89 protein-coding genes and 1 pseudogene are annotated in these 85,815 nt (G+C 59.8%); 47 read left to right on the top strand and 43 right to left on the bottom strand.

Translation table 11 applies throughout. The features are described 5' to 3' along the window. Nucleotides 1-3,387, top strand: a 3,387-nt coding sequence (locus tag NW804_RS00450; protein ID WP_414422588.1) for a response regulator, incomplete at its 5' end; no start/stop codon positions are given. A 71-nt stretch (nt 3,388-3,458) separates the two neighbouring features. Here the strand turns inward: NW804_RS00450 and NW804_RS00445 are convergent. The 8 genes from NW804_RS00445 to recJ form a co-directional block, all read right to left on the bottom strand. After that, nucleotides 3,459-3,602, bottom strand: coding sequence for a high light inducible protein (locus NW804_RS00445; protein WP_414346668.1), 144 nt, complete (start codon nt 3,600-3,602; stop codon nt 3,459-3,461). A 100-nt stretch (nt 3,603-3,702) separates the two neighbouring features. Further along, nucleotides 3,703-4,773, bottom strand: coding sequence for a spermidine/putrescine ABC transporter substrate-binding protein (locus NW804_RS00440; protein WP_414422587.1), 1,071 nt, complete (start codon nt 4,771-4,773; stop codon nt 3,703-3,705). Nucleotides 4,774-4,864: 91 nt separating this feature from the next. Next, complete coding sequence (locus tag NW804_RS00435) at nt 4,865-5,851, bottom strand: CHAD domain-containing protein (RefSeq protein WP_414420433.1); 987 nt, start codon at nt 5,849-5,851, stop codon at nt 4,865-4,867. A 123-nt stretch (nt 5,852-5,974) separates the two neighbouring features. Continuing rightward, the gene (tmk, locus tag NW804_RS00430) at nt 5,975-6,589 is read right to left on the bottom strand and encodes a dTMP kinase (protein ID WP_414422671.1); all 615 of its coding nucleotides are present in this window, start codon (nt 6,587-6,589) and stop codon (nt 5,975-5,977) included. A 22-nt stretch (nt 6,590-6,611) separates the two neighbouring features. Then, nucleotides 6,612-7,724 carry a hypothetical protein gene (locus NW804_RS00425; RefSeq protein ID WP_414422586.1) on the bottom strand — a complete coding sequence of 371 codons (1,113 nt, stop codon included), beginning with the start codon at nt 7,722-7,724 and terminating at the stop codon, nt 6,612-6,614. Nucleotides 7,725-7,798: 74 nt separating this feature from the next. Beyond that, nucleotides 7,799-8,392, bottom strand: a complete 594-nt coding sequence (gene rdgB / locus NW804_RS00420) for an RdgB/HAM1 family non-canonical purine NTP pyrophosphatase (protein WP_414394358.1) — start codon at nt 8,390-8,392, stop codon at nt 7,799-7,801. 99 nt (nt 8,393-8,491) lie between these two features. After that, nucleotides 8,492-9,157: a metallophosphoesterase family protein gene (locus NW804_RS00415; RefSeq protein WP_414411076.1), complete on the bottom strand. Its 666-nt coding sequence runs from the start codon at nt 9,155-9,157 to the stop codon at nt 8,492-8,494. Beyond that, a complete protein-coding gene (gene recJ, locus NW804_RS00410; protein ID WP_414411077.1) occupies nt 9,147-11,585 on the bottom strand; it encodes a single-stranded-DNA-specific exonuclease RecJ in 2,439 nt (812 codons plus the stop codon). Before recJ ends, NW804_RS00415 begins: the two co-directional genes overlap by 11 nt. A 94-nt stretch (nt 11,586-11,679) precedes the next feature. Between recJ and NW804_RS00405 the strand changes: the two genes are divergently transcribed. Then, on the top strand, nt 11,680-12,087 hold the full coding sequence (locus NW804_RS00405; protein ID WP_414420429.1) for a hypothetical protein: 408 nt from the start codon (nt 11,680-11,682) through the stop codon (nt 12,085-12,087). 202 nt (nt 12,088-12,289) lie between these two features. Continuing rightward, the gene (locus NW804_RS00400; protein ID WP_414420428.1) at nt 12,290-13,297 is read left to right on the top strand and encodes an SPOR domain-containing protein; all 1,008 of its coding nucleotides are present in this window, start codon (nt 12,290-12,292) and stop codon (nt 13,295-13,297) included. A gap of 52 nt (nt 13,298-13,349) precedes the next feature. On the opposite strand, the gene NW804_RS00395 is transcribed toward NW804_RS00400, so the two are convergent. From NW804_RS00395 to NW804_RS00385, 3 genes are all read right to left on the bottom strand, one after another. After that, nucleotides 13,350-14,144 (bottom strand): DsbA family protein, encoded by a 795-nt coding sequence (locus tag NW804_RS00395; RefSeq protein WP_414422585.1) that lies wholly within the window; start codon nt 14,142-14,144, stop codon nt 13,350-13,352. A gap of 76 nt (nt 14,145-14,220) precedes the next feature. After that, entirely contained in the window at nt 14,221-14,703 is a 483-nt protein-coding gene (locus NW804_RS00390) for an RNA recognition motif domain-containing protein (RefSeq protein ID WP_414422584.1), read from the bottom strand. Nucleotides 14,704-14,850: 147 nt separating this feature from the next. Continuing rightward, nucleotides 14,851-16,203: a glutamate-5-semialdehyde dehydrogenase gene (locus NW804_RS00385; protein ID WP_414422583.1), complete on the bottom strand. Its 1,353-nt coding sequence runs from the start codon at nt 16,201-16,203 to the stop codon at nt 14,851-14,853. A gap of 223 nt (nt 16,204-16,426) precedes the next feature. Here NW804_RS00385 and ctpC point away from each other — a divergent pair, with 223 nt between their 5' ends. Further along, nucleotides 16,427-17,722 (top strand): carboxyl-terminal processing protease CtpC, encoded by a 1,296-nt coding sequence (gene ctpC, locus NW804_RS00380; protein ID WP_414422582.1) that lies wholly within the window; start codon nt 16,427-16,429, stop codon nt 17,720-17,722. 74 nt (nt 17,723-17,796) lie between these two features. Further along, nucleotides 17,797-18,714 carry an ornithine carbamoyltransferase gene (gene argF / locus NW804_RS00375; RefSeq protein WP_414395162.1) on the top strand — a complete coding sequence of 306 codons (918 nt, stop codon included), beginning with the start codon at nt 17,797-17,799 and terminating at the stop codon, nt 18,712-18,714. A gap of 29 nt (nt 18,715-18,743) precedes the next feature. Here argF and NW804_RS00370 read toward each other — a convergent pair whose 3' ends face one another. Further along, nucleotides 18,744-19,166 (bottom strand): ExbD/TolR family protein, encoded by a 423-nt coding sequence (locus tag NW804_RS00370; RefSeq protein ID WP_414420423.1) that lies wholly within the window; start codon nt 19,164-19,166, stop codon nt 18,744-18,746. Nucleotides 19,167-19,169: 3 nt separating this feature from the next. Then, on the bottom strand, nt 19,170-19,856 hold the full coding sequence (locus tag NW804_RS00365; protein WP_414395161.1) for a MotA/TolQ/ExbB proton channel family protein: 687 nt from the start codon (nt 19,854-19,856) through the stop codon (nt 19,170-19,172). A gap of 214 nt (nt 19,857-20,070) precedes the next feature. On the opposite strand from NW804_RS00365, the gene purH reads away from it, so the two are divergent. After that, nucleotides 20,071-21,684 carry a bifunctional phosphoribosylaminoimidazolecarboxamide formyltransferase/IMP cyclohydrolase gene (gene purH, locus NW804_RS00360; RefSeq protein ID WP_414420422.1) on the top strand — a complete coding sequence of 538 codons (1,614 nt, stop codon included), beginning with the start codon at nt 20,071-20,073 and terminating at the stop codon, nt 21,682-21,684. Nucleotides 21,685-21,694: 10 nt separating this feature from the next. Here the strand turns inward: purH and NW804_RS00355 are convergent, their stop codons facing one another. The 4 genes from NW804_RS00355 to NW804_RS00340 form a co-directional block, all read right to left on the bottom strand. After that, complete coding sequence (locus NW804_RS00355; RefSeq protein WP_414422581.1) at nt 21,695-22,495, bottom strand: transporter substrate-binding domain-containing protein; 801 nt, start codon at nt 22,493-22,495, stop codon at nt 21,695-21,697. A gap of 5 nt (nt 22,496-22,500) precedes the next feature. Beyond that, nucleotides 22,501-22,857: a 50S ribosomal protein L20 gene (rplT, locus tag NW804_RS00350; RefSeq protein WP_414404758.1), complete on the bottom strand. Its 357-nt coding sequence runs from the start codon at nt 22,855-22,857 to the stop codon at nt 22,501-22,503. An 80-nt stretch (nt 22,858-22,937) separates the two neighbouring features. Continuing rightward, nucleotides 22,938-23,138 carry a 50S ribosomal protein L35 gene (rpmI, locus tag NW804_RS00345; RefSeq protein ID WP_414395125.1) on the bottom strand — a complete coding sequence of 67 codons (201 nt, stop codon included), beginning with the start codon at nt 23,136-23,138 and terminating at the stop codon, nt 22,938-22,940. A 92-nt stretch (nt 23,139-23,230) separates the two neighbouring features. Then, nucleotides 23,231-24,463, bottom strand: coding sequence for a class I SAM-dependent methyltransferase (locus tag NW804_RS00340; protein WP_414395124.1), 1,233 nt, complete (start codon nt 24,461-24,463; stop codon nt 23,231-23,233). A gap of 61 nt (nt 24,464-24,524) precedes the next feature. Between NW804_RS00340 and glcD the strand changes: the two genes are divergently transcribed. Next, nucleotides 24,525-26,015, top strand: a complete 1,491-nt coding sequence (glcD, locus tag NW804_RS00335) for a glycolate oxidase subunit GlcD (protein WP_414422580.1) — start codon at nt 24,525-24,527, stop codon at nt 26,013-26,015. Here the strand turns inward: glcD and NW804_RS00330 are convergent. The 3 genes from NW804_RS00330 to NW804_RS00320 form a co-directional block, all read right to left on the bottom strand. Next, nucleotides 26,012-27,877, bottom strand: a complete 1,866-nt coding sequence (locus NW804_RS00330) for an AAA family ATPase (RefSeq protein WP_414422579.1) — start codon at nt 27,875-27,877, stop codon at nt 26,012-26,014. The genes glcD and NW804_RS00330 overlap by 4 nt on opposite strands. A gap of 83 nt (nt 27,878-27,960) precedes the next feature. Continuing rightward, nucleotides 27,961-28,509 carry a phycobiliprotein lyase gene (locus NW804_RS00325; protein WP_414395120.1) on the bottom strand — a complete coding sequence of 183 codons (549 nt, stop codon included), beginning with the start codon at nt 28,507-28,509 and terminating at the stop codon, nt 27,961-27,963. Between the two features lie 47 nt (nt 28,510-28,556). Then, a complete protein-coding gene (locus NW804_RS00320) occupies nt 28,557-29,099 on the bottom strand; it encodes an HNH endonuclease (protein ID WP_414410920.1) in 543 nt (180 codons plus the stop codon). Between the two features lie 119 nt (nt 29,100-29,218). Between NW804_RS00320 and NW804_RS00315 the strand changes: the two genes are divergently transcribed. Continuing rightward, nucleotides 29,219-31,420: a glycoside hydrolase gene (locus NW804_RS00315; protein ID WP_414420418.1), complete on the top strand. Its 2,202-nt coding sequence runs from the start codon at nt 29,219-29,221 to the stop codon at nt 31,418-31,420. A 14-nt stretch (nt 31,421-31,434) separates the two neighbouring features. Further along, entirely contained in the window at nt 31,435-32,385 is a 951-nt protein-coding gene (gene pip, locus NW804_RS00310; RefSeq protein ID WP_414422578.1) for a prolyl aminopeptidase, read from the top strand. Nucleotides 32,386-32,430: 45 nt separating this feature from the next. Here the strand turns inward: pip and NW804_RS00305 are convergent, their stop codons facing one another. The 6 genes from NW804_RS00305 to pstS all read right to left on the bottom strand — a co-directional run bounded on the left by NW804_RS00305 (nt 32,431) and on the right by pstS (nt 37,782). Continuing rightward, complete coding sequence (locus tag NW804_RS00305; RefSeq protein ID WP_414420417.1) at nt 32,431-32,607, bottom strand: hypothetical protein; 177 nt, start codon at nt 32,605-32,607, stop codon at nt 32,431-32,433. Between the two features lie 444 nt (nt 32,608-33,051). Then, the gene (locus NW804_RS00300) at nt 33,052-33,879 is read right to left on the bottom strand and encodes a TlyA family RNA methyltransferase (protein WP_414410924.1); all 828 of its coding nucleotides are present in this window, start codon (nt 33,877-33,879) and stop codon (nt 33,052-33,054) included. A 65-nt stretch (nt 33,880-33,944) separates the two neighbouring features. Beyond that, a complete protein-coding gene (gene pstB, locus NW804_RS00295; RefSeq protein WP_414422577.1) occupies nt 33,945-34,772 on the bottom strand; it encodes a phosphate ABC transporter ATP-binding protein PstB in 828 nt (275 codons plus the stop codon). 34 nt (nt 34,773-34,806) lie between these two features. Beyond that, complete coding sequence (gene pstA / locus NW804_RS00290) at nt 34,807-35,706, bottom strand: phosphate ABC transporter permease PstA (protein ID WP_414422576.1); 900 nt, start codon at nt 35,704-35,706, stop codon at nt 34,807-34,809. Nucleotides 35,707-35,712: 6 nt separating this feature from the next. Next, nucleotides 35,713-36,681, bottom strand: coding sequence for a phosphate ABC transporter permease subunit PstC (gene pstC / locus NW804_RS00285; RefSeq protein ID WP_414422575.1), 969 nt, complete (start codon nt 36,679-36,681; stop codon nt 35,713-35,715). 24 nt (nt 36,682-36,705) lie between these two features. After that, complete coding sequence (gene pstS / locus NW804_RS00280; RefSeq protein WP_414422574.1) at nt 36,706-37,782, bottom strand: phosphate ABC transporter substrate-binding protein PstS; 1,077 nt, start codon at nt 37,780-37,782, stop codon at nt 36,706-36,708. A gap of 344 nt (nt 37,783-38,126) precedes the next feature. Between pstS and rplI the strand changes: the two genes are divergently transcribed. From rplI to glmS, 8 genes are all read left to right on the top strand, one after another. Then, on the top strand, nt 38,127-38,588 hold the full coding sequence (gene rplI / locus NW804_RS00275) for a 50S ribosomal protein L9 (protein ID WP_414346619.1): 462 nt from the start codon (nt 38,127-38,129) through the stop codon (nt 38,586-38,588). 128 nt (nt 38,589-38,716) lie between these two features. After that, nucleotides 38,717-40,474, top strand: coding sequence for a replicative DNA helicase (gene dnaB, locus NW804_RS00270; RefSeq protein WP_414402224.1), 1,758 nt, complete (start codon nt 38,717-38,719; stop codon nt 40,472-40,474). 128 nt (nt 40,475-40,602) lie between these two features. Continuing rightward, nucleotides 40,603-41,499, top strand: coding sequence for a universal stress protein (locus NW804_RS00265; RefSeq protein ID WP_414422573.1), 897 nt, complete (start codon nt 40,603-40,605; stop codon nt 41,497-41,499). A gap of 20 nt (nt 41,500-41,519) precedes the next feature. Further along, on the top strand, nt 41,520-42,326 hold the full coding sequence (larB, locus tag NW804_RS00260) for a nickel pincer cofactor biosynthesis protein LarB (RefSeq protein WP_414422572.1): 807 nt from the start codon (nt 41,520-41,522) through the stop codon (nt 42,324-42,326). A gap of 242 nt (nt 42,327-42,568) precedes the next feature. After that, nucleotides 42,569-43,381 carry a TerC family protein gene (locus NW804_RS00255; RefSeq protein ID WP_414422571.1) on the top strand — a complete coding sequence of 271 codons (813 nt, stop codon included), beginning with the start codon at nt 42,569-42,571 and terminating at the stop codon, nt 43,379-43,381. A 256-nt stretch (nt 43,382-43,637) separates the two neighbouring features. Beyond that, nucleotides 43,638-44,375, top strand: a complete 738-nt coding sequence (locus NW804_RS00250; protein WP_414395097.1) for an ABC transporter ATP-binding protein — start codon at nt 43,638-43,640, stop codon at nt 44,373-44,375. Then, complete coding sequence (locus tag NW804_RS00245) at nt 44,375-45,601, top strand: MlaD family protein (RefSeq protein ID WP_414422670.1); 1,227 nt, start codon at nt 44,375-44,377, stop codon at nt 45,599-45,601. Before NW804_RS00250 ends, NW804_RS00245 begins: the two co-directional genes overlap by 1 nt. Before the next feature lie 73 nt (nt 45,602-45,674). Next, on the top strand, nt 45,675-47,522 hold the full coding sequence (glmS, locus tag NW804_RS00240; RefSeq protein ID WP_414422570.1) for a glutamine--fructose-6-phosphate transaminase (isomerizing): 1,848 nt from the start codon (nt 45,675-45,677) through the stop codon (nt 47,520-47,522). A gap of 23 nt (nt 47,523-47,545) precedes the next feature. On the opposite strand, the gene kaiC is transcribed toward glmS, so the two are convergent. The 3 genes from kaiC to NW804_RS00225 are packed head-to-tail and all read right to left on the bottom strand — an operon-like array spanning nt 47,546 to nt 50,342. Continuing rightward, nucleotides 47,546-49,135 carry a circadian clock protein KaiC gene (gene kaiC, locus NW804_RS00235; protein WP_414395094.1) on the bottom strand — a complete coding sequence of 530 codons (1,590 nt, stop codon included), beginning with the start codon at nt 49,133-49,135 and terminating at the stop codon, nt 47,546-47,548. A gap of 14 nt (nt 49,136-49,149) precedes the next feature. Further along, nucleotides 49,150-49,452 (bottom strand): circadian clock protein KaiB, encoded by a 303-nt coding sequence (gene kaiB / locus NW804_RS00230; protein WP_414395092.1) that lies wholly within the window; start codon nt 49,450-49,452, stop codon nt 49,150-49,152. A gap of 2 nt (nt 49,453-49,454) precedes the next feature. Then, the gene (locus tag NW804_RS00225) at nt 49,455-50,342 is read right to left on the bottom strand and encodes a circadian clock protein KaiA (RefSeq protein WP_414422569.1); all 888 of its coding nucleotides are present in this window, start codon (nt 50,340-50,342) and stop codon (nt 49,455-49,457) included. A gap of 179 nt (nt 50,343-50,521) precedes the next feature. On the opposite strand from NW804_RS00225, the gene NW804_RS00220 reads away from it, so the two are divergent. The 5 genes from NW804_RS00220 to NW804_RS00200 are packed head-to-tail and all read left to right on the top strand — an operon-like array spanning nt 50,522 to nt 54,438. After that, complete coding sequence (locus tag NW804_RS00220; protein ID WP_414412210.1) at nt 50,522-51,454, top strand: nucleoside hydrolase; 933 nt, start codon at nt 50,522-50,524, stop codon at nt 51,452-51,454. A gap of 15 nt (nt 51,455-51,469) precedes the next feature. Continuing rightward, complete coding sequence (gene pgsA / locus NW804_RS00215) at nt 51,470-52,039, top strand: CDP-diacylglycerol--glycerol-3-phosphate 3-phosphatidyltransferase (RefSeq protein WP_414422568.1); 570 nt, start codon at nt 51,470-51,472, stop codon at nt 52,037-52,039. After that, a complete protein-coding gene (gene ruvC / locus NW804_RS00210) occupies nt 51,996-52,523 on the top strand; it encodes a crossover junction endodeoxyribonuclease RuvC (protein ID WP_414410932.1) in 528 nt (175 codons plus the stop codon). Before pgsA ends, ruvC begins: the two co-directional genes overlap by 44 nt. A 53-nt stretch (nt 52,524-52,576) precedes the next feature. Continuing rightward, nucleotides 52,577-53,224: an LON peptidase substrate-binding domain-containing protein gene (locus tag NW804_RS00205; protein ID WP_414395084.1), complete on the top strand. Its 648-nt coding sequence runs from the start codon at nt 52,577-52,579 to the stop codon at nt 53,222-53,224. Nucleotides 53,225-53,250: 26 nt separating this feature from the next. After that, complete coding sequence (locus tag NW804_RS00200) at nt 53,251-54,438, top strand: GNAT family N-acetyltransferase (RefSeq protein ID WP_414420390.1); 1,188 nt, start codon at nt 53,251-53,253, stop codon at nt 54,436-54,438. A gap of 4 nt (nt 54,439-54,442) precedes the next feature. Here the strand turns inward: NW804_RS00200 and NW804_RS00195 are convergent, their stop codons facing one another. Further along, the gene (locus NW804_RS00195) at nt 54,443-55,117 is read right to left on the bottom strand and encodes a response regulator transcription factor (protein WP_414404734.1); all 675 of its coding nucleotides are present in this window, start codon (nt 55,115-55,117) and stop codon (nt 54,443-54,445) included. Between the two features lie 158 nt (nt 55,118-55,275). Here NW804_RS00195 and NW804_RS00190 point away from each other — a divergent pair, with 158 nt between their 5' ends. Beyond that, nucleotides 55,276-56,016, top strand: a complete 741-nt coding sequence (locus NW804_RS00190) for a rhomboid family intramembrane serine protease (RefSeq protein WP_414404733.1) — start codon at nt 55,276-55,278, stop codon at nt 56,014-56,016. Between the two features lie 43 nt (nt 56,017-56,059). Then, nucleotides 56,060-56,623: a Uma2 family endonuclease gene (locus NW804_RS00185; protein ID WP_414420391.1), complete on the top strand. Its 564-nt coding sequence runs from the start codon at nt 56,060-56,062 to the stop codon at nt 56,621-56,623. Nucleotides 56,624-56,647: 24 nt separating this feature from the next. Here NW804_RS00185 and NW804_RS00180 read toward each other — a convergent pair whose 3' ends face one another. Beyond that, nucleotides 56,648-58,240: an NAD(P)H-quinone oxidoreductase subunit 4 gene (locus tag NW804_RS00180; RefSeq protein ID WP_414395156.1), complete on the bottom strand. Its 1,593-nt coding sequence runs from the start codon at nt 58,238-58,240 to the stop codon at nt 56,648-56,650. A 332-nt stretch (nt 58,241-58,572) separates the two neighbouring features. Between NW804_RS00180 and NW804_RS00175 the strand changes: the two genes are divergently transcribed. Both NW804_RS00175 and yidD read left to right on the top strand, forming a co-directional pair. Continuing rightward, a complete protein-coding gene (locus NW804_RS00175) occupies nt 58,573-59,607 on the top strand; it encodes an adenosine deaminase (RefSeq protein WP_414410936.1) in 1,035 nt (344 codons plus the stop codon). 56 nt (nt 59,608-59,663) lie between these two features. Further along, nucleotides 59,664-59,942 carry a membrane protein insertion efficiency factor YidD gene (gene yidD / locus NW804_RS00170; RefSeq protein ID WP_414404731.1) on the top strand — a complete coding sequence of 93 codons (279 nt, stop codon included), beginning with the start codon at nt 59,664-59,666 and terminating at the stop codon, nt 59,940-59,942. 15 nt (nt 59,943-59,957) lie between these two features. Here yidD and NW804_RS00165 read toward each other — a convergent pair whose 3' ends face one another. Further along, the gene (locus tag NW804_RS00165; RefSeq protein WP_414410937.1) at nt 59,958-60,332 is read right to left on the bottom strand and encodes a RidA family protein; all 375 of its coding nucleotides are present in this window, start codon (nt 60,330-60,332) and stop codon (nt 59,958-59,960) included. 143 nt (nt 60,333-60,475) lie between these two features. On the opposite strand from NW804_RS00165, the gene NW804_RS00160 reads away from it, so the two are divergent. Continuing rightward, nucleotides 60,476-60,826: a phenylpyruvate tautomerase MIF-related protein gene (locus NW804_RS00160; RefSeq protein WP_414422567.1), complete on the top strand. Its 351-nt coding sequence runs from the start codon at nt 60,476-60,478 to the stop codon at nt 60,824-60,826. A 50-nt stretch (nt 60,827-60,876) separates the two neighbouring features. On the opposite strand, the gene gshA is transcribed toward NW804_RS00160, so the two are convergent. Continuing rightward, nucleotides 60,877-62,013, bottom strand: a complete 1,137-nt coding sequence (gene gshA / locus NW804_RS00155) for a glutamate--cysteine ligase (RefSeq protein ID WP_414422566.1) — start codon at nt 62,011-62,013, stop codon at nt 60,877-60,879. 95 nt (nt 62,014-62,108) lie between these two features. On the opposite strand from gshA, the gene NW804_RS00150 reads away from it, so the two are divergent. From NW804_RS00150 to NW804_RS00125, 6 genes are all read left to right on the top strand, one after another. Next, on the top strand, nt 62,109-63,878 hold the full coding sequence (locus tag NW804_RS00150) for an NAD(P)-binding protein (RefSeq protein ID WP_414422565.1): 1,770 nt from the start codon (nt 62,109-62,111) through the stop codon (nt 63,876-63,878). A gap of 58 nt (nt 63,879-63,936) precedes the next feature. Further along, a complete protein-coding gene (locus NW804_RS00145) occupies nt 63,937-64,389 on the top strand; it encodes a hypothetical protein (RefSeq protein WP_414411084.1) in 453 nt (150 codons plus the stop codon). Between the two features lie 310 nt (nt 64,390-64,699). Further along, nucleotides 64,700-64,921 carry a hypothetical protein gene (locus tag NW804_RS00140; protein ID WP_414422564.1) on the top strand — a complete coding sequence of 74 codons (222 nt, stop codon included), beginning with the start codon at nt 64,700-64,702 and terminating at the stop codon, nt 64,919-64,921. Next, nucleotides 64,909-65,058 (top strand): hypothetical protein, encoded by a 150-nt coding sequence (locus NW804_RS00135; protein WP_414422563.1) that lies wholly within the window; start codon nt 64,909-64,911, stop codon nt 65,056-65,058. Before NW804_RS00140 ends, NW804_RS00135 begins: the two co-directional genes overlap by 13 nt. A gap of 110 nt (nt 65,059-65,168) precedes the next feature. Then, on the top strand, nt 65,169-65,810 hold the full coding sequence (locus NW804_RS00130) for a hypothetical protein (protein WP_414395057.1): 642 nt from the start codon (nt 65,169-65,171) through the stop codon (nt 65,808-65,810). Between the two features lies 1 nt (nt 65,811). Continuing rightward, nucleotides 65,812-66,171: a DUF3493 domain-containing protein gene (locus NW804_RS00125; RefSeq protein ID WP_414411086.1), complete on the top strand. Its 360-nt coding sequence runs from the start codon at nt 65,812-65,814 to the stop codon at nt 66,169-66,171. 19 nt (nt 66,172-66,190) lie between these two features. Here the strand turns inward: NW804_RS00125 and NW804_RS00120 are convergent, their stop codons facing one another. After that, nucleotides 66,191-66,547 (bottom strand): hypothetical protein, encoded by a 357-nt coding sequence (locus NW804_RS00120; protein ID WP_414422562.1) that lies wholly within the window; start codon nt 66,545-66,547, stop codon nt 66,191-66,193. Nucleotides 66,548-66,747: 200 nt separating this feature from the next. Between NW804_RS00120 and psaC the strand changes: the two genes are divergently transcribed. Beyond that, complete coding sequence (gene psaC, locus NW804_RS00115) at nt 66,748-66,996, top strand: photosystem I iron-sulfur center protein PsaC (protein WP_011429399.1); 249 nt, start codon at nt 66,748-66,750, stop codon at nt 66,994-66,996. Between the two features lie 174 nt (nt 66,997-67,170). Here the strand turns inward: psaC and nadD are convergent, their stop codons facing one another. Together nadD and ruvA are read right to left on the bottom strand one after the other, a co-directional pair. Beyond that, nucleotides 67,171-67,794, bottom strand: a complete 624-nt coding sequence (nadD, locus tag NW804_RS00110; protein WP_414411088.1) for a nicotinate-nucleotide adenylyltransferase — start codon at nt 67,792-67,794, stop codon at nt 67,171-67,173. Then, nucleotides 67,791-68,405 carry a Holliday junction branch migration protein RuvA gene (gene ruvA / locus NW804_RS00105; protein ID WP_414404721.1) on the bottom strand — a complete coding sequence of 205 codons (615 nt, stop codon included), beginning with the start codon at nt 68,403-68,405 and terminating at the stop codon, nt 67,791-67,793. The genes nadD and ruvA overlap by 4 nt, the downstream gene beginning before the upstream one ends. 96 nt (nt 68,406-68,501) lie before the next feature. Between ruvA and NW804_RS00100 the strand changes: the two genes are divergently transcribed. After that, nucleotides 68,502-69,407, top strand: a complete 906-nt coding sequence (locus NW804_RS00100; protein WP_414395047.1) for an alpha/beta fold hydrolase — start codon at nt 68,502-68,504, stop codon at nt 69,405-69,407. An 82-nt stretch (nt 69,408-69,489) separates the two neighbouring features. Here NW804_RS00100 and NW804_RS00095 read toward each other — a convergent pair. The 4 genes and pseudogenes from NW804_RS00095 to NW804_RS00080 all read right to left on the bottom strand — a co-directional run. After that, nucleotides 69,490-69,766, bottom strand: a pseudogene (locus tag NW804_RS00095) (HNH endonuclease); the annotation flags it as partial. A 44-nt stretch (nt 69,767-69,810) separates the two neighbouring features. Then, on the bottom strand, nt 69,811-70,023 hold the full coding sequence (locus tag NW804_RS00090) for a hypothetical protein (protein WP_414422561.1): 213 nt from the start codon (nt 70,021-70,023) through the stop codon (nt 69,811-69,813). A gap of 18 nt (nt 70,024-70,041) precedes the next feature. After that, nucleotides 70,042-70,683 carry a DUF4335 domain-containing protein gene (locus NW804_RS00085; protein WP_414422560.1) on the bottom strand — a complete coding sequence of 214 codons (642 nt, stop codon included), beginning with the start codon at nt 70,681-70,683 and terminating at the stop codon, nt 70,042-70,044. A gap of 17 nt (nt 70,684-70,700) precedes the next feature. After that, complete coding sequence (locus tag NW804_RS00080) at nt 70,701-71,312, bottom strand: DUF3038 domain-containing protein (RefSeq protein WP_414422669.1); 612 nt, start codon at nt 71,310-71,312, stop codon at nt 70,701-70,703. A 262-nt stretch (nt 71,313-71,574) separates the two neighbouring features. Between NW804_RS00080 and NW804_RS00075 the strand changes: the two genes are divergently transcribed. The 6 genes from NW804_RS00075 to NW804_RS00050 all read left to right on the top strand — a co-directional run bounded on the left by NW804_RS00075 (nt 71,575) and on the right by NW804_RS00050 (nt 75,097). Next, the gene (locus tag NW804_RS00075) at nt 71,575-72,048 is read left to right on the top strand and encodes an FHA domain-containing protein (protein WP_414420401.1); all 474 of its coding nucleotides are present in this window, start codon (nt 71,575-71,577) and stop codon (nt 72,046-72,048) included. 45 nt (nt 72,049-72,093) lie between these two features. After that, complete coding sequence (locus tag NW804_RS00070) at nt 72,094-72,834, top strand: class I SAM-dependent methyltransferase (RefSeq protein WP_414422559.1); 741 nt, start codon at nt 72,094-72,096, stop codon at nt 72,832-72,834. Between the two features lie 17 nt (nt 72,835-72,851). Further along, nucleotides 72,852-73,634 (top strand): ABC transporter permease, encoded by a 783-nt coding sequence (locus NW804_RS00065; protein ID WP_414395039.1) that lies wholly within the window; start codon nt 72,852-72,854, stop codon nt 73,632-73,634. 106 nt (nt 73,635-73,740) lie between these two features. Then, on the top strand, nt 73,741-73,962 hold the full coding sequence (locus NW804_RS00060; RefSeq protein ID WP_414395038.1) for a DUF2839 domain-containing protein: 222 nt from the start codon (nt 73,741-73,743) through the stop codon (nt 73,960-73,962). A 36-nt stretch (nt 73,963-73,998) separates the two neighbouring features. Beyond that, complete coding sequence (locus NW804_RS00055; protein WP_414404713.1) at nt 73,999-74,811, top strand: carbon-nitrogen hydrolase family protein; 813 nt, start codon at nt 73,999-74,001, stop codon at nt 74,809-74,811. 10 nt (nt 74,812-74,821) lie between these two features. Continuing rightward, a complete protein-coding gene (locus NW804_RS00050) occupies nt 74,822-75,097 on the top strand; it encodes a glutaredoxin family protein (RefSeq protein WP_414422558.1) in 276 nt (91 codons plus the stop codon). On the opposite strand, the gene NW804_RS00045 is transcribed toward NW804_RS00050, so the two are convergent. Continuing rightward, nucleotides 75,086-78,571 (bottom strand): DNA polymerase III subunit alpha, encoded by a 3,486-nt coding sequence (locus tag NW804_RS00045; protein WP_414422668.1) that lies wholly within the window; start codon nt 78,569-78,571, stop codon nt 75,086-75,088. The genes NW804_RS00050 and NW804_RS00045 overlap by 12 nt on opposite strands. A gap of 114 nt (nt 78,572-78,685) precedes the next feature. Between NW804_RS00045 and selD the strand changes: the two genes are divergently transcribed. Next, complete coding sequence (selD, locus tag NW804_RS00040) at nt 78,686-79,741, top strand: selenide, water dikinase SelD (RefSeq protein WP_414422557.1); 1,056 nt, start codon at nt 78,686-78,688, stop codon at nt 79,739-79,741. A 68-nt stretch (nt 79,742-79,809) separates the two neighbouring features. Continuing rightward, nucleotides 79,810-80,322, top strand: a complete 513-nt coding sequence (locus NW804_RS00035) for a hypothetical protein (protein WP_414422556.1) — start codon at nt 79,810-79,812, stop codon at nt 80,320-80,322. Between the two features lie 51 nt (nt 80,323-80,373). On the opposite strand, the gene NW804_RS00030 is transcribed toward NW804_RS00035, so the two are convergent. Next, nucleotides 80,374-81,297, bottom strand: coding sequence for a hypothetical protein (locus NW804_RS00030; RefSeq protein ID WP_414422555.1), 924 nt, complete (start codon nt 81,295-81,297; stop codon nt 80,374-80,376). 216 nt (nt 81,298-81,513) lie between these two features. Here NW804_RS00030 and NW804_RS00025 point away from each other — a divergent pair, with 216 nt between their 5' ends. After that, the gene (locus NW804_RS00025) at nt 81,514-82,101 is read left to right on the top strand and encodes a hypothetical protein (protein ID WP_414411096.1); all 588 of its coding nucleotides are present in this window, start codon (nt 81,514-81,516) and stop codon (nt 82,099-82,101) included. A 23-nt stretch (nt 82,102-82,124) separates the two neighbouring features. Here NW804_RS00025 and NW804_RS00020 read toward each other — a convergent pair whose 3' ends face one another. After that, complete coding sequence (locus NW804_RS00020) at nt 82,125-82,952, bottom strand: hypothetical protein (protein WP_414422554.1); 828 nt, start codon at nt 82,950-82,952, stop codon at nt 82,125-82,127. A 169-nt stretch (nt 82,953-83,121) separates the two neighbouring features. Between NW804_RS00020 and NW804_RS00015 the strand changes: the two genes are divergently transcribed. From NW804_RS00015 to NW804_RS00005, 3 genes are all read left to right on the top strand, one after another. After that, nucleotides 83,122-83,832, top strand: a complete 711-nt coding sequence (locus NW804_RS00015; protein ID WP_414420832.1) for a HEAT repeat domain-containing protein — start codon at nt 83,122-83,124, stop codon at nt 83,830-83,832. A gap of 88 nt (nt 83,833-83,920) precedes the next feature. Further along, complete coding sequence (gene mnmA / locus NW804_RS00010; protein ID WP_414420831.1) at nt 83,921-85,024, top strand: tRNA 2-thiouridine(34) synthase MnmA; 1,104 nt, start codon at nt 83,921-83,923, stop codon at nt 85,022-85,024. Between the two features lie 93 nt (nt 85,025-85,117). Then, a partial coding sequence (locus tag NW804_RS00005) for a GTPase (protein WP_414422553.1) occupies nt 85,118-85,815 on the top strand: 698 nt, incomplete at its 3' end.

The raw sequence follows: 85,815 nt of genomic DNA, 5'->3' as shown, positions 1-85,815 counted from the left end.
CGATCCCTCAAGCAAGAGCGAGATTTTACCAACGCAGTTATCGATACAGCAGGGGCGTTGGTAGTGGTCCTGGATCCGGAAGGGCGCATCCTGCGCTTTAACCGGGCCGCCGAGCAACTCTCTGGCTACTCGCTGGCGGAAGTCAGGGGCCGGCTACTGTGGGAGGTGGGTTTGATCCCAGCGGAGGATGTGCCTGGTGTAAAGCAGGCTTTTGAACAGCTCAAGGGCAATCATTCCCTCTTTTTGAACCGCCATGAAAACTTCTGGCGCACCAAGCAAGGGGCACTGCGGCTGATTGACTGGACCAATACCGCCTTAATCGGTGCCAACGGTGAGGCAGAGTTTCTCATGAGCACTGGCATCGACATCACCGACCGCAAGCTGGCAGAGCTGGCCCTCAAAGAAAGCGAAGAGCGTTACCGGGATCTCTTTGAAAATGCTAGCGATCTAATCCAGTCCGTCGACCGCGAAGGGCGCTTTTTGTATGTCAACCGCGCCTGGAAAGAAACCCTGGGCTACGACGAAACTCAAATCCAGCAAATGAGGGTTTTCGACATCATCCACCCCGACTATCGGCAACACTGCCAGATGCTTCTTCAAAGGCTCCTGGCAGGAGAGCCATTGGAAAACGTCGAGGCGGCCTTTGTAGCTGCTAACGGGGAAACGGTCTGGGTGGAGGGCAATGTCAACTGCCGCTTTGAAGATGGAGTGGTGGTGGCTACGCGGGGCATCTTCCGCAACATCACCGAGCGCAAAAAAGCTGCCGAAGAGCTGGAGCGCCAGAGCCGGCGGGCTCAACTCCTGGCCGATCTTAGCTTAAAGATCCGCCAATCTTTGGATATTGCCGAGATCCTGGAAACGGCGGTAACAGAAATCCAAGCCCTGCTCAAAGCCGACCGAGTCTTGGTCTACCGCTTCCAGCCGGATGGATCCGGGATCATCTCCAACGAGAAAACTCAGCCGGGGATCCCCTCCTTGATGGGAGAGGTGATCGAGGATCGGTGTTTTCAGGAGAAATACGTCGAGCTCTGCAGCCAGGGCCGGGTTTGCGCCGTCAGCAACGTGGAGACCGAAGGGCTGGAGCCCTGTTACCTGGAGCTGCTGCGAAAAATGCAGGTCAAGGCCAAGCTGATGGTGCCCCTATTGATGGAGCAGCGGCTGTGGGGGCTGTTGCTGGCTCACCAGTGCTCGGCACCCCGCCAGTGGCAGCCGTTTGAGATTGAGCTGCTATCGCAACTGGCCAACCAAATCGGCATTGCCCTCACCCAAGCAGCCCTTTTGGAGCGGGAGAGAAAGCGCAGCCTCGAGCTAGAACAAGCCCGCAAAGCGGCAGAGCAAGCTGCCCAGGCCAAGAGCAGCTTCTTGGCCACCATGAGCCACGAGATCCGCACTCCCATGAACGCGGTGTTGGGGATGACGGGGCTGTTGCTGGAGACGCCCCTTACCCCAGAGCAGCGGGATTTTGTGGAGACTATCCGCGTCAGTGGCGACGCGCTGCTGACTCTCATCAACGACATCCTGGACTTCTCCAAATTGGAGGCCGGGGAAATGGAGCTGGAGATCCTGGATTTTGATCTCCGCTCGTGTCTAGAAGAGGTGGCGGATCTGTTTGCTGCCACTGCCCACGCCAAGGGCCTGGAGCTGGCAGTGCTCATGCCGCCGGAAGTGCCGCGCTATCTGCGGGGGGATGCGTCGCGCCTGCGGCAAATCCTCAACAATTTGGTAAGCAATGCCATTAAGTTTACCCATCAAGGGGAGGTGGTCATCCAGGCCGAGCTGATGCAGGAAACAACCACCCACGTCCAGCTCCGGCTTTCGGTAAGGGATACAGGGATCGGGATCCCCAAGGAGGCCCAAGCCAAGCTGTTTCAGCCCTTTACCCAAGTGGATGCCTCCACCACCCGCAAGTACGGGGGCACAGGACTTGGCCTGGCCATTTGCAAGCAACTGACAGAGCTGATGGGGGGCAAGATCTTCCTAGAGAGCGAGGAGGGCCGCGGCAGCACCTTCAGCCTCGAGCTGACTCTGGAGCGACAGCCTTATGTGCATCAGCTTTCCCAGCCTGCTGTTCGCATCCCGGTGGATTTGCGGGGCAAGCGGCTGTTGGTGGTGGACGACAACGCCACCAATCGCAAGATCCTGCGGTCCCAAGCTACGGCTTGGGGGATGAGGGTGGAAGAAGCGGAGAACGCCTATCGGGCTATGGACAAGCTGCGCCAAGCCGTTCGGGAAGGCAGACCCTTCCCCCTAGCCGTCTTGGACATGCAGATGCCGGAGGTGGATGGGGAGACCCTGGGCCGCTGGATCAAAGCCGATCCGGAACTGTCCCAGACGCAACTGGTGATGATGACCTCCGTGGGACTGGGGGAGCACTCCCGCCGCGCCGCCGAGATGGGCTTTGCCGCCTACTTGGTTAAGCCGGTGAAGCAAAGCCGCCTGCAGGAAGCGTTGGTCATGGCGCTGGGCAAATCCTCTGGCCTGGCCACTTCGCTGCTATCCATGAGCACTGCCGCTTCCCAAAGTGCGCCCTCACCCAGCCGTCCCCAGCAATCCCTGCGCATCCTGCTGGCAGAAGACAACCCCGTCAACCAGAAGGTGGCCCTGCGCCAGCTCCAGAGCTTGGGCTACTTGGCGGATGTGGTGGCCAACGGCCAAGAAGTGTTGGATCTGCTGGAGCAAGTCAAGTACGACCTCGTTTTCATGGATTGCCAAATGCCAGTAATGGATGGCTACGAGGCCACGCGCCGTCTGCGCCAGCGGGAGCGGGGATCTGGCCACCACACCGTGGTGATTGCCCTAACGGCCAACGCTATGCACGAGGATCGGGAGCGCTGCCTGCAAGCAGGGATGGACGACTATCTCAGTAAGCCGGTGCTAAAGGAGGATTTGGAGAGAGTGATCAACTACTGGAGCCGCAAGATCGCCTCCTCCGCACTAGGAGCAGCCAATGGGCCTACCTCCGAGGTGGCTTCGCCCGCTCCGCCTTCTCCTAAGGATGCCAGCGGCAACTCTGATCCCACGCTGCCCTATCCCATCGACTCGGCTTACTTGGAGCGGGTTACGGGCGGCGACAGCCAGTTTCAGCGGGAGCTGCTGCAGGTGTTCGTCCAGGATTGCCAGAACCTGTTGCCGCGGCTGCGCCAAGCCGTTGCAGCAGGTAACGCCGAAGACTTGAGGAAAATTGCCCACCGCCTCAAGGGAGCCAGCGCCAACGTGGGGGCCCATGCCTTTTCTCAAGCAGCCCGCGAGCTCGAGCACCTGGGGGTGCAACTGGCCCAGCAGGGATCCCTGGACAGTGCTGCACCAGAATGGGCCAGGGCTTCCCAGGGCCTAGAGGAGCTGGAGCGCATCCTAGCCGACATTTGCCAGTACTTGCAGAATTTGTAGGGGGTAGAGCCTTAGCAAAGCAAAAGCTCGGCTGCCAGCCGAGCAGAAAGGGTCTGTGCCAGGGCTTGGGATTACATCAAGCCGATTTGAGAGAGGATCCCTTGGCCCGTGAGCAGCTCGGTCAAAACGCCAATTACAAAGCCCAGCATCGCCAGCCGGCCATTCCATTTTTCGGCAAAGGGCGTAAAGCCAAACTTAGCTTCTTGGTTTTCCATGGCTGCAACTCCATCAGTAGGTGACATTCCCAATGTGGCTCAGATATTAAAAAGTGTCAAGTTTTGTGTCGAGAGCTAACAAGCCGCAGGCAGGGGATCCCTAGCTGCTTTTGACGGCAGTCCAGACAGCGTCAACCAGACGTAGCTGCTCCTGCGACAGCACTTTGAGGTACTTTAGCCTGGCAAAGGTCGTCTCATCGGGATAGATAGCTGAGTTTTGGCGATCCCGGGGGTTGATCCTGGGTAGGGCAGCAGCGTTGGGGGTGGCAAAGCGGTTGTAGTTGCTCAGTTGGGCGCCAATTTCCGGCTCCAGAATGAAGTTGATGAAGCGGTTGGCCAGCTCCGGGTTAGGAGCTTTGGCAGGGATAGCCATCACGTCAAGCCAAATGTGGGCGCCCTCGCGGGGGACAAAGTAGCCAATGTTGGGATTTTCTTCGGCAGCTTGCAGGACATCACCGCTGTAGACAACCGCCACATTGGCTGTCCCGGAGACCAGTTGATTTTTGCCGCCCACCCCGCCAATGAGACCGGCGCTGCGGCGTTTGGCTTGAATCAACAGCTCCTGAATCTGCTGCAGCTCTGCGGGAACGGTAGTACTGGGGTCAAAGCCCAGGTAGAAGGCGGCAGCCGCAAGCATAGAGCGCATCTCGTCGATCATCACAAAGGGGCCGTACTGCTGCTTAGGATCAAAGATCAGCCCCCAGGAACGCTCAAAGTTTTCCGGCAGGCGGTCTTTGCGGTAGCCAATGCCGGTGGTGCCCCACTGGTAGGGAACGGTGTAGGTGTTTTCTGGGTCAAAGGGCAAGCCGACAAACTTCTCGTCCAGGTTGCGGAGATTGGGAATGAGGTTTTTGTTGAGAGGCTGCAGCAGGCCCAGCTCCACCATGTTGGGCACAACGTAGTCGGTGGGCACGACAATGTCATACTGGCTGACGCCGCCCCCCCGCAGCTTGGCAATCATGTCCTCGTTGGACTCGTACACACTCACCACTACGCGGCTGTTAGTGGCTTTCTCAAAGGCCGTGAGAATGGCTGGGTCAATGTATTCCGACCAGATGTAGAGTTGGAGGGTTGGTTTTCGGGCAGCAGTTCCTAAGCGCCAAAAGAAAAGTAGGGCCAGTAGACAGCAGAGCAAAGCAACGGCCGTGGCAATTCTCTTTTTCATGGGCATTTTCAAACCTAGTGGAGCTGGACGTCGCCCTTACACCTAGCCATGGATCTGGAGCGATCCTGTCCAGCCAATCGCGGTTCAAACCCCTGCTCTAGCCTACCACCTGGACTTCCCCGTTGCTGTTCTCCCCAACCAAGAAGAGCAACTGATATAGCCGCTGCTGCTCGGCAGGGTTGCAGTAACGCTGTTGCTGCGCGGGCCAATCTTGGAGAGCCAGCTTCTGTTGTTCCTGCAGCCAGTTCTGCAAGCTTGAGTCGGCAGGTAGCTGGGCCTGGAGAACTTGCAAGTCGTTAAAGCGGCCCAACTGTTCCTGCAGACGCTTGAGGGCCTTCACCCAGCTTTGGAGGGTCTCTCCGTAGAAGGGGGCAAAAAACTCTAGCTGGTAGCGCAGGCGTTTGGTGGCTTTGCGCAGGTCATGCAGTTGTTCAGCCTGAGCTTCGGTTTCGGGGAAGGCCGGGATCCGCCAACCCGGCTGCAGGAACCACGCCGCCACTAGCGGCGCCAAAAGATGGGGCAAGCTCTCCTGCACAGGAAGCTGGGCCGCAGGCTGGTAGCGAGGAGAAACCAGCCACTCTTCGCAAGCAGCCTGGAACTTCAGGAAGTCCTCCTCTGCCAGAATGCGGCGGGAGTGTTTCTCGGCTTGAGCTTGGCGCCGCTGCAGCTTTTCCTTCAGCTCCTCTAGCTCCGCCTGCTGGTCTGCCGGGATCCCTTGCCAACAGGGTTCGTGGAGGATTTCTAGCAACACGTCCAGATCCCGCTGCTGGCCCAGCGTCTTGATCAACTTTCGCAAACGTTTGGGCCTGAGCGGCTTGGGCAGGCGCAGGGATCCCTGAAACACTTCCGCCCAGGTGCCGATGCGGCGCAAGCTCACCCGGATCTGATGAAGGGATTCTGCCGCCTCCGGGTGGTGCTTGAGCACTCTCCCCACATGCTTCTGCAGCCGCTGCCATTGCTGGCTCAGCAGTTGGTGGGCCAAAGCAGCTAGCGGGGGCAAGCTTGAAGACGAGAGCAAGAGTGACTCCGAGGACTCCGTCTTGCCGAGGCTCTCAGTTTTCGATTCAGCAGCAATGATGTCCACCGCAAGTCTCCCCTACCCACGACAACAACTCCAAAGAGCGGCAAGCCCCCCTGCCCTAGCCTACCCAGGCTAGCTTGAGCCGCCCCCTGCTCCCCCCTTTTTAACCAAATCTTAACCTTGCGTCTAGGGCCTTGGGACTGCTGTCAGCAGGCGAGGCTGGACCACCGACCAGATGCGGGCAGCCACCTCCAAGGGGGATCCCTCGGCGTCAATGCGGACAATCCGCTGCGGCTCGGCGGCAGCCAGCGTCTGGAAGCCCTGGTGGACGCGGCGGTGAAACTCCAGGCGCTCCTGTTCGAGCCTGTCGGCAAGCCCAGACCTAGCTAGCCCCACCTCAGGCGGGAGATCCAGCCATAGGGTAAGATGCGGCTGCAGACCGCCAGTGGCCAAGTGGTTAAGCTGGCGAACCTGCTGCAAATCCAGCCCCCGTCCGTAGCCCTGGTAGGCCAGGGTGGAATCGGTGAAGCGGTCGCAAACCACCACCTGGCCGGCTGCCAAAGCGGGAAGGATACACTTTTGCACATGCTCAGCCCGGTCTGCCGCGTACAGAAACAACTCAGCCAGCGGCGTCAGGGGATCCCCATGCAACAAGATCTCCCGCAGCGCCCGGCCCAGCGCCGTCCCTCCCGGCTCGCGGGTACACAGACAGGGATAGCCCGCCTGGCGAAGCTGCAGCGCAAGCAGGGCCTGCTGGGTAGTTTTACCTACCCCCTCCCCACCTTCTAGGGTGATGAACACTTCCCCATCCCTGGCCGAAGGACTAGCGCAGCTCAAGCTGCGGCTGCAAGTCAAAGGAGTGGCCTGGCACCATCACGTACACATCGGGGATGTTGGTGGGCTGCAGGTTTTGCAGGGCCAGCCCTTCGAGGTTGGAACGCAAGGCGTTGTTGATAGTGGTTTCCAGTTGGGACAAAACCTGCGCCTCGTCGCCTTGGGCAGCCAAGCCGGGAAACTGGCTGTAGAGGGCGCGGGCCAAGCTGCTGGCCAAGGGAAGCTGGATGAGGGTGAGGTTGGATCCCCCCAGTTGGGGGCCTAGGGTGTTGGCCCGTCCGCGGATGCCCAAGGCCTGCAGGGCATTGGCCGTTTGGCTGACAGGAATGGTGCAGGTATCCACTTTGTAGATGGGCACCGAGGCCACGGTGAGGGCAGAGACACTGGTGAGTTGGACCACGGTAAAGGAGGCGGTGCCGTTGTAGGCAAAGCAAAAATCCCGAAAAGCCTCCGGCACATTGGCAGCGCGAATGGGGCGCTCATCGTCAAAGCCGCCCGACTCGGCAAAGATGTTGCGGATGGCAAACCCTCCGAAAAAAGCCAGCAGGGCCACCACCAGCAAAGCCGTCAGATCCGAGGAGGAGATCCCCCCTGAAGATCTGCCGCTGCGGCCTCCCCCTCCATATCCTCCTCTTCCTCCGTAGCTGGAGGTGGAGCCATAGTCACCCCCGTAGGAGCTGGCATAGGCGGAAGAGCGGGCGGATCCCTCAAAGCCCCGGTTGCTAGAGACAAGGCGCCGGGGAACCAAGGCTTGTCCAGCAGGGCCGGCCCGAGAGGACGCCGTCCCCCTAATGCGATCAGCAGCCCGCGAAGATCCAGCAGCAGCTTCTCGGCCTGAGGTGGCCCTCTCTTTAGCCTCCTCCGCTGGCAGCGCGCGCCCGGCAAGGGGAGCGGCGGACGCCTTCCCGTCGTTCTGGGCCTCTTCATCCTCCAGCCAGTCTTCCGCACTTTCCTCAGAGGGGCCAGGACCTTCCTCCGGCAGGGGAGGTGGGGAACGCCGGCCTTGGGACTCCGAGCTGCTGGAAGCGGAGGCATTCCCTTGGCCGCTAGCAGCCGTTGCGTCTGGAAAACGGTTTGGATCGCGCTCCTCAGAGAAGGTCATTTTTCAGGCTCCCAACGCAAGACTGGCACTCCTATCTTCCTAGACCGAGTTGGACTTGCAGCCCTTTCTCCAAGCTAGCCTAGACGGCGCTCCAGGATAAGCAACTGCTCCTTGAGAGCCCTCAGGGCCTGGCCGCGGTGGCTGACGGCTTCTTTTTGCGTTGGGCTCATCTCAGCAAAAGTCAGCCCCACCTCTGGCACCCAGAAGAGCGGGTCGTAGCCAAACCCCCCCTCTCCCCGGGGCTGGGTCAAGATTTCCCCGTGGCAGAGACCCTCTACCAATGCCTGCACCTGGCCCTGGGGATCCACTACAGCGATGGCGCAGTGGAAGGTAGCTTGGCGGTTGGAGATCCCTTCCATCTCCCGCAGCAGTCGCTGAATGCGGGCGGCATCGTCAGGGGCATAGCGGGCCGAATGAACCCCAGGGGCACCCCCCAGGGCTGCCACCGCCAGGCCAGAGTCATCGGCAATGGCCCACTCCCCCAGAGCCGTTGCTACGGCCTTGGCTTTGAGAAGGGCATTTTCGACAAACGTGCTGCCGCTTTCCTCTACTTCTATCGCTGCCGGCAGGGGACGCAACTCCCACCGGGGAGCATGGGCCTGGAAAAAGGCGTGGAACTCCCGCCATTTACCGGGGTTGCTGCTGGCCAGAACTAGGGAACGGGGCATGGGGAGTGAAACTCATCTGGCTCCGCTATCTTAGCCGAGCGCTTGGCTGCAATCTGCAGGGCTACCCTCTCTGGCCGTTAAGCCCGCGCTCTCTGCTTCTCAGTGGATCTCCAAAAGCATGTTGTGCAAGGCTGTGTTGATGACGAGGGTAGATCCCCACCGTTCTACCTTTCCCCCATCCCAGTGCATGTGGCCGCAGATGTAGTAGCGCGGCTGGAGCAGATCCAAAAGGGGACGCAGAGTAGGCATGCGGCGGTGGTACCACTTGCCCCCTTCGTCCAACAAGCCCCGCGGCGGCGCGTGGCTAAGCAGCAGGTCAATGCGATGCGGCAGTTGGCTGTAAAGGGCAAGTAGCTCTTGCAGGTGACTGCGGGTAAGCGTCCAGCTCCAGCCGCAGGGAGGCGTCCAGGGCACTGCCAGCACCTGCAGCCCTAGCCACTCAAAGCAACAGGACTGGGTAATGGCCCGTCCCCAATTGCCGGCAAAGGCATCCAACACCGCGGCGGCTGGGTCATGGTTGCCGGGCAAAAAGAGCCAGGGCTTGCCTAGCCCGTCCACTGCCGCCAGGAAAGACTGCAGCTGGGCTACCTCGGCTGGGGCTGCCGGATGAAAGCCTTGGGTGGCGTTGCGGGAGGGCTTGCCGGCCTTGGAGCAGAAGTCGCCGCAGTTGATGTAGCCATCCACCTGCGGCAGATAGGCCAGGGCCTGCCGGATCAGCCGGTCGTTGCCGTGGTAGTCAGAGCCAAGCAGCAGTTTAAGCCCCATAGCGCAGCAGCGGCGTTGGGGATCCCTGAAGCAGAGCGGCCACTTGCTCCCAGGAGCTGCGGTACCAGGCCCGTTGGGCCTCCAGCTCTTCTTCCAGGGATCCCGTTGGACCAAACTCAGGGCAAGCATGCCCCAACGAACGCAGGCCCGCCACCAGGAGCGCTGGCGACAGCCACCACTGCTGGCCTAGGCGCAACAGATCCACCTGGGGATAGGTTTGCAGGTAGTGGCGCAGTTGCCGTTGTAGGGTGGCCGCGGAGGGTAGGGGCACGGTCTGCTGATGCACGGCAATGAGCGGCGCTTCGCCAGAAAGGCAGTGGAGCAGCCACTTGAGGTGCTCCAAAGAGGGGGGCCAGCTCCACAGCCACAATTGGTCGTAGCGGCGGCCCGCCTGGGGGCGGTCGTAGTCAAGAGTCAGCGGAGAGCGCCGCTCAGGTGCCAGAACCAAGGTGGGACGGCGAAAGCCGTAGAAGAGGATGGTTCCCTGCGCCTGGGGCAGGAGGTCAGAAAAGCGATCCACAACCTGCCACCGCAGCGGTCGGATGAGAGGCGGAGCAGGGCGGTAGAGAAGAAGGGGGGAGAGATCCCTTCTCTGTTGGGAGGGGGAGGATTTTCCGGGACTAGCCGCTTGGGCAGGCCGGATCCCGAGAATTTCCAGCTCTAGTTGGGTCTCGTCTTCCCACCGCTTGGCTTTGAGGGTGTAGGCAACATCAATCCGCTCGGGCAGGGGATAGGCTGCGGCCCCTCGCCAGACAGTGGCCCAGAGGGGACGGCGGCGGGCCCTGGCTCCCAGGGGAGAGCGGCAGGACTCAGGGGGATCCTGCAGCAGCAGCTTCAAGTGACTGGGGGCATTCTCGGCTGAGGAAACACCGCCCACAGCCCCAGGTCGGGGGCCAAATCGCTGCTGTTGCAACACCTGCAGGTTGCGGCTACAGAAGACCGGCTCCGGGTTGCCGATACCGCAGGGCTGGAGGCGCTGCAACTCTTGATAGAGGTCAAGAGTGAGGTCAGCTAGCGCCACCTCCAGGTCAATCTGCACCAGGGGCCGGATTTGTTCTGGCTGCAGGCGCTGTTGGGCCAATTGCCGCAGCCGCTTTTCCAAAAGGGGCCAGTTCTCTGCTTTTAGGCTAAAGCCGCCGGCGGCTGGGTGGCCGCCATGCTTGGTAAACAGATCTTTGCAGAACTCCAGGGCCTGGAACACGTCGAACTCCGGGATCCCCTGCCGCGCCGAGCCAGTAATCTCCCCCTGGCGCGACTGGCTGCCGATAAATACTGGACAGCCAAAGCGCTCCGCCAGCCGCGCGGCCACCAGGCCAATGACCCCTTTGTGCCAGCGCTGCTGGGGGGTTCCCAAAAGGATTAACACCCGCTCCTGCGGCAGATCCCACCCTCGCTGGGCAATCTGCTCCAAAGCCTCGGCCTCGATGCGGCTGCACATCTCCTGCCGCACCTGGTTGAGGCGTTCACAGCGGCGGGCAAGTTTCTCCGCCTGCTGGGGATCGTCGGTGGTCAGCAGTTGAATCCCCATTGCCGGTTGGCCAATTCGCCCAATGGCGTTGATGCGGGGCCCCAAGCCAAACCCTACCCACTCTGGCCGCAGCTCCTCTGTGGATCCCGTCATTCCCATCACCGCCAAGAGGGCGCGGATCCCGGCCACCTGGGAAGTGGGCAAAAGGGCTAGCCCCTGCTGCACCCAGAGGCGGTTTACCCCTGTCAGAGGGGCCAAATCGGCAATGGTGCCCACTGTACACAGCTCCAGCGCCACTCGCCCTAGCCGTTCATCGCCGCGGCGCTCCGCCAAGGCCTGGGCCAGTAGGTAGGCCACCCCCACCCCGGCCATTCCCCGGTAGGGAGACGACTCTGGGAGCTGCTTGGGGTTGAGGATGGCGTCGGCAGGGGGCAATTGGGAGGGCAGATCGTGGTGATCGGTCACGATCACCGCCAGCCCCAGCTCTTTGGCTAGACGGATGGGCTCGTGGGCAGCAATGCCGTTGTCTACGGTGAGGATAAGGCGCACCCCTTCGCGGTGCAGCTCCTGCACCATGCGGCTGTTGAGACCATAGCCCTCCGTAAGGCGGCTGGGAATGCGGTAAACCACCGGCGTGCCCCGCAGCGCCCGCAGCAGCAGGGCTGTGCTGGTCATGCCGTCGGCATCGTAGTCGCCGCAGATGGCGATGGGCTCCTGCCGGCGCAGGGCTTTCTCCAACAGCTCCACCGCCAGGGGCAGGTCGGCGAAGTCCCGGCTGGGCGGCGGCAAGCAGGAGGGATCCGGCTGCAGGTAGTGGCGAACCTCGGCAGGGCTGCGGAGGCCGCGGTTGAGCAGGATCTGAGCCAGCAGAGGCGAAATCCCCACCGCCTCCGCCAACTGGCGCGCCCTTGGCTGGTCCTCAGGCTGGAATAGCCAGCGCTGCTCGAGGATTGCCGCCATCGCCGGAGTTAGATAGCCAAATGGCAGTGCTACAGTGAGCCTAGAGATCCTTCTTGAGCTTACTCCAAAACGCTACTCCGCTGGCTGGCTGCCGATGTACTCTCTCCTACTTACCTACAGCCTTAACCCCCTGAGGGGACTGAAGCTGCTGGTTCGATCCTCTGAGCAGGCGTCCCTGGGGAATTTGGCGCGTCAGCTCTGGAGATCCCGGCAAGGGGGGCCGCGTCTTCAGATTGCGCTAGGCCGCCTGGTGCCCGAGCAAACCCAGCCCCTTTCCCCCTGGGAGGTGCTGCTGCGCTCGCAGTTTTTCATCGCCCTCGAAGCTGCTTGGCCAGATCCCTCTCTGCCAGCTCTTCCTTCTAGCCAGGGATCCGCCATTCAGCTTGCCCGCTACACGGAAGGCTCCCAACCCTACAAGACTGAGATCATTCGCTTTTCCCTGGGAGGATCCCCTGCCCCTGCTGTCCCGCGTCGCTACAGCTACCGTCGCCGTCGCTTCTAGGGAGTGCAGGCAGCAAGCGTTGCCAAATCCTCCTCACTATACTGGAGGTAGACCTCATTGCGCTTCTCCTGTGAACGCTGGGCTGCGCCACTGCCGCCAAAGGAGAGACCGACAGTGGGCTAGGTGGGGGGGAGAGACTAGTCTCTTGCCTAGCAGGGCTTGGCCAAGGCTGACAATGGCGGCTTGGTGGGGCAGCTCCCTGGTGGCTAGTCTCCTTGCCCTGCCGCCTGCCTTTGCCCTAATCCGTTACCAAGTCCATGTCCTGGCTGAGCGACCAGAAGCCTTAGCTCAGGTGCGCAGGCAGGTGCCGGATGCCTATTTTGTGCAGGGGGATGGCCAGGTCTTCATTCTGGCGGGAACGTTTGTCAACCGCAGCCACGCCCAACGCCGCCAGGCCGAGTTGGAACAGCTAGGGCTGCCCGTGCGGGTGGTGAGCCGCCAAGACAGGGATCCACCCCTGCCGCCGGCCTTTCTTGCCCCGCCAACGGCTCCCCCTTTCGACCCGCAGCGGCCTTTTGCCACCCAAGTGCCCAACCCCAGCAGAGATCCACGGCTGGAGGAGCGGGTACGCCGCTTCTTTCCCCAGGCTATAGAGGTGCGCTACCGCGGCCAGCCTGCCCTACAGACGGGGACTTTCTCTCGCCTATCACTGGCGCAGGAACAGGCCCGTTGGCTGACTGCTCAGGGCTTGCCGGCAGTGGTCGTGTCGCTGGCAGAAGAGAATGCCGCTTCACCACCTGAGGAGCCTGCCCAAGGGGAACGCTATTGGGTGTTGGTGGCCGATCCCAGCGGCGAGAAATTGGCTGCTTTGGAGCACCTGCTGCCGGGATCCCTGCCCCTAATCTACGACAGCCGGCGGGTTGTGCGCACCGGCGGCTTTGCCGATCTGGCAACGGCCAGCGAGCAAGTGCGTTACCTAGCTAGCCACGGCTACGAGGCAGGGATCTTTCCCGCTGACCTGCGCCGCTCCCAGCCTATCCTGGTTCGGGATTCTCCTCCATCCCTGCCTGCGGCTAGCTCGGCCGGGTTTTGGGTGGTGGTTCAGGCTGGCGAAGAGGCGCTGCCCAAGGTGCGGCAGTTTGCGCCCGATGCCTTTGTGCGCGGCTCAGTGATTCAGGTGGGCACCTACCGGCAGCGGGCCAATGCCGAACGGGCGCGGCGCAGCCTAGCCGAGGCGGGGTTTGATGCCCGCATTTTGCCGGTGAAGTAAATGCTCCCCCTTCAGGCCTGCCGTGCCGTGAGAGGGAGACAGGGGTGGAGTCCTAGCGAGCCTGCTTGGCCTGTTGCAGCGTTTTCTCAAACACTTCCAAAGGCTGAGCCCCCGAGAAGGCAATGCCGTTCAAGATGAAATGGGGGGTACCGCTGATGCCCAGTTGAGAGGCCAGATCCATGTCTCGCTGTACAGCCCGCTCTGCCGCCCGGCTGCGCCGATCCCGATTGAACTTCTCCACGTTCAAGCCCAGCTTTTGGGCTGTAGCTACGTAAAACTCCTCCCCTAGCTGGGACTGGTTGGCAAACAGCTCGTCGTGGAACTCCCAAAACTTGCCCTGGCGGTGAGCAGCCCAAGCGGCGCGCGCTGCCGCCATCGCCTCAGGGTGAATGCTGGTCAAGGGCAGGTGCTTGTACACCAAGGTTACCTCGTCCCCATGTCTAGCCATGAACTCCTTCAGAGTCTGATGGGCACGGGCACAGAAGGGACACTGAAAGTCGGAAAACTCCACCAAAACTAGCCGCAAGGACTCGGAGCCGGTTCTGGGGGAATCGCCAATGACAGCGCGGGGGTTCTGCCGCAACTGCTGGCCAAACTCTTCTGCTAGCTTCTGCTGTTGCCGCTGCTGCTCTTCATACTGCCGCTGCTGGTACTCCTGCACGGCCTCCAGGATCACCTGCGGATTCTTGCGGATGATCTCCAGCACCTGCTTCTCCAGGTCTGCCGGAGCTGCAAAGACAACAGGTGCCGTGCCGCTCATTCCCAGCCAAACTAGGAGCATGCCGAGCAGGCCGAGCTTGGCCAGCCCTTGTCCCCACCTGCCAAAAGCCCTCGCCAGACTTCCCATCCCAACTCCCCCTCAAGTACAAGCTTTTATTAGGCTAAGCCCAGGCAGCAGCCCTGTCTACCACCCCTTTGGGGGGTTAGGAGTGGGTGGCTTGCAAAAGCTGCTCCTTGATCCGCTGCAACTGGCTGGCCCAGCGGGGATCCGGCTCAACAGCCTCTTTTGCCTCAGCGTCCGCCTTGACACGCTGGCGCTGCTTCTTGCCTGAAGTCGACTTCTCCCCTGCCGTTTTGGAACCTTTGGCCGGTTCCCGGGCGGAGTCCTTGGCGGGGGAAGGGGAGACTGCTGCTTTGGCTTCGGCACCTTCCCGTTTCTCGCGCGGCTGGGCAAGTTCAATGCGCAAGTTGACGTCGCCAAAGCTGTGGCCGTTGAATTTCTCGATATACTGCTGCGCCTGTTCCTCAGTGCTTACCGTAACAAAACCAAAGCCGCGGCACTTGCCGGTCTTCCGATCCCGAATGACCTTGGTGGAAATGACCTCACCTGCAGATCTGAAGAGCTTCTCCAGGGCCTCGCGATCTACCTCTGCCGGCAGATTTCCAACGTACAGACGAACGGGCATAAAACCGTGAAGCTCCTTAGCGAGAGGACAGAAGTCCAGCCTGCACAGGGCCAATCCAGAAGCACCGCATAAGGCCACCTTTTAAAAATTTACCTCAACTTTTAGCCAAAAAAGTTAAGACAACCCAGCTGGTCAAGGGGATCCCTTCTAGGCTAAGCCGGTAACGTTTAAGCGATCCCGATGCAGGAAGGGACGGGCCTGAGGGCCGGTATAGTCAGCTACAAGATGGCCTCGCCCCCGCAGTTGGTAGCGGTAGGTTACTAGGCCTTCCAAGCCTACCGGGCCCCGGGGTGGCAGCTTTTGGGTGCTAATGCCCACTTCTGCCCCAAAGCCGTAGCGAAAGCCATCGGCAAAGCGGGTGGAGGCGTTGTGAAAGACCCCTGCTGCGTCCACTTCGTCGAGAAAGCGCTGGGCAGCGACGGCATCTTCGGTCACGATGGCCTCGGTGTGCCGGGATCCGTACTGTTGGATGTGGGCAATGGCCTCGTCGAGGGAATCCACCATTTTAATGGCTAGAATCAAGTCGGCGTACTCAGTGCTCCAGTCAGCTTCAGTGGCCGGGATCAGATCGGGCACCAGCTCGCGGCAGCGGGGATCCCCGCGCAACTCTACCCCTTTCTCGCGCAGCGCTTGCACGGCCAGAGGCAAAAACCGGGGAGCAATCTCTGCATGGACTAGCAGGGTCTCGATAGCGTTGCAGGCGGCAGGGTACTGGGTTTTGCTATCTAGGGTTAGCCTCACCGCCATGTCCACATCAGCAGCCCGATCCACGTACAGGTGGCACAGCCCATCCGCATGGCCCAGAACCGGGATGCGGGTATTCTCCATAATGTAGCGGACAAAGCTGCTGGAGCCGCGGGGAATGATTAGGTCCACCAGACCTTCCAGTTGCAGCAGCTCTTTAATCTCCTCGCGACGGGTGAGCAACTGCAAAGATTCCCTAGGAAAGTCGGGAACTTGCCGCAGCCCCGCCTGCAGCGCGGCCATCAACGCTTGGCAGGAGCAGAGCGCCTCCGATCCGCCTTTGAGCAGGACGCTGTTGCCCGTCTTTACTGCTAGGGCGGCAATTTGCACCAGGGCGTCGGGCCGCGACTCAAAGATGACGCCTAGCACTCCCAGGGGATAGGTGCGCCGCTCCAGCACCAGCCCCTCGTCCAGCTCGCGGATGAGGAGGGATCGCCCTACCGGGTCGGGCAGCCGCCTCACCTGCTGGACTCCAGCTACCATCTCGGCCAACTTGTGGGCATCCAACTTTAAGCGGGCATAGGCTGCAGCCGACAACTCCCCCCTTTTAACCTGCTCCGCTGCCCGCTCCAGATCTTCCCGATTGGCCGCTAGGATGGCCTCTTGCTGTTCCAGTAAAGCTGTGGCCATGGCCTCGAGAGCCGCATCCCGAATCTCGGTGGGCAAGGTGGCTGTGCGCTGGGCGGCAGCTCGAGCCGTCTGCACCTGAACTAGCAGGGAGGAGTTGGCAGTTCTTGCAGGAGCTCCAGGAGACATGGGCAGAGAGGCAACAAAACCCAACCCAAAAGGCTACAAAAAGTTCCAATCTAATGGGATCCTGGGAGCAGCCTTGCCAGAATCCCTATGCTAGCTTGGGCAAAACTGGGCAGTCCTCTCAGCAGCCTATCAGAATTTGGACGCTGCTAGCTGCCCCTAGAGGAGCCTAGTCTGGCAAAACCCAGCCCATCTTCAACCAGTACCGTGTTTTCCAGGAGAGCCGATGAGAAAACGTGGGTTTGTGGTGAGTGCAACGGCTGCCGTGGTTACAGCCGTGTCGTTGGTTGGCGTGCAGCTATCCATGCCAGGTTGGGCGGGGTTTCGCCGGGATCCCAAAGAAGTGGTGGACGAAGTTTGGCAGATTGTCAATCAGGAGTACGTCGATCCTTCCTTTAACTCCGTCGACTGGGAAGCGGTGCGCCGCGAGCTGCTCAGTAGAGAATATGCCACCCGCGAGGAGGCCTACAAGGCCATTCGCGAGGCCCTCAAGAAGCTCAACGATCCCTACACCCGCTTCTTGGATCCGGAGCAGTTTGCCAGCATGCAGATCGAGACCTCGGGGGAGCTGACCGGCGTGGGGATCACGCTGGGTGTGGATCAGGAGACCAATGAGCTGGTTGTGATCTCGCCAATTGAGGGATCCCCTGCCGATCGCGCTGGGATCAAGTCCAAGGACGTTATCGTGCGTATTGACGACAGATCCACCGAGGGCATGGACACCAATACTGCCGTCAGCCTCATTCGCGGTGAGCCAGGCACCCGGGTACGGCTAACCATTCGCCGCGAGGGAGAAGGGCTGAAGGTGTTTGACTTGGTGCGGGAGAGAATTGAGCTAGCTACAGTACGCCACGAGGCTCGCAAAGAAAACGGCCTGCTCATTGGCTATATCCGCATCACCCAATTTTCCGGCAACGCCGCCGAAAAGGTGCGCCAGGCCATTCGCGACCTGGAAAAACAAGGGGTGGCTGCCTACGTGCTGGATCTGCGGGCCAATCCTGGGGGGCTGCTCCACGCCAGTGCCGAAATTGCGCGCATGTGGATCAATCGAGGGAGCATTGTCTCGACGGTGAATCGGCAAGGGGAGCAGGATCGCCTTGTGGCCAACAACAGCGCCCTCACCGATAAGCCTTTGGCCGTCTTGGTGGATGGGGGTTCTGCCAGCGCCAGCGAGATCCTCTCCGGCGCCTTGCAAGATAACCGGCGCGCTGTGATCGTTGGCACGCAAACCTTTGGCAAGGGCCTGGTGCAGTCGGTGCATCCCCTCTCCGACGGGTCGGGGTTGGCAGTCACCATTGCCCGCTACCGCACTCCCAAGGGCACCGAGATTGACCACAAGGGTATCACCCCCGACATTGTGGTGGAGCTGTCGGAGGCAGATCTGAAGCGCCTCAGCAAGAACCGCGAACTGGTAGCCACTGCCGCTGATCCGCAGTATGCGGCTGCCATTCGCGCCCTCCAGGCCCAAATTGCGGCCCGCCGGCAACAGGCTTCCAGCGTCGTTCGTTCCTCTTCTCGGTAGGCGGTGCTAACCCTAGGTGGAAAAGGCTTTATCGTCGGCAGGCAGGGTAGGCGAGGATGGCAGGATCCATGAATTTGAACTTGGCCGGACGGGATCTGCTCAAACTCAGCGACTTGAGCCCGGCGGAGCTGGCGGCCTTGCTGGCCCAAGCGGCGGAGCTGAAGCGGGATCCCTACCGGGCGGATCTGCGGGGTCGAGTGCTGGGACTGCTATTTCAGAAGGCTTCCACCCGTACCCGGGTTAGCTTTACCGTTGCCATGGCCCAGTGCGGGGGCAGCACCCTGGACTTGGTGCCAGCGGCAATGCAAATAAGCCGCGGCGAGCCCCTGTCGGATACAGCCCGCGTCCTCTCCCGCTACTTGGACGCCATTGCCATCCGCACCTACGACCAGCGGGAGCTGGAGCTCTTTGCCGAGTATGCCGAGATCCCCGTGATCAACGCCCTCACGGATCAGTTTCACCCCTGCCAAGTTTTGGCCGATCTGCTCACCATTCAAGAGAACTTCGGGCAACTGGCAGGCCTGACCTTGGCCTATTGTGGCGACGGCAACAATGTTGCCCATTCCCTCCTGCTGGGCTGTGCTCTAAGCGGGATCCACATCCGCGTTGCCACACCCCCTGGCTACGAGCCGGATGCGGCAGTGGTGGCAGAAGCGCAGGCCTTGGCCCAGGGATCGCAGGTGCTGGTTTTGCGGGATCCCTACGAAGCCGTTGCGGGAGCCCAGGTGGTCTATACCGACGTCTGGGCCAGCATGGGCCAAGAGGATCAGGCGGCAGCCCGCAAAGCCCACTTCCTGCCCTACCAGGTCAATGCCGAGCTCATGAAACACGCAGATCCGGAGGCAATTGTGCTCCACTGCCTGCCCGCCCACCGGGAGGAGGAGATTACTGCCGAGGTTTTGGAGGGATCCCAGTCCCGCGTTTGGGATCAGGCGGAAAATCGCCTTCACGTGCAAAAGGCGCTGCTAATCCAACTGCTGGGAGCAGGGTGAGGATCCTCACCCCCGGCTCGAAGAGAGGGTCAGCGGTTGTTGGGGCGGCGGGCAGCGATCGCCAGGCTGACGTTGGGCAGCCGCTGCAGAGCATCCATGACCTCCACCACCTTGCCGTGGGAGAGGGCCAAGTCAGCGTTGATGACCACTAAGCGCCGCCCTTCAGCCGGCTTCTCGGCCAGAATGCGTTCCACCGTGGGGATCAGGGCACCAAGATTGGCAATTTTCTGCCGGTTGACAGCAATTTGGCCTTCGGCCGTGATGCTCACGGTAACGTCTGGCTGACGGCGGGCTTGGGCTGTGGAGGCCTCTGGCAAATTGACATCGAGCGCCTCTGAGCGGGTAAGCACCAGGCTGGCGATGACGAAAAACACCAAGATCGAGAAGATGACATCGATTAAGGGCACGATGTTGATCTCGGCGGGTCTGAAGTTCTCTTCTGGAATGCGCATAGGCTAGGAGGGCTCAAGCGGGGAGTAGGGAGGAAGAGTGGAGCTGGGGCCGGGCTTGGCGTAGGAATACTGGGGAAGCTGCTGGGCTTGCATCTCTAGCCGCTGCCGATGCAGCAACTCCAGCTCGCCGCCGTACTCCTGGATCTTGGAGAGTTGCCGCAGGTACAGAGAGCGAAAGACATTGGAGATCAGCAAGGTGGGAATAGCCACAATCAACCCGAAAGCCGTCGAGTAGAGGGCTTCGGCGATGCCTTGTCCCACCCCCTGCGTATTGGTGCCGCCAATATCCCCCAGTTGGATGGAGCTGAGGATTTGGATGATGCCGGTAACCGTGCCCAAGAGGCCCAGGAAGGGAGCAACGGTAATCACCGTGTCAAAGAGAGTGTTGAAGCGCTTTAATAGCGGCACTTCGGCTGCCAGGGCTGTCTCAAGGGCCAGTTTAAAATCCTCAGGGCTGGCTTCGTTGAGCTCCAGGGCAGCCAAAAAGATGCGCGCAATGGGCAGGTCGGCATTTTGCTCCAGCAGGTACTGGGCGGCCCTGGGGTTGCGGCGGTACTGGCTGAGGGCTTGCCGCACCACCTCCTCCTGCCGATGGGTAACCTTCCACCAGAACAAGGCCCGCTCGAGGCAACAAGCCACCGAGAGAACCGAGAAGGTCAACAGGGGGATGGAGTAGTACCAACCCTGGATCAGAAGCTGCAGGACTCTAGCCATAGGATCCGGATGACCCCCTCCCAGCGGCACCTCACGCTCATCCTGTCATAGCACTTTCCCGCTAGAGCTGGGATCCCCTTTTGCTCACTTGGGGTTGCTTTCTTTCCCAGGGCAAGCTGCTGATTTTCCAGCAAGGGCGCTATCCTAAGGCGTGGAATCCAGAGGCTGCCGGCGTATTCACTGACAACCTATGCCTACTCAGCCCTTCCCCCCTTTGGCCCTCCTCAGTGTCTCTGATAAAACTGGCCTTGTCCCCCTGGCTAAGGCACTGGTCCAGGAGCACGGCTTTCAACTGGTCAGCAGCGGCGGTACGGCCAAGGTGCTCTCTGAAGCTGGGATCCCGGTTACCCCCATCTCGGCCCACACCGGTGCGCCGGAGATTCTGGGGGGACGGGTGAAAACGCTGCACCCCCGCATCTACGGCGGCATCTTGGCTCGCCTGGAGCGCCGCGAAGACCGGGCAGACTTGGAGGCGCTGGGGATCCCGCCCATCCAACTGGTGGTGGTCAACTTCTACCCCTTCGAGCCGACGGTGGCCCAACCCGGAGTGACTCTGGAGGAGGCTTTGGAGCAGATTGACATCGGCGGGCCGACGTTAGTGCGGGCAGCGGCCAAAAATTATCCCTATGTTACGGTGCTCACGGATCCCAGCCAGTACCCTCAGTATTTGCAACTGCTCTCTAGCTCCTCCAGCGAGGCGGAACGGCTGGCCTTTCGCTTCCAGTGTGCCCGCCGCGCCTTTGAGCGGGTCTTAGCTTACGACCGCGCCATCGTCAACTATCTGGCCCGCTCAGAGCTGTCCCAACCCTCTCAACCTCCAGCTTCTGCAGGCGCTGCTGAACAGGTTTTTCACCTGCAAGGGATCCCGTGGCAACGCCTGCGCTACGGGGAAAACCCCCACCAGGCTGCCACCTGGTATGTGGTGGATGCGGCTGCCCCTGGCTGGCATCGAGCCAAGCAGCTGCAGGGGAAAGAGCTGAGCTACAACAACCTGCTGGATCTGGAAGCGGCCCGCGCCCTAGCGGCAGAACTGAGCATAGGACTTGCCAACGGCTCTAAGCCAGCGGTAGCGGTGGTTGTCAAGCACAACAACCCCTGTGGGGTAGCCGTTCGCCCAACCCTAGCTGCCGCCCTGGAGGCTGCTTTGGCTGCCGATCCCGTTTCCGCCTTCGGGGGCATCGTTGCCCTCAACCAAACCTTGGATGCGGAGACCGCCCGGCGGCTGGCGGAGCCTTTTTTGGAGTGCGTGGTCGTCCCGGGCTGCACGCCTGAAGCGGCAGAGCAACTGGCGGCCAAAAAGAACTTGCGGCTTTTGGTTCTGCCGGACTTTGAGGTGGGGCCAGCCCAAACCATTCGCACCTTGGCCGGCGGCTTTCTGGTGCAAGAGGCCGACCGACTGCAGGGATCCGTTCGCCAACCCTCCTGGCAGGTGGTGACCGAGCGCCAGCCTACCCCCGAGGAGTGGGCGGATCTGGAGTTTGCCTGGATAGTCTGCAAACACGTGAAATCCAACGCCATCGTCGTTGCTCGCCAGGGGCAAACCCTCGGCATTGGAGCAGGCCAGATGAACCGGGTGGGGGCCGTCGAGCTTGCCCTTCGCCAGGCCGGTCCACGGGCCGCGGGAGCGGTTTTGGCCAGCGACGGCTTTTTCCCCTTTGCCGACAGTGTCGAGGCGGCAGCCCGCGCTGGGATCCGCGCCATCATTCAACCGGGAGGCAGCATCCGCGATGCCGACTCCATTGCCGCCGCCAATGCTGCGGGTATCGCCATGGTCTGCACTGGCATTCGTCACTTTTGGCACTGAGGGCAGGAGCTTAGGGCAGACCCCAGGCTCTGGCCCGCTCTGCCAGCCAGCCCTCGGCACGCAGGTTTTCTAGCTCGCGGCGCACCCGCAGCCGCAATTCAGCGTGCTCTAGCCCTTTGGGCATGGCAATGCCCAGCCCCACCGCCCCCAAGGGGGATCCCAAAAACTGAAACTGGGGGTGCTCCGCCAGCCACCCGGCCAGCACCGACCGGTCTGCTGTCCAGGCCTGCACCGATCCTTTCAAGAGCAACTCCGCCCCTTCCTGATAGGAATCCACCGGCACCAACTCGACCCCTGGAAGGTAGCGATTGAGGTGAGGAATAGCGGCAGATCCGCGCAGGACGGCAACGCGAGCGCCGCGTAGCTCCGACCAGCTTGTCCAGTTCTGGGAGCGGGCCACCACCAAGCTGGGGCCATCCTGATAGTAGGCAGAGGTAAACTCCACCTGGCGGGCCCGATCCGGCGTGATGCCAATCTGGGCAATGGCCAGGTCCACCTCCTCCGCGGCCACTGCCTGCAGCCGCTCCACATTGGCCACCGGCACCAGCTCCACCGCCTCTCTTGACCCCAGGAGCCGGGATCCCAGCTCGCAGGCCAGGTCAATCTCAAACCCCTGCAGCTTGCCCTCGGGATCGCGAAAGCCCAGCGGCCTCAAGTTGTCTTTGACTGCAACTCGCAACTGTCCCGAACGGACAATCTCCGGCCAAGGGCGGGCGGCGGCGGGGATCCCCATCCCCGAGCAAGCTAGAGCCAGGCTGGCCGCTAAGCAAGACTTTTGGATCGCCAAGGCCAACGGAGACCAGGATCCCATTCCCCCTAGGAAGCGCGGGACTGGCGGGCTGCTTCCACCACCTGGGTAAAGGCCTCGGGATCCAGGAAAGCCAGGCGGGCCAGCATTTTGCGGTTGAGCTGGATATTGGCTTTTTTGAGGCCGTCGATGAATTCGCTGTAGCGCAGGCCCTGGGCGCGGGTGGCCGCATTGATGCGGGCAATCCAGAGGCGGCGGAAATCCCGCTTCTTGCGGCGGCGATCCCGGTAGGCGCTGCGCAGGGCTTTCATCACCTGCTGGTTAGCCGTGCGGAACAGCTTGGAGCCAGCTCCGCGGAAGCCTTTGGCCAGCTTGAGGATCTTCTTGCGACGCTTGCGGGCAACGTTGCCGCGTTTAACTCTCATAGCAGTAACCCAATACCGGCAAGTACACCTTGCAATTGACAAGCCCAAAGACTTTTGGCTGGGCCGCAACCGGTGAGGACCTAGTGGGCGTTGGGCAGCATCAGGCGCACGTTGGCCAGATCCTGTTTGCTCACCAGGGCCACGCCAGCCAACTTGCGTTTGCGGTTGCTGGTTTTGTGCTCGAGCAAGTGGTTGTGCCCCGCCCGGCGGCGCATAAACTTGCCGTTGCCGGTGAGGCGAAAGCGTTTTGCGGCAGCCTTGCGAGTTTTGATTTTGGGCATGGGAGTGAGCTGGAGCAAAGTCACAGCCTTCCAGCATAGGGTAGAAAGGCCTGGGGGAGCAAGTTTTCTCCGCGGCTAAGTGGCGAGGGCGCTCAAAAACCGTTCTCTTGCGGCTCCAACAGCAGCACTTGCCAGCGCAGCAACTGCTGTAGCTGCGACCAGCTTAGGGGAGAGGCTAGGCTCTCTTGAATGGCTTGGACGGTGCGGATCCCGTCTACCTGCTGCAGGAAGGCAAAGGCCTCCTCGCTTAGGGAAATGGCCTCGTAGGCGTAGTTGAAAATGCTCCGCCCCGGCCACAGGCCCAGGCAGGGACTGAGGTGGGCCACAGCCGAGGCCACAGCTTCTGGACTGGTCCATTCCCAGCGGGGGAGGGGGGGCCTGCCAAGAAACAGCTCGTAGTGGGCCACCACCGGGTCCAGCAGCTCAATCAAGCGGTAGCGCTCCAGCTCCGGCAGTTGAGCCGCCTGGGCCAGTAGGGCCTCGTCCTGGCCCAACACCCGTTCCAGCCGCCAGAACTCGGGGTTGGAAAAGCGCAGAAACTGCAGCCCTGAAGCCCGAATGAGCTCAAACAGGGTCTCAATGTTGTAGTCCACCTCCTGCGGGTGCAGGTACATGTCAGCAAAGCACTCGTCGTCCACGTTCTCGAGGGCCCAGCGGGCCTGTTCCTGCTGCTGGATGCGGTTGCTTGCTGGCAGGATCTCGAAAAGGCGGCGACCTACCTGGAGGCCCTTTTGCAATTGCTCGGGGGAGGCGAGAGGTTGGTGTTCGGAGCCGGTGACCAAGAGGCGAATGGCCTTCTGCATCAGGCGAATCTCATGGCGGCCCAGCTCGCCGTAGACAAACAAATGCAGGATCCCGCCAGGAGCTAGTTTGCTCGCCAAAGCCTGCAGCCCCGCCACCGGGTCCGGCAAGTGGTGGAGCATGCCCACGCAGTTGATGAAGTCGAACTGCCCTGGCAGCCGGTCGATGTCGTAAACGTTGAGCTGGCAAAACTGCACTGGCGGCGCCTGGGAAGCCCGACAGCGAGCCTCGGCAATTTCAAGGGCGCGGCTACTTAGGTCAAAAGCCCAGATTTCGGCGTTGGGGTTCTGGTGGGCGATATACTCCGTCCCTACTCCGGAGCCGCAGCCGGCATCCAAGATGCGCACCTTGCGCCGGCCCGGATGGGATCCCGTGCAAAAGGCATAGGCCTGGGGCCAACTCCAGCGCCAGTTCCACCCCGGCGGGGGAACAGTGCCGATGGGCTGCGGTGGGAAAGGGTAGAGCTCGTAGAGCTGCCGCACTTGCTGGAGGATCTCTTCTGCACTGCGGGAGGAGGGCTGCATAGGCGCTGTCGGGTTAAGCTGGACCTCAAGACTCCAGAGACGATATCCCCCTGCAGTTTAAATGGTTGTCCGCTCCTCTCACCTTTTGCAAACCGGCCTGACTTTCGATTGGATCAAGCTGACGGCTGAGCTGAAAAAGGTTTTGGATCCCAAGCGGGTGATTAGCAAGCCGGAGGAGCTGCTGGTCTACGAATGCGACGGGCTGACCAGCTACCGGCAAAGGCCGGCTCTAGTGGTATTGCCGCGCACAACAGAAGAGGTGGCCCAGGTGGTAAAGCTGTGCAGCCGCTACGGGGTGCCCTTTGTGGCGCGGGGATCCGGCACTGGGCTATCGGGGGGAGCGCTGCCTGTGGAAAACAGCGTCGTCATCGCTACCACCCTGATGAAGCAAATCCTGGAAATTGACTTGGAGAACCGCTGCATGGTGGTGCAGCCGGGGGTGATTAACGCCTGGATTACCCAGGCAGTGGCTGCCCAAGGCTATTTCTATGCCCCGGATCCCTCTAGCCAGTCAGTTTGCTCCATCGGCGGCAATGTGGCGGAAAACTCCGGCGGCGTCCACTGCCTCAAATACGGTGTAACAGCCAATCACATTCTCGGCCTGACGGTGGTGCTGCCGGATGGGGAGGTGGTGCGCTGGGGGGGCAAGATCCCGGAGATGCCCGGCTACGACTGGGTGGGCCTGTTTGTCGGCTCCGAGGGCACCCTGGGGATTGCTACCGAGATTACCCTGCGCTTGCTCAAGGCGCCGGCCCAGGTGCAGGTTTTGCTGGCGGATTTTAACAGTGTCGAGGCAGCAGGAGCTGCCGTTTCCGACATCATCGCCGCCGGGATCATCCCTGCTGGCCTGGAGATCATGGACAACTTCAGCATCAACGCCGTTGAGGATGTGGTGCAGTCGGGCTGCTACCCACGGGATGCGGCGGCCATCTTGCTGGTGGAGGTGGACGGCCTGGAGCTGGAGGTGGAGGAAGCCAGCCAGCAGGTAAAGGCCCTGTGCCTAAAAAACGGGGCGCGCCAGGTGCAAGTTGCCTCCAGCCCAGAAGAGCGGGCGCGTCTGTGGAAGGGGCGCAAGGCAGCCTTTGCCGCCATGGGCAAGCTCAGCCCCAACTACTACGTCCAAGATGGGGTGATCCCCCGCAGCCAGCTCGCCTATGTCCTGAAGGAAATCGAGCGCCTCAGCCGCGAGTACGGCTACCCGGTGGCCAACGTGTTTCATGCCGGCGACGGCAATCTGCACCCCTTAATCCTCTACGACGAGTCCGTGCCGGGATCCCTAGAGCAGGTGGAAAAACTGGGGGGCGAGATCCTCAAGCTCTGCGTGCGTCTAGGGGGCAGCATTTCTGGCGAGCACGGCATCGGTGCCGACAAGCGCTGCTACATGTCGGAGATGTTTACGCCCACAGACTTGGAGAGCATGCAGTGGGTGCGGCAGGTGTTCGACCCGCAGCGCCTCGCTAACCCTGACAAGATCTTTCCCACTCCCCGCACCTGCGGCGAGGCAGCCCACGCCCACCGGCAACCGGAATGGCAAGGGATCCCCGTTTTCTAGCTAACCTGTCGCTGCTGCTGCAGCTCGGCAAAGGCCTGGGCAAAGTCTTCCTGGCGGATGACCAGAGCCTTGGGATCCAACTCCTCAGAGGTGGCCCGGTGGCGGCGGATGGCAGCGATGGCGGCGCGGTTGCTCAATAGAGCAAGATCGGCCCCACTCCAGCCTTCCGTGCGCTCGGCCCACACCTCCAGATCCACATCTGGCCCTAGGGGCCGCCTGCGGTTGTGCACGGCCAGGATTTCCCGCCGTGCGGCGCGGTCCGGCAGTTCCACGCTTAGGTGCAGCTCCAGCCGGCCAGCGCGGGTGAGGGCGGGATCCAAACTGGCTTTGCGATTGGTGGCAGCCACCACCAAGACTCCCTGGCTGGGGCGGATCCCATCCAGTTCGGCCAGCAGTTGCCCCAGGACGCGGTCGCTGACGCCGCTATCTCCGGAGTAACTGCCCCGCGCTGGCGCCAGGGTGTCGATCTCGTCGATGAAAATCACGCAAGGAGCGCACTGGCGGGCACGGGCAAAGAGTTCCCGCACCGCCTGCTCGGAGGATCCCACCCACTTGCTCAAGAGCTCTGGGCCGGAGACAGCAATGAAGTTGGCCTTGGCCTGGGAGGCGATGGCCTTGGCCAAGAGGGTTTTACCCGTGCCGGGCGGCCCGCTGAGGAGGATCCCTTTGGGCGCATGGGCCTGGGCCTGCTCGTAGAGCTCTGGGTGCAGCAGGGATCCCTCAATGGCCTCCTGCAGCACCTGCTTGGCCTGCTCCAGGCCGCCAATTTGATCCCAGCTCACCTGGGGCGACTCGACTTCCACTGAGCGCAACACCGCCGGCTTCACCTGTTGCAGAGCTTCCTGAAAGTCCGCTGCCGTTACTTTCAGGGATTCTGGGATAGGGGATTCCAGATCCGGCACCTGGCGCCGTAAGGCCGCATAGGCCGCCGCCTGGCACAGGCCGCGCAGATCTGCCCCCACAAAGCCCAGCGTTTGCTCTGCCAGGCTATCTAAATCCACATCCTCTGCTAGGGGCATGTTGCGAGTGTGAATGGCGAGAATTTCCCGCCGCCCCTCCCGATCCGGCACCTTGAAGACAATCTCGCGGTCAAAGCGCCCCGGTCGCCGCAGGGCCGGATCCAGGGCTTCGGGCCGGTTGGTAGCCGCTAGCACAACAATGCCTTTTTGGGCCACAAACCCGTCCATCAGCCCCAGCAGCTGGGCCACCAGGCGTTTCTCCACCTCCCCCTCGACGGTGCTGCGGTTGGGCACAAGGGCGTCAATTTCGTCGATAAACACCAGGCAAGGGGCAGACTTAGCCGCTCTCTCAAACAGCTGCCGCAGGCGTGCCTCCGCCTCGCCGTAGTACTTGCCCATTAGCTCCGGGCCAACCACGGCAATGTAGTTCACCCCCAGACTCTCGGCCAGGGCGCGGGCCGTCAGGGTCTTGCCAGTGCCAGGGGGGCCAACCAACAACACCCCCCGGGGCGGCTCTAGCCCCAACTTGGCCAGTAGCTCGGGCCGCTTGAGGGGGATCTCCACCAGCTCCCGCAAGGCTTGGAGTTGCTCCTTGAGTCCCCCCACGTCCTTGAGGCGCAGCCCCGACCTCGACTCTGGGCGCTCAGCGGAGATTGGCCCACTAGCCTCGGGGGCTTCCTGGAAGCAGGTTGCAGCCATCCCCTGGAGCTTGCTGCTCCAGCCGGGATCCCCTGTCTGGAAGTGGCGGGGGATAGAACCAGAGCGAGGGATGGAGGTCGATAGAGGCCGGGTCTGGATGCGGATCTCGGTTCGCAGTTCTCCACTTTGTTTTTTCTCCTCCAGCTTTTGGGCCAGCTCGATCAACTGCTCTATGCCCTGGATAAAGTTGCTGAGATCCACCATAGCCAGGCTTTCCCCACCAGTTGACCTGCCAATGGACTCCTCCCCAGCCTTCCAGCCAACTCCCAAAAGGGGGAAGCTGGCGCCTAAGCCGCCGCTGGGCTGGGAGAGGGGCTGGGCGGGAGTTTGCGCACCTCAGAGCAGAAGGAAGCCATGCTAAAGCCGCCGAAGCGCTTGACAAGGCTAGTCCGCAGGCGCAGGTTGGGGCTGGCAAACCAAATGCGCTCCTCCGACTCAGTCATCTCGTACTCGGTGTAGAGGGTGAGGGCGCCATCGGCTCCCATCACGTAGGTACCGGCCACCGGCACTTTCTCGGCATAGCCTTGATCCCGCAACAGTTGCCCGCGCATGGGGTTGTCAGGATCGGGAATTGGAACCAGCACCACCTCGCCCTTGTACTCTTCGTTGTCCCAGTCCTGCTCCCCATTCCACTGGACTCGCGCCGCCCCCACGGCTCGCCGTGGATCTACCTTGAACAGCTCGCAAACCCGAATGACTTCCGGATCGGTTGCTGCCAGGGTAACAATTTGCAGCTGCGACCTTCCCCCTTCAGAGCGGCGAAAGGCCAGGTGATGGCTGGTGCGCTGACACATCCACTCGCCAGCGCTGAGGGCAAAAAACTCCATTACGGTCATCATGGCCGACGCGGATCCTCATCGATAGCAACCGGGATTTGCCGATTCTAGCTTGGGCTGTAGCCAGAGATTTGCTCTTGCCGAGTTTGCTGTTGCCGCCAGAACTGCTCTGCAAAGGCCACGGTCGGATGGAGGGGAGCTCGCGGCTTACTGCGCAGGATCATCCCTGCCTCTTCAGGGGTGCGGTCGCCCTTGCGCTGGTTGCAGCGCTCGCAGGCAGTCACCACATTGTCCCAGGTGTGGGAACCACCGCGGGAAAGAGGGATAACGTGGTCTAGGGTCAGGTTATGGGTGCTGCCGCAGTACTGGCAGGTGTAGTGATCCCGCCGCAGAACCTCGCGCCGAGTAACAGGGGGCACCCGCCAGGGCCGCTCTTTGCCCTTGATGGTGAGGCGAATGTGCTCAGGCACCTCGATGACCCGGCTGGGGGAGCGCACCTGCCACACCCGCACATCCATCATCCTCAGCGGCTCTGCTTTGCCTGTTAGCAGCAGTACAATCGCTCGCTTAATATTGACCCGGCTGATGGGCAAATAGTTTTGGGAGAAGACGACAATCGACTGTTCTAGAACGTTGGTGGCAGCAGTCATAGCCTGGCTTTTCCATCTGCCGCCATTGTCTTGGGAAATTGGGCCAATGGCAAGTTGGTTCTCTAGAGACCTGGACAGATGGGCTACTATCCGGGTGATGGTTGGAGCCCGTGCCTCCCATGACCCACCCGCTGTATGTTGCCCTGGTTTGGCACCAACACCAGCCCCTCTACAAAAGTCCGCTGGCAGGCAAATATCGCTTGCCCTGGGTGCGCCTGCACGGGATCAAAGACTACTTGGACTTGGTTTTGCTGCTGGAGCGCTATCCCCGCCTGCACCAAACGGTTAACCTGGTGCCTTCTCTGATTGTGCAAATTGAAGACTACGTGGCCGGCTCGGCCTTCGATCCCTACTTGGAACTGACCCTCTCCCCCGTTGAAAAGCTTACCCTGGAGCAGCGGCGCTTTATTGTCGAGCGCTTCTTCGACAGCCACTACCCCACCATGATTGAGCCCTACCCCCGCTATCGCCAACTCTACGAACAGCGGGAATCCCAAGGGATCAACTGGTGCCTACAGTACTGGACACCGCAAGACTTCAGCGACCTCCTGGCCTGGCACAATCTGTCCTGGTTTGATCCCCTCTTCCACGAAGATCCCGAGATCGAGGGCTGGATCAAGATGGGATCTGGCTTTACCCTTTCGGATCGGCAGCGGATCTACGCCAAGCAGCAGCAGATCCTAGCCGCCATCCTGCCCCAGCACGCCAAGTTGCAAAGTAGCGGCCAACTGGAGCTGACCACCAGCCCCTACACCCACCCCATCTTGCCTCTACTGGTGAGCGAGCGCTCGGCGCGGGTGGCTCGGCCTGGCCTGCCCCTGCCCCGCTACCCCTTCCACTGGGAGCAGGATGTCCACAGCCAGCTGGAGCGGGCCAAGCAGATCTACCGGGAGCGCTTTGGCCGCGAGCCGCGGGGGTTGTGGCCTTCCGAACAGGCGGTCAGCCCCGCTATCGTGCCTATCGTGCGCAAGCAGGGCTTTGAGTGGATCATCTCTGACGAGGGAGTGCTGGGCTGGAGCCTGGGCCAGCCCTTTCACCGCGACGGGCAGGGCCATGTCCTCGAGCCGGAAAAGCTCTACCGCCCCTACCGTCTGGAGAGCGAGGCAGGGGATCTGGCCATTGTCTTTCGGGATCACCGCCTTTCCGATCTCATTGGCTTTAGCTACAGCGCCATGCCTGCCGACGCTGCCGCCAAGGATCTCATTGGACACTTGGAGAACATCCGCAACCGCCTGCCTCCCGAACAGCCTTGGCTGGTCACCATTGCTCTGGATGGGGAAAATTGCTGGGAGTACTACCCCCAAGATGGCCGGCCCTTCTTGGAAAACCTCTACGCCCGCCTCAGCCAGCACCCCGCGCTGCGCCTAGTGACAGTCTCGGAGTTTTTGGAGCAGTTTCCCCCCACCGAGTTTCTGCCGGCAGAACAACTGCACAGCGGCTCCTGGATTGAGGCCGACTTTACCACCTGGATTGGGGATCCCGTCAAAAACCGCGCCTGGGAGCTCTTAGCCCAGGCCCGTCAGGTGATTCAAGATCACCCCCGCGCCAACCCCCAAGCCTGGGAAGCTCTGTGGGCCGCCGAGGGATCCGATTGGTTCTGGTGGTTTGGGGCAGGGCATTCTTCCGCCCACGACGCCGTTTTCGACCAGCTGTTTCGGGAACACCTGCAGGCAATCTACGTCGCCCTGGGGGAGGCGGTGCCGGCGGTGCTGCAGTTTCCCCTCGAGGATCACGACGGCCTAGGGGATCGGCTGCCGCAGGGGTTTATCCATCCCGCCATCAACGGCCGTCCCAGCGAACGGGAGTGGAGCCAGGCCGGGCGGGTGGAGATTAGCGCCGCCAGGGGTACCATGCACCGCAACAGCGCCGTCCGCCGCCTCTGGTATGGCTTCGACCACTTCCACCTCTATCTGCGGCTGGATTTTAACTCGGTGGTGCAGCGGCCCAAGCAATTGCTGGTGCTCTGGTTTTATCCCAACTGCATTACCCTTAACAGCCCCATCCCCCTGCAGGGACTGCCCGCCGAAGCCCCTCTTAACTACCTCTACCGCCACTTGTTGAGGCTGTCGCTGCCGCCCCCCAGTCAACGCCCGGCGGAGGTAGAGGCTCAACTTCTCCAAGCAGGGGAGTACCACACCTGGCACTCCCTCAGCCATCAGGTCAAGGCCGTGGTAGATACCTCCCTGGAGGTGGCCATTCCCTGGAGCAATTTGGGCGCCCAGCCAGGGCAGGAGCTGCAGTTTGCCATTGTGGCTGCTGACGGCGAAACCTTTCTGGAAGGGATCCCGCCCAAGGCCACCATTGCCCTGCGCAGACCCTAGCAAGTATCCCGCCTATGCAGCGCGAGCTTTACCCTCCCATCGAGCCCTACGACCAGGGCTTTCTGCCCGTCTCTTCCCTGCACACCCTCTACTACGAGCAGTGCGGCAACCCAGAGGGCAAGCCAGTGGTGTTTTTACACGGGGGGCCAGGGGGTGGGATCGAGCCCCTCTACCGGCAGTACTTTGATCCCCGCCGCTGGCGGGTGGTGCTGTTTGATCAACGCGGCTGCGGCCGGAGCCGCCCCTACGCCGAGCTGCGGGAGAACACCACCTGGGATTTGGTAGCCGATATTGAGAAGCTGCGCCAGCACTTGGGCATTGAGCGCTGGTTTGTCTTCGGAGGGAGCTGGGGCAGCGCCCTCGCCTTGGCCTATGGCCAGACCCACCCCAACTCCTGCCTGGGCTTTATCCTGCGCGGTATTTTCCTGCTGCGCTCCTTCGAGATCCGCTGGTTTTACCAGGAGGGGGCCAGCTACCTTTTCCCCGATGCCTGGCAACACTACCTCGAGCCCATTCCCCCCGAGGAACGGGGTGACCTGCTGGCAGCCTACTACCGCCGCCTTAACGACCCCAATCCGCAGGTGCGCCTGAAGGCAGCCCGTGCCTGGGCCATCTGGGAGGCCAGCACCAGCAAGCTTATCCCTAGCCCTGAACTCATCGAGCGCTTTGGCCAGGAGAGCTTTGCTGAGGCCCTCGCCCGCCTCGAGTGCCATTACTTCATCCACCGCGGTTTTTTGGAGACAGAGGATCAACTCCTCAAGGGGGTAGAGCGCCTGCGCCACCTGCCAGCCGTCATCGTCCAGGGGCGCTACGACGTCGTCTGCCCTCCCCTTTCCGCCTGGGAGCTACATCAAGCCTGGCCAGAGGCAGAGTTTCACCTGATCCCTGATGCTGGCCACTCCATTACCGAGCCTGGGATCCGCACCGCCCTCCTGGCGGCCACCGATTGCTTTGCCCAGCTCTGAGAACGGCTGCAAAGAGGGCCTGCCGTTGCCTAGCAGCAGCAAGCCTCAGCCTGACTCAAACTGAAGGGCTTCAGGATCTACGTAGTAGCAGCGGGCATTGTCCGCACAAATGAGCGCCCAGCCGTTGCAGTTAGCATCGACTAGGATGTACTCCGATTGCGGGATAAAATGACCCTGGTGGTTGCGGGTCTCCTCCTTGATCCAGACCGTCTGATAGTTCATCCCAGCGTCCCTCCAACTCCTCCTCAAAAAGACTTAAGAACAGGACTTAACCTTGCTGCAAACAGTGGCAAAGCTAGGCAAAAACTAGAGGCAACAAACTCAACCCCTTCTCGAGGTTCAGTAACCGAGCGCTCGAGGGTAGGTTAGCTAGGCTTTAACTGGGTAAGAGAAGTCTAGCACTGCCTCTATGAGAAGAGCGTTAAGAGTTACAGACTAAGGCAAAAAGCTCTGGATTTTCGTAAACTCTTGTTGCAAAATTGGCTCGAGCCCGCTTAGGCTTCTTCAAATGACCCGTGGTGAATCCTGCAACCCATTGAGGCGGCGATTCCCTCCCTCCGTCAAGTTGGATTTGACACCAGCAATCTGCTACCAGCGTGCCCCTGTTTTTTTCAGTTCCAGCGCCGCCAAGGTCAAGTCTACCCCGGGTTTTAGCTCAGCGCGGAGCTACGGGCACAGAGCTGCTCTTGCCCGCTCGCTCATCTGCTGAAGTGCACCGAGGTCGGGGAGAGGGATCCCTTCCCCTTCAGCAAGCCATAGCCAGTACTCGATGTTGCCGGCAGGGCCAGTGATAGGCGACCACGTATAGCCCTGCACCCGCCAACCGCGACTCACTGCCGCCTGCATCACCGTCTGGAGCACGCGAGCGTGGATAGCCGGATCCCGCACTACCCCCCTTTTGCCCACCTGGCCTCGGCCCGCCTCAAACTGCGGCTTGACTAGCAGCAAGGCTTCCCGCGGCGAGCGCAACAGCTTCCACAGAGGATCCAACACCTTAGTCAGGGAAATAAAGGAGAGATCCACCACTGCCAGATCCGGCCAGTTGGGAGTGGGCACCTCGGTTCCGTAGAGATCGGCCGGCTGAAGATAGCGCAAGTTGGTTCGTTCCTTAAGGATTACCCGCGGGTCGGTTCGCAAAGACCAGGCCAATTGGCCATAGCCCACATCCACCCCATAGACCCGCTGCGCCCCTCGTTGCAGGAGGCAATCGGTGAAGCCCCCAGTGGAGATGCCAGCATCCAAACAGATGCGACCCTGGACTTGAATGGGAAAAGCTTGCAGTGCCCCCTGAAGCTTTTCTCCTCCTCGCGAGACAAAAGCAGACTTGGCCTGGATGTGGACTACAGGATCTCCGCTTACCCAAGTTCCGGCTTTTTCCGCCCGTACTCCGTTGAGGAAGACTTCTCCCGCCAAGATAGCCCGCTGCGCCTGCTGGCGCGAAGAAAAATACCCTCGCTCCACCAGCCAGGTATCCAGGCGGACTCGCTCGGCCATGCACTAGCCACTGGCCTTCCACTCCATCAAGATAGACGACCGGGATCCCTTCTGTCAGCCGCGACTTAGCCAAAGCGCCCGCTCACATACTCTTCCGTCTCGCGGTTGGCGGGAGAGTTGAAGATCTTCTCGGTGCGGTCAAACTCTACCATTCGTCCGTAGCGGATCCCTCTCTCGTCAAGTTCAGTGTTGAAGAAGGCAGTGAAGTCGGACACGCGAGCTGCCTGCTGCATGTTGTGGGTGACGATGATGATCGTGTAGCGACGGCCCAATTCCTTAAGCAGCTCCTCAATGCGCAGCGTAGAAATAGGATCCAGCGAGGAGCAAGGCTCGTCCATTAGAATTACCTCCGGCTGAATGGCCAGGGTGCGGGCAATGCAGAGGCGCTGCTGTTGTCCACCGGAGAGGGAAAGGGCGCTCATCCTCAACTTATCTTTCACCTCATCCCAGAGAACGGCCTGGCGCAGTGCCCGCTCCACGAGCTCGTCCAGATCCCCCTGGTAGCCATTAATCCGGGGCCCAAAGGCAATGTTGTCGTAGATGGATTTGGGGAAGGGGTTGGGCTTCTGAAACACTAGGCCAATCCGCCGCCGCACCTCAGAGGGATCCACATCCGGGTCGTAGATGTTTTTCCCGTGGAAGATAACGGAGCCTTCTACCCTTGCCCCTGGGATTAAGTCATTCATGCGGTTGAAGCAGCGCAAAATAGTGCTCTTGCCGCAACCTGAGGGGCCAATGAAGGCTGTGATGTGATTTTTCGGGATCTTCAGGGAAACCTGCTTAACCGCCAGGTGGGAGCCGTAGTAGACGCTCAGATCCCGCGTCTCTAGTTCAACCTCCAACCGGGTGGATTGCTCAGGAGAGCCCGACTGGTCAGAGAGTGGAGAGCGCATAGGAGTGTTGAAAAAGATAACGTCGCTGCAAGGCTTAGATGGTGATGGCTTCTTGGCGACGACTCACAAGGAGTCGGAAACTGACGGTGGTGATCAGGGCCAAAATCACCAGAGCCAAAGCCCCTCCCCAGGCAAGCTTCTGCTGGTTTTCAAAGGGGACAAGGGCAAAGTTGTAGATCAACACAGCCAGCGAGGCCACTGGCTTCAACAAACCGCTGGGCCAGAGAAAGCTAAACAAAGCCGTGAAGATCAGGGGCGCCGTCTCACCTGCAGCGCGGGCAATGGCCAACGTCACCCCCGTCAGGATCACCGGCAGAGCCGCTGGCAACACCACGCGAAACACCGTCTGCACTCGCGAAGCCCCCAACGCATAGGCAGCAGCCCGCGTATCGGCCGGCACCAGGCGCAGCGCCTCTTCACAGGACAAAATGATGATAGGCAGGGTCAGCACCGATAGAGCCATCCCGCCGGCAAGGGCCGAGAAGGTTTTGGTGGAAAGCACCAGCACCCCATAGGCAAACACCCCGGCAATGATGGAGGGAACCCCCGTCAACACCTTGATAATGAAGCGCAGAAAGGAGGCCGCGGGGCTGTTTTTGCCAAACTCCGAGAGATAGATGGCTGCGAATAGACCAATGGGGAATGTGATGGAGATAGCAATCGACACCACAATAATCGTCCCCAGCACCGCATTGCCAAATCCGCCCGCCTGATCGCCCGGAGGAGGGGGAAGCTGGGTCAGCGTCTGCCAGCTCAGGCGCTCGATGCCCCTGGTGAAAACGTAGTAGAGGATGAGAGCCAGCACAAAAATGGCGAAGATGCTGGAGGTAGCTGTCAGCGCTGTCATTCCTACATCCAAGAAGATGCGCTGCCAGGGCTTCGCTCTGCGCTTAAACAAATTGCCTTGCTCTGTCGCCTGCACTTGCGCCGTCATGTTTCTCTACTCCCGCGAAGCTGTTAGCGCAAACTTGACACGGCGTATCATCAACTCCGCCGCAATGTTAACCACCAGAGTGATGGCTAACAGAATCAAGGCCACATACATAAGTGCTGCAACCTGCTCAGGGCCCGCTTCCGCAAACTCGTTGGCCAATAGGGCTGGGATGTTGCTGGCAGGAGCCAGAAGCGAGATGCTAATGCCGCGGGCATTCCCAATCAGCATCGCTACTGCCATCGTCTCCCCTAGGGCGCGTCCCAAACCCAAAACCACCGCTCCCAGGAGGCCGCCAATTGCTGCCGGCAGCACGACACCAAAGATGGCTTCCCAGCGAGTGGCTCCCATCGCATAGGCAGCCGCCCGCAACTCTGGCGGAACGGACACCAGCACTTCCCTGGCGATGGCAGTAATGATGGGGATGATCATGATCCCCAAGACAACCCCCGCTGTCAGCATCCCAGGCCCTACTGGTGGTGTGCTGAAAATGGGCAGCCAGTTGAAGTGCTGGAACAAAAACATCTGTACAGGGCGGAAGAAGGGGATGAAGATAAACAACCCCCAAATGCCGTAGACCACACTGGGAATGGCTGCCAGCAGCTCCACCACAATGATCAAGGCCGTGCGCAAGGACTTAGGCAAAAAGTCCTCGCTCAAAAAGATGGAGATGCCAAAGCTTAAGGGAACGCCCACGATCAGAGCAATCAGAGAAGTTACCAGTGTGCCGTAGATCTGGGGCCAAGCACCGTAGTTGTTCACAACAGGATCCCAGGTGGTGCCCCAGAAAAAGCCCAGCCCGAACTTCCGAATGGCAGGTAGCGCCTGAATCCCAATCTCCAGGGCAATCCACAACAGTAGGAAAGCCGAGAAAAAGACGGCGATCCGCGTTGCCCAAATAAATAGCCAGTCGCGCCAGCGCTGGAAGACGGGCCGGGGCCGAAATAGAGAACTGCTCTCCGAAAAGGTAGTGGTCATCTGCTGGGTAGGGGGTACAAACCTCTACGGAGTGATGCTTTCCAGGGCAGCCAGAGCTTTCTTCCGCGTTTCCTCCGGCAAAGGCACATAGCCCAGCGGCTCCGCAAAGGATTGCCCTTCGGTGAGGCCGTAGCGAAGAAACTCTTTGACAGCCTTGGAGGTTTCAGCTTTGGGGTAGGCTTTGTAAGCCAAGATCCACGTGTAGCCCACAATGGGGTAGGAGTCTTCCCCTGCGGGATCTGGGTCAACCCCCAGCAGCCGCTCGTCGAGCTTGATTCTCGCCAGCGCTGCCTGCTCCGTCTCAACTTTGGGGGTGACGAACTTGCCTGCCCGGTTTTCCAGGCGAGCGATATTTAGGTTGTTGAGCTTAGCAAAGCCGTACTCCACATAGCCGATTGAGCCAGGAATCTGCTTGATTTGTTCAGAAACGCCTTCGTTACCGCGAGCTCCCACGCCAGTTGGCCAGTTCACGGAAGAGCCACGGCCCACTTTTTGCCGCCATTCGGGGCTAATGGCGTTGAGGTGGGTGGTAAAGATGTCGGTGGTGCCACTGCCATCAGAGCGGTGCACAACAGTAATCGGCAGATCTGGGAAAGTCACGCCTGGGTTAAGGCCAGCCAGCAGCGGATCGTTCCAGTTCTTGATCTTGCCCAGGAAGATATTGACCAGCGCCAGGCGAGAGAGGCGAATTTCAGGACCTACGCCGGGGACGTTATAGGCTGCCACCACTGCCCCGCCCACCATAGGCACGGCCACCATGCCCTTGGGAGGTTTGGCTGCACCCTCAATCTGGCTAATCTCCTCAGGACGCGGCACGCTATCGGTGGCGCCGAAGTCGACAGTGCGGGCCACAAATTGCCGACGGCCAGCGCCGCTTCCCACCGATTGGTAGTTGACTTGGATGTTGGGGTTTTTCTTGCCAAATTCTTGGGCCCACTTTTGGTAGAGGGGGGCCGGGAAGGTAGCTCCAGCGCCGTTGATTATCGTCTTCTGCTGGGCAAACGCTCGCTGCCAGCCGGCCTGACTTGCCGCAAAACCAGCAGCAACTGCCGACAAGGACTTGAGGAAAGAACGACGACTCAAGGAATGCGACATCAACATACAGATACAGAAGATCTCTCCACTGAAGAGCGTGTCCTAGCCCAGGTCAAAAAGCTGCAACTGCGAAACCTAACTCCAAGAGTTCAGTCCACCGGGCCGAAGAAAGCACAGGATCTCGTTGAGACCCCAACCCTTGCAACTCAGCCGTTAAATGTAACGTAAGGTCAACCCTTTTTTGGTTAACAAGAGGTTAAATTCAGGTTATTTCTAGGCCCAGCAGCCGAGGTCGCGACTGTCGGGCTTAACCAGGGTAGAGACCCCAGGGGGAGGCTGGGGCTGGGCTGACATTGGTCGGGGGAATGCCTAGAATAGAAGGCTGTCAAGAGAGTGGGTGCCTTCCTCCTATGGCAAAAGATGTGCAGGTGATGCTGCGCCAGGCGGTTCCTGGGCTCGGCAAGCCGGGAGAGGTGGTGAGTGTCAGGCCGGGCTATGCCCGCAACTACCTTTTCCCGCGGCAGATGGCGGTGCGGCTTACGCCTGGACTTCTCAAGGAGCAGCAGATGCGGCGGGAGCAGGAAGCAGCCCGCAAGCTGGCTGAGAAGCAACAGGCGGAAAACTACAAAAAGGCTTTGGAGACGATTGGCCGTTTTGTCATCCGCAAGAAGGTGGGCGAAAAAGACCTGCTCTTTGGACAGGTAACTGCCAGCGATATTGCCGAGGTGGTGCTGGCTACCAGTGGCCTCGATATCGACCGCCGTAACGTCTTGCTCAATGAGGAGATTAGGAAAACTGGGGTTTACCTGGTGCAGGTGAAGTTACACCCCGAGGTTACCGCTACGCTGCGCATTCAGGTCACGCCTGAGTAGAAAAGAGGTTCTGGTTCAGACGGCTATGCCCACTTGGCCCGCTGCGCTAGGGTGTGCAGCCTAGCAGTCGGAAAGCGGGGGAGAGCTTGGTTTTTCTACCCTGGCTGGTGGTGATTAGCGATTACGACCTGACCGGTGGGGATCGGCTTCCGCCTCAGAACATAGAAGCGGAGGAGGAGATCTTGGGCGGCATCCTCCTTGACCCTGAGGCGATGGCGCGGGTGGCGGAGCTCTTGCGGCCTGAGATGTTCTACCTCTCCGCCCACCAGGAGATCTACCGAGCTGCTCTGCAGTTGTACAGCCAGGGCCAGCCCACTGACCTGACCACTGTTTCTGCCTGGTTGGCAGATCACCAGCTCTTGGAGCGAGTGGGAGGAACGGCGGCAATTCGCCGCCTAGTGGAGCAGACGGTTAGCAGTGTCAACATTGACCAGTATGCCCGTCTGGTGGTGGACAAATACATGCGCCGCCGGCTGATTCAGGTCAGCAACACCTTGGCGCGTCTGGCCTACGACACTAGCCAGCCTCTCCCTCAGCTCCTGGATCGAGCCGAGCAAGAGGTGTTCAGCCTCACCCAAGAACGGGTACAGCGCAGCCTTGTTCCAGCCTCGGAAGTTTTGGTAAACATCTTCTCAGAGTTGGAGGAGAGGTTCCAGAGCGGGGCTCAGATCCCTGGGATCCCGACCAAATTCATTGACCTCGACAACCTGACCCAGGGCTTGCAGCGGTCGGATTTGGTCATCCTAGCCGGCCGTCCCTCGATGGGAAAGACCAGCCTGGCTCTTAACATTGCCCAAAATGTGGCTGCCTACGTCAAGCAACCGGTGGCCATCTTCAGCCTGGAGATGTCGCGGGAGCAACTGGTGCAGCGGCTCTTGGCCAGCGAGGCGCGCATTGATAGTAGCCGTCTGCGATCCGGGCGCATCAGCGAGAATGAGTGGCAACGCCTGGGGCAGGCGATTGGCTTTTTGTCGCAACTGCCTTTGTTTATCGACGACACGCCCAACTGCACGGTTACAGAAATTCGCTCTAAGGCGCGGCGTCTGCAGGTGGAGCAAGGAGGGACGTTGGGGTTGGTGTTGATCGACTACTTGCAGCTCATCCAGGGATCTGAGTCCGACAACCGGGTGCAGGAATTGTCGCGCATTACCCGCGGCCTCAAGGCGCTAGCCAAAGAGCTGATGGTGCCGGTGCTGGTGCTATCTCAGCTCAGCCGGGCAGTGGAGTCGCGCTCAGACAAGCGTCCGCAACTGGCAGATTTGCGGGAGTCGGGTTGTCTAGCCGGCGATACCCGCGTGAGGGACGTGGATCGCGGCAAGATCTGGCGGCTGGAGCAACTGGCAGCCCTGCCGCCTTCAGCAGAACTGCCGCGCCTGCTTAGCCTCAATGGGCGCGGGCGGCTGGTGCCCCAACAGCCAGTGAGGGTATTTTGCAGTGGGCGGCAGCCCACATGTCTTCTAAAAACCCGCCTCAACTTTTCCATTCGTGCCACTGGCAACCACCCCTTCCTAACTCGGGACGGCTGGAAAACCCTCGACGAGCTGCAACTGGAGGAGGAGGTGGCGGTGGTGGTGCAGGAGGGGTTGATCTGGGATCCCGTCGTCTTCATTAGCGAGCCGGGGGAGCCGCAACCGGTTTACGACATCGAGATGCCCCGCCACCACAACTTTGTGGCCAACGGCCTGCTGGTGCACAACAGCATCGAGCAGGATGCCGACGTGGTGATGATGATCTACCGGCCCGAGTACTACGATCCCAACACCAGCGATCGCGGAATTGCGGAGGTAATTGTTGCCAAACACCGCAACGGCCCCACGGGCACGGTGCGCCTTTTGTTTGAAAGCCAGTACACCCAGTTTCGCAACTTGGCGGATCCCTATCGGTGAGCGAAAGCCGCAGCAGAAGTAGATCGGGACTCCTTTCAAGGACAGGTCCGGGGTGCGAGGTGTTAGCCTGAGATTGCCCCCCTAGGGCAGGTCGCTGTTGCTGGCTACCTCCCTCTGCCTAAAGCCATATGTTCAAAAGCCTGTTGATCGCCACCGATTGCCGCGATGGACTGCAGCGTTTTGGCAAATGCCTAGAAGAGCTTTACCTGAATGGGATTGAGCGCGTTGCCTTTGTGCATAGCGTCGCTCGGCAGGACGACGACATTGGCCTTCCCGAAGACCTCACCCCCAAAGTGCAGGCGCAACAGGCTCGCTTACAAGAGGTGTTGAGCGCCGTTCCTGCAGGGCTGGAAGTCAAAGTCTTGGTGCAGGCGGGCAAGGCGGTGGATCTGATTTTAAGAGGGATCCAAACCTGCAGCTCCGACTTGCTAATCACAGGCATGGGGATCCACAATCTGCTCACCGAAAAACTGTTTGGAAGCACCACCTTGGAGCTGCTGCCGAAGCTGACCATCCCGGTAATGGTGATGCGTCCGCAACTCATCGCCGCCTTTACTCTGGAAGAATTGCGCCTGCGCAGCCGCCACCTATTTCGCTCCCTCCTAGTGCCTTTTGACTTTGAGGAGCCCCGCCGGCAGCTCCTCAGCCGTCTTGGCCAACTGCTGCCAGGAACTTCCCAGTGTCAGGCCATTACGCTGCTCTATGTGGTGGATCCCAGCGCCCGCCGCAACCAGGGATCGCCGGCAGAAGAGCTCAAGCGCAGGGCCGAGGCCGACTTGGCCCGGTTAGTCGAACCGCTGGCCGAGCAGGTAAAACCGGTGCAGTTGCGGGCCTTGGTGCGGGTGGGATCCCCGCTTCAGGAAATCCTAGCCACCGCTGCTGAGGAGGACATGACCGCCATTGCCACCGCCTCCCCACGGGTGGGGACCTTTTGGGAGTGGTCAATCCGTAGCCTCACCGGCGAGATTCTACGGCAAAGTTGGCATCCGGTGTTGTTTTTCCCGCGCGGTTCCTTAGCGCAGTAGAGCTGCCCAACCCCCCTTCTATGCCGCTTGACCAAACCTTGAAGGAACTGTTCCAGGCGGTGGCTCAGGGGAAGCTCTCTCCCGAGCAGGCCCTGCAAGCCTGTCGCTTCCTGCCTTTTGAGGCGGTAGGAGACTTCGCCCGTGTGGATCACCATCGCCTTCTGCGCACCGGCTTTCCCGAAGCCGTGTGGGGGCCGGGCAAAACTCCCGAGCAGATTGCCCAGATTCTGGAGCGGCTGCACCGCCAGGGATCCCTAGCTTTGGCCACCCGCGTCGATCCCTCGGTCTACGCCCAAGTTCGCTGCTGCTTGCCCCAGGCCCAGTATTCTCCTGTAGCGCGCTTGTGCTGGATCCCTCCCCAAAAGGTGCATAGCTATCCCGGCCAGATTAGCGTGATCTCCGCTGGCACTGCCGACGTGCCGGTGGCTGAAGAGGCCGCTCTCACCGCCGAGCTCTCCGGGTTTCAGGTCAACCGCCTCTGGGATGTGGGAGTGGCCGGGATCCACCGCCTGCTGCACCACCGCGCCGCTCTGGAAGCCGATGTGCTCATTGTAGTGGCAGGCATGGAGGGAGCCTTGGCCAGCGTGGTGGCGGGCCTGGCAGACTGTCCGGTAATCGCTGTGCCCACCAGCGTTGGCTACGGGGCCAGCTTCCAGGGCTTGGCTGCCCTACTGACCATGCTCAACTCCTGTGCGGCGGGAGTGGGAGTAGTGAACATCGACAACGGCTTTGGGGCGGCCATTTTGGCAGGCCAGATCCTGCGCTGTGGACAGCGGCTAGCGACGCGATTGCCTTCGCCTGCAACCCCTGGAGATAGGGAAGGTTAAGAAATGTAAAACGATCCTGAGCTGGACAAGCTATACTCGGGCCATAGCTATGCTGGAGCTTTGAATTTCTCCGCTGGGAGGAAGCTGAGGGGTCGAGCCTTTCTCCAGCTACCCTTCTTGGGGCGCTTCCTCAACGACCACAAAAATCTTCCGAAAGGGGGGTTATGGACGTAGGATAGCAGTCTGGGGTTGGCTGCACGGGACGAACGACTCTTTGACCGGAGCACAGGAAGCTCGCTGCTATGTCAATCAAGGCAATAGACACCGCTGTGGCTCTTGTTCAAGGGATAATTCAGTCCTTTAGTTGGGCGGATCTCTTTTTGGTGGTGGCTCTGGTGTTTTTGGAAGCAGCCCTCTCTGCCGATAACGCTGTCGCCTTGGCTGCTTTGGTCAAGCATTTGCCCACCCCCCAGCAGCAGAACCGGGCTTTGCGCTGGGGCATCGTCGGCGCCTATGGCTTTCGTATTGCCATCGTGTTTGCAGCGGTGTGGTTGGTCGAGTACCCGCCCGCGCGATTCTTGGGGGCCTGCTACCTGCTCTGGCTGGCCTGGCAACATTTTCGCGGGGAAGAAGAAGGCCCAGCACAGGACATCACTCGCCAGGCCAATTTTTGGCAAACGCTGGTCATGGTGGAGCTCACCGACCTTGTGTTTTCCTTCGACAGCATTGCTGCTTCCGTGGCCGTCTCCCGCAAGGCGTGGGTGATCATCCTTGGCGGCATCCTCGGCATTACCCTGATGCGCTACATGGCCTCTTTGTTCTTGCGCTGGCTGGATGAGTTTTCCCGCCTGGAAGATGCTGCCTTTGCCATCATCGCCCTAGTGGGAAGCCTCATGCTGCTGGAGGTGTTCTTCCCCCAGATCGAGATCCCGGACTGGGGAATGGTGGTGGCTGTGTTCCCTGTGTTTGTCTGGGGCTTCTCCCAGCGCCGCAGTCCTTCTCCCCCAGCCGTGGCCCAGCCAGATTCGGCTCTGCCCCGTTTAACAGAGGAGATCCCTGCCGGCTTAGCCGCTCTTGCTGAAGTGGAGTCTGCCGCCGAGCTACAGTTGGACTAAATCGCCAGCAGGTTGTCCGGGCAGGGGAAGGGCCTTGTAGACTAGCAGTGGAGGCAAGCCACCGGAGGAACGTACCCTGATTCCGCAGTTTTGCCGGAAGTGGTGGACAAAGTGCTGCCAGCAAGCCATTGCCACAAGCAAGGACAACCACCAGAAGCCCCCAGCAGGGGTAGAGGGTGGACACTCTCCAGCCAAGGTAGACGAGCCGATCCCTCTGGTAGAGCTGCGGCAGGTCTCTAAGCGCTTTGGGGCTACGGTGGTGCTGGATCGGATTGACCTCAAAGTGTACCGGGGCGATGCCCTAGGACTGGTGGGGCCTTCCGGTACTGGCAAGTCGACCCTGTTGCGCATCATCGCGGGCCTAACGGAGCCCGACGCTGGCGAAGTGCTCTGGTGCGGTATTCCTTTGCCAGAGATTCAGGCCGGCCACCGCACTCCTCCTTTGCGGCTGGGCATGGTATTTCAGCAAGCGGCTCTATTCGACTCCCTAACGGTGGAGGAAAACGTCGGTTTTTTGCTCTACGAGCACTCGCGGCTGCCGCGAGCCCGCATTCGGGAACTGGTGGCGGCCAAGCTGGAGGCGGTGGGGCTGGCGGGTAAGGAGAACAGCCTGCCGGAAGAGCTCTCTGGGGGGATGCGCAAACGGGCTAGCTTTGCCCGCGCCATCATAGAGGATCCCTCTCTGCCCCAAGACGAGCCGCAACTGCTGCTTTACGACGAGCCCACAGCGGGCCTGGATCCCATTGCTTCCACCGTAATCGAAGACCTCATCCGGGATCTGCAACAGGTGAAAAAAGCTTGCGAGAGCTACATCGTCGTAACCCACCAGCACAGCACCATCTACCGTGCCACCGACCGCGTTGTGCTCTTGGCCCAGGGGCGGGTGCAGTGGGAGGGATCCGTGCAAGAGATTGAGACGAGCGACAACCCCTTTGTGCGGCAATTCTTCAGCGGTAGTGTAGAAGGGCCAATTCAAGTGGCAGGGCAGGTGTGATGCGTTCGCGAGCCATCCGAGAAGGGGCAGTGGGCCTGTTGATCTTGGCGGGGGTTCTGATCTTTGCCGGGCTGTTTCTGTGGATCTACAACCTGCGCTTTGGCAGCCGCGGCTTTCGGTTTACCGTTACCTATCCCGGCGTGGCCGGCCTGGCGGAGGGCTCTAGCGTGCGGCTGCGGGGGGTAGCTGTGGGCCGGGTGGAGCGCATCGTGCCTCAGGCAGCTCAGGTGGAGGTCCAGGTGGCCATCGACCAGCCCTTGATCATCCCTCGCGATGCTCTGTTTATTACCCAGCAAACAGGGTTGGTGGGGGAGACGGTGGTGGACATCTTGCCTAGGGGGAGTGTCGAGGGGGCAGTGGGATCCCCCCTAGCTGCCGATTGCGACCGCAGCCAAATCATCTGCGATGGCGATGTGGTGGAGGGCACACCGGGGGTGGATTTTGGCCAGTTGCTGATTCGCCTGGAGCGGTTGCTTGCACGGGTTGACGATGATGAGGTTTTTAGCACCCTTAACGCCACCCTAGAAGGGATCACCCGCGCTGCCGACAGCGTGGCCAACCTCTCGGAAACCCTGGAAGAGCGGGTGGCAGCCCTGCGCACGGAAGATCTGGACTTGTTGGAATTTACCAAGGCGGCTAGAGCAGTGAGCCAAACTGCCACAAGTCTCCAGGAGGCTGCCGACCAGTTCACGGCCCTGCTTCTAGAAAATCGCGCCTCGCTCCAGGCCGCCCTAGAGAATATCCAGCAGGTGAGCGCCGATCTGGAGGCGATGTCGAGCGCGGTTCGCCCGCTGCTTACCGATCCGCAACTGCAGGAGGAGGTGCGCCAGATCCTAGTAGGGGCACGAGTAACGGTGGAGAACGCGGCCAAGGCCACTGAGGATCTGCGGCAGCTTGCGGCTGCCCTAAGCGACCCGGGCACCCTAGCAACCTTGCGCCAAACCCTGGACTCCGCCCGCATCTCCTTTCAGAACGTGCAAAAGATCACGGCTGACATCGACGAGCTTACCGGGGATCCCCAGTTTCGCCGCGCCCTGCGAGAGCTGGTGTTGGGGCTGAGCAACTTGGTTTCCAGCGCCCCTTCCAACAACGGGATTCAGCCCGCTGCTGCCCAAGTCGCGCCCGTTTCTTTTACCCTCGCCCCTATGGGGCAGCAGCCGGTTCCCCAAGAGAAAGCCAAGATCCCTGCCGAGATCCGCTCCCCTAGCAGCGGCAAAAGCCATTGAAGGGATCCCGAAGCTGGGGTAGGCTTTGCGGGTATAGGACGCCGCGCCGTTGACCAGGGTTGAGGTGTGAGGAATGTGTGGCATTGTCGGCTATGTGGGCTTTCAGTGGGCTGCCCCCATTCTGGTGGAGGGCCTACGCACCTTGGAGTATCGCGGCTATGACTCCGCAGGCATTGCCACCGTGGATCCAGAAGAAGGCTTGAGGATCGTGCGGGCCACCGGCAAGCTGCACAACCTGGTGGTGAAACTCACTACAAACATGCCCACAGCCAAGGTGGGGATTGGGCATACCCGCTGGGCCACTCACGGCGGCATTAGCGAAGAAAATGCCCACCCCCACTGCGACGTCCAGGGGCGCGTCGTGGTTATTCAAAACGGCATTGTGGAGAACTACCTGGAGCTAAAGGAAGAGCTGCTGCGGCGAGGGGTTACCTTTCGCTCCCAAACCGATACCGAAGTCATTGCCCAACTGCTCGGCCTCTACGTCGAGGAGCTGGGATCCTTTGAGGTGGCCTTTGGCAAAGTGATGGGACGGCTGCGGGGGGGAAATGCCGTGGTGGCTTTGGATCGGGAGGCGCCGGATCGGCTGATTGCCGCCCGCCTGGGCAATGCCGGGGCTGTGGTGATTGGGGAGGGGGAAGGGGAAAATTTTGTGGCCTCAGATCTGCCTGCCATCATCCGCCACACCCGCAGGGTGGTGTTTCTGGAAGATGGAGAGATGGCCATCCTCACCGACTCCAGCGTGCGCTATCAGCGCATTACCGGCGAGGAGCTGCGCAAAACCCCCCTTACCGTGGCCTGGGATCCGGTCTCGGCGGCCAAGGGCGGCTACAAGCACTTCATGCAAAAAGAGATCCACGAGCAGCCGCGCACCATCACCGAGACGCTGCGGGGGCGGGTGGATCTGGAAGCAGGCCGGGTGAACTTGGAGGGGCTGGCCCTGACAGAAGTGCAACTGGCTCAGGTGGAGCAGATCCACGCTGTGGCCTGCGGCACTGCCTGGCACGCCTGCCTGGTGCTCAAGTACTTCATTGAGAGCCTGGCCCGCACCCCGGTGCAGGTGGACTACGCTTCCGAGTTTCGCTACCGCCAGCCGGTGCTGCGTCCCCACAGCCTGCTTTTGGCTCTTACTCAATCCGGGGAGACGGTGGATACGCTGGCAGCCATGAGCGAGGCCCGCAGCCAAGGGATCCCCACCCTAGCCATCGTCAACGCCATCGGATCCCAGGCCACCCGCCTGGCGGATGCGGGGGTTATCTACATCCACGCCGGGCCGGAGATCGCCGTGGCTTCCACCAAGGTCTTTACCGGCATGTTGGTGGCAGGGTACCTGCTGGCCCTGCAACTTGCCCAGGCCAAAGGGATCCTCAGCCCAGCCCAGATCCAACCCCACCTGCAAGCTTTGATCGAGCTGCCAGCCAAGATCAGCCTCTTGTTAAAAGACGCCGCCCTCTACGACCACCTGGCGGAACAGTACCACCATGTCACCGACATGCTCTACCTGGGCCGCTGGGTCAATGCCCCCATTGCTCTAGAGGGGGCGCTAAAGATGAAAGAAGTGAGCTACATCCATGCCGAGGGCTACCCAGCAGGGGAGATGAAGCACGGCCCCATTGCTCTCATCGACGAGCGCATGCCAGTGGTGTGCATTGCCACCCGCGATCCTGTCTACGAAAAAATGCTCTCCAACATCGAGCAGGTGCGGGCGCGGGGCGGGCGGGTCATTGCTCTAATTAACCCGGAAGATACCCAGGTGCGGGAGAAAGCCGACCACGTCATCGAGGTGCCCAGCACCACTCCTCTGCTGTCAGCGGTTTTGAACGTCATCCCCTTGCAGTTGTTTGCCTATGCCATGGCCCTCCGCCGGGGAGCCGACGTGGATCAGCCGCGTAACTTGGCCAAGTCGGTTACGGTTGAATGAGCAGCGTTTGGTGAACCTTTCACCTAATCTAGGTTTTGCACAATTCGGGAAAGCTCACTTCTCTCGTCCACACTGATTCGGGTCGGGGATCCGCTGATAATCCGCTCGTAGCCGCGGAAGGAATCGCGAATTTCAATGCCCGAGTTGGAGATGACGTACTCGCGGATGCCCTTGTCGTGCCAAGATCCCCGCATCTTAAAGACGTTGAGGGCCCGCGCCATCTCGCCCCGAATCTCCACGTACTGCAGCAGAATAATTGTGTCGGTAATGGTGGAGATGTGGGACTCAGTGATGGAGTGGGATCCCATGAATTGGTCAGTAGTGTTGGTGAAAAAGCCAGTGATCTCCTCCTGCTTGGCTAGGCTAGTTACACCAATAACAAACTGCCGAAAAGCATCTTGGCTTACGCCCCGCGCCAGCGCCGAGAGGGAGTCAATGGCCATGCGGGAAGGTTTGAAGGCCATCATCTCCGCTTTGATCCGCTGCAGATGGTCTTCCAGACCAGCAGACTCGGGGTAGGCGCAGATGATCTTGAGGAGGCCCTGCCGTTCAAACCCCTCTAGGTCGATGCCCCAGGAAGAGGCATTGCGGGCAAGCTGCGCCCGCGACTCTTCATAGGCAAAGAGAAGGCAGCGCTCCCCATTCAGGCAGCCCCGCTCGAGGAACTTGCTCACTAGCGAAGTCTTGCCAGTTCCCGTGGCGCCGGTGGCCAGGATAATTGAGTCCTTGAAGAAGCCACCGCCACACATTTCGTCCAGCTTCTCAATTCCAGAAGAGATGCGCACATTGGAGGAGCGCTGAGTAAGTTGCATCGCCCCCAAGGGGAAGATGCTGATCCCCTCGTTGGTGATGGTAAAGGGATATTCGCCCTTCATGTGGGTGGTGCCGCGCAGCTTCAAGATCTCGATGGTGCGCCGCCGTTTCTCTCCTTCCAGGATGTTGCGCAGGATTACCACGTTGTCGGAGACAAATTCCTCCACCCCGTAGCGAGCAATTGGGCCGTACTCGTCCGTGCGCTCCGTGGTCATGACGGTGGTGACGTTGGCCTGCTTGAGGCGGGCCGTCAAGCGGAAGAGCTCCCGCCGCACCACGCCGGCAGGGTCGTACTGCTGAAAGATGGCGGTCACCGAGTCGATGGCAACCCGCTTGGCCTTGTATTTGCGAATGGCGTACTGGATGCGTTCGATGAGGCCAGACAAATCGAAGTTGCCGCTGACCTCGTAGCCCTCCGGGTCTGGAGAAGCATCCAAGATAAAGAGCTGACCTTTGTCGATGAGGGCCTGCAGATCCCAGCCAAAGCTGGAGGCGTTGCGGATAATGTCGGCAGGGGTTTCCTCAAAGGTAACGAAGATTCCCGGCTCTTGGTACTTGACGATGCCGTTGTAGATAAATTGCAAGGCAAACAGGGTCTTGCCCGTACCCGAGGTGCCGCTGACCAGGGTGGCGCGCCCCAGGGGCAGGCCGCCGTGGCTGATGTCTTCAAAACCTTCGATGCCCGTTTGCTTCTTGGGGATCCCGCGCAGCTCTGGGCTGCCGTTGCGGCGGCTAAGGATCTCCTCGGCAGCATTCTCCTGCAGGTTTTCCGGCCCAGAAGGTTCCAATGGCTGGCTCATCCTGCTCTCTCCTCTTAATCCTCTTCGTCCGCTTCTTTGCAGAGTAGATCTAGGCCGATGAGCACCTTCTCGCGGTTGGACAAGTCGCCAATGATCTTCCGTACCGGCGGCGGCAAAACTTTGGTCAGGGTTGGTGTCGCCAAGATCTTATCCTCCTCTGCCAGTTGCGGGCTCTTCAAGACATCGATTACCTTCAGGCTGTAGACGCCGCCGAACTCCTTTTCCAGGATCTCTTGCAAGGTGTTGAGGGCGCGCAGAGAACTGGGCGTATTGCCCGCCACATAGAGCTTGAGGACATAGGCTTTGCGACTGGACATGGCTAGGGATCTCTTGGAGCAGGTTTGGGAAGGGAGCGGCGGTACATTTCACTGAGGTGAGCCATCACGTCGATGAGGGTGAGGCGGTAATCCAGCAGGATCTCTTCGCTGCGACCCTCCAGCTTCAGTTGTTTGGCAAAATCCTCCATCAGGTTCATGTGCAGCTCCAAGAGTTGGGCAGCACTGATGTCGGCAAAAAAGGCAAGCGCCACCAGCTCGTCAATGCGGGCATTGACCGTCTCAGGAGATTGGAAATAGTCCAAGACAATGGCCTGGTAAAGATTGCGCAGCCGCCGCATGAGGGCCTGTTGCTCCTCGGGGGGCAGGTGGCGATAAAACAGGGCTGGATCCCGATGGTAGTACACCCCGGCATAGCCCAGCCGCTCCCGCAGCTTTTCTGCCAGCCGCTGCTGTTGCCGGTAACTGTCCTCGGGGTGGGGGAGGGCTGGGGGCAAGCTGCAGATGGGAGAAACCTGGAGAAAGAAGGCAATGGCCCGACTAACAAGCAGCTCCAAGGTGGAAGGGGAAGTCGGGGTCGGGGGGCAAAGCAGCTCTTGGGGGGCGACAAGGCGAACCAGGGTAGCGTTGTGGTAGAAAAATTGCTCTCGCTTCAGCAAAGCTCTGGCCTCTGGAGAAAGGGGAGGCGCGGCGGAGAGGCTGGCAGCCTTTTCTGGTTGGAGCTCTGCCGCCTCTGCAACCATAGCCACCACGGCTGGCAACAGCAGCCCCTGCTTGCAGAGCTGTTGGCCTAGCGCCTCCAGCGTGGGTAGCCGCTCCAGGGCTACCAAGAGCACCAGGCAGTCTGGATGGCTTTCTTCCTGTTGCAGGGCTTCCAGGAGAGTCTGGGGATCCTGGAAAACCTCAGTTACAAAACGGTCTGGCGGCAGCAAAACCTCTAGCGCCAGCTGCTTTCCTCCAGCCGGCTCCCAGGCGAGCAAAAAGCAAACGTGCAGCGGATAGGCGCTGGTCTCCAACAGGATATAACGATAAGAACTGTCTCTAATCTTAAATCTTCCTAAACTGCCTGGAATCTGCCTCGCGCTCAAGAAGCCTACACTGGGGGTGCCCCATGCTGCCTTTGATTATCGACTGTGACCCTGGCCAAGACGACGCTGTAGCCCTGCTGCTGGCGCTGGCCTCGCCTGAGCTAGAGGTGCTGGGCATTACCACGGTAGCCGGCAACGTCTCTTTGGAGAAGACTAGCCGCAACGCCCGGCAGATCTGCGAGTTGGCCGGCCGCCCGCAGGTGGGAGTTTATGCCGGCTGTCCCCGCCCGCTGTTGCGCCCCTTGGAAACCGCGGAGGAGGTGCACGGCAAAAGCGGGATCGACGGGGCCAATTTGCCGGAGCCGCAGATGCCGCTGGGATCCCAGCACGCGGTGCAGTTTCTCATTGAGACCCTTAGGGGGGCGCAGCAGCCCGTAACCTTGGCGTTGTTGGGCCCGATGACCAACCTGGCGGTGGCCCTAGTGCAGCAGCCCCAGATTGTGGAGCGCATCGGGCGGCTGGTGTTTATGGGAGGATCCGCTTTTGAGGGCAATGTCACGCCGGCTGCCGAGTTCAACATCCTCACTGATCCCCACGCCGCCCAGATTGTCCTCAGTGCCGGGATCCCCGAAGTCGTCATGCTCGGCCTAAATGTTACCGGACAAGTCCTCAGCACCCCAGAGCGGATCGAGCGCATCCGCGCCCTGGGCACTCGCGTTGGGCAAACGGTGGCCGACATGCTTACCTTCTACGGCAAGTTTGATGTCCGGCGCTACGGCCTACCGGGAGGGCCCTTGCACGATCCCTGTGTCATTGCTTACCTCCTGCAGCCGCAGTTGTTTGAGCTCAAACCCTGCTATGTAGAGGTGGATACCGTCAGCCCGCTCAACCTGGGCCGGACGGTGGTGGATCGCTGGGGCCTCAGCGGCCGCCCGGCCAACGTGCAGGTGGCTTTTGGGGTGGATGCAGAAGGGTTCTACCGCCTGCTCACTGAGCGCTTGGGCCGCTATCGCTAGCTAAAGAGGAAAACAATGAGCCAGACCCCCCCAGCTCCCCTTGGCAAACCGGCGTGGCTAAACCTGCCCACGGCTTTTACCCTGCTGCGCCTAGTAGGGATCCCCTTCATCCTGGGGGGACTGAGCCTGAGATCCCCAGAGGGGGAAAGACTGGCCCTCTGGGCGTTTCTAGGGGCAGCGGCAACCGATTGGCTGGATGGCTACCTGGCCCGCCGCTACGGGCTGGTCACCGACCTCGGCAAGGTTTTGGATCCCTTGGTGGATAAGCTGCTGGTGCTGGCGCCGCTGCTGGGCCTGGTGGAGCTGGGGCGGATCCCGGCCTGGGGGGCTTTCCTGTTGGTGGGGCGAGAGCTAGCCATCGCTGGCTGGCGGGCCAACCAAAGTCAGGTTCACAGCGCCAATTTCTGGGGCAAAGCCAAGACGGTGATTCAAATCCTGGCCATTGCCCTGCTAATCCTCAATTGGCCGGGTGGGATCCCCTGTTTTTGGGTGGCGGTGGCCCTTACCCTGATTTCGGGGCTAATCTACTTGCGCAGCAACCATGCCGCCGCAACCTCTTCCCCCGCAAAGGACTCCCTGGCCTGACAACCTTCCCGAGCAGCGCATCCTCGGCCTCGACCCCGGCTTGGGGACGGTGGGCTTTGGCTGCATTCTGGCCAGATCCGATGGTCTCCAGTCTCTGGACTATGGCATCATCAGCACGCCCGGGGAGCAGCCCATCCACGAACGGCTGCAGATTCTCTACGAGGATTTGAGGGAGCTCCTGCGGCAGCTGCAGCCTCACCAGGTGGCCCTAGAAAAGCTCTTTTTCTACAAGATGAGCAACACCATCCCCATTGCCCAGGCGCGGGGGGTGATTTTGCTCGTCTTGGCCCAGCATCAGCTAGTGCCGGTGGAGTTTACCCCCGCCCAGGTGAAGCAAAGCCTAACAGGCTATGGCCGCGCCGACAAACAGGCCGTACAGGCTGCCGTGGCCCGCGAGCTCAACCTGCCCTGCTTACCCCGTCCCGACGACGCTGCCGATGCCCTAGCCCTTGCCATCACCCTCTGGCACCACCGCTTTGCCTAGGGCTTTTTCGGGATCGCTAAACTAGACTCAGGAGCGCAAAATACAAAAGCCTTATGCCTTCCTCTTCTGTGGATGTTTGCGAGCTGCCCCTATTTCCCTTGCCAGAGGTGGTGTTGTTTCCAGGCCGTCCCCTGCCGCTGCACATTTTTGAGTACCGCTATCGCATGATGCTCAACACCATCCTGGAGACGGACCGGCGCTTTGGGGTGCTGATGTTCGATCCCCAAAAGGGATCCCCTGTCCAAGTGGGCTGCTGTGCAGAGGTGGTGCAGGTGCAAAGGCTGCCGGACGACCGCATGGATATTATGACCGTGGGACGGCAGCGCTTCCGCGTGCTGGACTACGTGCGGGAAAAGCCTTTCCGGATTGGGCTGGTGGAGTGGATTGAGGACGAGCCCCCCCAGGGCGATCTTCAAGACTTGGTCGCTCAGGTTTCTACTCTGCTCCAAGAGGTGGTGCGCCTCTCCAGCAAGCTGATGGAACGGGAGGCGGCACTGCCAGACTCGTTGCCCACCGACCCTGTAGAGCTATCCTACTGGGTTGCTAGCCACTTCCATGGAGCCCCTCGCGATCAGCAGGCGCTATTGGAAATGGTCAGCACTGAAGCTCGGCTGCGGCGGGAAGCCGAGATCCTCGAGTCCGCCTGCAAGCACTTGGCTGCCCGCACTGCCCTCAAGGATCTCTTTTCCAAGAGTTCTTGAAGTTGCCCAAAAAGCAGAGCAGGTCAATGTCAACGGGCTTGCAAGTGCGCTGGTGTCACGATATCCGCCAGATCCCTGCCTCTAGTTGGCACGCTCTGCAAACGGAGCGCACCTCTCCCTTTTTGGAATACGAGTGGCTATACAGCTTAGAGGCTTCCGGCTGTGCCGGCCGCAACACGGGTTGGCTGCCTTGTCACCTGCTTGTGGAGGCGGGGGGACAGCTGATTGCGGCGGCTCCCTTGTATTTGAAAAGCCACAGCCAGGGAGAATTTGTCTTCGACCAGGAGTGGGCTGCTGTGGCCGCCCGACTGGGGGAACGCTACTACCCTAAGCTCATCGGCATGGCTCCCTTTACGCCGGCCACCGGCTATCGCCCTCTTGTCCACCCCGACTACTCAGAGGCAGAGGTGTGGCCCTTGATGTTGGCCGCCATCGATCGCTTCTGCCAAGAGAACGATATTTCCGTGTTCAGTCTGCTCTATGTGGATTTGGAGTGGCGATCCCAGCTAGAAGCCGACGGATTCACCCCCCGAATTACCCACAACTACCAGTGGCACAATCCTGGCTACCGCTCTTACGAAGACTTTTTGAGCCAGTTCAACGCCAACCAGCGGCGCAATATCAAGCGAGAGCGGGCCGCCATGGAAAAAAGCGGCATAGAACTCAAGGTCTACACCGGTGAGGAAATCACGCCGCGTCTACTTTCTCTCATGTACGACTTCTACAGCAACACCTGCGCTCAGTTTTGGAACTGGAGCAAATACCTTAACCGCCGCTTTTTTGAATCCCTCTATCCCAACTACCGGCAGCGACTGGTGCTAGTAGCCGGAGAGCGAGATTCAGAAGTGATAGGAATGTCTTTTTGTGTCCGCAAAGGGGATCGCCTCTTTGGGCGCTACTGGGGCTGCCGGGAAGAGGTGAAGTTCTTGCACTTTAACGTGTGCTACTACGAGCCCATTGCCCTGGCCATCCGGGAGGGAATCCGCAACTTCGATCCTGGGGCAGGGGGATCCCATAAGATCCGACGGGGATTCCCAGCCACGCCAGTGTATAGCTACCACCGCTTCTATCGTCCACGGCTAGGGCAGGTTTTGGTGCCCTATTTAAACCGCGTCAATCCCCTCGTGTTGGCCGAGCTGGAGAGAGTCAATCAGAACGAGGTCCCCTTTCGAGAAGACATTCTGCCTTCTTTGTCTACCCTCACTCGAGGCTAAACAACTACCACTGGATGAGCTTTCTCTGGACTGCTGCCATGCACATGGCAACGCGAGCATTGATCTCATCTTCCGACCCAAAGATATCAAGCTTTTCTTTGAGTCTTTGAATACAGTTTTGTACGGTCTTTTTGCTCGTGTGGATGCGGTCAGCAATGGCCTGGTCAGTAAGGGCCTCCTTGCAGAGTAAGTTTAAGACTTCAATTTCCCGCTCCGTCAACTTCGTTAGGCCGCGCAACTCTCGCGGCATGCGCAATTCCCCGTTGAGAGCACTTTTGGCCCCTTCCAGGAAGACGCTGCGCCGCTCCATTTTGTTGACGGCGGCAAATCCGCCCTGGTGCTTGCTGATTAGGCCCACCAGGGGAGTTAGCAGCAGGGGCTCGCTGGAATAAACCATCACGTTTAGGGTGGGGTAGTTCTCAAAAATATGGCGCAACAACTCTAGGCCCGGCTCGGCAGACTGCTCGCCAGTGGTTTGACCGTAGAGCAGGTCGGCCACCACCAAGTCTGGCTGCTCCCGCTGCAACCGCCGGATGGCGTCCATCGGATTGGAAACAGCAATGCACTGGGCATCGGCTGCAATCCGCTGTAGCCACTCGCAATTGTTTTGGGCGACCTCGGGATGATCCTCGACCACCAAAAACTTAAGCGGGGCAGTTCGGCTCTCAACCTCAGACATCAATCCTCTCCTCAAATCCACTGTCAGCTGTGAGGGACAGCAAGCACACCCCTGCCGTCTAGGGATCCTACCAGCCAGCTACCCTAGTGTAGCCTCAAGCTGGGTCGGGGAAGACATATCGAGCTAGGCTAGAGGGCGATGTCAACCGGATTCTAACCGTGGTACCCCTCCAAGATCGCAACCCCACTACCCGCCCGGCCTATGTTACCTATGCCCTGGTCCTCATCAACATCCTGGTTTTTGTGTATGAGCTTACCCTATCCCCGCAAGAACTGGTGGCCTTTTTCCGAGAGTGGGCAGTGGTGCCAGCGGAACTAACGGCCAGCTTCCGAGGCGAGATCACCTCTTCGCTGCGCCCCGAATGGGTAACTCTATTCACCTCACAATTTTTGCATGGGGGCTTCCTGCATCTTGGCGGCAACATGCTCTTTTTGTGGGTCTTCGGCAACAACGTCGAGGATCGCCTGGGCCATGTGCGCTACCTCATTTTTTACCTAACTTGTGGAGCCTTGGCCGCCCTAACTCAGTGGTTTTTCGATATGGAGTCCGCCATCCCTTCGCTGGGGGCAAGTGGGGCTATTGCGGGGGTGTTGGGAGCCTACATCCTGCGGTTTCCCCAGGCTGAGATCCTGACTTTGGTGCCCCTGGGCCTTTTTACCACAACCGTCTATGTTCCTGCCTGGGTGTTTTTGGGCTTTTGGTTTGTGCAACAGGCATTTTATGGCATTGCTAGCCTGCAGACTCCTATCAATATTGGCATGGAGGGGGGAGGGATCGCCTACTGGGCCCATGCCGGAGGTTTTGTGTTTGGTCTCATCTTGGGGCCCTTGATGGGGCTGTTTGCTGGCAAAAGCCCCTATGACCGCCAGCAGCAGCACTACCCAGACTTAGATCTGTAGCTCTGACTGTCAGATTCCAAAGGCAACTTGCGAGGAAAAAAGCATGGTCAGTCTACCTGCCAAGTCTTTAACTCTGGAGGAGTTTCTACACCAGCCGGAAACTGAGCCTCCTAGCGAGTTCATGGAAGGAGAAATTACCCAAAAACCGATACCACAAGCAAAACATAGACGTCTCCAACTAAAACTGGGCAGCTTCATCAACGAGCTGTTGGAGCCTCCTCAACTAGGGATGGCCTTTCCAGAGCTACGCTGCACCTTCGCCGGATATGCAATTGTGCCCGACATTTCTGTGATCGTCTGGGAGCGGATTCCTGTGGATGAAGACGGCACTATTCAAAACCTCATACCTTTCTGCCCTGATTGGGTGATCGAGATCCTCTCTCCCGATCAAAACCAAGTGAAGCTGGTCAAAAAAATCTTGATCGGCTTGGCCCACGGCTGCCAAATGGGGTGGATCGTAGCTCCCGAAGAAAGGGTTGTTTTTGTCTACCCTGCCGGGCAACAGCCGACAGTGCATGAGGATCCCCAAGAGGTTATCCCCGTTCCCGCCTTTGCCCAAGGGATCCAACTGAGCATCGAGACATTGTTTGGCTGGCTGCGGGTTTAAGCCGGCAAAAGGCAGCTACCTCCTTCAACGGCTGTTGGAGAGAGCAGGAGCTTGGGCAACTGTCCCACTGGCCTGGGGCAGTTCCTGCCGCAGCAGGGCCACCAAGGCATTCGTGGACTGGTCGTAGAGGCTAGTTACCAGCTTGGGGTAAAGCCCAATGCCGATGACAGGGATGAGCAGACAGGCGATGATGAACACCTCCCGCGGCTCGGCATCCACCAATTCTTCGTGTTCGGTGAGCTCTTTGTTTTCCGGGCCAAAGAAGATCTGGCGCAGCATCGACAGCAGGTAGATGGGAGTCAGGATCACTCCAACGGCGGCTAGGAAAACCACCACCAGCCGGAAGGGAAGGGAGTAGGCATCGCTGGTAGCCATGCCGACAAAGACCATCAGCTCAGCCACAAAGCCGCTCATGCCGGGCAGCGCCAGAGAGGCCAACGAGCAGGCGGTGAACATCGAGAAAATCTTGGGCATCTTTAAGCCAACGCCGCCCATTTCTTCCAGCTCCAGGGTATGAGTGCGGTCGTAGGTGGCCCCCACCAAGAAGAAGAGGCTGGCCCCAATGAGCCCGTGGGAGATCATCTGCAGCATGGCGCCACTCATGCCGATCTCCGTTAGGGATCCGATGCCGATGAGGACGAAGCCCATGTGGCTGATGGAGGAGTAAGCGATCTTCCGCTTCAAGTTGCGCTGGGCAAAGGAAGTGAGGGCAGCAAAGATGATGTTCACCACCCCCAGCACGATCAAGACGGGTGCAAAGTAAAGGTGGGCATCCGGCAGCATGCCCGCGTTCATGCGCATCAGGGCATAGCCCCCCATCTTGAGCAGGATCCCGGCCAGCAACATGTGAACGGGTGCCGTGGCTTCGCCGTGGGCATCGGGCAGCCAGGTGTGCAAGGGGAAAATGGGCAACTTCACCCCATAGGCAATGAGGAAAGCTCCGTAGAGCAGCAACTGGAAGTTCAGTGGATAGCTTTTGCTAGCCAAATCCGTCATGTCAAAGCTGACGGGATCCCCGTAGAAGGCCATAGCCAAGCCCGCCACCAGGATAAACAAGGAGCTGAGGGCGGTGTAGAGAATGAACTTGGTAGCCGCATAGAGGCGGTTAGGTCCCCCCCAGATGGAGAGGAGCAAATACACCGGGATCAGCTCCAGCTCCCACATCAGGAAAAACAGCAGCATGTCCTGCACGGCGAACACCCCAATCTGGCCGCCGTACATAGCCAACATGAGAAAGTAAAACAAGCGCGGCTTAAGGGTAACCGGCCAAGCGGCCAAGATGGCGAGGGTGGTTACAAAGGCCGTGAGCAGGATCAGCGGCATGGAAAGGCCATCGGCCCCAACTGACCAGCTCAAGCCCACCTGGGGCACCCAGGTGTAGCGCTCCAGCAGTTGCAAGCCCGTCTGGCTGGGGTCGTAGCCCACATAGAATCCAGCCAGCAGGATGAGCAGGTCAGTGACCGCAACAAACAGGGCAAACCAGCGGATCCGCTCCGCCAACTTTTGGGCATAGGCCCGGGTGGTGGGATCCCCCGCCGGCGCCGGGATCACCGGAATGAAGAGGGCGGCCACCACCGGATAGACAATGACTGTGGTCAGCCAGGGAAACTCGTGCAAGCTGGGCAGCGCCATGAAGATAACCTCGTTACGCTAAGTTCGTGCCACACCCTTCCAGGAAGATTGCTGTCGGCTACAGCCAACAGCCCTTCATAAGTATCTCTGCTCAGTAAACCTCCAGGACTATCTTACTCAAGGCTCCTTCGCTCTTCGTCGCCGGGGATGCTCCAACCGGTGCCCCTCCCAAGCCTCACTGCCTGATCCCTGGTTAGCCAACCCTGCACAACTGCGCCTGGACAAGGCCACTGCTGTTGGATAACAATAGGCAGAAACAGTACTTAACAACCAAGCCAAGTCTGCCTCAGGGGTGGCTCCGGGCGAAGCTTCAAGGTATGGCACTGCATGCGGAGTTGCACCGCCACCTAGGCGGTTCGGTTGTTCCCAGGATTTTGTGGCGCTACCTGCATCGCCACGGGTCTCCCCTGGCAGAACGCTTTCCCGACTACGCTGAGTTTGAGGAGTTCTACACCCGCCCCCGCAACACCCTGGAAGAGTACCTAGAGCTGCACACCCTGGTGGAGCAGGTGCAAACTCTAGAGAGCTTACCCTATTTCGTCTACCGCCTGATCCGGGGGGCCTATGTCTTTGAAGACCTGGCCTATCTGGAAATTCGCTACACCCCCTACCTACGCACGGATCCTAGGCTGGACGAGGCCGATCGCCTCAAGCAGATGCGGCAAGTCATTGAGATAGTGGGGCAGGCCTGCCAGCAGCGAGAATATCCCATCATCACTACCCAGATCGTGTGTTTGCACTCCCGCCTGCCCAGCCACATCAACCGCGCCATGGTCGAGGCGGCTGCTGAGTCGGAGTATGTCAGTGGCATTGACCTGGCCGGGGGAGATAAGGCCTACGGCGAGCGGATGGACGAGTGGATTGAGCTCTTCAAGTACGCCCTGGCCCGTGGCCTCAAAACTACTGCCCACCTCTATGAGACGCTGGATGGCTGTTATCCAGAGCTGTTGCCCTATGTCTTGCGGATTGGTCATGGCATTCAGATCCCTCTCCACTACCCAGAGCTGCTGCCAGAGCTGGCGCGGCGGGGCCAATGCCTGGAGGTCTGTCCTACCACTTACCTGAAGACAGGTACGCTGCCCAGCTTGGAGCCCCTTAAACTGGTCTTTGACCGCTGCTTTGAGGCAGGGGTGGATATCGCCATCTGCACCGACAACGCCGGCTTGCACAATGTGCGTCTGCCGTTTGAGTACGAGAACCTACTGACCCACGACATCATCGATTTCGATCAGCTTAAACGTTGCCAGGAGGCGGCTTTTCGCCACGCTTTTGCCTGGCCTTACAAAGAATACCCAGCTCTGCTGTTGTCGGAGCTCCAGCGGTCGGCATCGGCTTCCTTAGTGGCTTTGTAGAACCTAGGTAGCCTGTAAGCTAAGGTTTGACGCCGCCGTTAGGTAAGGGTTTGCCCATGCGGGAACAATCGGATCTCTTGACCCGTAGCCTCATCGCCCTGATCCGAGGCTACCAGGTGGCCATTTCTCCTCTGCTACCGCCTGCCTGCCGCTACTACCCCACTTGCTCCCAATACATGCTGGAAGCGGTGCGGCGCTATGGGGCCATCCGAGGGGGTTGGCTAGGGATCCGCCGCCTCTGCCGCTGCCATCCTTGGCACCCAGGGGGCTACGATCCAGTGCCTGACTTGCCGGGATCTGCAGCCGACGAAAACTGTCGCCCCAGCCGCAACTGAACGCTTCAGTTGCTGTTATCGGTAGCAGGCTACCGCCTCGATTTCCACCAAAGCATTGAGGGGCAGACAGGCCACCTGGATACAGGAGCGGGCTGGTGCGGGCTCGGTGGCGAAGAACTCTCGATAAACCTCGTTCATGGCGGCAAAGTCTTTCATATCCGCCAAAAAAACCGTGGTTTTTACCACATTGGCTAGGCACGTTCCCCCCGCTTCCAGCACCGCCTTTAGGTTTAGCAGCGCCTGCCGAGTTTGCGAGGCAACATCTTCTCCCACCAACCTGCCGGTTTTGGGATCCAAGCCCAACTGGCCAGCAGTAAACAGGAAAGGCCCGGAAGCGACAACGCCCTGGCTGTAAGGACCTACAGGGGCAGGAGCAGCCTCGGTTCGCACCTCCCGGGGACCTGCCCCGGCTTGAGGCTTAGAACTGACCGGCTTCCTCTGCTCCATGGGGATTGGCGGAACTCTGCAGCTAACCTACCACAGCTGGATCCCCGGCAATGGCAAGATCTACTCGTCGGCCAAAAGAAGCAGCTATGCCCTTAATCAAGTTGCAAACGCCGCTGCAGCCTGAACCTGCCGCTGTGGAGGAGCTGCTCAAGTCGCTCTCTGCCGCTCTGGCCAAACAGGTGAGCAAGCCGGAAGCCTACGTGATGACCGCCTTTGAAGGAGGGATCCCGATGACCTTTGGCGGCAGTGCGGATCCCTGCTGCTACGTGGAAATCAAAAGCGTGGGTCAATTTTCCGCCGAGCAAACCCGGGCCATGAGTGAGTTTTTTTGCAGCGCCATCGAGGCAGCTTTGGGGATCCCGAAGAAGAGGATTTTCATCGAGTTCACCGAGGCCAAGGGCTACCTCTGGGGATGGAATGGCACAACCTTTGGATGAAATGCCGCCCAAGAAAACTGAAACGAGGAACGGCTGCCGTTGGCAAGAACCTAACCAACAAGCTGGCAGAGGGTTTTCTGTCTTTCTCGATCCTGGTCCTCTAGCTCTTGGATGGCCTGTTGGTACACCTGGGCAGGGGTGGATCCCTGGCTGACCTGCTGCAGCCAGCGCTGGGCCTCGTTGCCCCGCTGGAGCAGAGTTTGAAGGGGAGCCAAGAAGCAGCCCAGGCCCTGGGGTTGGCCAATGCGCCAGGCTTCGGCCAGCAGCTCTTCAATCCACTCCTGGGCTGAGCGTTCGCGGCCGGTGCGCCAATCGATCAGCCGAGCTTGCAGGGACTCGCGGGCGGCAGCTTGCTCGTTAGCCTCGCAAAGGCTCTCCAGCTCCGCTGGGGTAAAGGGCCCCTGCAAGGGATCCAGAACCTCCGGCTGGGATAGCAATTGCCAGAGGCGGGCCTCCACCAAGGCAGCAATGGCCAGGACCATCACTGGGTCCGCCACCAGGTCGCAGATGCGCAGCTCCACCCGGTTGAGATGGTAGGGCCGCTCTGGACCATTAGGCCGCACAGAAGCCCAGAGGTGGCGTACATTCTGCATCGTGCCCAGGGCCAGTTGCTCCTGCATCCAGGCGATGTAATGGGCGTGATCCCGGAAGAAGGGCACCTGAGCTGGCGTTTTGGGAAACACCTGCCAACGGCTGGAATGATAGCCCGTTACTTGGCCGTCCAGGAAAGGGGAAGAAGCGCTTAGGGCCAAGTAAAGAGGGGCTTCCGCCCGCAGCAGACGGCAGGCGAGGAAAATGGCCTCGCTATCCGGCAGGCCAACATTGATGTGGATGCTGGCAGTTACCACCCGCGTGCCATAGGTGCGCTCGATGTAGTCGTGGTAGGGGTTGCCCGGATCCGAGCGCTCAAAGTGGTCGCTGCCGCCCAAAGCCAGGGTGCTCCCCGGCAAGAGGGTGTAAGGGCCCAGGCGGCGCAAAAACTGCCGCAGTTGCAGGCGGGGCCGAAGGAGGGCACAGAGCAGATCTTCGTAGCGGCGAAGGGGTGGGGTGATGTACTCTACGTTGCGCCGATCCGGTTCTCGCATAAACCCCGGCAAGGCCCGGCAGATGCGATCCGACAGCCCCACCACTTCCCCGGCGGCGGTGCCGGTGTACATTTCTACCTCAAAGCCCTTGGTCAACAGCACAGGCCAGCCTCCAGCCGCAGCCTCCTCTGCCCATTTTCCCAGGGTTTCGCAGGTACTACAATGTCGGCAAGGCTTGAAGGCAAGAGCAAGGCCAGATGCGGGATCCCATCTATATCCTGGGGGCAGGGCCGGCGGGCATGGCGGCTGCCTATCGCTTGACCCAGCTAGGCTTCCCCGTGGTGGTAGTGGAACGAGAAGAGGGAGTCGGGGGCTTGGCCAAAAGCATTCGCTACCAGGGGTTCATTCTCGACTATGGCCCGCACCGGTTTTTTACCAAGATCCCAGCGGTGCTGGAGTTGTGGAACCAGGTTTTGGGATCCGAACAAGTAACTGTCCGGCGGCTTACCCGCATCTACTACCGCAAGCAATATTTTCAGTACCCCATTCAAGCTTGGGAAGTCCTGCGCAAAGTGGGGTGGTGGGAAAGCCTGCGCATTGTCCTTTCCTATCTTTGGGCACAACTCATTCCGCGGCCAGCTCCCAGCAACTTTGCCGATTGGGTCAAGGGCAAGTTTGGCACCCAGCTCTATAGCCACAGGCTCTGGCAGGTAACTTCGACAATGATTACCAAGAATAGATTGAAGCAACTCAGTCAGCTGTTGCAGCCAAGTTGGCAACATCTTGCCCCTTTCTTATGGCAAATCTTGCTGCCCAGTTTGGCCCTGACGGTGCTGCAGATCTTCATGATCTCGCTCTGGAGTAAGGAAAGCGATTATGTTTCCATCTTCAAGGGCCTAACTCAGTGGGATAGCCATTGGTATCTCAGCATTGTGCGGCGGGGGTACCAGTTTGTGGGTTTCGACAAGATTGCCTATGAGCAGAGCAACGTGGCTTTTTTCCCCGGCTATCCCCTGGCGGTGGCCGGAATCAGCCGCCTTTTGAGAGTTGACCCTGAACTGGGGCTTTACCTAACTGCTCAGCTCTTTTGCTGGCTGATGTGGATTTACCTTTTCCTGTTTTACCGCCGCTGGCAAATTCCCCTGGTCTGGCAAATCTTGGCAAGTTTGCTCATCCTGGCCTATCCCACTAGCTTTTATCTGTGTGTGGGCTACAGCGAATCTTTGTTTGTAGCCAGCTTGTTGGGTTTTCTCTACTGGTCAATTCGCTGGGAGCGTCCTCTGCTGATGCTGCTAGCCGGGGTTCACGGCTTGGTGATGAGTGCCACTCGCATTGTTGGCTTGCCCGTAGCCTTGATTCCGCTTCTCAATCTCTGGTCAGGATCCCGACGTTGGCTTTGGAACCTGGCTACAGTGAGCCTAGCTTTGCTGGGGGGCCTAGGCTTTTTTCTCTACTGTCAGCTTTTCTTTGGAAGCTGGGATCTCTACATGAAAATGCAGCCTTACTTTGGTTCCAGCTTTGTTAATTACCTAGCCATTGTTCAAGCGCACACCTACACTCCCCTTTTTTCTATTGACCACTGGCAATCCCTGTTTTCCCCTTCTAGGGCTTTGGGAGACCAGATATGGGCAATTTCTCTCAGTCAACTGTTTGTTCCCCTCACCCTGGGATCCCTACTGGTGACTGGTTTGATAGATGGGATCAGCGCTACAGCTGGTAAAAGTCAGTGCTGGCAGGAGAGGCTGGGGTTTCATTTGGCCGCTTGGTCGATGTTTTATATTGCCCTAGCAGGGGGGAGTGCGGTGGGTCAGCGAAGCATGAGCCGCTACTGCTTGCCGGTTCACATCGTGCAGGTATTGGCGTTGGTGCATTGGGCTAAGTACACCGATTTTAGCTTCATCCCCGAACGGATCCGGCCCTATCTTGGCAATACCCTAAAGCTGGGGTATGTGCTTTTGGCTTTCATCTTTTTCGCCCTCAACCAAATCCTCACTTGGCGCTATGCCCACCATCTCTGGGTAGCTTGAATCAACCTGGCTAGGGATTAAGATGTGAGGGATCCCGACTTCTCACCAACTGAGAGCTGTGGCGTTTTCTTCTCTCCGCAAGTGGCCTCGGCGGAAATCGTCCCTGCGGGTGGCTCAGCCCATCGAGCCCACCAAGATCTACCCCTGCCCGTGTTACCAGCAAGGCCAGCTACGCCTGATCACCCTAACTGAGGCCTTCGGGTGCAGCCGTTGCCAGCACATCTTCGCCATTACCCCCGACCGCCTGCACATTGAGCAGTTGGCTGTTTCCTATCCCTACCGCAAGATCTGGTTCTGGAACGGCCAGCAATGGGTGCTGCGGCGGGAAAATACCCTCCAGGGATCCATGCTCTTGGGCTTGACCCTTAGCTTGGGGGTTGTTTTGGCCGTAGGGTTTTTTGGCGCGGTGCTCTTCCCCAGTCAAACGCAGTTGCTCAGTTGGTTCCTGATTCTTTGCCTGTTGCTAACGCTGTTGATGGTGACGGCAATCCTGCTGCTGCGGCGGCCTTGAGATGCTTGGGATCGTGGCCAGCCCCTGCGCCTCCGGGATCCTCAGTTTCAGCCCTTGGGGATCTAGCCATTTCTCAGGTCTGTCGCCGGTCGGCTAGGTAGGAGGGAAGCAGGTGACCGATTTTGGTTCAGCCTTCGAAAGGGACCATCCAGCCCGCTCGAGACCCCACAGCCGATCCTCAAGAGGACTTGCTGCTGTTGCTGCTGCAGCAAACCCGCTACGTGGCCGCCCCGGCTGGGTGGAGTTCCTGTTGCAGGCTAGCCAAGTGCCGATCCTAGCTACCCACCTGGGCTACACAGCTTCCTGACCTTTGGCGAAGTCGGCTTTGCTGGATCCTTTGGCTCGCTATGGCCCAGAAGGGATCTCTACCCTTGGGCTGCCAATCCACGCCGACTGGGCCGCTAGCCACCTGCCAGCTCTGGTCGAGGCTTCCCATGTCCAGGCCGCCGCTCCTATCCTGGAGGAGTTTCCGCAGCTCCAGCCGCTGGGGGAAAGGCGTCGCCATCTGCGCCTCCAGCTGTGGCGGATTTGACAGAGGCCATCGCCTCGCAGCTACCATCAGTCGGAAACAGCCAATCGGCGGCCCAGCGCTTTCTGGAGGAAGTGGATGCGGCTCTCATTCTGGAAGCCCTGAGCCCGGTGAAAGGAGTGACCCAGGGCGACCTGTAGTCCCGCCAACCCCCTTCTCCAAAGCTGGCCAGATCAGGCGAGACTGAAGATAGGGATCCACTCCCAGCTTGTCATCCTACAGAGCCCAAGCGACTAGGGGGGGAACTCCTTTGGGGATTGATCTACGCAGCTACGTGTTCTTGGATCGGCTCCAGCCCCAGTACGCCGCCTACTTGGGCACGGTGGCCCAGGGCTTCTTGCCCCTGCCAGGGGACACTTCCCTCTGGGTCGAAATCTCCCCCGGCATCGAGATCAACCGCGTCATGGACATTGCCCTCAAAGCCACCTCGGTAAGGCCAGGGTTGCAGGTGGTGGAGCGCCTCTACGGCCTTTTGGAGGTTCACTCCAGTAACCAGGGGGATACCCGCACGGCTGGGCAGGCCATCCTAGCGGCTTTGGGGGTAAGCGAAAAGGAGCGCCTAAGGCCGCGCATCATCTCCAGCCAAATTATCCGCAACATCGATCCCCACCAGACTCAGCTAATCAACCGTTTCCGCCGCGGCCAGATGCTCCTAGCGGGCCAAACCCTCTACATCCTGGAGGTGCAGCCGGCAGGCTATGCTCCCCTGGCCGCCAACGAGGCAGAAAAATCGGCCCGGATCAACATCCTCGAGGTAATGCCCTTTGGCAGCTTTGGCCGCGTGTACTTGGGCGGAGAAGAGCAGGACATTCTGGCCGCCTGTCGGGCCGCTGAGGAAAGCCTGGCGGCAATTTCTGGCCGGGACCCCTTGCTGTTGCCTGAGGAGGTATAGAATGACAGGACCGCATCCCAAGCCTTCACCCAAAGCCAGGCCGCCTCTGTCACCCAGTCGGGATCCCACCCTGGAGCGGGCAAGGTTGCTTGCCGAAGTGGCCGCTCCCTACCGCAGCTTGCGCCGCTTTATCTACCTGGCGGTGGGATTCTCGGCCACAGTTGGTGCGTTGGTGTTTTTCTTTCAGGCCTTGGCAGGGCGGGATCTAGAGACCACCTTGCCCAGCTTGGTCCTGCAGTTAGGGATCCTGGCTGGCGCCATCGGCCTAGAGAGGCTAGAAAACCGTTCCCACCAGAAGGTGATCAGACAGGTAAAGCAACGCTTAGGCATCCAGCAGCCCCCACCACCTGGAGAGGGCTAGTTGCCCGTCTGCCAGTTCCTTAGTCATCTTCATCCTCATGAGCCCTGGGCAAGTAGCGGCGCTGAACTTGGCGGTCGGGATCCACCTCTGCCCACTTTTGAACAATTTGGACACCCAGAAAGGTGAGAAAGGCCCCCAAAGCCACAAAGGTGAGAGGTGGGATCGCCAGGATCGCCACCGCCACCAGCACGTAGATGGCCACCTTGGGCAGAGAGGGATCCACCCTCCAACCGCGGCGGTACACCCAGTTGGTGAGCTGCTGATCCCAGCGGCGCAGGCGAGGGACGTTCTCTGTGTAGATCTCAGCCAAAATGGGTCCAAGACGGCGCAGCTGGCCTTGGGCTTGCTGTTTCCAATCCCGCGGCGAGTGTCTCATCGGGAGGATCCCTTGCCCTATCCTTCCTCAGGTCATCCTAGCCCAACCCCACCAGCAGTCCGCGGGGAAGACGGGGGATGTAAACATTTGCATCGGAGATTGGGGTGGCTGGACAGGGCTACAGTACACTGGGGGCACCTGCGCAGCGGTTTGGCTGCCGCGCTCTTCGGTAAATTGAACTGCTCGACTGGAGAACACCAATGGCTCACACGGTCAAGATCTACGACACCTGCATCGGCTGTACTCAGTGCGTGCGGGCTTGCCCCACCGATGTGTTGGAAATGGTGCCCTGGAAGGGGAACAACAAAGCCGGCATGATCGCCGCAGCCCCCCGCACCGAAGACTGTGTTGGCTGCAAACGCTGTGAAACCGCTTGCCCCACCGATTTCCTGAGCATCCGCGTCTATCTGGGCCCCGAAACCACCCGCAGCATGGGCCTGGCTTACTAAGCAGGTTGGGTTGCAGTTTTCACTGGAGATTGCCTGCTCGCTCAAGCCCCTCCCACCATAGGAAAACAGCACCTTTGAACCTCAGTCTCTCCTCGACAGGAAAAAAAGTTGGGCGAGCCGTTGCTGTAGCCAATTGGTTTATTCGGAGAGGAGGGATCCCTCCTCTTCCTTTCTTCAAGGGTCGAGATAGAGTCGGTGTTGGCGAATGTAGTGCTCCACGGCGGGGGGTACCAAGTAGCGGATGGATCCCCCTTTTTGGATCTGCTGGCGCAGGTAGGTGGAAGAAAGGGTTAGGGTAGGGGCTTCCAGGATTTCCGCCTGGATGGGTAGCTTCTCAGCCACCGCCCGCAGCACCTGGGCAGCGTCGCCAGCATCAAGGCGAGGGGCAACAATCCACTGACAGAGGCGGGCCAGCTCCTCTGCCTGGTACCACTGGGGCAGATCCCGCAGGGCATCCACGCCGATAATCCAGTACCACTGGGTGTTGGGCTGCTCCTGGATGAGGCAGCGTAGGGTCTCGATAGTGTAAGAAGGGCCGGGACGGCGGATCTCCAAGTCTGAGCAGGCAAAGCGCTCGTGGTCAGCAATGGCCAGCTTTACCATGGCCAGGCGATCCTCTTTGCTGGCGCCCCCAGCTAAGGGCTTGTGGGGCGGATCCCCTGCCGGCATCCACAGCACCTGATCCAGGTTGAACTGCCAGAGGGCCTGCTCGGCCATGATCAAATGGCCGTGGTGGACGGGGTTAAAGGTGCCGCCGAGAATGCCAACGCGGCGCTGCTTGGGAGCAGAGGAACTCATGGCTGTTGGCTGAGGTAGCTGATGGCGTCGCGCAGCCAGTCCTCTGTTTGCCGGGGCTGGGGTGGCAGGGCTTGGAGGGCTGCTTGGATTTCCTGGGGGCTATAGCCAAGGGCCAGCAAGGCCATTTCCACCTCTTCGCGGATAGGGGAAGGCGGCCCCCCCGACCAAGGCTGATTGGCATTCTCCAGGCCTTTTCGCCAGTGGGCCAATTTGCTTTTTAGCTCCAGCGCCAGCCGCTGGGCGGTCTTGTGTCCTACCCCTGGAGCCAGGGAGAGGAGGCGGGCATTCTCAGTTACCACTGCCTGGACCAGCTCCGGTAGGGCAAAGGTGTTGAGCAATGCCAAGCCTAGGGCTGGCCCCACCCCTGGTACTTTAATTAGTTCCGCAAACAGATCCCGCTCCGCCGCCGAGCCAAACCCATACAACACCAGCTCGGTCTCCCGCACGAGCAAATGGGTGAACACCCGCACGGGCTCCCCTATGGGGGGCAGTTGCTTGAGAAAACGTGCCGGCGCCTGGATGCGATAGCCGATCCCTTGCACCTCTAGAGTGAGGCTGCTGCGCTCTCCCAGTTCCACAGCAACAAGATGACCTGTTAAAAATGCGATCATTTGCGTATCCAACCCGTGTTTAATACTCTGACCCGTAGCCTTCGGAGTTGGCCAGGCAAATCTACTAGGATGAAGAGAAGCTTGCGAGCAACCCTTATGGCTTCAACATCGGCACTGGCCACTCCTATCTCGGCCCGCTGGATTTGGCGAGGGCAGTCTGTCCATTATGTCGAACAGGGCGAGCAGGGACAGCCTCTGCTGTTGGTGCACGGCTTTGGAGCCTCCACTGACCACTGGCGCAAGAACATTCCCGAATTGGCGCAACACTACCAGGTCTATGCCATTGATTTGCTTGGCTTTGGCCGTTCCGCCAAGCCCAAGTGGAACTACGACGCTGAGCTCTGGAAAGACCAACTGCGGGACTTCTGTCAACAGGTGATCCGACAGCCAGTGGTGGCCATTGGCAACTCCCTGGGCGGCTATGTGGTGCTTAGCCTGGCAGCGGAGCATCCCGAATGGGTGCGGGGTGTGGTGCTGCTCAATGGAGCCGGCGGCTTTTCCACTGCCAAGGGATCCCGGCAGTGGCTGGGCAAGCTGGTGGGTTGGAGTCTGCGTCAGCCCTTGGTGTCTTACCTGTTGTTTCAGTACTTGCGCCAGCCCCAGGTGATCCGGGCCAAGCTCAAGCAGGTCTACTACAATCAGGCGGCAGTGACAGACCAGCTGGTGGAAGACATTCACCGGCCTACGCGGGAGCCGGGGGCGGCCGATGTGTTTGTGGCTCTGATGCGAGGCGGACAAAAAGGACGCTACGTGGACGAGCTGCTGCGCAGCCTAGCGCGACCCCTGCTGCTCATCTGGGGCGAGCGGGATCCCTGGATGCGGGTTCGCGAGCGCTCGCAGCTCTACCGCACTCACTACCCCACGGCAGTGGAATACTTCTTGGAAGCTGGCCACTGCCCCCACGACGAGTGTCCCGCCGAGGTTAATGCCATTATCCATCGCTGGATCGAGGAGAGAATCCCTTCCCCCTCCCCGCTAGTGCCGCCATCCATGAGGATCTAGCCGAGGTTATCTAACGGCTGTGGCGGCGGAGCTTCTTCCAGGCCGATGGTATACTTCAGCCACTTCCCAGGTATCGCTGCCGCCGCGGGATCACGGGATCTAGGGTGAGGTCTTCACCATAGCAGCCGCAGTATTGGCAGCGGTGCCCATCGCGATGGAGGACATTGCGCTGCGTCAGGGGAATCCAGTAGTGGCGAAGACGGATGACCGTAGGCAGAGGAAGTTGCCGTAGACTACTTTACCGTTGTGCCCGATTTGCTCGGCCTTGCCCTTGAGCAGCGCGATAGCCCAGCGCAACTGATGATGTTGAGTGGCTCGTAGGAGGCATTGGCTACCAAAACCTTGCCCGTGCTGGGGATCCCCACCCGCTCCAAAAGGCGCCAGCTCCTAATTGAACCCAGCTTTACTGGACTGCGGCCACTTCCACTTGGTCAGCCGGCCCCAGGCTGACGCGAAACTGCCTAGCCCCCCTTGGCAAGGGATCCGGCGCTACCTCAGGCACGTCGGCAAAGGGGGTTATGGCGCGGCGCTCCCGAGCGGGCGCATTCTTTGGTTCGGCAGCCAAGGGGAATCCGGTCTCATCCACCGTTACCCGGTAGACTAAGCTCTCCTGCAAACCTGGGGGAGACTGCCACTACTGGGCCGGGGTGCTTTCCAGACGCTGCTGGAGATCTCCAGCGGCTTCCGGCGCAGTGAGCTGCTCCTGGGGTGGGGAGGGAGGAGGGGGGGGATCCCTGCGGCTGACCCAGAGGCCAACCCCAGCCACCAGGGCAATCCCGCCCGCCAGCAAGGCAGCAATTGCGGTGGGCTGTCGATACCAAGCCGGCGTCGGCGGCGTTGCCAGTTTGTCCAGTTGGGGCAGATCTTCAGCCGCCTGCGAGAGGTTTTCCAGGAGGTCATACAACTGCGTCATCGACAGATCCACCTGGGCAATGCGATCCTCCCCCTGCCGCACCGTAAGGCGGTGGGAAATAAAATCCAGCGGACGGATGGCCGCAGTACCACTGAAAGTTCCCTTGGGCGTACCGCTGAGCTGGGATCCAACGTAGCGGTCGATCACCGTGATCAAATTCTTGAGCCAAACGCTGTCTCCCTGCAGAGTTTTGGTGGTCTCTCCCTGGCGGATTTCCAGCTGACACTCAAAGTTGCTCTCAATCGCTTGTAATGGCAACCTAGCAGAGCCATCAACTGGCCGGGAAGGGAGGGGCGCTTCCCCGCGCACGGTGAGGGTCGAGGTGGGTTGGTGATAGGTTTGGCTAAGGGTGAGGCTGGGCATAATTCCAAGGCTGAGGGCTAGGAAGAGGGCAGGGCATCCGATCCTACCTTGCTGCTGGCAGGGAGATCCATCTCAGGGCGATTGAGCAAGGCTTTCCACAGCCGCTCTGCTCCTCTGGGGCTACTGTAGAACAGCAGCTCAATCAGGATGCGCAGAGCCAGTTCGGCAAGGCTATCCTCATCGCGGACATCCCCATCCACCATACGGCTGCGGTAGTGGGAGATAAACTCGCCTAGATAATCGCCCACCAGCGGCTGACGGAAAGGGCTGAGCTCCTGCTTGAGGGCAGCTTCCAGTTGCTCCAGCGTGCTACGGATACGGGCCTGTTGCTGGGCTGCCAGATAGGCAATTACTCTGGCCAGGGCGCGGGCCTCTGCGATCTCGACTTTCTTGGGTTCACCGCTAGTGCGGCGGAGGGGATTGGCGTTGCGCAGGCGCCAGAGGGCCACCCGATCGCCAATGTACTCTTCTAGGTTCAGGGCCTTGGCTGCTGCCAGAACGGCCTCGGAACTCTCCCCGCTCAAGGACTCCAGGCCCAACAACAGCAAATCCAAGTGGGCTTTGATGGCTGCAGTAGCTGTAGTGGGGCCAAGGGCTTGAGGATCTAACTGAGTCTGCCTAGGTTCCACTGTCACGCTGTTAATGGGAACTTTTAGCTTGGGTAGGACTCTATGATCTCCTCTCCAGGGTAAACTCGCAACCCACCTCTTTGCCTTGGGCAAGAGCTCGAACGCTAGGATGGAATTCCACTCCACCTTTCCATAGATTGGTGATGTATACTGTAGCAGACGCAAGGAGAGGGGAAGCCCCACTTGAACTGAGCTACAGCTTCTGTGTAACGCCCTGCCTTTTTGAAGGCCAGTGCAATGCTAGACCTTGTTCCGGATGAGCATGGATGCTTCCCAACACAGCCCTGCCCCCCTAATCCTGATCTTCAAGGATCAGCTAGGTCAGCGCGGCGTTGTGTTGGACAAGATTTACTACTCGGTAGGGCGAGCCGCCAACAGCCACATCCGTCTCTATGACCCCTTTGTTTCCCGCCAGCACGCTGTCATTATCCGCGTTCCTGAAGAAAACCAGGCTGGATACAGCTACGTGATCTTTGACGGCAGCCCTGGCTCTCGTCAAAGCACCAATGGTTTGTTCGTCAATGGGAAACGGGTTTCCTCTCATCGGCTGCAGCTTTTTGACAAGATCGGGTTTGGGCCGAGGGCAACAGCCATTGTTAGGAGCACCGACCACTTCAGTCCCGATACCTTGGCTATCCTTTTGAAGACGCCGCCCAATGTTCCTGAGCCGGGATCCCAGCAGGACACCGAGAAAGAAGCGCTCAGAGAGAACGAAAGCTTCACTGCCATCCCCTGACCTGCGGTATCCTGAGACCAGCAGCCTAGTGAGCTTTGGGTTCCCGTGGCTTCCATTCCCCCTGCGCTGAGCAGCTACTGGCAAAATGGCTTTGACCTGGAAGCTCACCTGGGATCCTTCCTCGGTCTTGAAGCCGCCGAGCTGCAGGAAAAGCTGCGAGCCGGGCAACAACAGTTGGCAGAGCTGGGCCGGCGCGACTTCGGCTGGGATCAGGTAGAGGCCTTTTACCGGGATCGGGTGGGATCTGCCTATCTGCTGGACTTGGCCGCTTGGCACCTAAGCAGCACCGACTACATCGGTGACACCCTGCGCCTGGTGGCGGATCAGGCCCGCGGGCTGGTGCTGGATTTTGGCGGAGGCATTGGCACCCACACCATTGGGGCAGCCCTCTGCCCAGCAGTGGAGCAGGTGATTTTTTGGGATATCAACCCCATCCATCGGCAGTTTGTACAACTGCGGGCGGAAAAATTGGGTCTAAGCGAGCGGATCCACTGTCCAGAAACCTTGCCAGAAGGGATCTTTGATACCATTATCTGCTTTGATGTGGTGGAACACCTGCCAGATCCAGCAGCTCAGTTGCGTCAGTTTTACGCTTGGCTCAAGCCGGAAGGTAAGTTGTTGATCAACTGGTATTTTTTCAAGGGGTTTAACGACGAGTTTCCTTTCCACCTGGACGACCCCCAGAAAGTTGAGCAATTCTTCCAGGTGCTGCAAAGTCACTTTTTGGAAGTGTTTCATCCCTATCTCATCACTGCCCGCTGCTACCGCAAGTGGAATAAAGGCTGAGACTGGAGAGAACCCAAGTGCTGCGCTACTTGCAGGTGTTGTGGCTGTTTTGGAGCACTTCTGTAGCAGCAGAAATGGAGTACCGGGCCAATTTTTTCTTTGCCAGCCTCAGCAGCTTAGGCGGCCTGGCGTCAGCCTTGTTTGGGCTGTCGCTGTTCTACCAGCAGGGGCACCGCTTGGGGGGCTGGAGTTGGCCGGAGGCGCTCATCGTCCTGGGGGTGTTCACCATCCTCCAGGGGGTGTCGACCAGCCTCTTTAACGTCAACCTCAATCGCATCGTGCAGCAGGTGCAGGAGGGCACCCTGGATTTTGTTTTGCTCAAGCCCATCAGCAGCCAGTTTTGGCTGTCAACGCGGGTGTTCTCTCCCTGGGGCCTGGTGGATATCGGCTTTGGCCTGTTGCTGATTCTCTACGCCGGGATCCAGTTGGAGCTGCCAGCCTGGGCCTATGTCCTGGGGCTAGTGCCCTTTTTGCTGGGGCTGGTCATTCTCTACAGCCTCTGGTTTATGCTGGCGGCCACCAGCATCTGGTTTGTTAAGATCTACAACGTCACCGAGGTGCTGCGGGGCTTGGTAGAGGCTGGGCGATTCCCGCTGGTGGCCTATCCGGTGGCCTATCGGCTGTTTTTTACCTTCGTCGTGCCGGTGGCTTTCTTGACCACAGTGCCGGCGGAAGCTTTGTTGGGGCGAGCCCAATGGCCCTGGCTTGTGGGATCCGCCCTGTTGGCAGCAGGCTTGCTGTGGGGATCCCATCTATTCTGGCGCTTTGCCTTGCGCTTTTACACCAGCGCTTCTAGTTAAGTCTTGCCTCCTCAACTGCAGCCGACCCCACCGCCTAGGAGAGGCCCAAAGGGAATTAGGTTAAGATGAAAGTCACGACTGCGCCAAAACCCTTGGAGGCCAGGTCATGGGCGAAGCCAAACGCCGCAAAACCCGCAGCAGCCCAGATCCCGACCAAGAGTTGCTGTTTCCCAGCTTCAAAAGCATTCCTCTCACCAAAGCCCAAGCCCGCACGATCTACAACTGGACAACTCGAGGCACTTGGGCCGGCATTATTCTCCTAGCCATTGTCTGGGTGATAGTGCGATTTGTGGGGCCTGCTTTCGGCTGGTGGCATCTGGCGGGCTAGCCAGCTGGATCCTTTGAGTTTTCCCGGAGTTTCCCTATGCAATCCTACTTGGCAGCCGCCCTTCAGATGACCAGCACGCCTGATCTGGCCGGCAACTTCCAGCAGGCGGAGGAGTGGATTGATTTTGCGGCGCGCCGGGGCTGTGAGCTCGTAACCCTGCCGGAAAACTTCGCCTTCATGGGGCCAGAGGAAGAGAAAGTTCGTCTTGCTCCAGAGATCGCGCAGCGGGCGGAGGAATTCTTGGCCAAGATGGCCCAGCGCTACCAGGTATTTGTGCTGGGCGGCGGATACCCGGTGCCAGATGGAGAGGGCAAGGTGTACAACACGGCCGCCCTCTACAGCCCAGAGGGCAGAGAGCTGGCTCGCTACCGCAAGATCCACCTTTTCGACGTCAACTTGCCCGACGGCAACACCTACCGCGAGTCCAACACGGTGGTGAGCGGCAACGAGGTGGTTGTCTACCAGGAAGAACGGCTAGGCACCCTTGGCCTTTCGGTCTGTTACGACGTGCGCTTTCCCGAGCTGTATCGCTCCCTGGTGGATCGGGGGGCGGAGGTGTTGCTGATCCCTGCCGCCTTTACGGCATACACGGGCCGGGATCACTGGCAGGTTTTACTGCAGTGTCGGGCCATTGAAAACACCTGTTATGTCATCGCCCCTGCCCAGGTGGGCACCCACTACGCGCGGCGGCAGTGCCACGGGCATGCCATGATCGTGGATCCCTGGGGGACGATCTTGGCGGATGCCGGCGGCGAAAAACCAGGTGCGGCCATTGCTGAGATCGACCCGGAGCGGCTGCAGCTTGTCCGACGGCAGATGCCCTCGCTGCAACACCGTCGGCTTGCCTGAGGGATCCCCTATGCCTTGGCCGCCGCTAATCCTCTACAGCAAGCCTGGCTGCCACCTCTGCGAGGGCTTAGCGGAGAAGTTGCAGCAGATCCCTGAAGTCAGGGAGCTGGAAGTTCGTGACATTACTTCCAACCCCCTTTGGTGGGAGCAGTACTCCCTCGAGGTTCCCGTGCTGAAGGTGGCTGGGGATCCGGAACAGCCCCTACCGCGCCCTTCTCCGCGGCTAACGGTAGCGCAGTTGCGCAGCTGGCTGGGACAACAGTTGGGTGGTCTCTCAGGAGGCTAGCGCTTCCTTGCGGGCAGTGTAGCCGGCCTGGCGCAGAGCTGCAACGGTGGCCTCGGCATCTTTAACCCAAAATTCGGATCCCAGCCGCACCCAGAGGGTGTGGGGGGGGGCGACGAGGGCAGCCACCACGGGAATGCGATTTTCTTCCTGAGCTTCCGAGCGTTGACCGGCAAGTACCGCTTGCAGACGGCGCCGCTCCTCTACGGTTCCAGCAGAGTCCAGGGGAACTTCCACCGTGACCCAGCTTACCGCTTCAATGGGCTGCAGGTCCTCCACAATCAATTGCACCTGCTCATCCCGCTGGTCGACCTTAGCCCAAACCAAGAGCCGTTGATCCACCTGCAGGCAACTGCGCAAACGCTTGTAAGTCTTGGGGAAGAGCACCGCTTCGCAAGTGCTTGTCAGATCTTCTAGTTGCAAAATGGCCATGCGCTCCCCTTTCTTGGTGCTGACGGTTTTGATGGCGGTCACCAGAGCGAGAATGCCGACTGAGACCTCAGACGAGCAGGTCTTCAAGTCAGCGAGGTTGACAAGAGCTAGCAGCTGTACTTGCTTTTGGAGCCGCCGCAGAGGGTGATCCGAAACATAAAAGCCCAACAGTTCCCGCTCTAGCCTCAGCTTTTCCTGCGGCGGAAAGTCTTCAGTTGCAGGCCCTTGGGGCGCTTCCGTAAAGCCCTGACTGCTGCTGCCCAACAAATCAAATAGGCTGGCTTGGCCGATGGCTTTGGACTTGGCCCGCTCCGCCGCCCAACTGAGGACGGGATCCAGATCCGCTATGAGCTGTTTGCGGTTGCCGGAAATACCGTCGAAAGCGCCTGCACAGATGAGCGACTCTATGGCCCGGCGGTTGACGATGCGCAGATCGACCCGCTGGCAAAAGTCGGCCAAAGAGGTAAAGGGGCCGCCAGCCTGGCGAGTGGCCAGAATGTTTTGCACCGCTCCCTCGCCTACATTCTTCACTGCCCCCAAACCAAACAAAATGCTGGATCCCTGAGGCGTAAAGTCTAGGCCGGAGCGGTTGATGTCAGGCGGCTCAATTTGGATTCCGATTGACAGGCAGTAGGTGATGTAGCGCTGGACTCTATCCTGATCCCCGCTTACAGAAGAAAGCAGCGCTGCCATGTATTCTGTTGGGTAGTTGGCTTTTAGATAGGCGGTCTGGAAAGTAATCAATCCGTAGGCTGTAGAATGGGATTTGTTAAAGCAATACTCGGCAAAAGCAACCATCTGGTCGAAGAGCTCCGTGGCTACTTCTTTAGCCACACCTCGCTCGACTGCTCCTCGAACAAACTGCTCGCGGTGTTTCTCCATTTCCGAGACCTTCTTTTTCCCCATCGCCCGCCGCAGCAGGTCAGCCTGGCCCAGGGTATAGCCGGCCATGTCCTGGGCAATGCGCATGATCTGTTCTTGGTAGAGGATAGCCCCATAGGTATCTTGAAGGATTGGCTTGAGAAGGTCGTGGGCATAGGTTATCGGCTTGCGGCCATGTTTGCGATCGATAAAGTCTGGGATCATGCCCGTATCCAATGGCCCCGGTCGGTAGAGAGCCAAGACCGAGGAAATATCTTCCAGATTTGAGGGCTTGAGCTCTCGCACCACCTGCTTCATCCCGGAAGATTCCAGTTGGAAGATCCCTTCCACCTCCCCTTTTTCCAAAAGTTGGTAAGTCTTTGGATCGTCCAGTGGTAGGTTGTCCAAATCAATCACAACGCCTCTATGTTCTCGAATTAGCTCTACAGTCCGCTGGATCAGGGTTAGGTTGCGCAGCCCCAAAAAGTCCATCTTTAACAAGCCCAAAGACTCGATGTCCTCCATCGAGTACTGGGTAATAATTTGGCCTTCATTGTTGTACTGCAAAGGCACGATCTCGTCCAAAGGATCCTTGGAAATGACTACGCCAGCGGCATGGACTCCAAAGGTTTTGTTGGTGCCTTCTAGCAACCGAGCTAGGTCAATCCAGCGGCGGGTGGTTGGGTCTTTCTCATATTTTTCCTTAAACTCTGGAGCAGGAGTGTTCTCGCTAATCATCTCCTCTAGTTTTGCCGGCTTGCCCCGGGATACCGGGATCAACTTTGCCATTTTGTCAGCTTCTGAATAGGGGATATCCAGAACCCGAGCAACGTCCTTGAGGATAGCTTTGGAAGTCATGCGGTTAAAGGTAATGATCTGAGCCACTCGCTCCTGTCCATACTTGCGGGTTACGTATTCGATCAGCTCTCCCCGACGCTCGATACAAAAGTCAGTATCGATGTCTGGCATTGATTGCCGTTCTGGGTTGAGAAAACGCTCGAAGAGCAACCCGTATTTGACAGGATCGATATTGGTAATCTGTAGGGCGTAGGCCACCAGGGATCCGGCTGCCGAACCACGGCCTGGGCCCACTGGGATCCCGTGCTCACGGGCATAGCGAACGTAGTCCCAGACCACCAAGAAATAGCTGGAAAACCCCTTTTGCTGGATGATATCCAGCTCAAAGCGCAGGCGCTCCCGATAGTTTTGGGGGATCTGATCCGGATGGGCGACGCCACAGCGCTTTGCCAAGCCTTGCCAGGCCAATTCAGCAAGGTAGCTATCGGCAGAATGACCTGGGGGAACTGGGTAGTCAGGCATGCGTATTTCCCCAAACAGGTCATAGTCCTCAATCTTTTCCAGCACTTTGAGGGTATTGGCAATCGCCTCGTCGATGACCTCCTGCTCGAGGTGATCGCGGCAGAGGCGGCGCATTTCCTCTAGGCTTTTTAGGTACTCTGTGCCCGTGTAGCGAAGGCGATTTTTCTCGGTGAGGGATTTGCCTGTCTGGATACAGAGCAGGGCATCGTGGGCCTCCACATCCCAGCAAGAAATAAAGTGGGTATCGTTGGTGAGGATGATTGGGATCCCCAACTCCCGAGCAATGCGAACCAATTGCACATTGACAAAGCGGTCTTCCCGGTAGCCGTGATCCTGGATCTCGATGTAGTAGTCATCTCCAAACTGTTCCTGGTACCAGGCAGCAACCTGACGAGCAATTTCTGGCCGCCCCTGCAAAATGGCCTGGGGAACCTCTCCAGCAAGGCAGCCGCTGGTAACAATCAACCCCTCCTTGTATTGCACTAAATACTCTTTATTGATGCAGGGTCGAGCGAAGATCCCCTTGCCTTGAACGCCGTGGAGATGGGAAATGGTGGTCAGCTTCACCAAGTTTTTGTAGCCCTGGGTGTTTTTGGCCAAGACCACTTGGTGATACTTTGGGTACTTGCGGCTTTTGTCCCGAATGTTGCCGTTGATAACATACATTTCGTTGCCGATGATTGGCTTAATCCCTTTGCTTTTACACAGTTTCACCAGTTCGATGGCCCCGTACATAACGCCGTGATCCGTCAGGGCCAGTCCTGGGAAACCCATAGCCACTGCTTGCTCAATCAAAAGCGGCAGTCGGCTAGCCCCGTCTAGAAGGCTGTACTCGCTGTGCAAGTGCAAGGGAACAAAGGCCATGGCAACGGTAGGGATAAGGGATCCCTTCAACCTTAACTCAGCGCTCTCCTTTTCCAGTTGCCGGCAGAGGCCGCTACAGTGAAGTCAAGCCCACCTTTTCGCCCTTCGCCTGATATGGAGCCTCCTATTCGCCTCACCCAGTACTCCCATGGTGGCGGCTGCGGCTGCAAGATTGCCCCTGCGCTGCTGCAGCAGATTCTCAAGGAGCTGCCCCTCCTCTGGTCGGATCCAGCCCTGTTGGTGGGAGCTGAAACCAGCGACGACGCTGCTGTTTACCAACTCAACGACGAGCAGGCCCTCATTCTAACCACCGACTTTTTCATGCCCATCGTGGACAATCCGGTGGATTTTGGCCGCATCGCTGCCGCCAATGCCCTTTCCGATGTTTACGCGATGGGGGGCACGCCCATCCTTGCCCTGGCCATTCTGGGCATGCCGGTCAACACCCTGCCCCTGTCGGTCATTCGGGAGATCATGGCCGGGGGGATCCAAGTCTGTCAGGAAGCGGGGATCCCTCTAGCTGGGGGGCACTCCATCGATTCCCCTGAGCCCATCTTCGGCCTGGTGGTGGCAGGGCTGGCCCACCCGCAGCACATCCGCCGCAACGCCACCGCCCAGCCTGGCGACGATCTCATTCTGACCAAGCCGCTGGGGATCGGGGTAATGACCACCGCCCTGAAGAAGGGTCAGCTCAGCGCAGCGGGCTATGCAGAAGTTTTACAAGTGATGACCCAGCTCAACCGCATTGGCCCGCAACTGGCCCGGCGAGCCCAGGTTCACGCCTTAACCGATGTAACGGGCTTTGGTCTTTTGGGACACTTGCTGGAGGTCTGCCGTGGCTCGGGGGTGAGCGCTGAGTTGGATCTGGCTGCCATTCCCTTTTTGCCAGAAGCCCTCTCCTTGGCTGAGGCTGGGATCTTCCCAGGCGCGGCCCGTCGCAACTGGCAAAGCTATGAGGGAGTAGAGGCCAACTCTCTGCCCGAGTGGCAGCAATTGCTCTTGTCGGATCCGCAAACCAGCGGCGGCTTGTTGGTGGCTGTAGATCCGACCCACACGGCGGAGCTATTGCAAGAACTGCAGGAGGCCGGCTACCCCTATGCCCGTCGCATTGGCCGCTGCCAGGCCGGTGAAGGGATCGCCATCCGGCTTGTCGGCGAGATCCCAAGATGAAGATTTGGTCAAGCAGGGCTGCAAAAGTTGAAGATCTCATGTAAGGGGAACAGATACCTTGGAGGGGTATGAACGAGTCCTCTCCCAACAGCCACAGCCTGGTTCCGTGGGTTGATCCAGAGCAGCTAGTCTGCAGTCTCAGCAGTGGTCAACTGCTGATGGTGGATCCCCAGCGACACAACGCCTTGATCATCTGCAAAACGTTTCATGCCGAGTTTGCCGGGCCGGGCGCTGCAGTCGGGGGTCCTTTGGACGTGGAGTCGAGCGGCGTGGTTCCGATTGGGGATGTGGCTCTGTTGCATCCCCGGAGCTACCAAGAGCGGCAGAATGCTTATGCCAAGCGGCTGCACTGGATGCGCTGGCTGCAGCAGATTACCGACAACCCTCTGTCGGCCCAGCGGGCACGAACCTTGCTCTTTAGCCTAGAAGAGTTTTTCTCTGCTGAGGTGGTCAGCCAACTCCCCGATGAGGTTTTGGCGCGGCTGGTAGGGGTGCTGCCCCAGACCATTGCCGCAGCCCGCAGGGAAGTAAGCTACCCCACGGCCAAAGCTGCGAGTCTCCGCGCCTCCTTTCCTCGATAACCTTGCCCCAGCTATTCCTTGGGCGATTGAGTCTGCCTGGGCTGGTTGGCATCACGGCTTGCCGTTGGGATAGAGCCGGTTTAGTCCTTTGCGCGCTTTGGCATGGATGTCCAGGGTGGCATTCATTTTCAGGATTTGCCGGTAAACCTGCTCAGCCCGAGCAATTTCCCCCTCCTGTTCCAGTTTCTCGGCCAGCCTGAGCAAGTTCTGGGCTGAAGGCTCTGCCAGGGATCTCGCTTGGCCTTCCTGCCCCTGCAAGCGCTGCAGTTCTTCCAGGCGCTCTAGCACCATCGGTCGCAGCAGCCAAGAGTCATCCAAATCCAAAACTTCCCGGTAGTAGCGCTGGGCCTCTTTGAAGTTCTTTTGCTCGTCGTAGGCTTCCGCCAGTTGCAGAGCCAGCTCTGCCGTAGGCCGATCCTTAAATTGCCGATGCAGTTGGTTGAGCCGCCGCACGAAGGGGGATCCCTGCTGGGGGTTTTGCAGATCCGGAGCGTGTTGAACTGGCAGGTAGTTGGCGTTTTGGGCCAGTTGTTCCCCGGAAGAGGCAGCCTCTGTGGCTTGCCCTCGCAAGGGTACCTGACGGCTGAGGCTTTTGGGATCCAGGGGTGTGGGCTTGGAGAGCTCAATTGGCTGATCCCCAGAAGAGGTGGACGGACTTGACAGCGGGATCGGCTGCGGCGAGGGAAGGGTCTTGCGAGCCGGCGATTGGGGAGATGGCTGCTTTGGCTCCTCAAGGGTGCGGGGAGACCTTGCTTTAGGAGTCTCTCTGCGCTCTTGGGCCAATTCTCGATAGAGAGCAGCTAACTGAAGGTAGCCTGCCTCCTCGTAGGCAGTGGCCAACCAAAGGGCATTTTCAGGGCTGGGATCGGCCCGATAAGCCCGCCGCAACAACTGCAAAGCAGTGCCATAGTTGCGCTCTCGAATAGCTGCCTGCCCCAAGCTGGCTGACTTGGCCGCCGTGGTATCGCTAGCCATACTTGCTGTGCCTCCCTGGGTGCTGCTGGTAGATTCCTAGCCTAAGCATACCTTTGCCGAGCCAGACGTTAACTGCTAGGAAAGACTTCTCCTATTGGCAAGCATTTCTAGCCAATATCGACTGGCTTAAATGTGGGCAAGAAGATCTGGATGTAGGGCGTACCTTCAAGCTAGCCTGGAGTTGGGGCTCTAGAAGCAACAGATTCCGGCGCCAAGATGATTCAAGACTTTCGAGAGCGGTACCCCATGGGCAGCTTGCTCACCGATCTGTTGCGCGTGGAAGAAGGGATCTACATCGTCAAAGCCCAGGTAGTGGTGAACAACACCGTTTTGGGCAGTGGCATGGCCGGCTCAAACACCATCGAAGACGCTGAAGATGCTGCCTTGAAGCGGGCTCTTCAGCATGCAGGATTTGGTCGCCCTACCTCCTCTTTAAGTTTAGGCCTAGACGCTGCCCCTGCCAGGGCTTCTTATCTGTCCTCTCCCAGTTGGCCAACTCCTAACTTGGGCAATGGACAGTCCCAGTCTTCCTCTACCCCTCCAACCCCTGAAGCAGCAGGGATCTCAGCCCGATCCCAGGCCCTTAAAGAAGCGGAGACGCAAAGCGACGACCTTTCGGATCTCATTGCGCAAACGGACGTGGAAATGCAGCGCATTGGCTGGGGCCGCAAGGAGGGCCAAGAGTTTTTGGAACGTCGCTTCCAGAAAAAATCTCGCCACCAGTTGACTGAAACTGAGTTGCGGGAGTTCTTGCGCTACCTCAAACAGCAGCCCTCCCGCCTGGGCAGTGAGCCCCGCTTCTAAGTTTTGCCACCAGGGCTGACAGGCTACGGCGCCCCCACAATCACTGTGGTATTCTGCATCGTTTTGACCACCGTCTCCCCCCCTTCCGAGAGCACAACCTGCCGCTCTGGCACCGATACCTTGGCTACCTGGGCAGTTTGGTAGTTTTGCCCAGCCTGCACAACTGCGGGAAGGGTGCCAGGGGCAGAAATGAGGGCAAAGGACTCACGGCCAATTTGGATAACCCCAGAAACCTGCACGCTGCGGGCAAAAGCAGCCGGATCTGGCGTGGGTGTGGGGAGCGGCGTAGCCACGCCTACAGGCACTTCGCCCCCCAGGGGAGGCAGTTCTGGAAGGGGCGGCAGATCTAGGGGTGGTAGAGGGGGCTCGGGAGCGCGCACGTTCTGGGGCACAAAGGGATCCGCCCGTCCCGCCCTACTCAGAGCCCGCTGGGTTTCCTGCTCCCGATCCACAGGTGGGATCAGGATGGAGGCAGGTTGGGTTGGCAAGGGCCGAGGCTGGTCGGGAGCAGTCTGGCCAAAGCCTTCGGGCAGAGCCGCCGTCTGTTGCCGGGCAAGAGCCCGCAGCTGGCTAGCTCCACGGGCCAGGGTAGCATTCATGTCCTGTTCCCAACGGCCTGAGGGGTTGAGCCGCATGATCACGGGGTTGCTGTTGCCGCGAAATTCTACCCAGACTTCCGCTTCCGTGTTGCTGAGCCGGCGGGAGCGAAGGATGCGGGATCCCGGCGGCAAAAGCGGCTGCAGGGCCAGCTCGGCGTCCCGAACTGCCTGGGCGTTGGCCAAAGCGGGAGCCAGAGACATGCCTCCTGCCAACCCCAGCAGGATCCCAAGCAAAAGCAGTGGGCGAACCATAAAAACCCCTGGGAGAGCGTCTCTGGACTAAAATATCCAAAATCCTCGCAATGGGGCTAACCTCGAGCTGCCTTTTTGTCAAGCCTCTCCCACTAGAACAGCAATTCCTGACCCAAGGCAGCAAAGTTTGCCATAATTAAAACTTGTAAACATTCTGGCTCTCCCCACTTTGGATCCCGCCAACCCTAGCCAATTACAGGAGATTGCCGAGCGGCTGCGCAGCCCACGACCAGCGGATCGGATGCTGGCCTTGGCGCAGTTGCGGGACGTGCCAGCAGAGCAGGCAGTGCCGCTGATTCTGCAGGTCGTTGACGATGAAAACCTGCAAGTGCGCTCTTTTGCCGTCTTTGCGCTCGGGGTCAAGCAAACTGACGCCTGTCTGCCTAAGTTGGTGGAGATCCTCACCCAGGACCCGGACTACAGCATTCGCGCCAATGCAGCAGGCGCTCTGGGATACCTAGAAGACCCCCGGGCTTTCGAGGCGCTGGTGCGTGCCTTCTACGAAGATGTGGAGTGGCTGGTGCGCTTTAGTGCTGCCGTAGCGTTGGGCAACCTGAAGGATCCCCGAGCTTATGACGTACTGCTGCGGGCGTTGGAGGGGCCGGAAGAGTTGCTCCAGCAGGCGGCCATCGCTGCCTTGGGGGAACTGGGGGATCTGCGGGCGCTGGATCACCTCTTGCGCTTTGCCCAATCGGAAGATTGGCTGGTGCGGCAGCGGCTGGCCCAGGCCTTGGGAAATCTGCCCTCGCCTAAGAGCGTTTCCGCCCTCAACTATCTGGCCAAGGATCCTAACGATAGCGTTGCCGCAACCGCTCTGGATTCCCTGCGACGGCTGCGCCAAAGGGGTTTTCCGGAAGCAGGATCCCCAACAGCGGATTAGAAGCAAGCTAAGCTGAAGATCGGGGTTCAGCTTGCTGGAGGGCTCCTTTGAGGAGGAGGCAAGCTTTTCTGTTCTTATCCCCTGCTCTATGGTGGCTACCAAACCCCATCCTGAGATAGCCGGACTTCCCTCTCGGCCCCGCATCGTGGCGGCTCTGTCTGGGGGGGTAGACAGCTCCACAGTGGCAGCTCTCCTCCACGAACAGGGCTACGCTGTGGAAGGGGTTACTTTGTGGCTGATGCGGGGGAAAGGCCAGTGCTGCACCGACGGCCTGGTGGATGCTGCTGCTGTTTGTGAGCAACTGGGGATCCCGCACCACATTGTGGATAGCCGCGAGTTGTTCCAAACCCACATTGTCGAGTACCTGCTAGCCGGCTATGCGGACGGGATCACACCGCTGCCCTGCTCCCGCTGCAACAAGCTGGTCAAGTTCGGTCCCCTGCTGGCCTACGCCCAGGAGCAGCTGGGCATCTCGCAGATTGCCACTGGCCACTACGCGCGGGTACGTTTCAACGCCGAGCTAGGGCGCTACCAACTGCTGCGGGCTGTGGATCGCCAAAAGGATCAGTCTTATTTTCTCTACGACCTCAGCCAGGAGCACTTGGCCCACAGCCTCTTCCCGTTGGGCGAGTACACCAAAGCCCAGACCCGCCAGATGGCTAGGCGCTACGGCCTGGCCACCGCCAACAAGCCAGAGAGCCAGGATCTTTGCCTAATTGAAACCTACGGCTCGATGCGCAACTTCCTGGATCAGCACTTGGGGGAAAGGCCAGGGGAAATTGTCGATACTCAGGGGCGGGTCCTGGGGTACCACCAGGGCATTCACCACTACACCATTGGCCAGCGCAAGGGCTTAGGCATTGCTGCCCCTCGTCCGCTCTATGTGGTGCGCATCGATGCAGCCATGAACCGCGTGGTGGTGGGAGAGCGGGAAGAAGCCACCCAAGCAGAAGCCTGGGTGCGGCAGGTCAACTGGGTGTCGATCCCAGCGCCATCAGAGCCCTTGGAGGTAGAAGTGCAGGTGCGCTACCGTACCCCTGCCGTGCCAGCTACCTTGATCCCGGAATCGCCGGAACGCGTGAAGTTGCAATTTGCCGAGCCCCAGTTTGGCGTCACCCCCGGCCAGGCCGCCGTTTGGTACCAGGGGGATCTGCTGCTGGGAGGTGGCATCCTCGAGCGCCCTCTTTCCTAGCTGGAAGTTTGCCAGAACGCAGCGGCAGGACCTCAAGCTGGCGGGATAGGGGCAGCCGCGGCTAGAGTCAATCGGTTGTGGCTATTGAGGCCCATGCGCTTGGCTTTCTACCTGCGCTTGCTGCTGTTGTTGGCGCTGCTGGCCCTGTTTACAGGCCTAATTGTGTGGCTGATTCAGTCCTTTCTCGAGCTCTACTACGCCACCCGCTACCACCCCCTTTTAGGGGGTCTGTTAGTTGGAGTGCTGACGCTGCTGCTAGTGGTGTTTTTGGCCGCCTCGGTCTATTACTTGTTTCTCTTTGGCCGAGCTTCCTCGTCTCCAACCCAGCGCCTCCCTCGGCTAGCTTCCCCGACAACCCCCGCCGAAAAGTGGGAGGCAGCCCGGCGCAACCTGGCCCAACTGGAGGCTCAAGTAGCCCAGATTCAGGATCAGGTGGCCCGAGCAGCGCTGGCAGAACGGTCAGCCCGCTTAGCCCAGCAGTTGGCCCAGCCTCAACTGAAGGTGGTGGTTTTCGGCACAGGCTCGGCGGGCAAAACCTCGCTGGTGAACGCTCTCCTGGGGCGGCCAGTGGGAGCAGTGGGGGCCACCCTGGGCACCACGCAAGCCGTGGCCGTCTACGACTGGAACCTGCCCGGCATCCTCCACCCCGTGAAGATCGTGGACTGTCCAGGCATTTTGGAAATTGGGCCGGCAGGAGCCATGCGGGAAGAAGAGGCCCAGGCTCAGGCCCAGGCTGCCGAGCTGTTACTGGTCTGTCTCTTATACACATCTGACCCAGCCGACGATCTTAC

Source organism: Synechococcus sp. WC10meta, from assembly GCF_047461475.1.
This window is presented reverse-complemented; position numbering and strand designations above follow the sequence as displayed.

Bases quoted from the DNA above. Each gene is read 5' to 3' on its own strand.
- kaiC (WP_414395094.1), bottom strand. From the start codon at position 49,135: ATGAGCCAGCCATTGGAACCTTCTGGGCCGGAAAACCTGCAGGAGAAT.
- NW804_RS00055 (WP_414404713.1), top strand. From the start codon at position 73,999: ATGCAATCCTACTTGGCAGCCGCCCTTCAGATGACCAGCACGCCTGAT.
- NW804_RS00185 (WP_414420391.1), top strand. From the start codon at position 56,060: ATGGTCAGTCTACCTGCCAAGTCTTTAACTCTGGAGGAGTTTCTACAC.
- NW804_RS00415 (WP_414411076.1), bottom strand. From the start codon at position 9,157: ATGGGGCTTAAACTGCTGCTTGGCTCTGACTACCACGGCAACGACCGG.
- NW804_RS00315 (WP_414420418.1), top strand. From the start codon at position 29,219: ATGACCCACCCGCTGTATGTTGCCCTGGTTTGGCACCAACACCAGCCC.
- NW804_RS00330 (WP_414422579.1), bottom strand. From the start codon at position 27,877: ATGGTGGATCTCAGCAACTTTATCCAGGGCATAGAGCAGTTGATCGAG.
- purH (WP_414420422.1), top strand. From the start codon at position 20,071: ATGCCTACTCAGCCCTTCCCCCCTTTGGCCCTCCTCAGTGTCTCTGAT.
- selD (WP_414422557.1), top strand. From the start codon at position 78,686: ATGGAGCCTCCTATTCGCCTCACCCAGTACTCCCATGGTGGCGGCTGC.
- NW804_RS00175 (WP_414410936.1), top strand. From the start codon at position 58,573: ATGGCACTGCATGCGGAGTTGCACCGCCACCTAGGCGGTTCGGTTGTT.
- NW804_RS00355 (WP_414422581.1), bottom strand. From the start codon at position 22,495: ATGGGATCCTGGTCTCCGTTGGCCTTGGCGATCCAAAAGTCTTGCTTA.
- glcD (WP_414422580.1), top strand. From the start codon at position 24,525: ATGGTTGTCCGCTCCTCTCACCTTTTGCAAACCGGCCTGACTTTCGAT.
- mnmA (WP_414420831.1), top strand. From the start codon at position 83,921: ATGGTGGCTACCAAACCCCATCCTGAGATAGCCGGACTTCCCTCTCGG.
- NW804_RS00205 (WP_414395084.1), top strand. From the start codon at position 52,577: ATGCCTTCCTCTTCTGTGGATGTTTGCGAGCTGCCCCTATTTCCCTTG.
- NW804_RS00035 (WP_414422556.1), top strand. From the start codon at position 79,810: ATGAACGAGTCCTCTCCCAACAGCCACAGCCTGGTTCCGTGGGTTGAT.
- NW804_RS00060 (WP_414395038.1), top strand. From the start codon at position 73,741: ATGGGCGAAGCCAAACGCCGCAAAACCCGCAGCAGCCCAGATCCCGAC.
- NW804_RS00395 (WP_414422585.1), bottom strand. From the start codon at position 14,144: ATGGGAAGTCTGGCGAGGGCTTTTGGCAGGTGGGGACAAGGGCTGGCC.
- NW804_RS00265 (WP_414422573.1), top strand. From the start codon at position 40,603: ATGTTCAAAAGCCTGTTGATCGCCACCGATTGCCGCGATGGACTGCAG.
- NW804_RS00440 (WP_414422587.1), bottom strand. From the start codon at position 4,773: ATGCCCATGAAAAAGAGAATTGCCACGGCCGTTGCTTTGCTCTGCTGT.
- NW804_RS00245 (WP_414422670.1), top strand. From the start codon at position 44,375: ATGCGTTCGCGAGCCATCCGAGAAGGGGCAGTGGGCCTGTTGATCTTG.
- NW804_RS00305 (WP_414420417.1), bottom strand. From the start codon at position 32,607: ATGAACTATCAGACGGTCTGGATCAAGGAGGAGACCCGCAACCACCAG.
- NW804_RS00300 (WP_414410924.1), bottom strand. From the start codon at position 33,879: ATGGCCGAGCGAGTCCGCCTGGATACCTGGCTGGTGGAGCGAGGGTAT.
- NW804_RS00255 (WP_414422571.1), top strand. From the start codon at position 42,569: ATGTCAATCAAGGCAATAGACACCGCTGTGGCTCTTGTTCAAGGGATA.
- pstS (WP_414422574.1), bottom strand. From the start codon at position 37,782: ATGTTGATGTCGCATTCCTTGAGTCGTCGTTCTTTCCTCAAGTCCTTG.
- yidD (WP_414404731.1), top strand. From the start codon at position 59,664: ATGCGGGAACAATCGGATCTCTTGACCCGTAGCCTCATCGCCCTGATC.
- NW804_RS00160 (WP_414422567.1), top strand. From the start codon at position 60,476: ATGCCCTTAATCAAGTTGCAAACGCCGCTGCAGCCTGAACCTGCCGCT.
- larB (WP_414422572.1), top strand. From the start codon at position 41,520: ATGCCGCTTGACCAAACCTTGAAGGAACTGTTCCAGGCGGTGGCTCAG.
- NW804_RS00220 (WP_414412210.1), top strand. From the start codon at position 50,522: ATGCTGCCTTTGATTATCGACTGTGACCCTGGCCAAGACGACGCTGTA.
- NW804_RS00045 (WP_414422668.1), bottom strand. From the start codon at position 78,571: ATGGCCTTTGTTCCCTTGCACTTGCACAGCGAGTACAGCCTTCTAGAC.
- NW804_RS00390 (WP_414422584.1), bottom strand. From the start codon at position 14,703: ATGCCCGTTCGTCTGTACGTTGGAAATCTGCCGGCAGAGGTAGATCGC.
- kaiB (WP_414395092.1), bottom strand. From the start codon at position 49,452: ATGTCCAGTCGCAAAGCCTATGTCCTCAAGCTCTATGTGGCGGGCAAT.
- NW804_RS00320 (WP_414410920.1), bottom strand. From the start codon at position 29,099: ATGACTGCTGCCACCAACGTTCTAGAACAGTCGATTGTCGTCTTCTCC.
- NW804_RS00050 (WP_414422558.1), top strand. From the start codon at position 74,822: ATGCCTTGGCCGCCGCTAATCCTCTACAGCAAGCCTGGCTGCCACCTC.
- NW804_RS00385 (WP_414422583.1), bottom strand. From the start codon at position 16,203: ATGTCTCCTGGAGCTCCTGCAAGAACTGCCAACTCCTCCCTGCTAGTT.
- NW804_RS00370 (WP_414420423.1), bottom strand. From the start codon at position 19,166: ATGCGCATTCCAGAAGAGAACTTCAGACCCGCCGAGATCAACATCGTG.
- NW804_RS00100 (WP_414395047.1), top strand. From the start codon at position 68,502: ATGGCTTCAACATCGGCACTGGCCACTCCTATCTCGGCCCGCTGGATT.
- NW804_RS00125 (WP_414411086.1), top strand. From the start codon at position 65,812: ATGACAGGACCGCATCCCAAGCCTTCACCCAAAGCCAGGCCGCCTCTG.
- ruvA (WP_414404721.1), bottom strand. From the start codon at position 68,405: ATGATCGCATTTTTAACAGGTCATCTTGTTGCTGTGGAACTGGGAGAG.
- glmS (WP_414422570.1), top strand. From the start codon at position 45,675: ATGTGTGGCATTGTCGGCTATGTGGGCTTTCAGTGGGCTGCCCCCATT.
- NW804_RS00020 (WP_414422554.1), bottom strand. From the start codon at position 82,952: ATGGTTCGCCCACTGCTTTTGCTTGGGATCCTGCTGGGGTTGGCAGGA.
- NW804_RS00085 (WP_414422560.1), bottom strand. From the start codon at position 70,683: ATGCCCAGCCTCACCCTTAGCCAAACCTATCACCAACCCACCTCGACC.
- NW804_RS00195 (WP_414404734.1), bottom strand. From the start codon at position 55,117: ATGTCTGAGGTTGAGAGCCGAACTGCCCCGCTTAAGTTTTTGGTGGTC.
- pstC (WP_414422575.1), bottom strand. From the start codon at position 36,681: ATGACCACTACCTTTTCGGAGAGCAGTTCTCTATTTCGGCCCCGGCCC.
- rplI (WP_414346619.1), top strand. From the start codon at position 38,127: ATGGCAAAAGATGTGCAGGTGATGCTGCGCCAGGCGGTTCCTGGGCTC.
- ctpC (WP_414422582.1), top strand. From the start codon at position 16,427: ATGAGAAAACGTGGGTTTGTGGTGAGTGCAACGGCTGCCGTGGTTACA.
- nadD (WP_414411088.1), bottom strand. From the start codon at position 67,794: ATGAGTTCCTCTGCTCCCAAGCAGCGCCGCGTTGGCATTCTCGGCGGC.
- recJ (WP_414411077.1), bottom strand. From the start codon at position 11,585: ATGGCGGCAATCCTCGAGCAGCGCTGGCTATTCCAGCCTGAGGACCAG.
- NW804_RS00340 (WP_414395124.1), bottom strand. From the start codon at position 24,463: ATGCAGCCCTCCTCCCGCAGTGCAGAAGAGATCCTCCAGCAAGTGCGG.
- NW804_RS00150 (WP_414422565.1), top strand. From the start codon at position 62,109: ATGCGGGATCCCATCTATATCCTGGGGGCAGGGCCGGCGGGCATGGCG.
- pstA (WP_414422576.1), bottom strand. From the start codon at position 35,706: ATGACGGCGCAAGTGCAGGCGACAGAGCAAGGCAATTTGTTTAAGCGC.
- NW804_RS00120 (WP_414422562.1), bottom strand. From the start codon at position 66,547: ATGAGACACTCGCCGCGGGATTGGAAACAGCAAGCCCAAGGCCAGCTG.
- NW804_RS00075 (WP_414420401.1), top strand. From the start codon at position 71,575: ATGGATGCTTCCCAACACAGCCCTGCCCCCCTAATCCTGATCTTCAAG.
- NW804_RS00425 (WP_414422586.1), bottom strand. From the start codon at position 7,724: ATGACCTTCTCTGAGGAGCGCGATCCAAACCGTTTTCCAGACGCAACG.
- rplT (WP_414404758.1), bottom strand. From the start codon at position 22,857: ATGAGAGTTAAACGCGGCAACGTTGCCCGCAAGCGTCGCAAGAAGATC.
- NW804_RS00030 (WP_414422555.1), bottom strand. From the start codon at position 81,297: ATGGCTAGCGATACCACGGCGGCCAAGTCAGCCAGCTTGGGGCAGGCA.
- ruvC (WP_414410932.1), top strand. From the start codon at position 51,996: ATGCCGCCGCAACCTCTTCCCCCGCAAAGGACTCCCTGGCCTGACAAC.
- psaC (WP_011429399.1), top strand. From the start codon at position 66,748: ATGGCTCACACGGTCAAGATCTACGACACCTGCATCGGCTGTACTCAG.
- rdgB (WP_414394358.1), bottom strand. From the start codon at position 8,392: ATGCCCCGTTCCCTAGTTCTGGCCAGCAGCAACCCCGGTAAATGGCGG.
- NW804_RS00025 (WP_414411096.1), top strand. From the start codon at position 81,514: ATGATTCAAGACTTTCGAGAGCGGTACCCCATGGGCAGCTTGCTCACC.
- NW804_RS00325 (WP_414395120.1), bottom strand. From the start codon at position 28,509: ATGACCGTAATGGAGTTTTTTGCCCTCAGCGCTGGCGAGTGGATGTGT.
- rpmI (WP_414395125.1), bottom strand. From the start codon at position 23,138: ATGCCCAAAATCAAAACTCGCAAGGCTGCCGCAAAACGCTTTCGCCTC.
- NW804_RS00200 (WP_414420390.1), top strand. From the start codon at position 53,251: ATGTCAACGGGCTTGCAAGTGCGCTGGTGTCACGATATCCGCCAGATC.
- pgsA (WP_414422568.1), top strand. From the start codon at position 51,470: ATGAGCCAGACCCCCCCAGCTCCCCTTGGCAAACCGGCGTGGCTAAAC.
- pip (WP_414422578.1), top strand. From the start codon at position 31,435: ATGCAGCGCGAGCTTTACCCTCCCATCGAGCCCTACGACCAGGGCTTT.
- pstB (WP_414422577.1), bottom strand. From the start codon at position 34,772: ATGCGCTCTCCACTCTCTGACCAGTCGGGCTCTCCTGAGCAATCCACC.
- NW804_RS00405 (WP_414420429.1), top strand. From the start codon at position 11,680: ATGTACTCTCTCCTACTTACCTACAGCCTTAACCCCCTGAGGGGACTG.
- NW804_RS00445 (WP_414346668.1), bottom strand. From the start codon at position 3,602: ATGGAAAACCAAGAAGCTAAGTTTGGCTTTACGCCCTTTGCCGAAAAA.